The 110935-nt window shown below is 55.7% G+C and carries 104 protein-coding genes and 2 pseudogenes; 104 read left to right on the top strand and 2 right to left on the bottom strand.

Going from position 1 to position 110935, the window contains the following annotated elements:
• From ABD76_RS12200 to ABD76_RS12190, 3 genes and pseudogenes are all read left to right on the top strand, one after another.
• A pseudogene (locus ABD76_RS12200) lies at nt 1-516 on the top strand (DNA ligase); the annotation flags it as partial.
• Nucleotides 513-833: an EscU/YscU/HrcU family type III secretion system export apparatus switch protein gene (locus tag ABD76_RS12195; protein ID WP_197257204.1), complete on the top strand. Its 321-nt coding sequence runs from the start codon at nt 513-515 to the stop codon at nt 831-833. The pseudogene ABD76_RS12200 and the gene ABD76_RS12195, both read left to right, overlap by 4 nt.
• Nucleotides 826-1260 carry a YraN family protein gene (locus ABD76_RS12190; protein WP_197257202.1) on the top strand — a complete coding sequence of 145 codons (435 nt, stop codon included), beginning with the start codon at nt 826-828 and terminating at the stop codon, nt 1258-1260. The genes ABD76_RS12195 and ABD76_RS12190 overlap by 8 nt, the downstream gene beginning before the upstream one ends.
• A 252-nt stretch (nt 1261-1512) precedes the next feature.
• Here the strand turns inward: ABD76_RS12190 and ABD76_RS30965 are convergent.
• Nucleotides 1513-1872 (bottom strand): annotated as a pseudogene (locus tag ABD76_RS30965) (ISNCY family transposase); the annotation flags it as partial.
• Between the two features lie 324 nt (nt 1873-2196).
• Nucleotides 2197-3735: a YifB family Mg chelatase-like AAA ATPase gene (locus tag ABD76_RS12185; RefSeq protein WP_197257200.1), complete on the bottom strand. Its 1539-nt coding sequence runs from the start codon at nt 3733-3735 to the stop codon at nt 2197-2199.
• A gap of 416 nt (nt 3736-4151) precedes the next feature.
• Here ABD76_RS12185 and sucC point away from each other — a divergent pair, with 416 nt between their 5' ends.
• The 101 genes from sucC to tnpA form a co-directional block, all read left to right on the top strand.
• Nucleotides 4152-5312 carry an ADP-forming succinate--CoA ligase subunit beta gene (gene sucC, locus ABD76_RS12180; RefSeq protein ID WP_197257198.1) on the top strand — a complete coding sequence of 387 codons (1161 nt, stop codon included), beginning with the start codon at nt 4152-4154 and terminating at the stop codon, nt 5310-5312.
• A gap of 27 nt (nt 5313-5339) precedes the next feature.
• Nucleotides 5340-6284, top strand: coding sequence for a succinate--CoA ligase subunit alpha (sucD, locus tag ABD76_RS12175; RefSeq protein ID WP_197257196.1), 945 nt, complete (start codon nt 5340-5342; stop codon nt 6282-6284).
• A 900-nt stretch (nt 6285-7184) separates the two neighbouring features.
• A complete protein-coding gene (gene dprA, locus ABD76_RS12170; RefSeq protein ID WP_197257194.1) occupies nt 7185-8303 on the top strand; it encodes a DNA-processing protein DprA in 1119 nt (372 codons plus the stop codon).
• 28 nt (nt 8304-8331) lie between these two features.
• Entirely contained in the window at nt 8332-10422 is a 2091-nt protein-coding gene (topA, locus tag ABD76_RS12165; protein ID WP_197257192.1) for a type I DNA topoisomerase, read from the top strand.
• 42 nt (nt 10423-10464) lie between these two features.
• A complete protein-coding gene (trmFO, locus tag ABD76_RS12160; RefSeq protein WP_338125104.1) occupies nt 10465-11820 on the top strand; it encodes an FADH(2)-oxidizing methylenetetrahydrofolate--tRNA-(uracil(54)-C(5))-methyltransferase TrmFO in 1356 nt (451 codons plus the stop codon).
• Nucleotides 11821-11937: 117 nt separating this feature from the next.
• The gene (gene hslV, locus ABD76_RS12155; RefSeq protein WP_197257188.1) at nt 11938-12480 is read left to right on the top strand and encodes an ATP-dependent protease subunit HslV; all 543 of its coding nucleotides are present in this window, start codon (nt 11938-11940) and stop codon (nt 12478-12480) included.
• 42 nt (nt 12481-12522) lie between these two features.
• Nucleotides 12523-13920, top strand: a complete 1398-nt coding sequence (hslU, locus tag ABD76_RS12150) for an ATP-dependent protease ATPase subunit HslU (RefSeq protein ID WP_197257186.1) — start codon at nt 12523-12525, stop codon at nt 13918-13920.
• A 356-nt stretch (nt 13921-14276) separates the two neighbouring features.
• Nucleotides 14277-14681, top strand: coding sequence for a flagellar basal body rod protein FlgB (gene flgB, locus ABD76_RS12145; protein ID WP_197257185.1), 405 nt, complete (start codon nt 14277-14279; stop codon nt 14679-14681).
• Nucleotides 14682-14690: 9 nt separating this feature from the next.
• Nucleotides 14691-15146 carry a flagellar basal body rod protein FlgC gene (gene flgC, locus ABD76_RS12140; RefSeq protein WP_197257184.1) on the top strand — a complete coding sequence of 152 codons (456 nt, stop codon included), beginning with the start codon at nt 14691-14693 and terminating at the stop codon, nt 15144-15146.
• 51 nt (nt 15147-15197) lie between these two features.
• Entirely contained in the window at nt 15198-15515 is a 318-nt protein-coding gene (gene fliE, locus ABD76_RS12135) for a flagellar hook-basal body complex protein FliE (protein ID WP_197257183.1), read from the top strand.
• Between the two features lie 40 nt (nt 15516-15555).
• Complete coding sequence (gene fliF / locus ABD76_RS12130; RefSeq protein ID WP_197257182.1) at nt 15556-17139, top strand: flagellar basal-body MS-ring/collar protein FliF; 1584 nt, start codon at nt 15556-15558, stop codon at nt 17137-17139.
• Nucleotides 17140-17144: 5 nt separating this feature from the next.
• A complete protein-coding gene (gene fliG, locus ABD76_RS12125; RefSeq protein WP_197257181.1) occupies nt 17145-18158 on the top strand; it encodes a flagellar motor switch protein FliG in 1014 nt (337 codons plus the stop codon).
• On the top strand, nt 18151-18999 hold the full coding sequence (locus ABD76_RS12120; protein WP_197257180.1) for a FliH/SctL family protein: 849 nt from the start codon (nt 18151-18153) through the stop codon (nt 18997-18999). Before fliG ends, ABD76_RS12120 begins: the two co-directional genes overlap by 8 nt.
• The gene (gene fliI, locus ABD76_RS12115) at nt 18989-20317 is read left to right on the top strand and encodes a flagellar protein export ATPase FliI (protein WP_206765622.1); all 1329 of its coding nucleotides are present in this window, start codon (nt 18989-18991) and stop codon (nt 20315-20317) included. Before ABD76_RS12120 ends, fliI begins: the two co-directional genes overlap by 11 nt.
• A gap of 7 nt (nt 20318-20324) precedes the next feature.
• Nucleotides 20325-20771, top strand: coding sequence for a flagellar export protein FliJ (gene fliJ / locus ABD76_RS12110; RefSeq protein ID WP_197257179.1), 447 nt, complete (start codon nt 20325-20327; stop codon nt 20769-20771).
• Nucleotides 20772-20834: 63 nt separating this feature from the next.
• Complete coding sequence (locus ABD76_RS12105; RefSeq protein WP_242069533.1) at nt 20835-21755, top strand: MotE family protein; 921 nt, start codon at nt 20835-20837, stop codon at nt 21753-21755.
• A 43-nt stretch (nt 21756-21798) separates the two neighbouring features.
• Nucleotides 21799-23235 carry a flagellar hook-length control protein FliK gene (locus tag ABD76_RS12100; protein WP_197257177.1) on the top strand — a complete coding sequence of 479 codons (1437 nt, stop codon included), beginning with the start codon at nt 21799-21801 and terminating at the stop codon, nt 23233-23235.
• 41 nt (nt 23236-23276) lie between these two features.
• On the top strand, nt 23277-23858 hold the full coding sequence (locus ABD76_RS12095; protein WP_197257176.1) for a flagellar hook capping FlgD N-terminal domain-containing protein: 582 nt from the start codon (nt 23277-23279) through the stop codon (nt 23856-23858).
• Nucleotides 23855-24259 (top strand): TIGR02530 family flagellar biosynthesis protein, encoded by a 405-nt coding sequence (locus ABD76_RS12090; protein ID WP_197257175.1) that lies wholly within the window; start codon nt 23855-23857, stop codon nt 24257-24259. The genes ABD76_RS12095 and ABD76_RS12090 overlap by 4 nt, the downstream gene beginning before the upstream one ends.
• Nucleotides 24260-24393: 134 nt before the next feature.
• Nucleotides 24394-25212, top strand: coding sequence for a flagellar basal body rod protein FlgG (gene flgG, locus ABD76_RS12085; RefSeq protein ID WP_197257174.1), 819 nt, complete (start codon nt 24394-24396; stop codon nt 25210-25212).
• 88 nt (nt 25213-25300) lie between these two features.
• On the top strand, nt 25301-25525 hold the full coding sequence (locus tag ABD76_RS12080; RefSeq protein WP_197257173.1) for a flagellar FlbD family protein: 225 nt from the start codon (nt 25301-25303) through the stop codon (nt 25523-25525).
• Nucleotides 25522-25977 (top strand): flagellar basal body-associated FliL family protein, encoded by a 456-nt coding sequence (locus tag ABD76_RS12075; protein WP_168177911.1) that lies wholly within the window; start codon nt 25522-25524, stop codon nt 25975-25977. Before ABD76_RS12080 ends, ABD76_RS12075 begins: the two co-directional genes overlap by 4 nt.
• A 51-nt stretch (nt 25978-26028) precedes the next feature.
• A complete protein-coding gene (gene fliM / locus ABD76_RS12070; RefSeq protein ID WP_168177912.1) occupies nt 26029-27027 on the top strand; it encodes a flagellar motor switch protein FliM in 999 nt (332 codons plus the stop codon).
• Nucleotides 27017-28309: a flagellar motor switch phosphatase FliY gene (fliY, locus tag ABD76_RS12065; protein ID WP_197257172.1), complete on the top strand. Its 1293-nt coding sequence runs from the start codon at nt 27017-27019 to the stop codon at nt 28307-28309. The genes fliM and fliY overlap by 11 nt, the downstream gene beginning before the upstream one ends.
• A gap of 22 nt (nt 28310-28331) precedes the next feature.
• On the top strand, nt 28332-28694 hold the full coding sequence (locus tag ABD76_RS12060; RefSeq protein ID WP_168177914.1) for a response regulator: 363 nt from the start codon (nt 28332-28334) through the stop codon (nt 28692-28694).
• A gap of 3 nt (nt 28695-28697) precedes the next feature.
• A complete protein-coding gene (locus ABD76_RS12055; RefSeq protein ID WP_197257171.1) occupies nt 28698-29237 on the top strand; it encodes a flagellar biosynthetic protein FliO in 540 nt (179 codons plus the stop codon).
• 8 nt (nt 29238-29245) lie between these two features.
• Nucleotides 29246-30001, top strand: a complete 756-nt coding sequence (gene fliP, locus ABD76_RS12050) for a flagellar type III secretion system pore protein FliP (protein ID WP_197257170.1) — start codon at nt 29246-29248, stop codon at nt 29999-30001.
• A 37-nt stretch (nt 30002-30038) separates the two neighbouring features.
• On the top strand, nt 30039-30308 hold the full coding sequence (fliQ, locus tag ABD76_RS12045) for a flagellar biosynthesis protein FliQ (protein WP_168177917.1): 270 nt from the start codon (nt 30039-30041) through the stop codon (nt 30306-30308).
• Nucleotides 30309-30319: 11 nt separating this feature from the next.
• Complete coding sequence (fliR, locus tag ABD76_RS12040; protein WP_197257169.1) at nt 30320-31108, top strand: flagellar biosynthetic protein FliR; 789 nt, start codon at nt 30320-30322, stop codon at nt 31106-31108.
• Between the two features lie 2 nt (nt 31109-31110).
• Nucleotides 31111-32247: a flagellar biosynthesis protein FlhB gene (gene flhB / locus ABD76_RS12035; protein ID WP_197257167.1), complete on the top strand. Its 1137-nt coding sequence runs from the start codon at nt 31111-31113 to the stop codon at nt 32245-32247.
• 26 nt (nt 32248-32273) lie between these two features.
• Entirely contained in the window at nt 32274-34307 is a 2034-nt protein-coding gene (gene flhA, locus ABD76_RS12030; protein ID WP_197257165.1) for a flagellar biosynthesis protein FlhA, read from the top strand.
• Nucleotides 34304-35668 (top strand): flagellar biosynthesis GTPase FlhF, encoded by a 1365-nt coding sequence (flhF, locus tag ABD76_RS12025; RefSeq protein WP_197257163.1) that lies wholly within the window; start codon nt 34304-34306, stop codon nt 35666-35668. The genes flhA and flhF overlap by 4 nt, the downstream gene beginning before the upstream one ends.
• Before the next feature lie 4 nt (nt 35669-35672).
• On the top strand, nt 35673-36581 hold the full coding sequence (locus ABD76_RS12020; RefSeq protein ID WP_197257161.1) for a MinD/ParA family protein: 909 nt from the start codon (nt 35673-35675) through the stop codon (nt 36579-36581).
• Nucleotides 36582-36718: 137 nt separating this feature from the next.
• Nucleotides 36719-38053: a chemotaxis-specific protein-glutamate methyltransferase CheB gene (locus ABD76_RS12015; RefSeq protein WP_197257159.1), complete on the top strand. Its 1335-nt coding sequence runs from the start codon at nt 36719-36721 to the stop codon at nt 38051-38053.
• Nucleotides 38054-38241: 188 nt separating this feature from the next.
• Nucleotides 38242-40338 carry a chemotaxis protein CheA gene (locus tag ABD76_RS12010; RefSeq protein WP_197257157.1) on the top strand — a complete coding sequence of 699 codons (2097 nt, stop codon included), beginning with the start codon at nt 38242-38244 and terminating at the stop codon, nt 40336-40338.
• A 33-nt stretch (nt 40339-40371) separates the two neighbouring features.
• Nucleotides 40372-40833: a chemotaxis protein CheW gene (locus tag ABD76_RS12005; RefSeq protein ID WP_197257154.1), complete on the top strand. Its 462-nt coding sequence runs from the start codon at nt 40372-40374 to the stop codon at nt 40831-40833.
• Nucleotides 40834-40870: 37 nt separating this feature from the next.
• Entirely contained in the window at nt 40871-41461 is a 591-nt protein-coding gene (locus ABD76_RS12000; protein ID WP_197257210.1) for a chemotaxis protein CheC, read from the top strand.
• Nucleotides 41454-41948, top strand: a complete 495-nt coding sequence (locus tag ABD76_RS11995) for a chemotaxis protein CheD (RefSeq protein WP_197257152.1) — start codon at nt 41454-41456, stop codon at nt 41946-41948. Before ABD76_RS12000 ends, ABD76_RS11995 begins: the two co-directional genes overlap by 8 nt.
• The gene (locus tag ABD76_RS11990) at nt 41945-42382 is read left to right on the top strand and encodes a hypothetical protein (protein WP_197257151.1); all 438 of its coding nucleotides are present in this window, start codon (nt 41945-41947) and stop codon (nt 42380-42382) included. Before ABD76_RS11995 ends, ABD76_RS11990 begins: the two co-directional genes overlap by 4 nt.
• A gap of 15 nt (nt 42383-42397) precedes the next feature.
• Nucleotides 42398-43183 carry a FliA/WhiG family RNA polymerase sigma factor gene (locus ABD76_RS11985; RefSeq protein ID WP_111155404.1) on the top strand — a complete coding sequence of 262 codons (786 nt, stop codon included), beginning with the start codon at nt 42398-42400 and terminating at the stop codon, nt 43181-43183.
• Between the two features lie 55 nt (nt 43184-43238).
• Nucleotides 43239-44645 (top strand): FapA family protein, encoded by a 1407-nt coding sequence (locus tag ABD76_RS11980; RefSeq protein ID WP_197257150.1) that lies wholly within the window; start codon nt 43239-43241, stop codon nt 44643-44645.
• A gap of 883 nt (nt 44646-45528) precedes the next feature.
• Nucleotides 45529-45858, top strand: a complete 330-nt coding sequence (locus ABD76_RS11975) for a hypothetical protein (RefSeq protein WP_197257149.1) — start codon at nt 45529-45531, stop codon at nt 45856-45858.
• Nucleotides 45859-46014: 156 nt separating this feature from the next.
• Nucleotides 46015-46626 carry a BAR domain-containing protein gene (locus ABD76_RS11970; RefSeq protein ID WP_197257148.1) on the top strand — a complete coding sequence of 204 codons (612 nt, stop codon included), beginning with the start codon at nt 46015-46017 and terminating at the stop codon, nt 46624-46626.
• Nucleotides 46619-47203: an endolytic transglycosylase MltG gene (locus tag ABD76_RS11965; protein ID WP_197257147.1), complete on the top strand. Its 585-nt coding sequence runs from the start codon at nt 46619-46621 to the stop codon at nt 47201-47203. The genes ABD76_RS11970 and ABD76_RS11965 overlap by 8 nt, the downstream gene beginning before the upstream one ends.
• Before the next feature lie 168 nt (nt 47204-47371).
• Nucleotides 47372-48070 carry a 30S ribosomal protein S2 gene (gene rpsB / locus ABD76_RS11960; RefSeq protein WP_168180995.1) on the top strand — a complete coding sequence of 233 codons (699 nt, stop codon included), beginning with the start codon at nt 47372-47374 and terminating at the stop codon, nt 48068-48070.
• 142 nt (nt 48071-48212) lie between these two features.
• On the top strand, nt 48213-48866 hold the full coding sequence (gene tsf / locus ABD76_RS11955) for a translation elongation factor Ts (RefSeq protein WP_168180996.1): 654 nt from the start codon (nt 48213-48215) through the stop codon (nt 48864-48866).
• 117 nt (nt 48867-48983) lie between these two features.
• Nucleotides 48984-49712 (top strand): UMP kinase, encoded by a 729-nt coding sequence (gene pyrH, locus ABD76_RS11950; protein WP_006286753.1) that lies wholly within the window; start codon nt 48984-48986, stop codon nt 49710-49712.
• Nucleotides 49712-50266, top strand: coding sequence for a ribosome recycling factor (gene frr / locus ABD76_RS11945; RefSeq protein WP_197257146.1), 555 nt, complete (start codon nt 49712-49714; stop codon nt 50264-50266). Before pyrH ends, frr begins: the two co-directional genes overlap by 1 nt.
• A 103-nt stretch (nt 50267-50369) precedes the next feature.
• Nucleotides 50370-51137 carry an isoprenyl transferase gene (locus ABD76_RS11940; RefSeq protein WP_197257145.1) on the top strand — a complete coding sequence of 256 codons (768 nt, stop codon included), beginning with the start codon at nt 50370-50372 and terminating at the stop codon, nt 51135-51137.
• An 18-nt stretch (nt 51138-51155) separates the two neighbouring features.
• Nucleotides 51156-51953, top strand: a complete 798-nt coding sequence (locus ABD76_RS11935; RefSeq protein ID WP_197257143.1) for a phosphatidate cytidylyltransferase — start codon at nt 51156-51158, stop codon at nt 51951-51953.
• Between the two features lie 63 nt (nt 51954-52016).
• Complete coding sequence (locus tag ABD76_RS11930; protein ID WP_197257141.1) at nt 52017-53165, top strand: 1-deoxy-D-xylulose-5-phosphate reductoisomerase; 1149 nt, start codon at nt 52017-52019, stop codon at nt 53163-53165.
• A 162-nt stretch (nt 53166-53327) separates the two neighbouring features.
• Complete coding sequence (gene rseP / locus ABD76_RS11925; RefSeq protein WP_197257139.1) at nt 53328-54602, top strand: RIP metalloprotease RseP; 1275 nt, start codon at nt 53328-53330, stop codon at nt 54600-54602.
• A 70-nt stretch (nt 54603-54672) separates the two neighbouring features.
• Nucleotides 54673-56121, top strand: a complete 1449-nt coding sequence (proS, locus tag ABD76_RS11920) for a proline--tRNA ligase (RefSeq protein ID WP_197257137.1) — start codon at nt 54673-54675, stop codon at nt 56119-56121.
• Nucleotides 56122-56394: 273 nt separating this feature from the next.
• Nucleotides 56395-60705 (top strand): PolC-type DNA polymerase III, encoded by a 4311-nt coding sequence (locus ABD76_RS11915; protein WP_206765619.1) that lies wholly within the window; start codon nt 56395-56397, stop codon nt 60703-60705.
• A 210-nt stretch (nt 60706-60915) separates the two neighbouring features.
• On the top strand, nt 60916-61377 hold the full coding sequence (gene rimP / locus ABD76_RS11910) for a ribosome maturation factor RimP (protein ID WP_168181003.1): 462 nt from the start codon (nt 60916-60918) through the stop codon (nt 61375-61377).
• 119 nt (nt 61378-61496) lie between these two features.
• Nucleotides 61497-62603, top strand: coding sequence for a transcription termination factor NusA (gene nusA, locus ABD76_RS11905; protein WP_197257135.1), 1107 nt, complete (start codon nt 61497-61499; stop codon nt 62601-62603).
• A gap of 81 nt (nt 62604-62684) precedes the next feature.
• A complete protein-coding gene (gene rnpM, locus ABD76_RS11900) occupies nt 62685-62996 on the top strand; it encodes an RNase P modulator RnpM (protein WP_197257133.1) in 312 nt (103 codons plus the stop codon).
• Nucleotides 62989-63312 carry a L7Ae/L30e/S12e/Gadd45 family ribosomal protein gene (locus ABD76_RS11895; RefSeq protein WP_197257131.1) on the top strand — a complete coding sequence of 108 codons (324 nt, stop codon included), beginning with the start codon at nt 62989-62991 and terminating at the stop codon, nt 63310-63312. Before rnpM ends, ABD76_RS11895 begins: the two co-directional genes overlap by 8 nt.
• Entirely contained in the window at nt 63305-65872 is a 2568-nt protein-coding gene (gene infB, locus ABD76_RS11890; RefSeq protein ID WP_197257129.1) for a translation initiation factor IF-2, read from the top strand. Before ABD76_RS11895 ends, infB begins: the two co-directional genes overlap by 8 nt.
• A 62-nt stretch (nt 65873-65934) precedes the next feature.
• Nucleotides 65935-66291, top strand: a complete 357-nt coding sequence (gene rbfA / locus ABD76_RS11885) for a 30S ribosome-binding factor RbfA (RefSeq protein ID WP_197257127.1) — start codon at nt 65935-65937, stop codon at nt 66289-66291.
• Between the two features lie 69 nt (nt 66292-66360).
• Nucleotides 66361-67356, top strand: a complete 996-nt coding sequence (locus tag ABD76_RS11880) for a DHH family phosphoesterase (RefSeq protein ID WP_197257125.1) — start codon at nt 66361-66363, stop codon at nt 67354-67356.
• A complete protein-coding gene (gene truB, locus ABD76_RS11875) occupies nt 67353-68267 on the top strand; it encodes a tRNA pseudouridine(55) synthase TruB (RefSeq protein WP_197257123.1) in 915 nt (304 codons plus the stop codon). Before ABD76_RS11880 ends, truB begins: the two co-directional genes overlap by 4 nt.
• Nucleotides 68268-68438: 171 nt before the next feature.
• A complete protein-coding gene (locus ABD76_RS11870; protein ID WP_197257121.1) occupies nt 68439-69416 on the top strand; it encodes a bifunctional riboflavin kinase/FAD synthetase in 978 nt (325 codons plus the stop codon).
• A gap of 172 nt (nt 69417-69588) precedes the next feature.
• On the top strand, nt 69589-69858 hold the full coding sequence (gene rpsO, locus ABD76_RS11865) for a 30S ribosomal protein S15 (protein ID WP_197257119.1): 270 nt from the start codon (nt 69589-69591) through the stop codon (nt 69856-69858).
• Between the two features lie 310 nt (nt 69859-70168).
• Nucleotides 70169-72370 (top strand): polyribonucleotide nucleotidyltransferase, encoded by a 2202-nt coding sequence (gene pnp / locus ABD76_RS11860; RefSeq protein WP_197257117.1) that lies wholly within the window; start codon nt 70169-70171, stop codon nt 72368-72370.
• 164 nt (nt 72371-72534) lie between these two features.
• The gene (locus tag ABD76_RS11855; protein ID WP_420901941.1) at nt 72535-73539 is read left to right on the top strand and encodes a polysaccharide deacetylase family protein; all 1005 of its coding nucleotides are present in this window, start codon (nt 72535-72537) and stop codon (nt 73537-73539) included.
• Nucleotides 73540-73598: 59 nt separating this feature from the next.
• A complete protein-coding gene (locus ABD76_RS11850) occupies nt 73599-74873 on the top strand; it encodes an insulinase family protein (protein ID WP_197257113.1) in 1275 nt (424 codons plus the stop codon).
• The gene (gene dut, locus ABD76_RS11845; RefSeq protein ID WP_197257111.1) at nt 74842-75300 is read left to right on the top strand and encodes a dUTP diphosphatase; all 459 of its coding nucleotides are present in this window, start codon (nt 74842-74844) and stop codon (nt 75298-75300) included. The genes ABD76_RS11850 and dut overlap by 32 nt, the downstream gene beginning before the upstream one ends.
• A gap of 183 nt (nt 75301-75483) precedes the next feature.
• A complete protein-coding gene (gene dpsA / locus ABD76_RS11840; RefSeq protein ID WP_168181016.1) occupies nt 75484-76386 on the top strand; it encodes a dipicolinate synthase subunit DpsA in 903 nt (300 codons plus the stop codon).
• Entirely contained in the window at nt 76383-76973 is a 591-nt protein-coding gene (locus ABD76_RS11835; protein ID WP_197257109.1) for a dipicolinate synthase subunit B, read from the top strand. Before dpsA ends, ABD76_RS11835 begins: the two co-directional genes overlap by 4 nt.
• A gap of 90 nt (nt 76974-77063) precedes the next feature.
• Nucleotides 77064-78104, top strand: coding sequence for an aspartate-semialdehyde dehydrogenase (locus ABD76_RS11830; protein WP_197257107.1), 1041 nt, complete (start codon nt 77064-77066; stop codon nt 78102-78104).
• Nucleotides 78105-78177: 73 nt separating this feature from the next.
• Entirely contained in the window at nt 78178-79395 is a 1218-nt protein-coding gene (gene dapG / locus ABD76_RS11825) for an aspartate kinase (RefSeq protein WP_197257100.1), read from the top strand.
• Between the two features lie 53 nt (nt 79396-79448).
• Nucleotides 79449-80321, top strand: a complete 873-nt coding sequence (dapA, locus tag ABD76_RS11820) for a 4-hydroxy-tetrahydrodipicolinate synthase (protein ID WP_197257098.1) — start codon at nt 79449-79451, stop codon at nt 80319-80321.
• 224 nt (nt 80322-80545) lie between these two features.
• Complete coding sequence (locus tag ABD76_RS11815; protein ID WP_197257096.1) at nt 80546-82222, top strand: ribonuclease J; 1677 nt, start codon at nt 80546-80548, stop codon at nt 82220-82222.
• Between the two features lie 185 nt (nt 82223-82407).
• On the top strand, nt 82408-83232 hold the full coding sequence (locus ABD76_RS11810; RefSeq protein WP_197257094.1) for a ClpP family protease: 825 nt from the start codon (nt 82408-82410) through the stop codon (nt 83230-83232).
• Nucleotides 83232-83441, top strand: coding sequence for a YlzJ-like family protein (locus tag ABD76_RS11805; RefSeq protein ID WP_197257092.1), 210 nt, complete (start codon nt 83232-83234; stop codon nt 83439-83441). The genes ABD76_RS11810 and ABD76_RS11805 overlap by 1 nt, the downstream gene beginning before the upstream one ends.
• 175 nt (nt 83442-83616) lie before the next feature.
• On the top strand, nt 83617-86214 hold the full coding sequence (locus tag ABD76_RS11800) for a DNA translocase FtsK (protein ID WP_197257090.1): 2598 nt from the start codon (nt 83617-83619) through the stop codon (nt 86212-86214).
• Between the two features lie 188 nt (nt 86215-86402).
• Nucleotides 86403-87164, top strand: a complete 762-nt coding sequence (sleB, locus tag ABD76_RS11795) for a spore cortex-lytic enzyme (protein WP_242069526.1) — start codon at nt 86403-86405, stop codon at nt 87162-87164.
• Between the two features lie 268 nt (nt 87165-87432).
• Entirely contained in the window at nt 87433-88716 is a 1284-nt protein-coding gene (gene yfmF / locus ABD76_RS11790; RefSeq protein WP_197257087.1) for an EF-P 5-aminopentanol modification-associated protein YfmF, read from the top strand.
• 3 nt (nt 88717-88719) lie between these two features.
• Nucleotides 88720-90003 (top strand): EF-P 5-aminopentanol modification-associated protein YfmH, encoded by a 1284-nt coding sequence (yfmH, locus tag ABD76_RS11785; protein ID WP_197257085.1) that lies wholly within the window; start codon nt 88720-88722, stop codon nt 90001-90003.
• 116 nt (nt 90004-90119) lie between these two features.
• Nucleotides 90120-90866, top strand: a complete 747-nt coding sequence (gene ymfI / locus ABD76_RS11780) for an elongation factor P 5-aminopentanone reductase (RefSeq protein WP_197257083.1) — start codon at nt 90120-90122, stop codon at nt 90864-90866.
• A 101-nt stretch (nt 90867-90967) separates the two neighbouring features.
• Complete coding sequence (locus tag ABD76_RS11775; protein WP_197257081.1) at nt 90968-91222, top strand: DUF3243 domain-containing protein; 255 nt, start codon at nt 90968-90970, stop codon at nt 91220-91222.
• A gap of 237 nt (nt 91223-91459) precedes the next feature.
• Nucleotides 91460-92224 (top strand): DUF3388 domain-containing protein, encoded by a 765-nt coding sequence (locus ABD76_RS11770; protein ID WP_197257079.1) that lies wholly within the window; start codon nt 91460-91462, stop codon nt 92222-92224.
• A 50-nt stretch (nt 92225-92274) separates the two neighbouring features.
• Nucleotides 92275-93186 (top strand): RodZ domain-containing protein, encoded by a 912-nt coding sequence (locus ABD76_RS11765; RefSeq protein WP_197257077.1) that lies wholly within the window; start codon nt 92275-92277, stop codon nt 93184-93186.
• A 150-nt stretch (nt 93187-93336) separates the two neighbouring features.
• Nucleotides 93337-93501, top strand: coding sequence for a hypothetical protein (locus tag ABD76_RS11760; protein ID WP_197257076.1), 165 nt, complete (start codon nt 93337-93339; stop codon nt 93499-93501).
• Nucleotides 93502-93614: 113 nt separating this feature from the next.
• Nucleotides 93615-94103 carry a YajQ family cyclic di-GMP-binding protein gene (locus tag ABD76_RS11755; protein ID WP_197257074.1) on the top strand — a complete coding sequence of 163 codons (489 nt, stop codon included), beginning with the start codon at nt 93615-93617 and terminating at the stop codon, nt 94101-94103.
• Between the two features lie 268 nt (nt 94104-94371).
• Nucleotides 94372-95700, top strand: a complete 1329-nt coding sequence (gene rimO / locus ABD76_RS11750; protein WP_197257072.1) for a 30S ribosomal protein S12 methylthiotransferase RimO — start codon at nt 94372-94374, stop codon at nt 95698-95700.
• Complete coding sequence (gene pgsA / locus ABD76_RS11745) at nt 95697-96275, top strand: CDP-diacylglycerol--glycerol-3-phosphate 3-phosphatidyltransferase (RefSeq protein ID WP_168181034.1); 579 nt, start codon at nt 95697-95699, stop codon at nt 96273-96275. The genes rimO and pgsA overlap by 4 nt, the downstream gene beginning before the upstream one ends.
• A gap of 128 nt (nt 96276-96403) precedes the next feature.
• Nucleotides 96404-97660 (top strand): competence/damage-inducible protein A, encoded by a 1257-nt coding sequence (locus ABD76_RS11740; protein ID WP_197257070.1) that lies wholly within the window; start codon nt 96404-96406, stop codon nt 97658-97660.
• A 243-nt stretch (nt 97661-97903) separates the two neighbouring features.
• Complete coding sequence (gene recA / locus ABD76_RS11735) at nt 97904-98962, top strand: recombinase RecA (RefSeq protein WP_197257068.1); 1059 nt, start codon at nt 97904-97906, stop codon at nt 98960-98962.
• A gap of 155 nt (nt 98963-99117) precedes the next feature.
• Nucleotides 99118-99780 carry a regulatory protein RecX gene (locus ABD76_RS11730; protein WP_197257066.1) on the top strand — a complete coding sequence of 221 codons (663 nt, stop codon included), beginning with the start codon at nt 99118-99120 and terminating at the stop codon, nt 99778-99780.
• A 325-nt stretch (nt 99781-100105) separates the two neighbouring features.
• Nucleotides 100106-101653, top strand: a complete 1548-nt coding sequence (rny, locus tag ABD76_RS11725; RefSeq protein WP_197257063.1) for a ribonuclease Y — start codon at nt 100106-100108, stop codon at nt 101651-101653.
• A gap of 71 nt (nt 101654-101724) precedes the next feature.
• Complete coding sequence (locus ABD76_RS11720; protein WP_197257061.1) at nt 101725-102519, top strand: TIGR00282 family metallophosphoesterase; 795 nt, start codon at nt 101725-101727, stop codon at nt 102517-102519.
• Between the two features lie 269 nt (nt 102520-102788).
• The gene (locus tag ABD76_RS11715) at nt 102789-103049 is read left to right on the top strand and encodes a stage V sporulation protein S (protein WP_006286829.1); all 261 of its coding nucleotides are present in this window, start codon (nt 102789-102791) and stop codon (nt 103047-103049) included.
• A gap of 109 nt (nt 103050-103158) precedes the next feature.
• Nucleotides 103159-104118 carry a dipeptidase gene (locus ABD76_RS11710; RefSeq protein WP_197257059.1) on the top strand — a complete coding sequence of 320 codons (960 nt, stop codon included), beginning with the start codon at nt 103159-103161 and terminating at the stop codon, nt 104116-104118.
• Nucleotides 104119-104326: 208 nt separating this feature from the next.
• A complete protein-coding gene (locus tag ABD76_RS11705) occupies nt 104327-106060 on the top strand; it encodes a 2-oxoacid:acceptor oxidoreductase subunit alpha (protein WP_197257057.1) in 1734 nt (577 codons plus the stop codon).
• Between the two features lie 2 nt (nt 106061-106062).
• Nucleotides 106063-106929, top strand: a complete 867-nt coding sequence (locus ABD76_RS11700) for a 2-oxoacid:ferredoxin oxidoreductase subunit beta (protein ID WP_197257055.1) — start codon at nt 106063-106065, stop codon at nt 106927-106929.
• 539 nt (nt 106930-107468) lie between these two features.
• Nucleotides 107469-108038, top strand: a complete 570-nt coding sequence (locus tag ABD76_RS11695; RefSeq protein ID WP_197257050.1) for a phosphate propanoyltransferase — start codon at nt 107469-107471, stop codon at nt 108036-108038.
• Nucleotides 108039-108305: 267 nt separating this feature from the next.
• A complete protein-coding gene (miaB, locus tag ABD76_RS11690) occupies nt 108306-109859 on the top strand; it encodes a tRNA (N6-isopentenyl adenosine(37)-C2)-methylthiotransferase MiaB (RefSeq protein WP_197257048.1) in 1554 nt (517 codons plus the stop codon).
• Between the two features lie 156 nt (nt 109860-110015).
• Nucleotides 110016-110432 carry a YlbF/YmcA family competence regulator gene (locus ABD76_RS11685; RefSeq protein ID WP_197257206.1) on the top strand — a complete coding sequence of 139 codons (417 nt, stop codon included), beginning with the start codon at nt 110016-110018 and terminating at the stop codon, nt 110430-110432.
• Between the two features lie 220 nt (nt 110433-110652).
• Nucleotides 110653-110935: IS200/IS605 family transposase (tnpA, locus tag ABD76_RS11680; RefSeq protein WP_197256799.1), on the top strand; the 283-nt coding region annotated here is incomplete at its 3' end.

Here is a 110935-nt window from a genome sequence, read left to right as displayed (position 1 = left end):
CTCCTCCAGAGCGAGACGCTGCCGCCGGCTGTTCGCGAGGCGGCGCAGCAGCTGGTCCATCAGATTACCGGCCAGCAGCTGCTGTTGACAAGCGATCGGCAAGCGCCGTTCACGCATGTCACCCTGTTCGTGCCGCTCGTGACGCCGGACGGCCAGCAGACGGCCGCCGTCCATATCCAGTCGCGGCAGAGCCGCCGCGGCGAGCTGGAGTCGGACAACTGCCGCCTCTGGTTCGATCTGAACATGAAGGCGCTGGGACGGACGCTCGTCGACGTTCAGGTCGTGGAGCGGGCCGTGGCGCTTCATATTCATCAGGCGAATGAGGGCATCGGCGAATGGCTGGGCGGGTTCCGCGGCGAGGTGGAGGAAGCGATGAACCGGATCGGTTATCAGTTATCGGCGTTCCGCATTTTGCCGATGCCGGAGACGAAGGCGGACGAGCCAAAGAACCGGTCCGGGATTGACATGGACGATTATGCGCTTCAGCCGTACAAAGGGGTAGATATTAAAATATGAAAGACCCGGAAGCAGCATCCCGGACAACCGGGCGCTATCAACGGAAGACGGCTGTCGCGCTGTCCTACAAGCCGGAGAAGCATGAGGCGCCGGTTGTCGTCGCCAAAGGGCAGGGGCAGCTGGCCGAACAAATATTGGAGAAGGCGAAGGAGAGCGGCGTGCCGATCCAGGAGGACGCCTCTTTGGTGGAGGTGCTCTCCAAGCTGGACATCGACCAGCAGATTCCGGCCGAGCTGTATCATCTGGTCGCGGAAGTGCTGACCTTCATCTACCGGACCGATCAACGGGCCGAGAAAGGGTGGAAACGTCATGAATGAGTTCCGCCGCGGCGCGGGGAGCTTCAAGCATGAAAAGAGGACCGGGAAAAAACGGAGCGCCGGCCTCAGCCGGAAGGAGAAGGGGGCGGTCGCGGAACGGCTGGCAGCCGAGCGGCTTCAAGCGCTCGGCTATCGCATTATTCACAGGAACTGGCGCTGCCGCACTGGCGAAATTGACATCGTCGCACGCGACGGCAATTGTTGGGTTTTCGTCGAGGTGCGCAGCCGGTACGGCACTGCCGGGGCGGAGGAGGCGGCCGAAGCCATTGACTGGCGGAAGCAGCACAAGGTTAGAGCCGTGGCCGAAGTGTACGTGAACCGTTACCGGCTCCATGAAGAGGAGATCCGCTTCGACGCTGTCGCGGTTGCCTTGAACGCCGACTCTTCTCTTCCTCCTGACATTACGGTGTTCCGCAATGCATTTTGAAGTTTACTGAGAATGATCTCGTATGTTGCTTGGACAAGTACCGGATCATTTCGCAACGCTTTGGTGGGGAGGCCGGAATTGTAGACGTGACCGATTTAACAGTTTAACCGGAGATGCTGCGTCATCATTAAGCTCTGAATTCGTCAAGCACTGAGTGGGTATTTTATACATGAAAAAAGTGTGTCAATCGTTTGTGAAAATGTCGCTTTAACTGTGCTATGAAAATGTCACTTGTGTGATCAGAGGTCAGCCTTACCAGGTGACCTCTGCATAGCTATTATGCTGTGAATATATTGCATCTTGGAACGAACTGCTTTTTGTGGTACGCTTATTTCTAGTCGTATCATACGTGGTTTTCCACGGATGATTCTGGGCGGGTTTGCGTGGCGACGCAGAACTCGCCTTTTTTGATGCAGCCGGTTTGCGCTGAGGCTTCTGCGTTTCTTTCAGTCCCCAGGGCTGGCCTTGGTGCCACAACAATACTTCCCCGGCTAAAGTCTCTCTCACTTCAACCGTCGTTTTTGCATCCAAACGAAGTGAGGCAGGTTGGGCAAGGGTATAGCACTTACCGTTGTACGAAAGGGTGTTTCCGGTCCCGAGTTGCCGATATTGATGCTCAGGAGAAATCAGGCAAAACCTTTCTAAGTGATGCATTTTCGTTGTTAGCCACACCTACAGCATCGGCGCTGGATTGTAATGCCAGTAGCGAAACATGTTCATGGGTTTCAATACCATACTGTGCAGCTGCAGGTCTTGCAGGGTTTTGGCCTGGTGTGGCGTGTAGTGTCGTTATGCAATTGGTATGCAGTAAATGCGACTAAGCACTTGTGTTCAAAGAGTTTGTCGCCGCTCGCTCCCCTTGAGGGGATGAGAGCGGCGTTTTTTTTCAGCGCCCCACGCGGAATGCGGCATAGAGAGGGAAAGTTGCGTTAGAAGTTACCCCTCCTTGCGCCGATCGAGCGAGCGGTATTGAATCGCTTCCGCGACATGGGAGGCTCCGATCGAATCCTGTTCCTCCAGATCGGCAATCGTCCGCGCAAGCTTCAAGAGCCGATCATGCGCCCGCAGGCTTAGGCCCAATTGATCATAGGCCTGCTGCAGAAGTTGCTCCGCCTCCGGCGATATCACGCAGTGCCGGCGCAGCAGCGAGCCGGAGAGCTCGCTGTTGAAGCGCAGCTTCAAGCCTGTGTAGCGCCGGGCTTGACGCCGGTGAGCCTGAAGCACCATGGAACGCATCTCGGCCGAAGAGAGAGACGGGCCTTTCCATTCCGTGACCGGAGACCGGGGAACCTCGACCTGCATATCGATCCGGTCGAGCAGCGGCCCGGACAATTTGGCCCGGTATTGCGCCAGCCGTACCGGAGTGCAGCGGCAGTCGCCCTCGGAGGATGAGCTGTACCCGCAAGGACACGGGTTCATGGAGGCGGCCAGCATGAAATGGGCGGGGAAACGGTACACCGCCCGCGCCCGTCCGATCGTCACATGCCGATCCTCCAGCGGCTGCCGCAGCACCTCCAAGGCTTGACGGGGGAATTCGGGGAGCTCGTCGAGGAAGAGCACGCCATGATGAGCCAGACTTACCTCGCCCGGCTTCGGAATCGATCCGCCGCCGATGAGACCGGCGGAGGAGATGGAGTGATGCGGCGCCCGGAAGGGGCGATCCCGCATCAGCCCGCCGCCCGCCCGGTTCCATTTGCCGGACACGCTGTACAGCTTCGACACTTCCAATGCCTCGTTGTCGCTGAGCGGCGGCAGGATCGTCGGAAGGCGGCGGATGAGCATCGTCTTCCCGGTGCCCGGAGGCCCCGACAGCATTATATTGTGCATGCCGGCCGCAGCCACGATGAGGGCGCGCTTCGCATGGAGCTGTCCGTAGACATCGGCATAGTCTTCCGCCCGATTGGATATTGCGCATTCTCCCTGTCCCTGGCGCGGCGCGACCGAATCAGTCCCGGCAGACCAAGGAGCGAGATCCTCCAGCCGGAGCAGCTCATGCAGATGCCGCAGCGGATAAATGTCCAGCCCCTCCACGAGAGCCGCTTCCTCCGCATTGTCGCAGGGGACGAGCATCCGCTTGAAGCCCTGCTTGCGCGCTTCGTCGGCCAGAGATAATATGCCGGGAACCGGCCGGGTCGAACCGTCCAACGCAAGCTCCCCGACCAGCAGCATGTCCTGCAGCGGTTCCGCAGGCAGCTGCCCGCTCGTACACAGCAGCCCCGCCGCGATCGCCATATCGAAGGATGTTCCTTCCTTGCGCACGTCGGCCGGCGCAAGATTGACCGTGATTCGCGCAAGCGGGAACTTCCAGCCGCTGTTGCGGACGGCTGCTCGCACCCGCTCGACCGATTCGCGGACGGCCGCATCGGGCAGACCGACGAGATTCACGTTCGGCAAGCCTGGCGAGATGTCGATTTCGACCTGGATAAGCCGGCCGTCGACGCCGCATATCGATGCGCTCCACAATTTCCCATACATGTAAAAACACCTCTCCTTCCTTCATCGTGGCCGCACAGGCCGATGCAGGGGAAAGGTGCTTCCTTATCGTCCCTAAATATATTAATATTATAGGAGTATGACAGCTCCTCCGTCAATGGATATGAGATTCATCTCATTAATAGATGATAATGATATCAAAAAAATGTACTTTCTGCTCGAAATAGAGAGGAAAGCGTTTTAAAAACATGATACAATATTGGAGGACTGTATATATTTTCCGCGGAAGAACGCGTTTTTTTGAAGCGATGGAAGCGGTTCCGCGTTCACGGCCGCGCCAGGAGACGGAGCATGGCAGATTCTGTCTGCAATGGATACGGTCTATCATGCCACCGGCTCCAATGGCTACGCGTCGCTACACGGCCTAAGAGGCTAACGATGGGTTAGGGGGATGCACAATGAATATTCATGAGTACCAAGGCAAGGAAGTATTGAAGCAATACGGCGTTGCGGTTCCGAACGGCAAGGTTGCTTTTACGGCGGATGAAGCCATTGAAGCGGCCAAGGAGCTCGGGACGTCCGTTGTCGTGGTGAAAGCTCAGATTCATGCTGGCGGTCGAGGCAAGGCGGGCGGCGTCAAGATTGCGAAAAACCTGGACGAGGTGCGCGCATACGCGTCGGAACTGCTCGGCAAAGTGTTGGTAACGCATCAGACAGGCCCGGAAGGCAAGGAAATCAAGCGCTTGCTCATCGAGCAAGGCTGTGACATCAAGAAAGAATATTATGTCGGCGTCGTCGTTGATCGCGCAACCGGCCGCGTCGTGATGATGGCTTCGGAGGAAGGCGGCACCGAGATCGAGGAAGTGGCAGCGAAGACTCCGGAGAAAATTTTCAAGGAAGTTATCGACCCGGCTGTCGGCCTGCAAGTGTTCCAGGCGCGCCGCCTCGCCTATGCGATCAACATCCCGGCAGAATTGGTCAACAAAGCGGTCAAATTCATGCTGGCTCTTTATCAGGCATTCGTTGACAAGGATTGCTCCATCGCGGAGATCAATCCGCTGGTCGTGACCGGCGACGGACAAGTGATGGCGCTTGACGCGAAGCTGAACTTCGACTCCAACGCGCTGTTCCGCCATAAGGATATTCAAGAGCTGCGCGATCTCGACGAAGAGGACGAGAAGGAGATTCAAGCGTCCAAATTCGACCTGAGCTACATCGCGCTGGACGGAAATATCGGCTGCATGGTGAACGGGGCCGGACTGGCGATGGCGACGATGGATATTATCAAATATTACGGCGGCGAACCGGCCAACTTCCTTGATGTCGGCGGCGGAGCCACGACAGAGAAGGTAACGGAAGCATTCAAGATCATCTTGTCGGATGACCAAGTAAAAGGAATCTTCGTCAACATCTTCGGCGGCATTATGCGCTGCGACGTCATTGCGAACGGCGTCGTGGAAGCTGCGAAGCAAATCGGACTGGATCGTCCGCTCGTCGTCCGTCTGGAAGGGACGAATGTCGATCTCGGCAAGCGCATCCTGAACGAGTCGGGATTGAACATTGTCGCGGCTGATTCGATGGCGGATGGAGCGCAGAAAATTGTCGCTTTGGTTCAATAATTTTGTCGACGAGGAGATGAATGAGCGATGAGCATCTTAATTAATAAAGATACGAAGGTTATTACGCAAGGGATTACGGGCTCAACGGGAATGTTCCATACGAAGGGAGCCTTGGAATACGGCACTAATATGGTGGGCGGCGTAACGCCGGGCAAAGGCGGAACGAAGATCGACATCGAGCTCGACAACGGGCAGACCGTCTCTCTCCCGATTTTCAATTCGGTGCTCGAAGCGAAGCGCGAGACCGGCGCGACGGTCAGCGTCATTTACGTGCCGCCGGCGTTCGCGGCCGATTCGATTATGGAAGCCGTCGATGCGGATCTTGATCTGGTTATCTGCATCACGGAAGGCATTCCGGTACTCGATATGGTCAAAGTGAAGCGCTATATGGAGGGCAAGCGCACTCGTCTTGTCGGTCCGAACTGTCCGGGCGTCATTACGCCGGGCGAATGCAAGATCGGCATCATGCCGGGCTACATCCATACACCGGGACATGTTGGGGTCGTCTCCCGAAGCGGAACATTGACGTATGAAGCCGTTCATCAATTGACGACTCGCGGCATCGGCCAGTCGACAGCCGTCGGCATCGGCGGAGACCCGGTCAAAGGCTCGGAATTCATCGATGTGCTTCATATGTTCAATGAGGATCCGGATACGTATGCCGTCATCATGATCGGGGAGATCGGCGGCACGGCCGAGGAAGAGGCTGCCGAGTGGATCCAGGCCAATATGAAGAAGCCGGTCGTCGGCTTCATCGGAGGAGCTACCGCGCCTCCGGGCAAGCGGATGGGTCATGCCGGCGCGATAATTTCCGGAGGCAAGGGCACGGCTGGCGAGAAGACGGCCAAGCTGGAAGCTTGCGGCATCAAGGTGGCGCCGACGCCAGCGGAAATGGGCAGCACGCTTGTATCCGTACTGGAAGAACGCGGCCTGCTTGAGCAATGCACGACACAGCCGCAGACCAAAGCTTAAGTCTAACCTAAACCACCTTTACATTTATCCATATATATTGAAGCGATAGGTAAGCAACCTTTCTGTCAGCTCGAATGATTTCGAGCGGGGAAGGTTGCTTTTTTGTTACGACGGAGGATTTCTTGCAAATTTAGCTGCCAAGAGATGAGCGGCAGTACCTAAAAATCCTGCGAAACTGCAGTATTTTCATGTGCGTGACGATGCGGTGAACGCATTCCTGAAAAAATAAAGGAATTTTAGCATCATTTGATAAAATTGAGAACTAATTAGCGAAAAAGATGCACTTATGCAGTAATTTGAGCAAATATAAGGCCAAATGTCGGAAATTGATGTAGATTTGCAGGATTTCAACTCGACGGGGCGCACTGGGCGAATTGGTCCAACTGGACATCATTGTGCGGACTGCTCCAACGGGAAGGACTAGATGAAGTGAGGGGAGTGGGCACCGGCGCGCCCGTGTGACGTTCCCGACGGACTGAACCATGCGAACTGCCTGCCCGGACTTTGCGACTGCCCTTCTTGGACGGACTGAATCAAGTAGAGCGAACTGGGCACCGGCGCGCCCGTGTGATGTTCCCGACGGAGTGAAGCATGCGAATTGCTCTGCCGGACTTTGCGGCTGCATTGAGCGAAGCGCGCGGACGATGCGAAATGGAGGAAATGGAGCGACCTGAGTTGTTTGCACGAATCGGGTAAATGGGCGAACCGGTTACCCCGGACATGCGAGTTCCAGACCCGCGTAGTCAATGCTGGAATTGATCCCAATCAAATTACTTAATAATATCTTTTTAGCCATTTATTGCAAAGAAAGCGTAGTTCATGCTTGCATTCTGATCTTATCTCAAGCAAAATAAGGGAAGCGGACGCATGCTTTCCGGAAAGTGAAGGAGAGTTGCTGATATGGGCAATTGGACGGAACGGGAGCTCGTGTTTGCGTTGCATGAAATCAACGGTATCGGCTGGCATACGATTCGCGCGTTAGGGGAGCGCGTCGGATTCGGCGGATTGGCGGATTGGCTGAACCGTCCGGCAGCGGAGTGGGCAGAATTAGGAATGAAGCCATCGATGGCCAGGAAGCTTGCGGCAGGCTTTCGGGCAGACAAGCTGGAAGAGAGGCTGGAACTGGCTCTGCGTGCCGGGATTGGATGGATTACCCGCTGGGATGAATGCTATCCTCCGCTGCTGCAGGAGATTCCGCAGCCGCCTTGGATATTGTACGGGAAAGGGGATTGGAGCGTGTTGTCCACCGATGCGATTGCCATCGTGGGAACGCGCAATCCTACCGTTTATGGCAAGAAGGTTGCCCTTCAATTGGCCGAGCAGTTGGGATGCGCCGGGTTCCTTATCGTCAGCGGGCTGGCGAGAGGCATCGATGCTTGCAGTCATGAAGGCGCTCTCATCCAGGGACGGACCGCTGCGGTGATGGGCACGGCCTTCGATCGCATCTATCCCTATGAGAATGCGAATTTGGCGAGACGGATCGCCGAGTCCGGCATCGTCATCACGGAGTATCCGCTTGGCACCCCGTCTCATCCCGGCTTGTTCCCCCGGCGCAACCGCATTATTGCCGGCCTGACGCTCGGCACCGTCGTCGTGGAGGCCGCCATGGGCAGCGGCGCGCTGATCACCGCCGATTTTGCGACGGAAACGTTCAGGGAGGTTTTCGTCGTCCCCGGACCCGTTACGTCGCCCAAATCGGCAGGGCCGTTATTTCTTATGAGGAACGGGGCCAGACCGATTGCGCATGCCGAAGATATAATGGAAGAATTGAAGGCGCGGTTGACAACAGTCACTTTGCCGTACAATAATGGAACGGTCGGCCTCACCGAGAGCGAATCGCTCACCGAGGAGGAGCGCCGGATATGCGAATTGATTCGCCTGGAAGGCAGTACATTTGAGGAACTGCTCCTTGCGAGCGGCCTCCCATTTGCGGAGCTGCATCGAATTTTGTTATCCTTACAATTAAAACAGAGAGTTCGGGAGGCCCAGGGAGCCGTATACCATTCGATATGGATATGAAGAGGAGATTGGAGAGGAGGGTGCGCCTATGGCGGATTCATTAGTCATTGTCGAGTCGCCTGCGAAGGCGAAGACAATCGGGAAATATTTAGGCAGCAAATATATCGTCAAAGCGTCTATGGGACATGTGCGTGATTTGCCCAAGAGCCAGATCGGCGTTGAAATAGAGCAAGATTTCGCCCCGAAGTACATCACGATTCGCGGCAAAGGCAGCGTGCTCAAAGAATTGAAAGATGCAAGAAAGAAAGTGAAAAAAGTGTACCTCGCGGCCGACCCCGACCGCGAAGGAGAAGCGATCGCTTGGCATTTGGCGCATGCGCTCGAATTGGATGAGACGGAAGCCTGCCGCGTCGTCTTCAATGAGATTACGAAGCAGGCCGTGAAGGACGCGTTCAAATCGCCGCGTCAAATCAATATGGACCTCGTTCACGCTCAGCAAGCGCGGCGCATTCTCGACCGGCTGGTCGGGTACAAGATCAGCCCTCTTTTGTGGAAGAAGGTGAAGAAAGGGCTGTCAGCAGGGCGGGTGCAGTCGGTATCCGTGAAGCTGATTATTGACCGGGAGAATGAAATCAACGCCTTCATCCCCGAAGAGTACTGGACGATAACCGCCAAGCTTGAAGCGGGCAAGTCCAAGTTCGAAGCCAAGTTCTACGGCATGAATGGCGTGAAGAAGGAGCTGGCGAACGAGGCCGAAGTGAATGAAGTGCTGGCGGCGCTGAAGAAGCAGTCCTTTGTCGTCTCCGAGGTGAAGGAGAAGGAACGGCTTCGCCATCCGTCCGCTCCCTTTACGACGAGCTCGCTGCAGCAGGAAGCGGCACGGAAGCTGAATTTCCGCGCGGCCAAGACGATGTCCGTCGCGCAGCAGCTGTATGAAGGGGTGGACCTGGGCAAGGAAGGCACGGTCGGTCTCATCACCTATATGCGTACAGACTCGACGCGGATATCGCCGACGGCTCAGGAGGAAGCGAAGGAATATATCGGCTCCCAATTCGGAGCGGAATATGTGCCGGAGACGCCGCGGCAATATGTCAAGAAGGCCGCGAATGCGCAGGATGCGCACGAGGCGATTCGCCCCACGTCCGTGATGCGCAGCCCGGAACAGATGAAGCCCTTCCTCAGCCGCGATCAGCATCGCCTCTACAAGCTGATATGGGAACGGTTCGTGGCGAGCCAGATGACGTCCGCCATCATGGATACGATGACGGTCGATCTGCAGGCGGGAGAAGTTACGTTCCGCGCCAACGGCTCGAAGGTGCGCTTTCCCGGGTTCATGAAGGTTTATGTCGAGGGAAATGACGACGGTACGGTCGAGGATGACAAATTGCTTCCTCCGCTCAAGACGGGCGACAAGCTGAAGCAGGAAGCGATCGAACCGAAGCAGCATTTCACCCAGCCCCCGCCGCGGTATACCGAGGCGAGACTGGTGAAGACGCTGGAGGAACTGGGCATCGGCAGACCGAGCACCTATGCGCCGACGCTGGAGACCATCCAGAAGCGCGGCTATGTGGCCATCGAGGAGAAGAAATTCGTTCCGACCGAGCTGGGCGAACTGGTCATTCAGCAGATGGAAGAGTTTTTCCCCGAGATTCTGGATGTGGAGTTCACAGCCCATATGGAGGAAGATCTCGACCACGTGGAAGAAGGCCAGCAGGACTGGGTGAAGGTGCTCAACGATTTCTATGATTCGTTTGAGAAGCGGCTCAAGGTCGCCGAGGAAGAAATGAAGGAAGTCGAGATCGAGGACGAAGTGTCCGATGAAATATGCGAGAAGTGCGGACGCCATTTTGTGTACAAGATGGGCCGCTTCGGCAAGTTCCTGGCCTGCTCCGGATTCCCGGATTGCCGCAACACGCGTCCGATTGTGAAGGATACGGGCGTAGCCTGTCCGAAGTGCAAGGAAGGCAAGCTGGTCGAGCGCCGCAGCAAGAAGGGGCGCGTCTTTTACGGCTGCGACCGTTATCCGGACTGCGATTACGTGATGTGGGACCGGCCATCGGTCAAGCCATGTCCGTCTTGCGGCAGCTTGATGGTCGAGAAGCGGAGCAAGCAAGGAACGAAGCTGCAATGCACGCAGTGCGATCATAATGAAATGCTGCAGGACAACGAGGATGATTAAGCGCGGGCAGGCATAAGATGAACTAAAGGGATACTGCAGCAGGTGCAGGCAACCGAGGGGGATGTAAGACAGATGGATAAGCCAAGAGTAACCGTTATCGGTGCGGGCTTGGCCGGCAGCGAGGCGGCATGGCAGGCTGCGCAGCAGGGAGTTGCGGTTACGCTCTATGAGATGCGGCCGGCGAAGCAGACGCCGGCCCACCATACGGGCCAGTTCGCGGAGCTGGTGTGCAGCAACTCCTTGCGCGCGAACGGGCTAAGCAACGCGGTTGGCGTATTAAAGGAAGAGATGCGCCTTATGAATTCGCTTATTATGCAAGCGGCGGATAAGCATGCGGTTCCGGCCGGAGGCGCGCTCGCGGTCGACCGGGACGGATTTTCCGGGGAGATTACGCGGCGGCTGAGCGAGCATCCGCTCGTCGAGGTCCGCCATGAGGAAGTGACGGAGATTCCGCAGGACGGCATTACCGTCATCGCTACCGGGCCGTTGACGTCGCCGGCCTTGTCGGACCAGATTAAGGCGCTGATGGATGAGGAATACTTCTATTTTTACGATGCGGCCGCGCCGATCGTGGAGAAGGATTCCATCGACATGAGCAAGGTGTTCCTGGCTTCCCGCTATGACAAGGGAGAAGCGGCGTATTTGAACTGCCCGATGAACGAGGAAGAGTTCAATGCGTTCTACGAGGCGCTTGTTACGGCCGAGACGGCGGAATTGAAGGAGTTCGAGAAAGAGATTTATTTCGAAGGCTGCATGCCGATCGAGGTCATGATGCGCCGCGGGAAGCAGACAGCGCTGTTCGGGCCGATGAAGCCCGTCGGGTTGACGGATCCGCGCACCGGCAAGACGCCGTATGCGGTCATCCAGCTTCGCCAGGACAACGCCGCGGGCACGCTCTATAATATGGTAGGGTTCCAGACCCATCTCAAATGGGGCGAGCAGAAGCGGGTGTTCCGGATGATTCCGGGGCTGGAGAATGCGGAATTCGTCCGCTATGGCGTCATGCACCGCAACACCTTCATCAATTCGCCAAAGCTGCTGGAAGCGACCTATCAATTCAAGGGGCGCCCGTCGCTCTTTTTCGCAGGACAGATGACCGGGGTCGAGGGCTATGTCGAATCGGCCGCTTCGGGACTGCTGGCCGGCTTGAACGCGGCTCGTTACGCCAAAGGGATCGAACCGGTCCTGCTTCCGGAGGATACGGCGCTCGGAAGCATGGCGCGTTATATTACGACCGCCGATTTCAAGCATTTCCAGCCGATGAACGCCAATTTTGGCCTCTTCCCGCCGCTTGGGCAGCGGATCCGCAACAAAAAAGAGAAGAACGAAGCGCTGGCCCATCGCGCTCTCCATTCTTTGAAGGCGTACCGGGACGAAGCGGGTCTGTTCAACACATAACAGCTTGTGCAGCGGAAAGGAAGCGGCTCGCCACGGATCGGTGCCGTTTCCTTTTCATTTTTATTTATTGATTCTTTAGTCCTAGCCGATGAATAATAGACAGGAGGTTGAGCTTCGGTGGAATATCAATTTCATGCCACGACCATCTGCGCGGTAAGACATAACGGGCAGGCCGCCATTGCGGGAGACGGTCAAGTAACCTTTGGGAACAACATGATTATGAAGCAGCATGCGCGCAAGGTGCGGCGGCTGTATCGCGGCCAGGTGCTGGCGGGATTCGCCGGATCGGTCGCGGATGCGATTACGCTGTTCGAGAAGTTCGAAGGCAAGCTGGAGGAGCATCATGGCAACCTGCAGCGGGCGGCTGTCGAGTTGGCGAAGGATTGGCGCCAGGATAAGGTGCTTCGCAAGCTGGAGGCGCTGATGATTGTAATGGATGCGCAGCATGTGCTGCTTATTTCGGGCGGCGGAGAAATCATCGAGCCGGATGACGAAGTGATCGCCATCGGATCGGGCGGATCGTTCGCGCTGGCGGCGGCCCGCGCCCTCAAGCGGCATTCGCCGCATCTGTCCGCGCGTGAAATGGCTGAAGCCGCCCTGCATATTGCGGCGGAAATTTGCGTCTTTACGAATGATAATCTCGTTGTCGAAGAGCTGTAACGGCATAACAGGGAGCAACCAAGATACGGGTGGAGGGATAAGATGAACCAACAAGCATGGACACCGCGGCAGATTGTCACGGAATTGGATAAGTATATCGTCGGACAGAAAATGGCCAAACGGGCCGTCGCTGTCGCGCTTCGCAACCGCTACCGGCGCAGCCTGCTGGATGAGTCGATCCAGGATGAGATCGTCCCGAAAAATATTCTCATGATCGGACCGACGGGCGTCGGGAAGACCGAGATTGCCCGCCGTCTGGCGAAGCTCGTCAATGCTCCGTTCGTGAAGGTGGAAGCGACCAAGTTCACGGAAGTGGGCTATGTCGGCCGCGATGTCGAATCGATGGTCCGCGATCTGGTGGAGACCGCGATTCGCATGGTGAAGCTGGAGCGCACCGAGAAGGTCAAGGATAAGGCGGAAGAGATGGCGAATGAGCGAATCGTGGAAATATTGGCCCCAAGCTCCAAGGAAAGCAAAGCCCAGCGCAATCCGTTCGAGATGCTCTTCGGCCAAAACCAGTCACATGCCCAGCAGGCGGAGAAGGAACCGGAGCCCGGATTGCAGGAGAAGCGGAGAAAGGTGCGGTTCGATCTGCTGTCAGGCAATTTGGAGAATGACATCATCGAAATCGATGTCGAAGACGCGGCGCCGAACATGCTCGATTTCCTGTCCGGGCCGGGCAATGAACAGATGGGCATGAATATGCAGGAAATGTTCGGCAGCCTCATTCCGAAGCGGATGAAGAAGCGCAAGCTCACGATCAAGGAAGCCAGGAAGGTGCTGACGCAGGAAGAGGCCGCCAAGCTGATCGACATGGATGACGTCATTCAGGAATCGATTCGCCGGGCCGAGCAGTCGGGCATCATCTTTATCGATGAGATTGACAAGATTGCCTCCAGCGGGCGCGGATCCGGGCCTGACGTGTCCCGTGAGGGCGTTCAGCGCGATATTTTGCCGATTGTGGAGGGTTCCACCATCATGACCAAGTACGGGCCCGTGAAGACGGACTACGTGCTCTTCATCGCTGCAGGGGCGTTCCATATCGCGAAGCCGTCCGATCTCATTCCCGAGCTGCAGGGGCGTTTCCCGATTCGTGTCGAATTAACCAGCTTGTCGCTCAATGATTTTGTCTCGATCCTGACAGAACCGAAGAATGCCATTACGAAGCAGTATGTCGAATTGTTGAAGACGGAAAATATCCAGATCGAGTTCACCGATGAAGCGATCCGGGAAATTGCCCGGATTGCGGCCGATGTCAATCAAAACACCGAAAATATCGGGGCCCGGCGCCTTCATACCATTATGGAGAAGCTGCTGGAGGATCTGTCGTTCGAGGCGCCGGAGCTGACGCTTGATCAATTCCGGATTACGCCCGAATATGTGCGGGAGAAGCTGTCCGATATCGCGCAAAATCGGGATCTAAGTCAATATATCCTATAAAAATCATGCGAAATTTCCCCTTTTTGGGACTGCAGCCAACGAGGGGATCCATTCGACAAAGTATTTGAAAAAAGCCCTGACTTTTAGTCCAAAGATAGGGCTTTTTTCTTATTGTGTTATAACCCAAAGTTTAAGATGATAAGTATGGCGTTAATTATCTTCTTCTGTCAAAAAATGATGATTACTCAACATTTTTATTGAATAATCAGCTAGATTTATTGGATTATGGAAATCCCCTCCCATAGTTCGACACGATCATGCAAAAGAACTAAGTTTTTTGTCGAAAGAGAAGGAGAAACGTCGTAAGCAGAGAATATGTGATCATATGAATTTTTAACTAATCAGGAGGGATGATTGTGAACTTGTTGAGCGGCGTACATATGCAGCGGCTGGAGGGCGCGATGCAAGCTTCCACGGCTCGACAGAATGTGATCAACGCGAACGTGGCGAATGTCGATACGCCGTACTATAAACGCTCCGAAGTGCAGTTCGAGTCGCTGCTTCGTGATCAGATGACCGGCGGAACTCTTGTCGGTCGCCGCACTGATCCGCGGCATTTCTATATCGGACCTTCGAACGGGGTGCCGGCTCCGCAGATCGTCCAGGATGAGAGCACGGCGATGGGGAACAACCGCAACAATGTCGACATTGACCGGGAAATGGCGCTTCAGGCCGAGAATCAATTGAAATATTATACGCTTATTCAACAGTTGAACCATAACATCAACATGCTTCGAACCGGTATGGATGTAAGGAGGTAGCGATAACGTATGAATATTTCTAACAGCTTCAGCATCAGTTCGTCCGGACTTACGGCCCAGCGCCTGAGAATGGACGTCATCTCCTCGAATATCGCGAATATGGAATCGACGCGCGCGCAATACATCAACGGGAAGTTCGTTCCGTATACACGCAAGGTCGTCGTCATGTCGCCGATGGAGTCTTCCTTCCAGCAGTCCTTGCAACAAGCGATGCAGGGTCAGGGTAATGCCAAGGGAGTCAAGGTGGCCCAGATTAAGGAAGATACCTCAACACCGTATAAAATCGTCTACAATCCGTCTCATCCGGATGCGGACGAACAAGGAAATGTCTACATGCCGAATGTCGACATCATGAAGGAAATGGTCGACATGATCTCTGCCACCCGCTCTTATGAAGCGAACGTAACGGCGCTGAATGCGTCCAAATCCATGATTATGAAGGCATTGGAGATTGGCAAAGGCTAGACCAAGCCTGCTTGCTAACAAGAGCCGTTCATTGCCACAGGGGGAAAACAAATGATACAAAATACGATGATTCCATTGAGCATGACATCTCCGGCGACATTGCCGGCGGCGATATCTCCAACGACAAAAGCCGACACACCGGCCGAAGTAACCCAAAGATTCAGCCATTTTCTTGCGAATGCACTTCAGCAAGTTGATGCACAAGAGAAGCAAGTCCATGAAATGAGCGACAAGTTTATCCTGGGCGAAGTTGATGTCGATCAGCTTCAAATTGCCTCCGAACGTGCGCTGCTCAGCCTGCAATTGACGACGCAAATACGCAACAAGGTCATCGAAGCGTATCAAGATATTATGCGCATGCAAATATAACAGCGGTAGTGTCTTACATCGTTCTGGAGGGTGACGTGAAGTGAATGAAACCATCGGCCGGTATCGGGAACGAATAACCCAATACTGGAATCAATTCAGTAAAAAGCAGAAAATTCTTCTGCTGTCCACAATCGCATTTGTAATATTGGCTGTTGTCATTTTAACGGCACAGCTGACAAAGACAGAGTATGAGCTTGCTTTTGAAAATCTTAACGCCAATGATGCCGCCGGCATCATTGAATATTTGAATTCGAACCGCATCCCGTACGAGCTCAGCGGCGACGGCACCAAAATATCCGTTCCCAGCGCCTCGGCGGCAAAAGTTAAGGTCGACATCGGAGCCCAAGGCATCGTCAAGAACGGTTCGATTGGCTTCGAGTCGTTCGGCGCCGACGGGTTGATGGGCGGAATGACGGACAACGTGTTCGATGTCCGCTACAAGAACGCCCTGAACGGCGAAATCGAAAGATTGCTGCGTCTTATGAACGGTGTTCAAGATGCCAAGGCCATCATTAATCTCCCGAAGGAGACGGTCTTCGCAACACCGGAGCAGGAACAGGCGTCGGCTTCTATTGTGTTGAAATTTAAGCCTGGATATCAGCCGAATCAGGCGGCGGTTGACGGATACTTCAATCTGGTCAAGACCGCGGTTCCCAACTTGGCGATTGACGATATCACCATCTCGAGCGATGAAGGTCCCATGTTCGCTTCCGACTCGCAAGGCGGCGCGTCCAAGAGCATCTTCGGCGAGGTGGATGAGCAGCTCAAAATTCAGCGCAAGTATGAGAATGATATCCGCATGAAAATACAAGAATTCCTCGGCGCCTATGTGCCGGCGGACAAAGTAAGCGTGCTGGTGTCCGCGAAGCTGAATTTCGATAAAGTTCAAAAACAGGAAGATCTTGTCACTCCGGTCAATACGGAAGAGATGAAAGGGATCGAAATCAGCGTCCAGGAGCTGCAGGAATCCTACAGCGGCAAAGGCTCGCAAACCGGCGGCGTCGCAGGCGTCGGAGACGGCGAAGTGCCGAACTACCCTTCCGCTTCGGGAAGCGGAGATTCGACGTCCGAGAAAAGCCAACGGACGATCAATTATGATGTGAACCGCATCAAAAATCTGATCGAGTCCAGTCCGTATGCCGTGACAGATCTGACCATACACGCAGCGGTTGACGCAAACAATATGGAGCCTGCCCAAATCGATGCGATTGAAAAGGTGCTCCGTTCGATCGTCGCTGCGCAGTTAAAAGATTCAGGTGCTACATATACAGACGAAGAATTGACACAAAAAGTTTCAGTTATGACCCAAAATGGTGCTAAAGATGGGGGAACAGCCACTGCCAGCACGGTTCCGAACTGGGTATGGTATGGCGCGGGTGCGCTTGCATTACTAGTTGTCGTAGGCGGAATTGCCTATGCGATCGTTCGCCGCCGCAGACGGGCGGAAGAAGTATATACCGACGAGCTGTCTCCGCTGCCTACTCATGTTGAGCTTCCATCCATTGATTTAGAGAATCTGACGGGCGAGCATCAGGTGCGCAAGCAATTGGAAATGCTGGCGAAGAAAAAGCCGGAAGAGTTTGTGAAATTGCTGCGTACATGGCTTGTTGACGAATCGAGGTGAGCAACGTGACAAAAGGAAGCGGAGCATTGACCGGCAGACAGAAAGCGGCGATTTTGCTCATCACGCTCGGACCTGAGGTATCAGCCCAAATCTTTAAGCACTTGCGGGATGAGGAAATCGAACAATTAACGTTGGAAATTGCGAATGTGCGCAAGGTGGATGCGGCGGAAAAAGAGTCGGTCATGAGCGAATTTCACCAAATCTGCCTGGCGCAGGAGTACATATCCCAGGGCGGCATCAGCTACGCCAAGGAGATTCTCGAGAAGGCGTTGGGCTCGCAGAAGGCGGTCGATATCATTAACCGCCTGACCGCTACGCTGCAGGTCAGACCGTTCGACTTCGCGCGCAAGGCGGAAGCGTCGCAGATCTTCAACTTTATTCAGAATGAAAATGCCCAAACGATCGCTCTGGTGCTATCTTACCTGCAGACAGAGCAGGCATCGACGATCCTGTCTTCCCTTCCGCAGGAGAAGCAGGCGGAGGTGGCGCGCAGAGTCGCTCTGATGGACAGCACGTCCCCGGAAGTGATCAGCCAGGTCGAGCGCGTGCTGGAGCAGAAGCTGTCGTCGACCGTGACGCAGGACTATACAAGCGCGGGCGGCATCGAGTCCGTCGTCAAGATTTTGAACGGGGTCGACCGCGGTACCGAACGCACGATTCTGGATTCCCTGGAGATTCAGGATCCGGAACTGGCGGAAGAAATCAAGAAGAGAATGTTCGTATTCGAAGATATCGTCAATATCGACAACCGTTCTATCCAACGCATCATACGGGATATTGACAATGCCGACTTGCAGCTTGCGCTCAAAGTGGCAAGCGAGGAAGTACGCGAAGCGATCTTCCGCAACATGTCCAAGCGGATGGCCGATACGTTCAAGGAAGAAATGGAGTTTATGGGACCGGTTCGGCTGCGCGACGTGGAAGAGGCGCAGACGCGGATCGTGTCGACGATACGCCGCTTAGAAGAGTCGGGTGAGATTATCATCGCACGCGGCGGAGGAGATGATATCGTTGTCTAATGTCATCAAATCGACTCAATATGTTCCGCTGGAGCAGATGAGATTGATTGAAGCGGTTCGGCGTCACCAGCAGCAGCGGAGCGAGGAGGAGGCTGCGGCAGCGCCGGAGCCATTGACCAAAGAAACCCTGCTCAACCGGGATGAACAGCTCGCCGAACTGAGACAGTCGATTCTCGATGATGCGCGGTCGTTCGCCGAGGAGCATCTGCGGCAGGCGACCGAAGAAGCGGAGCGGTTGAAGGAAGAAGCGCAGAGCCAGATCGATGCCTGGTGGGAAGAACGGCGCCTGCAGGACGAGCAGATAATCGAATCTACCCGGCGCGAGAGCTATGAGACCGGCTATCAGGAAGGCATGGCGCGCGCGGAGCAGGAGATCAAGGAAGCGTACGAACGCAAAATCGCGGAAGCCGAGGCGGTGCTCCGCCAAGCCTATCAGGCGAAGGAGCAGTTAATCCAGGAGGCGGAGCCGTTCGTTGTCTCTCTTAGCTGCGCGGTGGCGGAGAAGATTATTCAGAAGCAGCTCTCCGTCGAGCCGGAGATCGTGCTGGAACTGGCGCGCAAGACGCTGTCCCGGAAGCGGGAAAGCGGAACGATCACGCTGTGTGTCTCGCCCGAGCAATTCGCCTATGTGCATGCGGCGAGGGAGGAGCTCAATTTGGCCGTCGATTCGCAGGCAGAACTGCAAATTATACCGGACTCCAGCGTGAACGACGGAGGCTGCGTCGTCCGCTCCGCGCTCGGCAGCATCGATGCGCGGATTGACACGCAGTTGACGGAGATCAAAAAAGCGCTGATGCAGGTAGCGGTGCAGCATGAGGAGCAGAGTGGCCATGACGCATGAGGTGAAATGGAACGCCGAGAAATATGTCGACTATTTGTCCCAGATCGACCCGGTCCGCGTCAATGGCAAAGTAACGCAGGTCATAGGGCTTACGGTGGAGTCGGAAGGGCCTGACGCGAGCGTAGGAGAAGTCTGCTATATTTACCCGACCAAGGGGAGCAAGCCGCTGATGGCGGAAGTTGTCGGATTCCGCGACAACAAGGTGCTCTTGATGCCGCTCGGCGAGCTGCAGGCGATAGGTCCGGGCTGCGATGTCGTGGGCACCGGGAAACCGTTGACCGTTCCGGTCGGATCGGAGCTGCTCGGCAAAGTGCTGGACGGACTGGGGCAGCCGCTCGACGGCTCCTTCCTCCCGACGAGGATGTCCAGCTATTCCACGACTGCCGTTCCGTCCAACCCGCTGGCCCGGCCGCGGGTGCTGGATCCGATTGGCGTCGGCGTGCGGGCGATCGACGGCCTGTTGACGATTGGCAACGGACAGCGCGTCGGAATATTTGCCGGTTCCGGGGTAGGCAAGAGCACGCTGCTCGGCATGATCGCGCGCAATACGGCCGCCGATGTGAACGTGATTGCGCTCATCGGCGAACGCGGGCGCGAAGTGCTCGAGTTCATCGAGCGAGATCTCGGCCCGGAAGGACTGGCCCGGTCGGTCGTTGTCGTCGCGACTTCGGATCAGCCGGCGCTGGTCCGCATCAAGGGCGCGCTGATCGCGACCACGATAGCGGAATATTTCCGGGACCGCGGCATGAACGTAATGCTGATGATGGATTCGGTGACCCGCTACGCGATGGCGATGCGTGAAGTCGGACTGGCGATCGGCGAGCCTCCTGCGACCCGGGGATATACGCCTTCCGTCTTCGCCAGCCTGCCGAAGCTGCTGGAACGCTCCGGGACAGGCCCGGCCGGATCGATTACCGCCTTCTATACGGTGCTCGTCGACGGCGACGACATGAACGAGCCGATTGCCGATGCCGTGCGCGGGATTTTGGACGGCCATATCGTCCTGAACCGGAATATCGCGAACAAGGGGCATTTCCCCGCGATCGACATTTTGGCCAGCGTGAGCCGGGTGATGAAGGATATCGTGCCCCGCGAACACCAATTGGCAGCGGAGCAGTTGAAGCGGCTTCTCGCCGTGTACCGTGAATCTGAGGATTTGATTAATATCGGCGCATATCAGCGGGGAAGCAACCCCGCCATAGACGAAGCACTGGAATTTATAGATGACATTCATGCCTTTACGAAGCAGAGAATCGATGAGAGTGCTCCATACAACGAGACGATTGAACGATTATTAATGCAATTTCCAGGAGGTTGAGTGACCGGTGCGTGGCTTTCAATACGCTTTGCAAAAAGTGCTTGACTTGAAGACCAACGAGAAAAAGCAGGCGGAATGGATATTGTCCGAAGCCGTGGGCGACCTGATGACGAAGGAGAGCCAGCTTCAGCAGTGCACGGCAGATCTGCGGCAAGCTCGCGAAGAGCTCCAGCGTCAGGTGGATGCTCGCGCCTCCGCCTCCAGCCTTCAGGCCTGGCAGCAATATATCGCCTACATGGAATCGCAGGTTGACTTGGCGAATGAGCAGGTCAGCGCCGCGGAAGCCAACGTGCAGAACAAGCAGGGCGAGCTGGCCGTGCGGATGACCGACGAAAAAGTGTGGACCAAAGCCAGGGAAAAGGCGGAAGCGCAGTTCAGACAACGGCTTGCTGCATGGGAACAGAATGAATTGGACGAACTGGCGACCGTCCGCTACCATATGGCGGCCCGCTAGAACACAGGTCAGGCGCGGCAGTTCGGTCCCGCCGCTTCAGCAGGAGGGATGAGAGTGGCAGAGATGAATCAGGAATCAGTAGAAAAGGAAAGTGGATATTCGGGCTTTGAACGGTTTTTGTTCTTTGCGACCCCAATTTTGTTTACGATCATTTTGTTAGCCGTGCTGCTTACGCTGTTCAATGCGAACTGGCGCAACCAAATGACAGCCTTGGCGGAAAATATCCCGATCGTAAATCAATGGATTTCTTCCGATAAGGATAAAGCCGAGGGCAAGGAATACGGCAAAGAGAAGAAGGAGAACAAAAACAATCAAAAGGAACAGGAAGAGCAGATAGCCGAACTGAAGGCGCTGTTGGCTTCCAAGGACGCCGACCTCCGCAATCTGGCCGATGCGCGCAAAAAGCTTGAAGAGCAGGTTGCGACTTTGAACAAGGAAATCAAGAATTTGCGGGCCGAACGGCGCGAGGAGCAGTTGACGGAAGAGCAGTATGCGCAGCAGGTGAAGGATCTCGCCAATCTGTATGCCAAGATGATGCCAAGCAAATCGGCCCCGATTCTGGAGAACTTGGCGACGGAGGAGCTCGTTCTTGTGCTGGATGCGATGAAGCAGGAAGACCGCGCGAAGATCTTGGAAAAGATGAACCCGAAGGTAGCCGCTGACGCGTCGATCCGGCTCAAGGATGTGAAGCCGGCGGACAATCTGGAGGTCCGTGCGCTGCAGGCGCGGCTCAAAAAGAATGAGGCGACGAAGGAAGCGCACAATGGCCTTGATCGGACGCAGCTCAGCCAGACCTTCTCCAGCATGACGCCGAAGAGCGCGGCCAGCATTTTGCTCGAAACGGCGAAAATCAGTCCGGAGAAGGCGCTGAATGTGTTGAATACGGTCGATGATGCGACCCGATCCCGCTTGCTGAATGCGATGACGGAGGAAGACAAGGCAGCGACGGCGAAGCTCGTCTCGAAGCTGCTTCCAACCAAATGATCAAGATCGTTCAAATAAAACAGCTTGAAAGGAGGTGAAAAAAATGGCAGGAACAATTATGAATATTTCGGCCGGCAGCGCAGCCCCGGTCATGGGCGGCACGCAAGCCAAGGCTGGAGCGGCTGACGGCGGAGCCGGATTCTGGACCGTGCTCTCGCAATGCATGGATACATCGGGCGAGGCGCCTGCATGGGCGGGCGGCTTGGCATCGCTGTTAACCTTGGGCGAAGGCATGGGCAATATGCCGGCCTTGCCGGAGGAAGCGGCCGAGGCTGTTGAAGCATTGCTTCAGCCTCTGCTTGATTCGCTGCAATCGGCCGACGATGAATTGGAGAGCAATCCGGAACTGTTCGCCGCGCTGCAGCAATGGGTTTTGCAAGCCCAGCAGTGGCTGAACGAACAGCAGCCGAATGCGGAGCATTCCGATGCAGCGGCCCAGAGTTCGAACGTTCTGATCGAGCAGCCGTCCACGATTACGATCGCGGTGCGCGATGTGCTCGCTCAACTGGCGGGTCAGTTGGAAGCGAAGCAAGCGAATGCCCCTGTGCTGGCTCAGCTTGCCGGGAACGGACAAGCGGCGGCCGCGATGGAAACGGCGGTTGCCATGCAGAGCCAGACGCAGGCAGGCGCCGAGCGGCAGGCGCAAGGCGCAGGATCGGAGCTTCCCCATGCGGCAGCAAGCGCCAAAGGGGAACTGGCGCAGCCAGCCGAGGCGCTGCGGTGGATCGCGCGGCTCGCTGACATGCTGAAGCAGGAAGGCGCGGCCAACGGCCCGGCGGCTGCGGCATCCGCGAATGCGGGGCGGGCAGCAGCGGCGCAAGCCCAGCCCGTGACGCAGGCGGGTATCGTGCCGGCGGCAACGGCCGGAGCGAAGCCGGCGGCGGAAACGGCGAGCGGGCCAGACCATGCGCAGCCGGAGCCGCAGATCGGACAAGTCATGCAGGCAGGCCAGTGGGCGCTTCGCCAGGAAGGCCTTAACTCGACGAAGACGCTGCCCGTCATCCATGCGGACCGCTTCGCGGATGAAATGGCCGGCTTCATGGTGAAGCAGCTAAGATTCAGCCGGATCGGCACGATGTCGGAAGCGAAGATTTCCTTGTATCCGGAGCATCTGGGACAGGTAGAGATTCGACTGACGATTCAGAACGGCCAATTGACGGCCCGCTTCTTGACGGAGCATCTGATGGCGAAGGATATGCTGGAGCAGCAAATGTCCATGCTGCGCGGCGCACTGCAATCGCAAGGAATTCAAGTGGAGAAGATCGAAGTATCCCAGCAATCGTCGAATGCGCTGAATTCTTCTCTGTTCCAGGAGGAGCGGAGACAGCAGGATACCCACCGTCAGCAATCGTCGGAACGGGGATCGAAGCAGGGCAAGCCGCTGACTTTGGATGAGCTTGCCGGGGCTTTGGAGACCGAGGAGGAGCTGCGGGCAGCGCAGCTGCTTGGCGGGAATTCCACCTTCAGCGCAAGCGTGTAACGTGTAAGTAATGGTAGATAACAATCAGGGAGGTTGCGGCCATGGCATCAGATGCAGCAGTCGGCAGAGTCGTCACCTGGCCGAACTACAGCAAGGAGAATGTGGCGCAGGCCAGCAAGAAGGACGGCCAGACGCTGGGAAAAGATGAATTTTTGAAAATTTTGATTACGCAGCTGCAAAATCAGGATCCGATGCAGCCGATGCAGGACCGGGACTTCATCGCGCAGATGGCCCAATTCAGCTCCGTCGAGCAGCTGATGAACATTCAGACCCAGCTCGGCAGCCTGCACCAGGCGCTCGGCATGTCTTCCAGCCTCATCGGCAAAGAGATCACATGGTACGGCAAATCCGAGGATAAGGAATATCAGGTGAAGAAAGACGGTCAGGACGACACGAATCCGATATTGAGAACCGGCATCGTCGAGTCAATGATTATCCGCGAGGGCAAATCATACGCCAAGGTCGGGAAGGATGAAGTCGAATTGAGCACGATCGCGGAAATTCGCGAACCGGGAGAAGCGCCTGGCACGGAAGAGCCGGAACAACCTGAACAGCCGGAGCAGCCTGGATCCGAGACGCCTGAGGAAGCGTCTCCTGCACCGGGATCGGAAGGCCAGTCATGAATATCGGAGGCTCATTTGGGCATTTAGGCCCAACCGCGCCGATACAGGCCGTCCAGCAGCCTGAACGGCTGAAGCCGGCCCGGCAGAGCGAGAGCAAGGCAAGCTTCCAGCAGCTCTTTCAACAGGAGCTGCAGCGCACGAACGATGTCCGCTTCAGCCATCATGCCAGGACCCGCATGACAGAGCGGGGCATGAAGCTGACTCCGGAGCTGGTCGCCAAGATGAATCAGGCGATGAAGCAGGCCGAGGAGAAGGGGGCGCGGCAATCGCTTGTCATCATGAACAATCAGGCCTTCATCGTCAATGTGCCGTCCCGTACCGTCATTACGGCATTGGATGAAGCGACACGGCAAAATCATGTTTTTACGCAGATCGACAGCGCCATTCTCCTCAATGATTGAGGCATGGCGGGTCTTGAGGCTGGACCGCAAGGAGGCCTCGGCTCATGGAACGACCGAAGTGAGCCCTTTATTTAGAGGATGTTCAAAAATCGGCCTTTTTGAATTCTTACGATTATTACATTGGAGGTAATACGATGATTCGATCGATGTATTCCGGCGTATCCGGCATGCGCGGCTTTCAGACGAAACTGGACGTCATTGGCAATAACATTGCCAACGTCAATACCGTCGGCTTCAAAGGCAGCCGCGTCATGTTCAAGGACATTATGAGCCAGACGATAGACGGCACGACAGCGCCGAACGATAACTCCGGCGGGGTGAACGCCAAGCAGATCGGGCTCGGCGTCTCCCTCGCTTCCATCGATACCGTCCATACGCCGGGAAGCGCGATGATGACGAACCGTCCGCTCGACTTGCGCATCGACGGCGACGGCTTCTTCGCTGTCTCGTTAGGTGAGGATCAGGATGCTCCGTTCCTGACGCGCGCAGGCGATTTCCATCTGGATGCGAACCGGACGCTGGTCACCTCGGACGGCTTGAATGTGCTCGATTCCGGCGGCGGGGTGATTCAGTTGGAAGAGGATATCGTCGCCTTCTCCATCTCGCAGACCGGCGAGATTATGGCGAAGCGGGATGACGGCACGACCGAAGCGACGGGCGTGCAGCTCGGCGTAATCAAGGTCGTCAACCCGGAAGGCCTCGAGAAAATCGGGGGCAACCTGTACCGCTTGACCCCGAACGCGGTTGAGGAGGGGGAAGCCGAGATTGTCACCGCGAATGACCCGGAGGCAGGAACCGGCGCGATTATCGCCGGCCAGCTCGAAATGTCGAACGTCGACCTGACGGGCGAGTTCACTGAAATGATCGTGGCCCAGCGCGGCTTCCAGGCGAACTCGCGCATCATTACGACATCCGACGAAGTGCTGCAGGAAGTCGTCAATCTGAAGCGATAATACGGCAGTAATCCGTTCCAAGCCCTGATGCCGCGCCGGTGAACGGCCGGCATCGGGGCCTGGAATGAAGAGGCAAAGGAGGATTTGGATGATATCCGTCACGCGATTGAACGGTTCTCCCATGTGGGTGAACGCCCTTCTCATCGAGACCGTTGAAGAGACGCCCGACACCTACATCACATTGACGACAGGGAAGAAGTTCATCGTACTGGAGAAGGGGCCGGAAGTGATTGAACGGATCGAACACTATGTTCGCTCCGTCGGTATCATCGCCGGAACGAAGAAGACAGAACCATCGGAGGGACAACCATGAAACGAATGATGCCGTGGATGATCACACTCCTGCTTGCGCTGACCCTGATCGCCCTTGTCGTGATTATGATGATCAATACGAATGGCAAAGGCAATGCGCCTGGAGCACAGCAAGTGCACACTGTAAGATTATCGGCCGAAGAAATCGTGGAGATGACGTCAACGATGACCGACATCAAGACGAATCTGGCAGACCGCGACTATGTCGTGTTCACCGGCTTCGCGTTCCAATTGGACACGAAGAAGACGAAGGAGCAGTTCGACAAGATCAAGGATGTTCGCATCAAGCCTCTCATTCTCAGAACCTTGGCTGATATGAAACCGGAAGACTTGCAAGGTATGAAGGGTCAGGATCAGCTGTGTGCCAAGTTGCTCGAACTGATTAATAAACAATTGCCGGAAGGCAAGGTCGTTCAAGTGGACTTGACGGACTTTATACTTACGCCGATTTGACGGCAGATTTGACACACATGTTCAGCTGATTCCTGTAAGGGGGTGAAACGATTGGTAGACGTGCTATCGCAGAACGAGATTGACGCATTGCTCGCGGCGCTGTCCTCGGGGGAAATGGATGCGGAAGAGCTAAAAAAAGAGGAAACACAGCGTAAAATCCGTTCGTACGATTTCAAGCGTGCCGTTCGTTTTTCTAAAGACCACATTCGAAGTTTGACACGCATCCATGAAAATTTCGCCAGATTTTTGACGACATATTTTTCCGCGCAATTGCGTACTTTCGTGCAAATCAATGTCGTCCAGGTCGAGCAGTTGCCGTATGACGAGTTCATCCGCTCGATACCGAAAATGACCATTTTGAATATTTTTGAGGCCGAGCCGCTCAAAGGCCGGATGGTTCTAGAGGTCAACCCGAACGTTGCCTTCGCCATGCTTGACCGCATGCTGGGCGGCGCCGGAGTAGCCCCTTCGAAAATCAACTCGCTGACCGAGATCGAGACGACGGTGATGGAGCGCATTTTCAGCCGGGCGTTCGAGAGCCTCCAGGAGGCGTGGAAGAGCGTGCTCGATATCCGGCCTCGGCTGGAAGCACTCGAGACGAATCCTCAATTTATGCAAATTGTCTCCCCGAACGAGACGATTGCGCTCATTTCATTGAGCACCAAAATCGGGGACACGACGGGGATGATCAACCTTTGTATCCCTCACGTCGTCATCGAGCCGATTATGCCGAAGCTGTCCGTGCATCATTGGTTCGTATCTGAGAAAAAAACGCGGGAACCGATTGAGATCGAAAAATTGCGCCAACGGGTTAGCAAGGCGAAGCTTCCGATCGCCGTTGAACTTGGCACATCACAGATTTCGGTACAGGAGTTAATGCAGTTATCAATCGGCGATGTCATCGCCTTGAACAAGCCGGTTGACAGCGGTTTGACGATTCGGGTTGGTGACCGCATGAAATATATTGGCACGCCGGGTGTAGTCAAGGATCGCGTAGCGGTACAAATCGAGCAAGTCGTGGAAGAAGGAGTGGAAGAGCATGACGAGTAAAGATTACTTGTCGCAGGAGGAAATTGACGCCCTGTTGAAAAAATCGAGCGGCGATTCGCCGGAAGGCGAAGCGGAGTACCCTTCAATCGATTCCTACTTGGATCCGATCGAAGTCGACGCCCTTGGTGAGATTGGCAATATTACGTTTGGCAGTGCGGCTACGGCGCTATCCACCCTGCTGGGCAAGAAGGTGGACATTACGACGCCCCGCATCAAGCTGCTGAAGCGCGAAAATCTGGAGGAGGAATTCCCGAAGCCGCATGTCGCGGTGCACGTGCAGTATGTTGAAGGCTTCGAAGGAGTCAATTCCCTCGTCATCAAGACGTCGGATGCGCAGGTCATCGCGGATTTGATGCTTGGCGGCGACGGCACGAACCTGAGCGGCGAGCTGAACGATATTCACGTCAGCGCCGTGCAGGAAGCGATGAACCAGATGATGGGCTCGTCCGCGACGTCCATGTCCACGATTTTTAATCGCTTGGTGAACATTTCTCCGCCGGGCATCGGCATCTTGAATATGTCGGATGGACAGGGGATTGACGCGCTGCCCGATGCGAATGTGCTGGTCAAAATTTCATTCCGCCTTACGATCGGCGATTTGATCGATTCGACGATAATGCAAATCTTGACGGTGCCGTTCGCGAAGGACATGGTCCGCATTTTGATGGGGACGGCGGAATCGATGTCGACAGGAGCGGAGACCGCGCCGGAGGCTCCTGCGGCGGAAGAAGCTCCCTATGCGCCGCCGGCTCAGCATACTGCCCAGCAGCCGATGGCTGGATACGAGCAGCAGCCTATGGCGGGTATGGAGCAGCAGCCGATGCCGGGAGGACAAGCGCCTCAGCAGCCGTACGGACAGCCTTACGCGCAGCCTCCATACGGCTCTCAGCCGATGCCGGCGGCTCACCTGGGTCCGCAGAGCGGAGCGGCTTCCGCATTCGGCAATGTGCCGAACCGGAACGTCAATGTCCAGCCGGTGCAATTTGCGAGTTTTCAACCCGGATCTTATGCGCAGCATGATGAATCCAATCTAAATTTATTGTTGGACATCCCGCTCAAAGTCACAGTAGAATTAGGGAGGACACACAAACAAATCAAGGACATTCTAGAGCTCTCTCAAGGTTCCATTATTGAGCTGGACAAGCTGGCTGGCGAACCGGTCGACATTCTGGTCAACAACAAACTTATTGCCAAAGGCGAGGTTGTCGTCATTGACGAGAATTTTGGCGTTCGCGTCACCGATATTATCAACCAGTGGGATCGCATTCAAAAACTACAATAAGATTTAGGGAGGATTCAGAACGATGGCTAACCGTATTTTGATCGTAGACGATGCAGCGTTCATGCGAATGATGATTCGCGACATTTTGACTAAGAATGGATACGATGTCGTGGGAGAAGCATCGGATGGCGCTCAGGCGATCGAAAAGTACAAAGAACTTAAACCAGACCTCATTACGATGGACATCACGATGCCGGAGATGGACGGCATCACCGCGTTAAAAGAGATTCGCAAGCTGGATCCGAACGCCAAAGTCATCATGTGCTCGGCGATGGGCCAGCAGGCGATGGTTATCGACGCGATTCAGGCCGGGGCGAAAGACTTCATCGTCAAGCCGTTCCAGGCAGACCGGGTTATCGAAGCGATTAAGAAAACAATGGGATAAGCCATGCCTGACAACGGTCAAATTCAAACGCCCGGTGCCGGAGATTACATAGGCAGCTTATTGACCGTGCTGCTGTCGCTCGCAGTCATTATCGTACTTATCGTACTGCTTATTAAATGGTTGAACCGGAAAAACCGCATGTGGCAAATGAATCAAAGCATTCGCACGCTCGGCGGCACCGGGCTCGGACCGAACAAGTCCTTGCAGATTATCGAAGTTGGCGATGTCGTCTACATCCTGGGCATCGGAGAGGATATTACCCTCATCGATAAAATATCCGATCCGGAGCAAGCGGCGCGCTTGATGGCATCATTGGAGCGCGCGCCGTCCAAGCCCGGGACGGCATGGCCAACCTCCTGGTCTGACCTGACAAGCCGTATGCGAAGAGGATTCAAGACTGCGGAGACAGACTCGGGAACGAGAGACGCGGACCCGTCTTCCGTGTCTTTTCATGAAGTGTTTCATGCAAAACTTGAACAAATGCCCACACGCGCACAACAAGTGGAGCACTTGTTCAAAGAAGATTCCAATGAAGATCGGTAGATGGATTGATGAATAAAAAATTGCTGCTAGCTGTGACAGCCGTCCTGTTGTTGTCCGGTCTTACCGCTCATTGGGCGTCGGCGTCGCCTGTCATTCCCGACATCGACATCAAGATTGGAGACGGCGGCGGGCAGCCGGGGACATCCTCGTTGTCCTTGCTGCTGCTGATTACCGTGCTCAGCATCGCTCCGGCCATTCTCGTCCTGATGACCTCCTTCACGCGCATCGTCGTCGTGCTGGGATTCGTCCGGACCTCGCTTGGAACGCAGCAGATGCCGCCCAACCAGGTGCTAATCGGACTTGCGCTCTTTCTTACTTTGTTTGTGATGTCCCCAACGATTGGCGAAATCAATCAGGTCGCGCTGCAGCCGTATTTGAAGGGCGAGCTGAATCAGACCCAGGCGTTGGAGCAAGCCTCGATACCTATGAAGAAATTCATGTTCTCGCATACCCGCGAGAAAGATTTGCTCTTATTTATGAAGTACACGAAGACAGAGAAGCCGAATACGTATCAAGATGTGCCGCTCACCGTGCTTGTGCCTGCGTTTGCCATCAGTGAGCTGAAGACCGCCTTTCAGATGGGATTTATGATATTCATTCCTTTTCTGGTCATTGATATGGTCGTAGCCAGCACGTTGATGGCGATGGGGATGATGATGCTGCCTCCGGTGATGATCTCGCTTCCTTTTAAAATACTTCTGTTCGTGCTCGTAGACGGCTGGTATCTTGTCGTGAAGTCGTTGCTGATGAGTTTCAATACGTAAGCGGGAACGAATCTGACGAACGGGAGGAATACAGGAAATGAGTGCTGAGTTTATTATCGGCTTGGCGGGGCAGGCGGTGTTCGCCGTATTGAAGGTGGCCGCCCCGATGCTGGCCATTGCGCTGATCGTCGGACTTGTCATCAGTATTTTCCAGGCGACGACGCAGATCCAGGAGCAGACCTTGGCCTTCGTGCCCAAAATTATCGCCGTCATGGTGGCCGTGCTCGTATTCGGTCCCTGGATTTTAACGACATTGGTTGATTTTGCTTTTAGTATTTTAAATAATTTGCACCTTTACATCGGTTAGGCAGTGAAGAGATGGAAATCCTCGTTCAGGCTTTCCCTGTTTTTTTGCTCACGCTATGTCGAATCACGGCGTTCTTTGTCACCGTCCCTGTCATATCTTCGCGGGGCGTGCCGAATCATTTTCGTGTCGGACTCGCGTTCTTTGTGAGCGTGATCGCCTATTTGTTGTTTGGCATCGGCAAAACCGTGCCGGCAGACGGCATGTTTGTCATTTTCATTATACGAGAAGTTTTAATTGGCCTCTTAATCGGATTTTTGGCCCAACTGTTCTTCACCGCCGTGCAGACGGCCGGCTCGTTCATCGACATCCAGATCGGCTTCGGGATTGCGAATGTCATCGATCCGTTGACAGGCGCGACCTCGCCGGTCATGGGGAACTTCAAATATGTCTTTGTCGTGCTGCTGTTTCTCGGGATGAACGGCCACCATTACTTTATCGACGGAATTATGCGAAGTTTTGAGTGGCTGCCGCTGGACGGGAACACCTTCTTTGAACAGATAGCGAACGGACTCGTCTCCGAATTTCTGGTACAGTCCTTCGTTCAGGCGTTCATCATCGCGTTCCAGATTTCGGCGCCCCTCATCGTGGCGCTGTTCCTGACCGATGTGGCGCTTGGTTTTCTGGCGCGGTCGGCCCCGCAATTCAATATCTTTGTCGTGGGCATACCGCTCAAATTGATTATCGGATTAGTCATGCTGCTACTGACCGTACCTAGTCTTATTTACGTGCTGCAGCAGTTGTTCTCCTCGTTGTTCGAGGCGCTTGACCAGCTGTTACGCATGATGCAGGGGGCGGGATAATAATGACACGTACGCGCCGCGGGCAGACGGTACCGTCTGCGGCCCGCGAATATCAACTGAGACACCGTCTGAATCTCCAGCTTTTCTCGCAAGAGAAGACGGAAAAGGCGACCCCGAAAAAGAGGCAGGAGTCCCGCAAGAAGGGGCAGGTTGCCAAGAGCTCCGATTTGTCCGGAGCGTCCATCCTGCTTGCATGCTTCTTCTGCCTGCTTATGTTCGGCGGCTTTTATAAGGAGAGAGTGCTCGATTTATTCGCGGATTCCTTCCAGCACCGCCTGACGATGGAAGTCACGGTAGGCAATGTGACAGACTATTTCGCCCAGGTGTTTCTGAAAGGTCTCATCGTGTTAGCCCCCGTGTTTCTTGCGGCGTTTCTGATGGGCCTCATCGCGAACTACGCACAGATTGGATTTTTATTCACGGGCGAGCCCATGAAAATGAAGCTGAGCAAAATCGATCCGATTCAAGGGTTCAAACGGATTTTCTCGCTTCGCTCCGTAGTGGAATTTTTGAAGTCGATTTTGAAGCTGGCGGCGATTGCTGCCATCGTCTACTTGTCGCTGTGGGGGGAACGGGATCGCATTGTCCAGATGTCGCATGTGCCCCTCAGTGAAATATTGAGCTATACCGCTCAGATTACGCTGTCTCTCGGATTGAAGATCGGCGCAGCCTTGTTCGCGCTCGCCGTGATGGACTACATGTATCAACGATATGAGCATGAGAAAAGCATGCGCATGTCCAAGCAAGACATTAAGGATGAGTACAAAAAAACCGAGGGTGACCCCCTTGTCAAAGGAAAAATCAAAGAACGACAACGCCGCATGGCGATGATGCGCATGATGCAGGAAGTGCCGAAGGCAGACGTAATCATCACGAACCCGACTCACTTCGCCGTCGCGCTCAAGTATGACGGTTCCGAGATGGAAGCCCCGCAAGTGATTGCGAAGGGGCAGGATTACGTCGCCCTGCGCATTAAGCAGATTGCCAAAGAGAATGGCGTACTGACCATGGAAAACAAGCCGCTCGCCCGGGCTTTATTCGAGAGGACAGAGATTGGCGAAGCCATTCCAGCCGATTTGTTCCAGGCCGTGGCGGAAGTTTTGGCTTATGTATACAAATTGAAAGGCAAAGTCAATTGAGCTAACAAGTTTGGGGGAAGCAATCCGTGAAAACGCGAGATTTATTCGTCTTGGTCGGCATCATCGGCATCGTGCTCATGATGGTCCTGCCGATACCGCTATGGCTGTTGGACATCCTGCTGGTGATCAACATCTCATTGGCGCTGATGATTCTTTTGATTGCCATGAATTCGAAGGAAGCTCTACAGTTTTCGATATTTCCGGCAATGCTGCTCATCACGACGTTATTCCGGCTTGCGCTCAACATCTCGACGACCAAGCAGATTTTGGCGAATGGTGAAGCGGGGGATGTCGTCGCCACATTCGGCCAGTGGATAACGCAGGGCAATATCGCCGTCGGCATCGTTGTATTCCTCATTCTCGTCATCGTGCAATTCATTGTCATCACGAAGGGTTCCGAGCGGGTCGCTGAAGTCGCGGCACGGTTCACGCTCGACGCGATGCCCGGGAAGCAGATGGCAATCGATGCGGATCTGAATGCCGGGCTGATCAATGAACAGCAGGCGCGCGAGCGCCGGGAGAAAATCGAGAAAGAAGCCGATTTCTACGGAGCGATGGACGGGGCCAGCAAATTCGTCAAAGGGGACGCCATCGCCAGCATTATCATCCTGCTCATCAACCTGATTGGCGGTTTCGTCATCGGAATCGCGATGCACGGCATGGCCTTCGACGAAGCGGCAGAGACCTATTCGATCCTGTCGATCGGGGACGGCCTCGTCAGCCAGATTCCGGCCTTGCTGATTTCAACCGCGGCCGGTCTCATCGTCACCCGGGCCGCTTCCAAAGGAAATCTGGCTGAGGATATGAGCACGCAGATGCTCGCTTATCCCAAGCTGCTCTACATCGTCTCCGCGACGATCGCGATGCTCGGCCTGTTGACGCCGATCGGCCTGAAGCCAACGGTGCCGTTCGCGGTTGTACTGGCTATCGCCGGCTACCGGATGCAGAAATCGATGGACGAGCGCCAGGTTCAGGAGGAACAGCTCGAAGAGGAGCAGCAGATCGAGGAGGTCCGCAGTCCGGAGAGCGTCATCAACCTGCTGCAGGTCGATCCGATCGAGTTCGAATTCGGCTACGGGCTGATTCCGCTTGCCGACGCTCAACAGGGCGGCGACCTGCTGGACCGCATCATCATGATCCGCAGGCAATGCGCGCTTGAGCTCGGACTTGTCGTTCCCGTCATTCGGATTCGGGACAATATCCAGTTGAAGCCGAATGAATATGTCATCAAAATCAAGGGCAATGCCGTAGCCCAGGGCGAACTGCTGCTCAATCACTATTTGGCGATGAACCCGGGCTATGAGGACGATTCCGTCTCGGGCATCGAGACCACGGAGCCGGCCTTCGGCCTTCCGGCGCTGTGGGTCGACGAGACGATGAAGGAACGGGCGGAGCTGGCAGGCTATACCGTCGTCGATCCGCCGTCCGTCGTCGCGACGCACCTGACCGAGATCATCAAGCGGCATGCGCATGAGCTGGTCGGCCGCCAAGAGACGAAGGCGCTCGTGGAGACCGTCAAGGAACAGTATCCGGCGCTGGTCGACGATTTGATCCCGAATGTGCTGTCCATCGGGGAGGTGCAGAAGGTGCTGGCGAAGCTGCTGCGTGAAAAGATATCGATTCGCGACCTGGTCACCATCTTCGAGACGCTGGCCGATTACGGAACCTATACGAAGGATCCGGATGTGCTTACGGAGTATGTCCGTCAGGCGCTCGCCCGCCAGATCACCCAGCAGTACGTCACTCCGGGAGAGACGCTTCGCGTCATTACGGTCGGTCCTTCGCTGGAGAAGAAAATTGCGGACAGCGTAACGCAGAACGAGCACGGATCTTATCTCGTGATGGATCCGGGAACGACGCAGCAGGTGTACCAGCGGATAAGCGAACAGGTGCAGCGTCTCCTGCAATCGGGACATTCGCCGGTCGTGCTCGCGTCCCCGTCGATTCGCATGTATTTGCGGCAGCTGCTGGAGCGCGCCATGCAGGACATACCGGTACTCTCTTACAACGAGCTTGAGCCTAGCGTAGAAATTCAAAGTGTCGGAGTGGTGAATGTATGAGAGTAAAAAAGTACATTGTGGAGACGATGCCCGAAGCGATGAGCCAAATTCGTCAAGAATTGGGGCAGGATGCGGTTATCATCAGCACGAAGGAAGTCCGTGCCGGCGGCTTCCTCGGGATGTTCAGCCGCAAGGCGATCGAGGTGGTCGCGGCTGTGGATGAACAAGCGCAGCCGGCCCGGCCGTCCGGCCCCGCAAGGGCAGCGGCTCCCGCCGATCCTCCGGCGCGGGTCTACGTCTCGCCGACGGCGGCGCGCAGCGCCTATGGCGGCGCAGCGGCGGAGGCGCGGCCTTCCGCTCCGCAGGCGAAGGAAGCGGCTCCCGGCTACGCTGGGCCGCGTTCCATTAGACCGGAGGAGGAAGCCGCTCCGGCCGCCGCAGCCGAAGAGCGGACGCGACCGGCTCAGCGGGTGGAGACCGGAACGCCGGCCGCTGCGCCGCTGGCGTTCGCCTCCGAGCTCGAGGCGGCCGTCTCCCAAGCGTCCCGGCGGCCGCTGCTGGACGCGGACTGGCAGATCGAGATGGCCGAGATGAAGCAGATGATGCACAAGGTGATGCAGCGCGTCTACCAGGAGAGCTGGCCGGAACCGTTCAAGGAAATGGAGCGGCATCTGCTTCGGCAGGGCGTCGGCAGCGACCTGGTCTGCCGCTTCATCGAGGCGGCCGCCGAGCGATGCCCGCGCCCGCAGGACGCGGAGGCCGCGGAAGCGAAGCGGCTCGTGGCGGAGCAGGTGAGCGAGCAGCTCCTGAATTGGCAGGGGGACGGCATTACGAAGGCGACCCGCATCGTTTACTTCGTCGGCCCGACGGGCGTCGGTAAGACGACAACGATTGCCAAGCTGGCTGCGGATCAGATTTTTCACCATGGCCGCAAAGTCGGGTTTATTACCGCAGATACATATCGGATCTCGGCCGTGGAGCAGCTGCGGACCTATGCTTCGATCCTGAACGTCCCGCTGGAGGTGGTTACTTCGCCCGGCGATACCGATCGGGCGTTGAACGCGCTGGAAGCATGCGACCTTATTTTGATGGACACGGCCGGACGCAATTTCCGCAATGACATGTATGTCAACGAGCTGAACACGATGCTCAAGCCGCTTCCGTTCAGCATGACCTTCCTCGTGCTGAGTCTGACGTCGAAGACCGAAGACATGCTGGCCATCTGGGAACGGTTCGAGAATCAGCGCATCGACAGTCTGATTCTGACCAAGGCGGATGAGACCGCAACGTACGGAACGATATTGAACTTGGCGTCCCGGGTGAAGATTCCCTGCAGCTATATGACGACAGGGCAGAACGTCCCCGATGACATACAGCCTTTTCAAGCGAATGACGCGGTGCGATGGATAATGGGAGATTGACCTCATGATGAATGACCAAGCTCAAGCGCTACGCAGACTTGTCAGCAGACAGCTTCAGAGCGGGCCGCCGGATTCGGCGGACCCGGGCCAGCCGCGAACGGCCCGCATCATTACCGTCACGAGCGGCAAGGGGGGCGTCGGCAAATCGAATGTCACCTTGAACTTCGCCTTGTCGCTGCAGCAGCTCGGCTGCCGCACGCTCGTATTCGACGCCGATATCGGCATGGCGAATATCGATGTGCTGATCGGATCGCCGTCTCCCTATAGTCTCGCTCATGTGCTGCACGGGACGAAGACGCTGCGGGACATTATCCAGATCGGCCCCGGCGGCCTTCATTACGTGCCGGGAGGATCCGGGCTGCAGGATCTGCTCGATATGCCCGTGGAGCAGATCGACAGCTTCCTGGCCGAAATGGATGCGATGTCGGAGCAGTATGACGTGATTCTGTTCGATACGGGAGCCGGATTGAGCAAAGAGACGCTGCGGTTCATCATGGCGGCAGACGAGACGTGGATTGTGACGACGCCGGAGCCGACGGCAATCGCGGATGCGTACGCCGTGCTGAAGCTGGTGTCCGGCTTGGGCCACAGCTCTCCGCTCCGGCTTATCGTGAACCGCGCTTCCGACTGGAAGGAAGGGACGCAGACGGCCGAACGGCTTATCTCGGTCAGCGAGCGCTTCCTGAACCGGAGCCTGCCGGTTCTCGGGTACATCTATGACGATCCGCATGTGATGCAGGCCGTGAAGAAGCAGGAGCCCTTCACCCTCCTCTACCCGCAATGCAGGGCATCGTCCCAGATCCGGGAGCTGGCGCGGGTATATACCCAGGGCATCAAGCAGACGGAAGCCGGGGGCGCGCCAGGGGGAGTCAAGGAATTCGTGCGGAAATGGCTGCGCCGCTGGTCGATCTGAGCCGTGGCGAACGGGCGCCGGACGCACGCGGGCATCATGCCCGCCGACAACCGGCATGCGAGCTCGCATGCCTGCGATCCTCAAAAGCGTACTTTTTGAACAACCTCGATAAGCTCGATAAGGGAGCGTGATGGAATGTGACAACCAAGAAAATACTTGTCGTAGACGATTCGGCCTTCATGCGCGCCATCATATCGGATTTGATTTCACGCGAATCGACCTTTGAGGTGATAGGCACAGCCCGCGATGGAGAAGAAGCTGTGCGCAAGGTGAAGGAGCTTCAGCCGGACGCGGTTACGCTGGACGTCGAGATGCCCGTTCAAAATGGCTTGCAGGCCCTTCAACAAATTATGTCTCAGTGTCCGACGCCGGTTATCATGCTCTCCAGCTCGACCGAAGACGGGCGTTCCGAGACGCTGACGGCTCTGGAATTGGGTGCGATCGACTTCGTGTGCAAGCCGTCTCCGACGGGCGGAACGGGCACGATCGAAGAAGTGGGACAGATGCTGGTAGACAAGCTTCATGCAGCTATCGCCTCTGCGGAACGCAGACGGCAGATGGAACGGCTGAAGCTTCTAATCGGTTCTGGCGATGACAGCCCGGACATTCGCCGGACGGCGAAGCCGGCCGCTTTGCCGCCGGTCCGGGATCGCCGCTCTGCGGATCCGGTGCGGCCCGGGCACCCGAGCGGCACGCCGCCTGCGGCGGACGGCAAGCCTGTGCGGCGAAGAGGGGAATCGCCGCCGCTGCCGTCCGCGGCACCGCCCGCGGCCGAGAGAGGCAGCCGGCCGAAGCTGGCTCCTCCCGCCGAAGCGCCGGGCAGAGCGGCCGGCAGCCCGGCCGTTCGCGGCGCGGATTCCGCCAAGGCGGCAGATTCGGAACGGGCTGCGCGGTTCCGGCATATCGTCGCCATCGGGACCTCGACAGGCGGTCCCCGGGCGCTGAAGACGCTGCTGTCCGCGCTGCCGCATCATTTGCCGGCGCCCGTGCTCATCGTCCAGCATATGCCGCCGAACTTCACCCGTTCGCTGGCGGAACGGCTGGACAGCTACAGCGGGCTGAAGGTGAAGGAAGCCGAGGATGGAGAGGTGCTTGTGAGCGGAACGGCTTATATCGCGCCCGGCGGCCTCCACATGACGGCCGTCGCCCGTCCGGACGGCACATACGCCATTGCCTTGAACCGGACGGAACCCGTATCCGGGCACCGGCCTTCCGTGGACCGGCTGTTCGAGTCGCTGCTCCCTTTGCGGCAGCTCAAGCGTCATGCCGTGATCTTGACCGGAATGGGTAGCGACGGGGCCAAAATGATGCAGCGCCTGGACGAGGACGGCGCCGCCTCAACCTTCGCGGAAAGTGAAGAGAGCTGTGTCGTGTTCGGAATGCCGCGGGCAGCAATCGAACTCGGATGTGTATCCCAGGTCATTCCATTGCAAGACATGGCTGGCGCTATCATAACGGCTACGTCAGGGTAGCGTGAAGCTGTGCAAGAGCGTGTGTTCAATAAGGCCGGTTTTCAGCGCCGTGAAGTTGCCTGGACTGGAGCGGCTGCATGCGCAGCCGATTTTGCGGCCGCAACCGGCAAGAAGCGCGGAGTTGCAGGCGAGACAGCGAGAGCAGCGGGCTTTTTGAACGACCTCTATATCGGAAAGGGGGGGCAAACATGGATTTGAATCAGTATTTATCCATGTTTATTGACGAAGCGAACGACCATTTGCAAGCATTGAACGAGAATATGCTCGAACTGGAGAATAATCCGGAAGATATCGGCATCGTCCAGATCATTTTCCGTTCCGCACACACCTTGAAAGGCATGTCGGCAACGATGGGGTTTGAAGATCTCGCGTCGTTGACCCACCAGATGGAAAATGTGCTGGATATGATTCGCAACCATCAACTGAAAATGGACGAATTCATATTCGATACACTGTTCCGCAGTCTTGATTCGCTGGAAGCGATGGTGGCGGACATTACGCAAGGCGGCGAAGGAAAAGCAGATGTGACGCAAATACTGGCCGCCTTGAAGTCGATCGAGACGGGAGAATACCGCACCGCGTCCTCGCAGGAGAAGGAGGAAGGGGGCGCAGGCGAGGAGCCATCCGGCGAGACGCTGGACGAATTCCAGCGCAGCATCCTGGAGCAATCGCTGGAAGCCGGGATGAACGTGTATCATTTGCGCGTCCGTCTGCGGGACGATTGCGTATTGAAGGCGGTGCGCGCCTATATGGTTTTCCAGGTGCTCGGCCAGCATGGGGAAGTGGTCAAGTCCACTCCGCCGGCACAGGATATCGAGCAGGACAAATTCGACTCGGAGTTCACCGTATTTTTCGTCAGCATGACCGAGCAGGGCGAACTGGAGCGCGAAATCAACCAAGTATCCGAGCTCGAATCGGTCGCTGTCGTCTCGATGAGCGCCGAAGATGTTCGCGATTGGAACCGCAATGTGGAAGGCGTCATGAAGGCGGCCCAGGAGACGGCAGCCGCTGCAGCCGCTCCGGAGGCGGCACAAGCGAGTCCGGCCCCGGCTCAAGAAGCGCCGAAGCCGGCTGCGGCCAAGCCGCGGGAGGCGGGCCGCGCCGGCGCGGGGAATGGGGCCAAGCCTGTGCAGAGCCGGACGATTCGCGTAGATATCGAGCGTCTCGATGTCCTCATGAATCTATTGAGCGAGATGCTCATCGACCGGGTGCGGCTGGAACAAATCGCGGGAGAATTGAAGAAATCGGAATTGACGGAGACGGTCGAGCATCTGGTGCGCGTCAGCTCCGACCTGCAGAACATTGTCTTGAAGATGCGCATGGTTCCGGTCGATACCGTATTCAGCCGCTTCCCGCGCATGGTGCGCGACTTGGCCAAATCGCTGGATAAGAAGATCGATTTCATCATAACCGGTGCGGAAACCGAGCTCGATCGTACCGTCATTGATGAAATCGGGGACCCGCTCGTCCACTTGCTCCGGAACGCGGTCGACCATGGCGTCGAACCGGTGGCCGAGCGCTTGGAGAAAGGCAAGTCGGAGACGGGCACGGTACATCTTCGCGCCTATCACAGCGGGAACCATGTCTTCATCGAGATCGAGGAGGACGGGCATGGCATTGACCGGGACAAGGTGCTGAACAAAGCGATCAAGAACGGGGTCGTCACCCAAGACAAGGCCGCCTCGATGACCGACGAGCAGGTATACCAGCTGCTGTTCTCCTCGGGCTTCAGCACGGCGGAGAAGATATCGGACGTATCGGGACGCGGGGTCGGACTCGATGTCGTGAAGTCCAAGATTACGGCGCTCGGCGGCCATGTCGTCGTCGAGTCGCAATTGGGGAAAGGCACGAAGTTCATCGTCCAGCTACCGCTTACGCTGTCCATCATGTCAGCGATGTTGTTCCGGCTCGGCGACGAGAAATACGCGATTCCGCTGACATCCATTGTGGAGACCGGTCTCGTCACGAAGGACAAAATCCGGCGCGTCCACGGCGGCATCCGCATGATCGATTACCGGGACAGCGTCATTCCGCTGCTGTCGCTAAGCGCCCTGTTCGATTGCAAAGGCTACTCTGATTTCGACGAAGACGAAGTGGAGATCATCATCATCAGCAAGGGCGATCGCCTCGCCGCGCTCGCCGTCCAGGAATTCATCGGCCAGAGCGAGATTGTGCTCAAGCCGCTCGGCAACTATTTGAAGAACATCCCGGGCATCTCGGGCGCGACCATCCTCGGCGATGGCCAGGTGGCGCTCATCATCGATACGAATGCGTTGCTGAAATAACCGCTACATATCAAGTTATGAGGAGGAACGGTCATGGCAGAGGATATGAAAGTCGTGGTCTTTATGTTGGGGACGGAAGAATATGGCGTCGAAGTGGAGAAAGTGAAGACGATTGAGCGGATGATGCCGATTACCCGCGTGCCGAAAACCTATGATTTCATCAAAGGAGTCATCAATCTGCGCGGGGTCGTCATTCCGGTCATCGATCTTCGCGGCCGCTTCGGCTTGCCGGAGGCGGAAGCGACGGATCAGACACGGATAATCATTGTGGCGCACGGTGATCTGGAGGTCGGCTTCATCGTCGATAATGCGAGCGACGTCATCGACATCAATGAGGATCACATTGAGCCGGCACCGGAAATCGTGGGCGGCATTCAAGCGAAATATTTGCGCGGCGTAGCGAAAATCGGGGAGGACCGCCTTCTCATCATGCTCAATCTGGCCGAAGTGCTCAACAAAAGCGAAATTATTAAGCTTGAGCAGCTAGAGGCATAGCCCAGTGCATCTGTATGAACATCTGGGCGCCTTCAAGATGGATGTCCTGAAGGAAGTGGGGAACATCGGCGCCGGCAATGCCGCCACGGCGCTGTCCCGCTTGCTTAACCGGACCATCGATATGAAGGTGCCCCAAGTGCGCCTGATGCCGTTTGATTGCATCGCCGACGAGGTCGGCGGGCCGGAGCAGGTGGTTATCGCGATTTATTTCCGGGTTGAGGGCGATGCGCCCGGCCATCTTTTCTTCATGTTCGATCCGGAGGCGGCCAAGATGCTGCTCTCCTATCTGGCAGCGGTGCCGTTGGAGGAAGGGGAATGGTTCTCGGAGATGGAGCTGTCGGCCCTGGGCGAAATCGGCAATATTTTGGCCGGGTCGTACTTGTCCTCGCTGGCAGACTTCACCCGCATGACGATGTCTCCGACGGTACCCCAGCTTGCGATTGATATGGCGGGAGCGGTGTTGAATTACGGCATACTTCAATACGGGGAAATGGGAGACAGCGCGCTGCTCATCGACACGAAGTTTTTGGAAGGCTGCGACGAAGTGCAGGGCACCTTTTTCCTGATTCCCGATCCGGACTCTTTTTCCAAAATATTTGCCGCCTTGGGAGTGCCTTTACATGATTGAAGAGTCCACGATTGTCAAAGTAGGTATGGCCGATTTGAATGTATGCCGCATCGGAGCCATACGCACGACCGGGTTAGGTTCCTGTGTCGGATTTACGTTGTACGACCCCGTCGCCAAGATTGCGGGCATGGCTCATATTATGCTGCCCTCCTCGGCTATTGCGCGGGAAGGTACGGTCAATATCGCCAAATATGCCGATACGGCCGTGCCCGAGCTGCTGCGGCGCATGGAAGCCGAAGGGGCCAGGCAGGCGAGACTCCAGGCCAAAATGGCGGGCGGAGCCCAGATGTTCGCTTTTGCCTCCAACAATGAAATGATGCGAATCGGTCCGCGCAATGTGGAAATTTGCAAACAGCTGCTGGATCAGTACGGCATTCCGTTGTTGGCGGAGGATACGGGCGGATCATACGGGCGAACGATTGAATTGCGCTGTGATGACGGCGTGCTCCATATTCGAAGCGTACAACAGGGAGTAAAGGAAATATGACGATGAGAGGAACGATTCGTTGGAATTTCATAGTCGGTATCGTCGGATTTGTCATCACTTTATTACTTTCTTGGAGCAGCAATTTGTGGACAACCAGTCTGATTCGCGCGGCGATCGCATTTGCCGCCTGGTTCGCGCTTGGGTTCGCGATCCGTTTCGCGGCGGGCGTGCTGGGCGCGCCTGACGCTCAGGCGGACTCGTTGGCGCCGAACGCGGAGGACAAAGGAAGTCTGGTCGATATGACGACGCCGGATGAGAGCGACATGCTCCACGAGATGCTGCGAACGGTGTCCAACGAGGAGAAGCCAACCGAGCGGGAAGACGATGACGGAACAGCATTTCAACCGTTAAACCCGCCCAAGCTCGTGACCAAAGAACCGCTGCCGGATGCGGGGCAATTGGCACAAGCCGTTCGTCACCTGACACAAAAGTAAGGAGGCTGACTGTCGGTGAGCGTTCAGAAAATCAAACCGTGCTCTCATTATGAGCTTTGGGAACAGTGGAAGGATAATGGGGATGTCGAGGCGAAGAAACAACTTATCGAAATTCACTTGCCCATCGTCGAATTCGTCGCCAACAAGCTCGCCGCCGGGCTGCCCCGCAACGTCAGCAAGGACGATCTATCCAGCCACGGCGTCATGGGCCTGATCGACGCGATCGAGAAGTTCGACTACCAGCGCGGCCTCCAGTTCGAGACATACGCCTCCTGGCGCGTGCGCGGAGCTATTCTGGACGGTCTGCGGCAGGGCGATTGGGTCCCGCGTTCGGTGCGGGAGAAGGCGAAAAAAATCGAGGAGGCCTACCAGCAGCTTGAGCAGCGGTATTTGCGGTCCGTATCGGACAGTGAAATGAGCGAATATTTGAATGTGAGCGAGCAAGAATTCCAGGGGATGCTGCATGACGTGAACATTATGTCCGTCTGCTCATTGGAGGACCCGATCCGCGAGGATGAATCCGAGACGCGCCTGTCGTTATTGGTGGATGAAAAGGCGAAGAACCCGGAAAGCAAAGTGAACGAGCACTACTTGAAGGAATCGCTTATCTATGGAATCGAGAAGCTGACCGAGAAGGAGCGGATGGTCATCTCGCTCTTCTATTACGAGGATCTGTCTCTGAGCGAGATTGCCGAAGTGATGTCGCTGTCTCCTTCCCGCATTTCCCAGCTTCATTCCAAAGCGATTTTGCGTCTCCGAACGGCATTGGAAAAGCATAAGAGCATGCTGCTGGAAGCGTAAATGACAACTAGAGGGGCACGAAGGCAAACCGATAAAACCGAAAGGGGGATTTTTCGTGAGTACGGCAGTGGCTTTGGAAGACTATGTAGAAGTTACGATTTCTGAGGACAAGCTATATGGCTATATTCAATTTGCCAAATTCGAGCCCACGTTTCAATGCACTGCGGAACAGCTGGAGACATTGCTGCACAGCAACAACATACGCTTCGGCATCCAAACGCGGGTACTGCAGGAGATTGCTTCGAATCCGCAAGCCTTTGCGCGCGGCGCAACGATGATTGCTCATGGCAAGGCACCCGTAGACGGTGAAGACGGCTCAGTTCGTCTCCTGGTACGCACGGGCAAGCAGGATCACAAGCCGGTTGAGCAGGAAGACGGAACGGTTGATCTGAAGGAAGTCAAGCAGCTTGATAATGTAAGAAAAGGACAGATGATTGCCCAGCGCATTCCTCCGACCGACGGCATCCCCGGCATCTCCGTGACGGGGGAGCCGATCAAGCCGAAGCGAGGACGCGACGCGAGATTCAAAATCGGGAAGAACGTCGTCGTCGATCCGGAAGAAAGAGCGATGTATTCCGCGATTGACGGCCTCGTCTCGCTCACGGACCGGGACAAGCTGAACGTCTTCCCGGTCTATGAAGTGAACGGGGATGTCGACTACCGGACAGGCAACATCGATTTTATCGGCACCATCGTGATCCGGGGCAATGTCCTGACCGGCTTTCGCGTCAAAGCGTCGGGCGATATCCGCGTATACGGGGGCGTGGAAGGGGCGCAGATCGAGGCCGACGGCTGCGTCGAGATCAGCGGAGGCATCATTGCCGGGAACAAAGGCTATGTCAAGGCGGGCACTCATGTAAAATGCACTTTCATTCAGGAAGCGAACGTATATGCGGCGACAGATGTCATGGTCACGCAGAGCATTATGCATGCTACGATACGGGCAGGCAAGCAGGTCATCTGCCAAGGCACGAAAGGGCTTATCGTCGGAGGCCTGATTCAAGCGGGAGAAAAGGTCATCGCCCGCACGATCGGCAATTCGATGTCCACCGCGACGACGATCGAGGTGGGCGTGCAGCCGGAGCTGCGGAACGAGTTGATGGAGCTCCGCCACAAATTCAAAACGAGCATGGAAAATTTAGAGAAAACGGAGAAAGCGCTTCGCATTTTGGATCAGATGGCGTCTGCAGGCCAACTGACGGGCGATAAATTGGCGATGCGGATCAAGCTGACTTCCACCAAGAAGCAAGCCGTGGAGCAGCAATCGGAGATGCGCGAGCGCATGTTCGAGATTGAGAAGATGTTGGAAGACACCGCTTCGGCTTCGGTCGACGTGTTCAATGTGATATATGGCGGGGCCAAAATCGTCATCGGCCGCAACACGCGATATGTGAAGGATGCCGCGAAGAGGGTCTCCTTCCGGATGCTAGACGGCGACATTACAATGTCTTCTTATTTATAAGGGTTAGTTTGGGAGCGTGTAACGCGGCCGCTTCGTCATGCGTTTCGTTTCGGCCTGCTCGTGGCCGTTCATGGCTGGCGTGATGGTTGGCGTGATGATTGGCGGATGACAGGCGTGGTGATTAATGTAGTGACTAATGTAATGACTGGCATAGTGACTGATGTAGAACTAATGTAGAACTGATGTAGAACTAATGTTGTGACTAGAGTATTGACTGGGATGGTGACTAGTGTGCTCACTAGCGCAATGACTAGCGCAATGACTAGCGCAATGACTAGCGTAATGACTGGCGTGGTCACTAACGTGGTGACTAAGTGTGGTGACTAGTGTGGTGACTAAGGCCAAAACACTGTCGAGCGAGTAGCCAATCCTGCATTTGTACAGCAATTTGCGCCGATGAAACGGAGTTTCGAAGAAATTGCTGCTATTTTACATCTTTTTTACTCAAAATCTCTAGTTTATAAGCGATACGGTGAGAATTCCTGTATTTTTGCAGGAATCCCGGCGCACTGACCGTGCGCTCCCCAATAAACTGCAGTTTTGCAGGATTTTTGAGCGACCGAGAGCGGCTGCGGCAACGTGTAGAGTCACATGGAAGCGAGTGGAATCCGTGGATAGCGTATAGCACCATATGGAAACGGGTGGAAGTAGTGCGACAGCATACAGCGCCAGATGGAAATGGCACCCGTACGGCAACAAATAGAGGCATATGGGGACGTACAGCAAACGCAAGGCAATCATACGGCAGATTATTGCGGCGTACGGCAACGTATAGCGGCGTAAACCAGAGGGCGCCCCAAGCCGTGGGCTTCGCAATCTTACTGTAGTGCAAGTTCGCGTTTAGATGTGTTCCACGTCTATAGGAGAAGGCTGGGGTGATGAGATGAATGTAAAGCCGGTAGAACTGCAAATCGCATTAACCCGGACGCAAGAGGCATCGGCGGTTCATCAACAGCAGCAGCAGCGGCCTGCTACCGAACAGCTGCTCTTGAACGAGCAAGCGGAGAAGATGACGAAAAAGCGGCGCGAGCGCAACGAGCAAGTAGAAACTGCGCAGGAAGCCCGGATCCGGGATGAGGGCAAGCGAGACCAATCGCGCGCGGATGGCTCCGGCCACGAGCCGGAGCCGGCAGAGGAGGAGACGGCAGCTCCTCCTGCGGCTGTTCCCGCAGAGCACCCTTACAAAGGAAAGCATATTGATTTTACGTGCTGAATCGGTAACGCTGACCGCCTTGTCGCACAAGGTGCCGCGTTGCCTTTTTTGCCGTATTGGCGGCTATGGCGGGCGCGGGCGGAACAGGAGAGGGACGCCACGCATTCGCATGGGGCCGCGAAGAGTCTGAACGCAGCCGAAAAGGAGGTGCCCGCGATGGGACCTTGGATCTATGTAGCGCTGCTGGGGGCGGTCCTTGTCGTTCTCGGCCTGCTCAGGCCGAGAACGGGGAACGACAGCACCGAGCTTCGGCGCAATATGGAGGAGACGCTTGAGCATTATATGCGAGAGCTGGAATCCGATAACGAGAAATTGATCAGCATGATTGAGCGGATGAAAAAAGAGGGGCAGATGACGGACGAGGCGCTGAGGAAGCGAATCGACCAGCTTGAGCAAAGATGGAGCCGAAGCGAGGAACGGCATGCGGCTCTGGAAGCGCGTGTGGCGGAGCAGCAGGCCGTCCGCTTATGGAACGGACAGGCTTCCCCGCCGCAGATGGAGGAAGCGGCGCAGGCGGCAGCGCAGCATTCATCCATGCCGGCGGAGGCCGGAGCCCTTCCTCCGGAGGCGGAGGCCAGCCCGGATACGGAAGCGCAAGCGGAATCCGGGGCGCCGGAGCCTCCTTCGATCCGCAGCCGGTACCCGGAGCTGTTCGCTCTGGCCGACGAGCAGGTGCCGGCGGGTCAGATTGCCGAGCGGCTATCCATGCCGATAGGCGAAGTTCAGCTTATTATCCAGCTTGGCATACAGGAGGGCGGCCGTGATTAAAGATCGTCGGTTTCTTATCGGACTTGGCGCAGGGATAATTTGCGGCAGCGTGCTGCTTCAGCTGACGCTTATCGGCGAGCGCGCCGCCGAGCCGCTGTCAGAGCCGGAACTGCGAAGACAAGCGGAACGGGCCGGCTATGAGCTGATTCCGCGCGGCGCGATGGCGGACGGAAAGGCTGATGGCGGGGGAGCTGACCAGCCGCCAGCGCCTGCCGGCAGCGGAACGCCGCGTCAGCGGGAGGACGCGCAGAAGAAGGCGGCCGGCGGAAGCGGCCCGGCGGCGAAGCCGGGTTCATCCGCGGCGAAGGAGCTGGACCCTCCCCCTGCGGAGGCGAAGCGGGAGGCAAATCTGGAGCAGAAGCAGGAAGCGAAGATTAAGGTGGCCTACGGCAGCGGTTCACGGGATATCGCCAAGCAGTTGGCCGAAGCGGGAATTGTCGAGAGCGCGGAGGAGTTCGAGCGCTATGTTGCCAAGCAGAAAAAGCAAGGAAAGCTGCGGACGGGCACGTTCCGGTTCCCGGTTCCCTCCACGAATGAGGAAGCGCTGCGCATACTGACCCGCAAGCCGAACGGCTAGCCTGCCAAAAGTGGTTGCAACTCATGGGTCATTATGGTATATTAATTGACGGTGTTAAGAACACACGTCGATCAATTTCTGCAAGGGTGCTCTGTCCCATCGGGCGGAGTCTTGGAGGAAGATGACATCGGCGGAGGACAAATAACCATATTGGGAGGTGCAGTGAAGATGGCAGTTATCTCCATGAAGCAGCTTTTGGAAGCTGGGGTACACTTCGGTCACCAGACTCGTCGTTGGAACCCGAAAATGGACAAATATATCTTCACCGAACGTAACGGCATTTACATTATTGACCTGCAAAAGACAGTGAAAAAAGTCGAGGAAGCTTACAACTTCGTAAAATCCCTCGCGGCTGAGAACGGGACAATCCTGTTCGTCGGCACGAAGAAGCAGGCTCAAGATTCCGTCAAGGAAGAAGCAGAGCGCTGCGGAATGTTCTACATCAACCAACGCTGGCTGGGCGGCACGCTCACGAACTTCCAGACGATTCAGAAGCGCATCGATCGCCTGAAGCAGCTGGAAGCAATGGAGCAAGACGGCACATTCGAAGTGCTTCCTAAGAAAGAAGTTATCTTGCTTCGCAAAGAGCAAGAGCGTCTGGAGAAATTCCTGGGCGGTATCAAAAACATGAAGGGCTTGCCAAGCGCATTGTTCGTCATCGATCCTCGCAAAGAGCGCATCGCGGTGGCGGAAGCTCGCAAATTGGGCATCCCAATCGTAGGTATCGTTGACACGAACTGTGATCCGGACGAAATCGATTACGTTATCCCTGGTAACGACGATGCGATCCGCGCAGTCAAACTGCTCACTTCGAAAATGGCAGACGCTATTGTCGAAGCGCATCAAGGCGAAGAAACATCCGCGTAATACAGCGTCTTACATTTGGATGAACAAATAAGGGTGGTTGGCAGGTGATTCACCTCTCACCGCCCTTTTTTTAAGCGGTACGATAGCTTGAATCCGACCGGCTTCCCGCCGGGAGATATCTCATTGATGGAGGGAATTAGACATGGCAGTTAGTGCAAGTGCAGTTAAAGAATTGCGTGAAAAAACAGGCGCAGGCATGCTGGATTGCAAAAAAGCATTGGAGGAAGCGAACGGCGACCTGGAAAAAGCGGCTGAATTGCTTCGTGAGAAAGGCTTGGCGGCGGCAGCGAAAAAAGCGGGCCGCGTAGCTACGGAAGGCGTCGTTGAATCCTACATCCACGCTGGCGGACGCATCGGCGTATTGGTAGAGATCAACTGCGAGACGGACTTCGTCGCGAAGACGGATCAATTCAAGGAATTCGCGCGCGACATCGCGATGCAAATCGCGGCGGCTTCTCCGAAATTCGTTCGCCGCGAAGAAGTGCCTCAAGAAGAGATCGAGAAGGAAAAAGAAATTTTGAAGGCGCAAGCGCTGAACGAAGGCAAGCCTGAAAAAATCGTTGAAAAAATGGTTGAAGGCCGCATCAACAAGTATTTTGAAGAGTTCTGCTTGATGGAGCAATCCTTCATCAAGGATCCGGACAAGACGATCGAGACGCTGCTGAACGAAAAAATCGCCGCGATCGGCGAGAACATTTCGATCCGCCGCTTCGTTCGTTATGAGCTGGGCGAAGGCTTGGAGAAAAAAGAAGATAACTTTGTTGAAGAAGTAATGGCGCAAGCGAACTTGAAGTAATCCTGGCCACAGGGCGCTTCCGTTCATAGGCTGCTAGCAATCAACAGACGCGCTGGAAAAGATGGAACACATTGTGTTCCTTCTTTTTTAGCACGTGTCAAAAGTGGAGGGTAAACATTGAAAGAACCGGTTTTTAAACGCATCGTGCTAAAAGTAAGCGGGGAATCGCTGGCAGGTCAGGCAGGCTACGGGATCGAATCCGGCGTCATCAATTCCATTGCAGAACAGGTGAAGGAAGTTGTGGATCTTGGCGTTGAGGTTGCCATCGTATGCGGCGGCGGCAATATCTGGCGCGGCATCGCAGGCAGCGAAAAAGGGATTGACCGCGGCACGGCTGACTATATGGGGATGCTTGCGACGGTAATGAACGCACTTGCCTTGCAGGATGCGCTCGAGCAAATCGGCGTGCCGACACGCGTGCAGACCTCGATTGCCATGCAGCAGATCGCTGAACCTTATATCCGGCGCCGGGCCATCCGCCACTTGGAGAAAGGGCGCGTCGTCATTTTTGCGGCAGGAACCGGGAATCCGTTCTTCTCGACGGATACGACAGCAGCTTTGCGTGCGGCAGAGATTGAAGCCGATGTCATCCTTATGGCGAAGAACAAGGTGGATGGCGTGTACTCTGCTGATCCGTTCAAAGACGAGACCGCGGAGAAATTCGAGCAATTGACTTACATGGAAGTGCTCAACCGCAATCTGGGCGTCATGGACTCGACCGCTTCTTCACTTTGCATGGATAACAACATTCCACTCATTGTGTTTGCGATGACTGAGAACGGCAACATCAAGCGAGTCGTGCTCGGTGAGAAGATTGGAACCATTGTAAAAGGGAGTGTAGACTAGTGCCACAATCGGTAAAGAAAAACGCAGAAGAACGTATGGAAAAGGCAATTGCGGCTTTGAAGCGCGATCTGGCTACGCTGCGCGCCGGACGTGCTTCCGCAGCGCTGCTTGACCGCATTCAAGTCGAATACTACGGCGCGTTGACGCCAATCAATCAATTGGCGAACATCAGCACGCCGGATCCGCGCACGCTGGTGATCCAGCCTTGGGACAAGAGCTCGCTCGGAGAGATCGAGCGCGCGATCATGAAGTCGGATCTCGGCTTGACGCCGGTCAATGACGGCTCTATCATCCGCATCTCCATTCCGGCATTGACTCAGGAGCGCCGTGTGGAGCTTGTGAAGCAGACGAAGAAATTCGGCGAAGACGCGAAGGTAGCGATCCGCAACATCCGCCGCGACGCGAACGATGACATCAAGAAGCTGGAAAAAACCGATATTTCGGAAGATGAATCCCGCCGTCACCAGGAAGATATCCAGAAGACGACGGACAAATATATCGCGGAAGTCGATAAAGTATTGGCAGCAAAAGAAAAAGACATTATGGAAGTCTAATGAAGGCGCACCGCAATGTGCGACATCTTTATGCCCCTCCGCACGGTGGGGTTTATTGTCTTTTTCCGGTGCCGGTTCTTATCAACAGGTTGGAGGAGACCGAATGATTAAGCGATTCCAAGCGTGGATGCAGCGCAGGAAGGATACACTGGGGCCTGAGCTGCTGCCGGACAATATCCCACAGCATGTGGCGATCATTATGGACGGCAACGGACGATGGGCGAAGAACCGCGGATTGCCGCGTGTCGCAGGACACCATACGGGGATGAAAGCGGTGAAGCGCGCCACCATCGCTGCCAATGACCTCGGAATCAAAATACTGACCCTGTACGCTTTTTCCACAGAGAACTGGGTGCGCCCGAAAGAAGAAGTGGACTTTCTGATGAAGCTTCCCCAAGAGTTCCTCGCCATTGAGCTCGATGAACTGGTGGAGAAGAACGTGCAAGTGCGCATGATGGGCTATCGGGACCGCCTTCCCAATCATACGCTTGCGGCGATGGAAGAAGCCGTGGAGAGAACGAAGAATAATACGGGACTCATACTCAATTTTGCGTTGAATTACGGCGGAAAGCGGGAATTAATCGAAGGCTTCCGCGAGATCGCCCGGGACGTGGCTGCGGGCGTGGTAGGGCCGGATGATATCGATGAGGAGCTGATTCATCGTCATCTGTTGTCCAGCAGCTTGCCGGATCCGGATCTGCTGATTCGCACCAGCGGGGAACTGCGGCTGAGCAATTTCATGCTGTGGCAGCTCGCTTACAGCGAGCTGTGGTTTACCGATTTGTACTGGCCGGAGTTCACGGAACGGGATTTGAAGGAAGCCGTGCTGGAGTATCAGCGCCGAACCCGGAGATATGGCGGATTACAATAAGTTGGAGGAACATTCGTTATGAAACAGCGTATCGTTACGGGGCTTGCAGCCGGTATCGTATTCGGCGGATTGTGCGTCATGGGCGGCATGCCTTATGAATTGCTTCTTCTCGCATTGGCCCTGATTGGCTATTACGAGTTTGCCCGCATGCATCATTCCCGCCCCTTCGATCTCACATCCATCATCGGCTATGCTACGTTGCTTGCTGTGGCTGTGCCTTGGCAGCGCTGGTCCATCTCATGGCCGGTCTCGTTCGAGACGCTTCTATGGTTCAGCATGTTCATCCTGCTGTGCATGACTGTATTGACCAAAAACCGGGTGCCGATCGAGAACGCCGCCCAAATGTGGCTTGGGGCTTTCTATATCGGCATCGGATTCAAATATATGATGCTGACCCGCACTTCGATGGAGGAGGGCCTGTTCTGGACGCTGCTGCTCTTCGCGGCCATCTGGTCCTCCGATATCGGAGCTTATTTCACGGGACGAGCCCTAGGGAAGCATAAGCTGTGGCCCGCCATCAGTCCGAACAAGACGGTGGAAGGGGCGCTCGGCGGGATCGCGGCGTCGGTTATCGTCTCGTTCTTGTTCATACTCGCCCGGCCGGATATTCTCGATTGGCGCACGGCGCTTGCGATCGGCGCTTCGGCGGCGGTCATCGGGCAGCTCGGCGATCTGATCCAGTCGGCCTACAAGCGGGTGCGCGGGGTGAAGGACTCCGGGACGATTCTGCCCGGCCACGGCGGCATCCTGGATCGCTGCGACAGCTGGATCGTCGTCTTCCCGTTCGTTCATCTGATTGGCCTGCTGACGCTATAGCGGATGGACGGGCAGTCCGGGCACACGACGAACATAAAAATTGATTGTAGATGAGGTGCAGGAATGAAACGGATTGCAGTGCTTGGATCGACGGGCTCGATCGGTACACAGACGCTGGACGTGGTTCGCCATCATGCGGACGAGTTCACGGTTGAAGCCTTGGCGGCGGGGCGGAATGCGGATGCCATCGTTGAGCAGGCGAAGGAATTCCGGCCTCGCAAAGTATCCGTTCAAGACCGGGAGACGGCGGAACGGATTCGCCACGATCTTCCCGCCGGAACGGAACTCTATTACGGAGACGAGGGCCTGATTGAGGCGGCGGCGGCTTCGGAAGCCGATACCGTCATTACGGCGGTTGTCGGCAGCGTCGGGCTGGAGTCGACCTTGGCCGCGATCGCGGAAGGCAAGAGCATCGGCTTGGCGAACAAGGAGACGCTGGTGTCCGCCGGTCATCTGGTGACCGAGCTGGCCGATAAAAAGGGCGTGAGCATTCTGCCCGTGGATAGCGAGCATTCCGCGATCTTCCAGTGCTTGAACGGAGAAGCGGCCGCGGATGTGCATTCGATTACGGTAACGGCCTCCGGCGGCAGCTTCCGCGACTATTCGCGGGACCAACTGGAGAATGTGACGCTGGAGCAGGCGTTGAACCATCCGAACTGGTCGATGGGCGCGAAGCTGACCGTCGACTCGGCGACGATGGCCAACAAGGGCCTGGAGGTGATCGAGGCGCATTGGCTGTTCCGAATGCCGTATGACCGCATTCATGTCCTGATTCATCCGGAGAGCATCATTCATTCCTTCGTGGAATATGTGGACGGCAGCATCATTGCCCAGTTGGGCGTGCCCGACATGCGGGTTCCGATCCAATACGCGCTGACGTATCCGAAGCGTCTGGACAGCCCTGCGGCCCGCCTTAATTTGGCGGAGATCGGCAAGCTTCATTTCCGCGAGATGGATTTCGATCGTTTTCCGATGATGCGTTGGGCTTATGATTGCGGACGAGCCGGCGGAACGGCGACAACCGTGTTCAATGCCGCGAACGAAGTGGCCGTGGCGCGCTTCCGGGAAGGCGAGATCAAGTTCCTCGATATCGAGCGCATCGTGTACGAGATCATTTCCGGACATGACCGCATTGCGCATCCTTCGCTCGAGGAGATTAAGGAAGCGGATCGGCGGGCGCGCGCGGAAGCGCGGCAAATTTTGCGGCCTTGACGGCCTCCGTTGGATTCTCTTGTGCGGGATCGGAGAATAATGATAATCTATAAGAGGTTGTTCAAAACGTCCGTTCTTCGAGTTCGGTGCCGAGAACCGGTCTTTTTGAACATACGTTATAGGACAAGACCGCGACCCGAAACGTAAAGGAGGATGCATCGCGTGCAGATGGTACAAATTGTGATCTTAACCATACTTGTCTTCTTCATCATCGTGACGATTCACGAGTGGGGACATTTCATCTTTGCAAAACGTGCGGGCATTCTCGTTCGAGAGTTCGCTATCGGGTTTGGTCCGAAAGTGTTCTCCCATACGCGCGGAGAGACCCGTTATACGCTCCGGCTGCTGCCGGTCGGCGGCTACGTCCGGATGGCGGGAGAGGATCCGGAGCTGGTGCAGATACAGCCCGGACAGACGATTGCCGTCCGGCTGCAGGACAATCAAGTCGTGAAGCTGTACCTCGATCAGCTCGATATGCGCAAGCAAGTCGTGCGCGGCGAAGTGAAGGAGATCGATCTGGAGCATGCGCTGAAGCTTACGATGGACGTGGAAGGGGAAGAAGTGACCTATGACGTTCATCCGCAAGCGAAAATGATCGTCAAAGGCGAGGACATGCAGATTGCTCCTTACAACCGCCAGTTCGGCAGCAAGACGGTCGGACAGCGGGCGCTGGCGATTTTCGCCGGGCCTTTCATGAACTTCGTGCTCGCGTTTATTCTGTTCGGAGCCTACATACAGATGGTCGGCATGCCGGTCGAGAACCCGTCGTATGTCAAGATTGGCGACGTGACACCGAATATGCCTGCGGCGGAAGCGAATTTGCAGAAGGGCGACATTATTGAAAAGGTGAACGATTTCGCCGTCGGCGGCAACCGGGACAAGATGATCGAGATCATCGAGAAATCGGAAGGCAAGCCGGTGGAGATGACGATTGTCCGGGGAGAAGAACGGTTCACCATCCGGCTGACGCCGGTGAAGGTGGAAGGCCAGGAAGGCGGCAAGGTTGGCATCGTGCCGGTTTTCCCGACCCGCAGCGCAACGATCGGAGAGACGCTCAAATATGCGGGCATATCCATGGTCGATACGACACAGCGTATTTTCGAAGGCTTCCGCATGCTTATTTTCGGCCAGTTCAGTCTGGATGATCTGGGCGGACCGGTGCGCACGTTCGAAGTGACGGGACAGTTCGCGAAGCAGGGGATTGGCCAACTCACCTTATGGACCGCTATACTTAGCTTGTATCTGGGCATATTCAACCTGCTGCCCATTCCGGCATTGGACGGAAGCCGCCTCGTCTTTCTCGGCATCGAAGGACTTCGCGGCAAGCCCGTCGATCCGAATCGGGAGAGCATGGTCCACTTTGTCGGCTTCGCCATGCTGATGCTGCTGATGCTGGCGGTAACCTACAACGATATTTTGCGATTAGTAAAAGGTTGACTATCGGCACGATCATTGTTCGCAACATCATGGGCGATGGGGTTGTGTCTTCGGGAGGATTTTAACGGTTATGTCGAAACAGAAACAGTTCGTTACGGAAATTACGCCCCAGCAGGAGGATTTTTCCCGTTGGTATATTGACGTTATCAAAAAAGCGGAGCTGATGGACTACTCGCCAGTCCGCGGCTGCATCGTATTCCGTCCGGACGGCTTTGAGATATGGGAGCATATCAAGGACGAGCTGGATCGCCGCTTCAAGGAGACGGGACATCGCAACGCGTACTTCCCGCTCTTCATTCCCGAGAGCTTCTTCCAAAAGGAGAAGGAGCATGTCGAAGGGTTCAACCCGGAGCTTCCATGGGTGACGGAAGCCGGCGGCGAGCAGTTGGAAGAGAAGCTGGCCATCCGTCCGACGTCCGAGACGATGATCGGGCATATGTATGCGAAGTGGATCCAATCATACCGGGATCTCCCGGTGCTCATTAACCAATGGGCCAACGTCGTCCGCTGGGAGAAAAGAACGCTCCCGTTTTTGCGTACGAGCGAATTTCTGTGGCAGGAGGGCCATACGGCGCATGAGACCGAGGCGGAAGCGCGCGAAGAGACGATGCGCATGCTTACGATTTACCGCGAATTCGTCGAGGATTACTTGGCGATTCCGGTAATCGAAGGCCAGAAGACGCCGTCCGAGAAATTTGCCGGCGCGGTGGATACCTTCTCCATCGAAGCGATGATGAAGGACGGGCGCGCCGTTCAGGCGGGGACATCCCATTATCTGGGCACGAACTTCTCCGTTGCGTTCGATATCCAATTCCTGGGGCGGGAGAACGAGCTTGAATATGCACATACGACATCGTGGGGCGTCAGCACCCGGCTTATCGGGTCGCTCATTATGGTCCATGGGGACGATCGGGGACTCGTCCTGCCGCCGAAGGTCGCCCCGACTCAAGTCATCATGATCCCGATCGGTCCGGCGAAGCTGCGCGATCAAGTCGTCGGACGCGCCGACGAGCTGTTCGCGGAATTGAAGCGGGCCGGCATTCGCGTCCGGATGGACGACCGCAGCGACATCAGCCCGGGCTGGAAGTTCAACGAGTATGAGATGCGCGGCGTTCCGGTCCGTCTGGAGATCGGACCGCGGGATATGGAGAACGGCGTATGCGTGCTCGTATCGCGCGTATCCGGCGAGAAGCGGATCGTGGAGCAGAGCAAGCTGGCCGAAGAAGTGAAGCGGATGCTGGAGGACGTTCATCAGGAGATGTTCGAGCGTGCGCGCCAGTTCCGCGACGACCACTTCTATTCGGTCGATACGATCGACGAGATGAAGGCGCTGATGGAAGAAAAGCGCGGCTTCACGCTCGCCGGCTGGTGCGGCTCGGAAGCATGCGAGAAGCATGTCAAGGACGAGACGGGCGCCACAAGCCGCAATATCCCGTTCACTGCGCAAGAGAGCAAAAAGACCTGCCTCGTATGCGGAGAAGAGGCGAAGCACACCGTCGTGTTCGCCCGCGCGTATTAAGCAGCGATAGATCCGTTCGCCGCAGCCCTTGTCATCCGGCGGGGGCCTGGCGGACGGCCGTGCCCGGCCGAACGGGCTGCGGGATGAAGGACAAGCTTCCTCCGCGGGAACATCCAACGGAACACCGGACGATGGCTCGAGTGCAGGAAGCTTTTCTTTTTCAAGAGGTAGTTCAAAAAGTCCGCTTTTGATCACGATGTAATACAGGCAGTTCTATATTCAGCAAGATTACGAACCGATACAACCGGTTGTCATGGGGGTGGAATAATCGGCATGTCGGATAACAGAATGCGATTCGAGTTGTTAATGAAGCAGGCGGGCATCCCTGCCGAGCTGGCGGAAGGAAGTTATCATGACGCCAGAATCGAGCGGGTGGAATGCAGCCGTTCCAATCGGGAATGGACGATCCATATCGGCAAGGCATCGGTAGCGCCGGCAGAGGCCTACCGCACCTTTTGTCTCCGCGTGCAGGAGAAGCTGTCCCATATCGCGAAGATCCGAATTATTTTTCATTATGATGAAAATGTGAGCAACGCGGACATTGTCGATGCCTATTGGGGGCTGTTCGTCGAATGGGTGAAGCGGGAAGTCGCCTCCGTCAACGGTTGGCTGCATCGCGCCAAGGTCGAGGTGGACGGCGATCTGGTCAAGCTGACGCTGGCCGAAGCGACGACATTGGAGCTTGCCAAGAAGAAACAGATCGACAGTTATGCCGTCCAATTTTTCGAGACGTATTTCTCCCGCTCCCTGCGCTTCACGATGCAGAAAGGCAGCTTCGATGCGGATGCTTATGAGGCCTTTCAGGCCAAGCTGATTGAGGAAGAGCGGCAGGTCGTCCAGCAGATGATGGTCGAAGCCGAGCGCGAGGCGGCGGAAGCGGCCGCTCCCGGGGAAGCGCCGGAACGCCTCCATGTCGGCTACGATATCAAGGACGATGCGACCCCGATTATGGATATTCAGGATGAGGAGAAGCGGATCACGATCCAGGGAACCGTCTTCGGACTGGAAATGAAGGAGCTGCGAAACGGCAGCACGCTGTTCACGTTCAATGTGACGGACTTCACCGATTCGCTCATGATGAAGATGTTCGCGAAGACGAAAGAGGACCTTGCCATGCTTAGCCTCATCGCCAACGGCATGTGGGTGAAGGCGCGCGGACGCGTGGAGTACGATCGCTTCATGATGGTGCCCGAGCTTGTGATGATTCCTTCGGACCTGAACGAGATCACGCCGCCAGCGGAACGGCAGGATACGGCAGAGGAGAAACGGGTCGAATTCCATCTCCATTCCACGATGAGCACGATGGATGCGGTGGCGCCGATTGACGCCTATATCAAGCAGGCGGCCAAATGGGGCCACAAAGCGATCGCGGTCACGGATCACGCCAACGTGCAGTGCTATCCGGAAGCGGCCAAGGCAGCCAAGAAGCATGGCTTGAAAATGATCTACGGTCTGGAAGCGAACGTCATTAACGACGATCTGGAAGTGGTCATGAACGCCGAGCCGCGCAATTTGAAGGAAGCCACCTATGTCGTGTTCGATATCGAGACGACCGGCTTGTCGGTCACGAATACGAAGATGACGGAGATCGCCGGCGTCAAAATGCAGGACGGCAAGGAGATCGATCGGTATGCCAGCTTCGTCAATCCGCATGAGCCGATTCCGTACCATATTCAGCAGTTGACGAATATTACGGATGAGATGGTGAAGGACGCTCCCGATATCGATCAGGTGCTGCGCGAGTTCACGGAATTCGTCGGCGACGCGATCTTGGTCGCGCACAACGCGAGATTCGATGTCGGGTATGTGCAGTACAATCTGAAGAAGCTGGGCATGCGGGAGCTGACCAATCCGGTCATCGATACGCTGGAGCTGGCCCGGCTGATCCATCCGACGCTGAAAAACCACCGCCTGAATACGCTGGCGGACAAATATAAGGTGTCGCTGGAAAACCATCACCGCGCCATTGACGACACGATTGCGCTCTTCGGCATTTTGAACGGCTTGCTGAAGGATGCGCAGGCGATCTACGGCATTGAGATGCTCGACCGCCTGAATGATTACGTCGGCCAGAATCTGAAGAACGCGCGGCCGTTCCACTGCAATATTTACGCGTTGAACAGCGTCGGCAAGAAAAATTTGTACAAGCTTGTGTCGCTGTCGCATACCGAATACTTCAATCGCGTCGCCTGCATTCCGAAGAGCAAGCTTGTGGAGATGCGGGAAGGGCTGCTGCTCATGTCGGGCTGCGAGAAGGGCGAGTTTTTCGAGACGGTCCTCAACAAATCGATCGAAGAGGCCGAGCAGGTGGCGGAGTTCTATGACGTGCTGGAGATTCAACCGCTGACGATGTACATGCATCTGGTGGAAAAGGGGCTTGTCGCCTCCAAGCAGCACATCGAGGAGGCGCTGCGCAAAATTGTCCAGATCGGGGAAAAGCTGAACAAGCCGGTCGTCGCCACGGGCAACGCGCACTATCTCCACCCGAGGGACAAGCTGTTCCGCGACATTACGATTCACGGCATCACGGGCTTCAGCCCGCTCAAAGATATGCGGAAGCCGGATGCCCATTTCCGCACGACGACGGAAATGCTGCAGGAATTCGAGTTCCTCGGCAAAGAGACGGCCTACGATGTCGTCGTCCGCAATACGAACGAGCTCGCGGATCGGTTCGAGGAATTGGTCCTGTTCCCGGACAAGCTGTTCACCCCGATTATCGAAGGGGCCGACGAAGAGATTCGGACGACCTGTTACCGGACAGCCGAGGAAATCTACGGCAACCCGCTCCCGGACATCGTGGTCAAGCGGCTTGAAAAGGAACTGGAGCCGATTATTAAATACGGCTTCTCCGCCAACTATCTGATCTCCGAGCGGCTCGTCAAAAAATCGAATGAAGACGGCTATCTCGTCGGTTCGCGGGGGTCTGTCGGCTCATCGGTCGTCGCGACCTTCCTCGGCATATCCGAGGTTAACCCGCTGCCGCCGCATTATATATGCAAGAATCCGGAATGCAAGCACAGCGAATGGATTACGGACGGAAGCGTGCCGAGCGGCTTCGACCTTCCGGACAAGCCGTGCCCGCAATGCGGGCAGATGCTGAAGGGCGAGGGCCAGGACATCCCGTTCGAGACGTTCCTCGGCTTCAAGGGCGACAAAGTTCCCGATATCGACTTGAACTTCTCCGGGGAGTATCAGCCGCATGCGCATAACTTCACGAAGATCATGTTCGGCGAGAAGAACGTATTCCGCGCGGGGACGATCGGAACGGTGGCGGAGAAGACGGCGTTCGGCTTTGCCAAAAAATATGAGGAAGCGCACGGGAAGTCCTGGAGGGGCGCCGAGCTGAACCGGCTCGCTGCCGGCTGTACCGGGGTGAAGCGGAGCACCGGCCAGCATCCGGGCGGGATCGTCGTCGTACCGGATTACATGGAAGTCGAGGATATTACGCCGGTCCAATATCCGGCGGACGATACGTCGGCCGAGTGGAAGACGACGCATTTCGATTACCACGCCTTCGATGCGAATCTGCTCAAGCTCGATATTCTCGGACACGATGATCCGACGATGATGCGGATGCTGCAGGATCTGACCGGCGTCGATCCGACGACGATTCCGATGAACGATCCGAAGGTCATGAGCTTGTTCAATTCGACGGACGCGCTCGGCGTCACGCCGGAGCAGATACGCACGCCGGTCGCCACTTACGGGATTCCCGAGATGGGAACGCGCTTCGTCCGGCAGATGCTCGTGGAAGCGCAGCCTTCCTCCTTCGCCGATTTGCTGCAAATCTCGGGCTTGTCCCACGGGACGGGCGTATGGCTTGGCAATGCGCAGGAGCTCATCAAGAACGGGGTCTGCACGATCAAGACCGTCATCGGTTGCCGGGACGAGATTATGCTGTACTTAATCTACAAGGCGGGAATGGACGCCAGCCTCGCCTTCAAAATTACCGAGAGCGTGCGGAAAGGGAAAGGGCTCACCCCGGAATGGATCGAAGAGATGAAGCGGTGCAACGTGCCGCAATGGTATATTGATTCCTGTCTCAAGATCCAGTACATGTTCCCGAAAGCCCACGCCGCGGCGTACGTTATCTCGGCGGTGCGCACCGCGTATTTCAAGCTCTACCATCCGATTGAATTCTATGCGACCTATTTCACGGTGCGGGCGGAAGACTTCGATATCGAGCTGTGCTGCCAGGGCTATGATGCGATTAACCGCAAGATCAGCGAGATCGAAGCGAAGGGATTCCAGGCGACGACGAAGGAGAAAAGCATGGTGTCGATTCTGGAGATGGCGCTCGAAATGACCGCCCGCGGATTCACGTTCAAGCCGATCGACCTGTACCGGTCCGACGCGACCCGCTTCCAGGTGGACGATGGCGCGCTCATCCCTCCATTCTCTGCCGTCCAGGGCATCGGGGAGAATGCGGCCCGCAATATCGCGGCTTCCCGCGAAGCGGGAGAATTCCTGTCCGTGGAAGACTTCCAGAACCGCTCCAAGGCGACGAAGACGATCGTGGAGCTGCTGAGCCAGATGGGCTGCTTCCGCGGGCTGCCGGAGAGCAATCAGCTATCGCTGTTCTGACCGGGCGATTCGAGATCAGACAGGCATATTCCCGGAAGGCAGAGGTTGGGATTGCCCTTGCCATTCCGTATAGGGCTATGATATAATTTTTTTGGTAATCATGTGGATAAATCCGTTGCGCAAAGAGTGGGGAAACCCACTCTTTCATATTTGCGTGCGGATTCTGAAATATACAGCAACTATTTCCAATTAAGCAGGAGGTTCTTGAATTTGAGTTCACCGAACATTAAATCGGTAGTCGAAAGCATGATCACGCCATATTTGGAAGAGAACGGATTCGAACTGGTCGACATCGAGTATGTCAAAGAAGGCAGCAGCTGGTATTTGCGCATTTTCGTCGACAAAGAGGGCGGCATCGATATCGAGGACTGCGGGCGCATCAGCGAGTACGTAAGCCAGAAGCTCGATGAGGCCGATCCGATCGAGGATGCTTATTTCTTGGAGGTATCGTCTCCGGGGGCGGAACGCCCGTTGAAAAAACCGCAGGATGTGGCCAAGTCCGTAGGCAAGCATGTATTTGTCACTACATACGAGCCGATTGGCGGATTGAAGGAGTTCGAGGGAGAACTGGTGTCGTTCGACGGCGAGACGATGGTTGTCCAGGTTGGCGGCAAAGACCGCGCCATCCCGTATAACAAAGTAGCCAGCGCGCGACTTGCGATTGTCTTTTAATATTCGTACGCGTTCAAATTGGCCGGTTTTCAGCACCGGCCGGACCGTTTGAACTTGTATCCTTTTTGAAGTGAACAGGAATCAGGCCGTGACCGGTCGAAAGGGGGAGCTAACCAATCATGAGTATGGATTTTATTGAAGCGTTGACCGAAATTGAACGAGAAAAAGGAATTAGCAAAGATGTATTGATTGAAGCGATTGAAGCGGCTCTTATTTCCAGCTACAAGCGCAATTTCAACACCGCGCAAAACGTGCGCGTCGACGTGAACCGCGCGACGGGCGTCATCAAAGTATTTGCCCGCAAGACGGTTGTGGACGAGGTTCTCGATCCTCGCCTCGAAATCTCGCTCCACGCCGCCCGCGAGATGAACCCGAATTACCAGATGGATGACATTTGCGAAATCGAAGTGACGCCGCGCGATTTCGGCCGCATTGCAGCCCAGACAGCGAAGCAGGTCGTAACCCAGCGCATTCGCGAGGCGGAGCGCGGCCTTATTTATAACGCGTTCATCGACAAGGCGGAAGATATCGTGACCGGCATCGTGCAGCGTCAAGATATGCGCAACGTTTTCGTCGATCTGGGCAAGGTGGAAGCGGTTCTCCCGCTGAATGAGCTGATGCCGAACGAGAAGTTCAAGCATGGAGATCGGGTGAAGGCATATATTACGAAGGTGGAAAATACGACAAAAGGCCCACAAATCGTTCTGTCCCGCACGCATCCGGGCCTGCTGAAGCGCCTGTTCGAGCTGGAAGTGCCCGAAATTTTCGACGGGGTCGTCGAAATCAAGTCGGTCGCGCGCGAAGCGGGGCAGCGCTCCAAGATCGCGGTTCACTCCCGGAACGAAGAGGTGGATCCGGTAGGGTCCTGCGTCGGACCGAAAGGAATGCGGGTGCAGACGATTGTGAATGAGCTGCGCGGCGAGAAAATCGATATCGTTCGCTGGTCGGACGATGTGAAGGAGTATGTCGCCAATGCGCTCAGTCCTTCCAAAGTCGTCGATGTCACCGTGTATGAATCCGAGAAGATGGCACGGGTCATCGTGCCGGATTATCAATTGTCGCTCGCCATCGGCATCAAAGGCCAGAACGCGCGCCTGGCTGCCAAGCTGACCGGATGGAAGATTGATATCAAGAGCGAGTCCCAGGCCGAGCAGGAGCCTGTTCAGGAAGAGAGCGGCATGGCGGAAGACACAGACACAGACAGCTTTGACAGCTTCGAAGAATAACACCGAAGGCGCGACCATCGCCATATGTTACGGTCGCAGCCTCCGCCGGAAGCTCGATCGGATCGTAAGGGGGAATGAGTCATGAGAACAAGGAAGGTTCCGCTGCGCAAATGCGTCGCCTGTCAAGAAATGATGCCGAAAAAAGAACTGATTCGCGTCGTCCGGACGCCGGAAGACGAAGTCCTCATCGATCTGACCGGCAAGAAATCGGGCCGCGGCGCTTACTTGTGCGGGAAGCTGTCCTGCTTCAAGCTGGCGCATAAATCGAAGGCTTTGGACAGAGCGTTGAAGCATCAGGTGCAGCCTGAAATCTATGAGCAGCTTGCCCAAGATTTCATCAAGGTGGAAGATGAGTTCAATGCAATGAAGGAACAGGTGGACGATGATGAGTAAGCTGATGTCCCAGCTCGGTCTCGCTCAACGGGCAGGCAAGCTGGTGACGGGCGACGAGATTGTCCTCAAGGCGATTCGCGGCAGCCAGGCTCAGCTTGTCATCGTAGCGGGGGATGCATCCGAGAACACGAAGAAGAAGTTTCGGGATAAGTGCAAATCATACGGTATTCCGTTGGCCATCGGATTTGACAGAGACAGGCTGGGAGGAAGCATCGGCAAGCCGGAGCGGGTCGTGCTGGCCGTAGTGGACAGCGGATTTGCGGTCATGATGCGGAACGGACTGAAAACTATGTCGGAGGTGGAGTATATTGAGTAAACAAGAGAAGGACAATAAAGATAAATTGAGAGTTTACGAATATGCCAAATCGCTCAATATGAGCAGCAAGGAAATTATTACGATACTAAAGCGTTTGAACATTCCAGTCAACAACCATATGAGCGTAATGGAGAATGATGCCGTGAAGAAGGTCGAACAGTTTTTCCGTGATGTAAAAGCAAATGCGCAAGCCAAGCGAGAAGGAGGGCAACCTTCGAAGCCGCAAGCGCAGACGAGCCAAGCGGGAACGAAGCAGACCGAAGCGGCGAAAAAGCCGGAGCAGCACAAAGAATCGAACGACAGACAGCAAGGCCAGCGCGGCTCGCGCGACGGCCAGCGTCAACCGCAGCGCGGCGAGCAGCAGCGTGAAGGCAATCGCGGACAAGCGGGACGCAATTCCGATCGCAATGCGCAGCGCGGCGGTCAACGAGATCAACAAAGACAGGGCGAGAAGCAAACGACAATGAATACAAGACCGAACCAAACCAACAACAGACCGGGCGGACAGGACTCCACACAACGCAAGCCTCAAGGCGGACCAGCGAACAATTCGAACCGCGGCGCCGGCCAAGGCGGCCAAGGACAACGGCAAGGGAAGCCGGGAAATGCGGCAGCTTCGAACCGTTCCAACCCGCCTCGCCGCTTCGAGGATTCCAATGCGAGGGACGGCAAGCGGAACAATAAGCCAGGCAACCGCCGCTTCGACGACAACAACAAGTTCGGCGGTTCCCGGGGCGGACAAGGCCGCGGCCGCAATAAAGGCAAGCACAACAATCAGCAGCAGGAGCGCCGCGAGAAAATCGACAACACGCCGAAGAAAATTATCGTTCGCGGTGCGATGACGGTTGGAGAACTGGCGAAGCTGCTTCATAAGGACGCTTCCGAGGTCATCAAGAAGCTGTTGTTCCTCGGGGTCATGGCAACCATCAACCAGGAAGTCGATCTGGACACGATCCAGCTGATTGCCGACGAATTCAAGGTCGAAGTCGATCTGAAGCTCCCGGCTATCGAGGATCCGTTCGAAGCAGAGGAAGAAGTGGACGATGAGGCCGATCTGAAGGAGCGTCCGCCGGTCGTTACCATTATGGGTCACGTCGACCACGGGAAGACGACGCTGCTCGACGCCATCCGCAAGACGAACGTCACAAGCGGCGAGGCGGGCGGCATTACCCAGCATATCGGCGCATACCAAGTTGAATTCAATCAGAAAAAGATTACGTTCCTGGATACCCCGGGCCACGAAGCGTTCACGCTGATGCGGGCGCGCGGCGCGCAGGTAACGGACATTACGATTATCGTCGTCGCTGCGGATGACGGCGTTATGCCGCAGACGGTAGAGGCGATCAGCCACGCGAAGGCGGCCAACGTTCCGATCATCGTCGCTGTCAACAAAATTGACAAGCCTGAGGCGAATCCGGATCGCGTCAAGCAGGAACTGACCGAGTATGAGCTCGTTCCGGAGGAGTGGGGCGGAGACACCATCTTCGTCAACGTATCCGCGAAGCAGCGCATGGGTCTGGAAGAGCTGCTTGAAATGATTCTGCTCGTGGCCGAGGTGAATGAATTCAAAGCGAATCCGGACAAACGCGCCCGCGGCACGGTCATTGAAGCCGAGCTCGACAAGGGACGCGGCCCGGTTGCGCGGGTTCTCGTGCAGCACGGAACCTTGCGCGTCGGCGATGCGTTCGTCGCAGGCACCTGCTTCGGGCGGGTGCGCGCCATGGTCAATGACAAGGGACGCCGTCTCAAGGAGGCAGGCCCGTCGACGCCGGTCGAGATTACCGGTCTGACGGATGTTCCGCAAGCGGGCGATCCGTTCATGGCGTTCGAGGAAGAGCGCAAAGCCCGCTCCATCGCCGAGAAACGCGCGACGACGCTTCGGGAAAGCCAGTGGGGCGCGAACTCCCGGGTTACCTTGGACGATCTGTTCAAGCATATTAAGGAAGGCGAGATGAAGGAGCTGAACGTCATCATCAAGGCGGACGTTCAGGGATCGGTAGAAGCGCTGCGCGGATCGCTCGAGAAGATCGATGTCGAAGGCGTGCGCGTGAAGATCATTCACTCCGGCGCCGGGGCGATTACCGAATCCGATATTATTCTCGCAACGGCATCCAACGCGATTGTGGTCGGCTTCAACGTGCGTCCGGACGCTCAAGCGAAAGCGACGGCCGATCAAGAGAAGGTGGACATCCGCCTGCACCGCGTCATCTATTCCATCGTGGAAGAGATTGAACAGGCGATGAAGGGGATGCTCGATCCGGAGTACAAGGAAGTCGTCATCGGACATGCGGAAGTGCGCAATACGTTCAAGGTCGGCAAAGTCGGAACGATCGCCGGCTGCATGGTTACGCAGGGCAAGATTTCGCGTTCGGCGGATGCTCGCCTGATTCGCGACGGCATCGTCGTGTTCGACGGCAAGATCGACTCCTTGAAGCGCTTCAAGGACGATGCCAAGGAAGTGGCTCAAGGCTACGAGTGCGGAATTATGCTGGAGAAGTTCAATGACATCAAGGAAGGCGACATTATCGAGGCGTTCGTCATGGAAGCCGTGGAACGATAATTGCGCGGCCTGATTTTGCCGGCATATATTGATGAACCAAATAACGAAATGAGGTGTATCCCATGGCAAACTTCCGATCCGGACGGGTTGGCGAACAGATGAAGAAGGAGCTGAGCCAGCTCATCCAATTGGAATTAAAAGATCCTCGAATCGGGTTTGTCACGGTGACAGGCGTCGATGTGACGAATGACCTGTCGCTGGCCAGAGTCTACCTCAGTGTGATGGGGACGGAAGAGGAAAAACAAGATACGATCAAAGCACTGGAAAAGGCCAGCGGCTTTCTCCGCTCCGAGATCGGCAAGCGAATCCGTCTGCGCCATACGCCGGAACTGTCATTCAAGATCGATGCTTCGATTGAATACGGCAGCCGGATAGAAAAGCTGCTTGACGATATTCGCGACGATCGCGAGACGACATAAATGCAATTGAAGGACTGAACAGGCAAATCGAGCTTCCGGCTCGATTTGCCTGTCTTCACGGAGGTGCCTATGGCAGAAATGTTATCCGACCGCTACGCAGAAGATATCGAACGGGCATGCGAGTTCCTGCGATCATGCGACGATGTCCTCGTCGTGTCGCATGTGCAGCCGGACGGGGATGCGATCAGCTCCACGCTCGTCATTGGCTGGCTGCTGGACAAATGGAACAAAACATATCGGCTGGTCAACGAGAATGGCGTGCCGGGCCGGCTGAGGGACTTGCCGATGGCCGATCAGATTGGCAGTTACGCGGATGAAGAAGCGCCGGAGAAGAAATATGAGACGGTCATATGCGTGGATTGCGCCGACTATGCCCGGATCGGCAAGATAGCGAACTGGATTGCGTCGGATGCCCGCATTCTGAATATCGATCACCATCCGACGAATGATCGTTATGGCGAGGCGGCGCTGATCCGCGACAATGCCGCAGCGACGGCGGAGATTCTGTACGATCTGCTGCTGGCCGCGGGCGTCGAGCTGGACGAGCGGGTCGGGACGATGCTCTATACCGGGCTGCTGACCGACACCGGCGGTTTCCGCTACAGCAATACGACTCCGCATGTGATGAGCGTGGCCTCCGAGCTGCTGAAGCTGGGGGTGGAAGGGAACACTATCGCGGAACGGCTGCTGGAGACGATGTCGATGGCGCAGGTGAAGCTCATCCAGCGCGGATTGTCCCGCCTGACCTTTACGCCGGATCAGCGAATCGGCTGGCTCTTCATTACGTCGGACGATATGCGGGAGACGGGGGCGGTCAATGAAGACCTGGAAGGTCTCGTCAATTATGCCCGCAATGTCGAAGGCGTCGACGTCGGGCTGCTGTTCAAGCAAGTTGATGAACAGAGCGTCAAGGTGAGCATGCGTTCTTCGGAGCGCGTCGATGTCTCCGCGATTGCGCAATCGTTCGGAGGCGGAGGACATGTCCGGGCCGCCGGCTGCAAAGTATCCGGCGCGCTGGATGATATCATTAGACAAGTAGTGGAACGGGTGAAACAAGAATTATGACAGAGCTTCATGGTGTTCTTCCGGTATGGAAGCCGGCAGGCTGGACCTCGCACGATGTCGTGGCCAAAGTCCGCCGGCTCATTCGGGAAAAGCGGATCGGGCACACGGGCACGCTCGACCCTCAAGTCGTGGGGGTGCTGCCGCTATGCGTCGGCAGAGCGACCCGGCTGGTTGAATATTTGCAGGAAATGCCGAAGGAGTATGAAGCCGTTCTGCGGCTTGGCGTATCGACCGATACGGAGGATATGTCAGGCGAAGTGACGGAACGCGCCGATGCCTCTCATGTGACCGAAGCGATGGTCAAGGAAGCGCTGCTGTCGTTCCTCGGGGCTATCGAGCAGGTTCCTCCGATGTATTCCGCCGTCAAGGTCAACGGCAAGCGGCTGTACGAGCTGGCTCGGGAAGGCAAGACCGTGGAGCGCAAGCCGCGGCAAGTGACGATCCATCACATCGAATTGGTCGAAATGAAGCTTGGCGGCGCGGAGCCGGAGGTGCGGTTCCGCGTGCAATGCTCCAAAGGGACGTACATACGCACCCTGTGCGTCGACGTCGGACGCAAGTTGGGGGTTCCGGCGGCCATGGCGGAATTGATCCGGACCCGCTCCGCCAACTTTACGCAAGAGGACAGCTTCACCTTCGCCCAGATCGAAGAAGCGATGGAGGCCGGCACGCTGGCGGAACTGCTGATTCCGATGGATCGGGCCGTCTCGCATTTTCCCGAGCTGCGGGTCGCTCCCGCCTTCGCGCGGCACGCGGTACAGGGCAAGGGCATCCCGGAACGGGGCCTGAGCGCTCCGCCTTTGACGAATCGCATCTATCGGTTGTATGATGAAGAAGGAACTTTTTTCGGCTTGTATCATAAGCCGGACACGGAGCAGGTGATGCGTCCGATCAAGGTCTTCGTGCCTTAATCGTTCCGCGCAAGGAGGGGAGACCCTTTTTGCGCTGTCCTTCGCCCTGTTTTGTGAATCAGATAACATACCGAATATGTATGCTAGAACCGGAATTGCGGGAACAACTACCAAGATGAGAACGGCGGTTGTATGCAACCGGAAATACGAATGCAGGGGCTCTGATTACAAATGGAAAAGATAGTGCTACATGCAACAGACGGACATGCGGACTGGATGGCGTGGCAGCAGCCGCAAGTGGTGATCCTGGGTCATTTCGACGGCATACACGCCGGCCATATGAAGGTGATTGAGCGGGGGCTGCAGTATGGGCGGGAGCATGGCCTGCCTGTCGCCCTGATGACCTTCCACCCCCATCCGAAGGCGGTATTCGGCGATGAGCGGTATACAAGATACTTGACTCCGCCGAAGGAGAAGGAACGGATCCTGGCCCAGTTCGGCATCGACCGCTTATATATTATAGACTTCAATTTAAGCTTTGCCCAGGTGAAGGCCCGCACGTTCGCGGACTGCCTGTGCGCTCTCGGCGTGAAGCATGCGGTAGTCGGCTTCGACAACCGGTTCGGCCATCGCGGCGAAGGCTCGGCCGAGCTGCTGGCCGAATGGGGTGAAGGCTGCTTCACCGTCGATATTGTGCCCGCCCACAACGAAGACGACGCGAAGGTAAGCAGCACTCGCATCCGTCAATGCCTTGCCGAAGGCGATATCGCGAAAGCCAATCAATTGCTGGCCCGGCCTTATTTGCTGCGCGGTACCGTCATCCACGGCGATGCCCGCGGGCGCACGATCGGCTTCCCGACCGCGAACGTGGACCTGGACGAGCCGTATGTCATTCCGAGGAATGGCGTCTATGCCGTCAAGGTGAAGGTTGGCGGGAAGTGGCATGACGGCGTGATGAACATCGGCCTGAAGCCGACGTTCAAGAGCGGAGAGACGAGACCTTCGATCGAGGCGCATCTGTTCGCCTTCGATGCGGACATTTACGGCGAGGAAGTGACCGTGGCCGTCATGGATTTCCTGAGAGCCGAGCAGAAGTTCGACGGCATCGCGGCGCTCGTCGCCCAGATCACGGCGGATGCGGAGGAAGCCCGGCGGCGGCTGGCATCCATCGCGGGCGAGCCGGCATTGGAGAGCGTGTTTCAGGGGTAGTATCGGCTGCTGCCGAAATACATCGAGAATCTGCGTTTACTTTTAAATCTGATAGTGATATACTAGTAACGTTGTCGTGAATAAGCGGCAATAGCCTTAGCTTGGTTGCTCGATCTCACCGACGGCAACGAGGCTATCGGCTGAATTGATAACATATTGGGAGGTGAATAGGATGGCATTGACTCAAGAGCGCAAGCAACAGCTCATTGACATGCATAAGACGCACGAATCGGACACAGGATCTCCGGAAGTGCAGATCGCTATCCTTACTGAGAACATCGTTAATTTGACGGAACACTTGCGGACACATAAGAAAGACCATCATTCCCGCCGCGGATTGTTGAAAATGGTCGGTCAACGCCGTAAGCTTCTTGCTTACTTGAAGAAGAAGGATGTTAATCGTTACAGCGCATTGATCGAGAAGCTCGGACTGCGCCGTTAATAGCAAGAACCTCTTAGCAGCCTGGTTGTTCATCCCGCCTGACAGTGCGGCATGCAGCCGGGTTGCTTTTTAACGATGGGGCGAATTTTGACCTGTGGAGATGATATCAGGCGCAAGGCTGGACGAGCCCCGGCCCGAAGTCTGTTGATACATAATCCTATTATCATGCAAGTTCATGAACCGCTTCTAATATCTGATCTGCGGATTGTTTCCGGGCTCGGGCATCCCCCTTGTTTTTTAAGCCGGGATGCAGGAGATAATGGTAGGTGTAACGAAGATAACATATGCGTAGAACTTAAGGAGGGATCCGATGAACCGCATCGAGATGGAACTTGGCGGAAGACCGCTTGTACTCGAGACGGGACGCTTGGCGAAGCAAGCCAACGGCGCCGTCAAGGTTCAATACGGTGACACGGTCGTGTTATGTACCGTGACCGCTTCGAAGGAACCAAAAGATTTAGACTTTTTTCCTCTAACCGTAAATTATGAAGAGCGTCTGTATTCCGTGGGCAAGATTCCCGGGGGATTCATCAAGCGGGAAGGACGTCCGAGCGAGAAGGCGATCCTGGCAAGCCGTCTCATTGACCGTCCGATTCGTCCGCTGTTCCCGGAAGGCTTCCGCAATGACGTTCAGATTGTCGATCTCGTCATGAGCGTCGATCAGGATTGCTCGCCGGAGATAGCGGCCATGATTGGAACGTCCGCTGCGCTGTCGATCTCCGATGTGCCGTTCAACGGCCCGATCGGAGGGGTTATCGTCGGCCGGATTGACGGTCAATTCATCATTAACCCTACCGTGGAGCAGGAAGAGAAGACCGATATTCACGTCACGGTCGCAGGCACGAAGGATGCGATCATGATGGTCGAAGCGGAAGCGAACGAAGTGCCGGAAGAAGTGATGCTGGAAGCGATCATGTTCGGCCACGAAGCGATTCGCAAGATTGTCGACGTGATCGAGCGCTTTACCGAGACGGCCGGAACGGCGAAGATGGAGGTCAAGCTCCATGCCGTTGACCCTGACGTCAATGCCGCGGTGCGCGCATTTGCGCAGGAGCGTCTGGTGGAAGCGATCCGCATTCCGGAGAAGCATGCGCGCCAGGATGCGATCGACGCCATCAACCAGGAAGCGGTCGAGCATTTTGAAGCGCAGTATATCGAGTCGCCTGAGCTAATGGATGATGTGAAGGAGACGCTGTACGACATTGTCAAGGAAGAAGTGCGCCGCTTGATTACGCATGAGAAAGTGCGCCCGGACGGCCGCAAGCTGGATGAGATTCGCCCGATCGAGTGCGATACGAGCCTGCTGCCGCGCACGCACGGATCAGGCCTGTTCACGCGGGGCCAGACGCAGGCGTTGAGCATCTGTACGCTGGGCGCGCTGGGCGATGTGCAGATTCTGGACGGCATCTCGCTGGAAGAATCGAAGCGCTTCATGCATCATTATAACTTCCCGCCGTTCTCCGTAGGGGAAGCTCGTCCATTGCGGGCTCCGGGCCGCCGCGAGATTGGACATGGCGCTCTCGGCGAACGCGCGCTGTCCAAGGTGATTCCGCCGGAGTCGGATTTCCCGTACACGATTCGTCTCGTCTCCGAGGTGCTGGAATCGAACGGCTCCACCTCCCAGGCCAGTATCTGCGCGAGCACGCTGGCGATGATGGATGCGGGCGTTCCGATCAAAGCCCCGGTTGCCGGCATTGCGATGGGACTTATCAAGGACGGAGAGCATTTCTCGATTCTGTCCGATATTCAAGGGATGGAAGACCATCTCGGAGATATGGACTTCAAAGTGGCAGGAACCGCTGAAGGGGTTACCGCCATCCAGATGGATATCAAAATCGACGGCATCGACCGCAGCATCTTGACGCAAGCCTTGGCGCAAGCACGCGAAGGGCGTCTGTTCATCCTGGACAAGATGCTTCAGGTCATCGACAAGCCGCGCGAGACGCTGTCTCCATATGCGCCTAAGATTTTGATCATGCAGATCAATCCGGACAAAATCCGCGACGTTATCGGGGCGGGCGGCAAGGTGGTCAACAAGATCATCGACGAGACCGGCGTCAAAATCGATATCGAGCAGGATGGCCGCATCTTCATCGCATCGCCGAATGAAGAGTCCAATATCCGCGCCCGCGATATGATCGAAGCGATCGTCAAGGAAGTCGTCGTCGGCGAGGTATATACCGGAACGGTGAAGCGCATCGAGAAATTCGGCGCGTTCGTGGAGATTCTTCCAGGCAAGGAAGGGCTCGTTCATATCTCGCAAATGGCGGCCGAGCGCATCGCGAAGGTCGAGGATGTCGCTTCCATCGGCGATAAGATCGAAGTCAAGGTGGTCGAGATTGATCAACAAGGCCGCATCAATCTGTCGCGCCGCGTACTGCTTGAACCGGCACAGCCGGAAGGGGCGGGGAATGCAGACGGAAGCGGAGCGGAGCGACCGCGCAGCGGGGGACGCCCGCCGCATGGAGGATCGCGTCCAAGAGGGCCGCGTCCGCCACGGCCGCAATCGTAATCAAGAAAAACAGCATAGATACAAGGAAAGAGGCAGACTGGTTTCTGGCTCTTTTTTTGCGTTTATGTTTTTAATTGGTTTAAGCCACCCTCGCTTTCCGCCGCATAACTAAGTCCGATTTGGCATAGAATCAGAAGGACAAAATGTGGAAAGGAATGGACTCAATGCGGCCAGTCATGCGAAAATGGATGTTTATCATCGCTGCTTTCATAGGGGTGCTATATATCGGAACGGGAACGGAGGCCGGATCTTTCATAAAAGAGCGCAAAGCCGCGCTCGCCGTCAGCCAGGCGTATCAGGCGAATGGGGCGGAAGCGCTGGAGCAGCGCCCGCTGCGGGAACGGATTGCGAAGGAAGCCCAGAGCAAATATATCGCGCCGATCGACGCGCGAATCGACCGGGTCTGGAAAGCCATTCCGGGGTATAACGGGCTGGAGGCGGATCTCGAGCGAACTTACGAAGCCAATAAATCGAAGCCGGCGGACGCCGAAATTACATGGGTTATGCGAGAAATTCCGCCGCGGGTGACGCTCGATCAATTGGGGCCGCAGCCGATCTATCGCGGCAACCCGAACAAGAAGATGGCCGGGCTGATGATTAATGTCGCTTGGGGGAACGAGCATATCGAACCGATGCTGGCGACGCTGAAGGAAGAAAAAGTGAAGGCGACGTTTTTCTTCGACGGAAGCTGGCTGAAAAAAAATCCGGAGATGGCGAAGCGGATACAGGAGGAAGGGCATGAGCTCGAGAATCATGCTTATTCCCACCCCAATATGAGCGAGCTGAGCGCGGGCTTGCAGGCCCAGCAAATCGAGAAAACGAAGCGCCTGCTGGAGACGACCCTTCAAGTGAAGAATAAATGGTTCGCCCCTCCATCCGGCGACTTCAACGCGCTGACGGTTCAAACCGCGCATGCGTACGGCTTGAAGACTGTCCTCTGGACGGTGGACACCGTCGATTGGAAACATCCGAACCCTTCCGACGTCATTCGCAAAATCGACGCGAACGTCGAGCCCGGCTCTCTCATCCTGATGCATCCTACGCCTGCCTCCAAGGCCGCGCTGCAAGGAATCATCCGCACGATTCGCCATAAAGGCATTTTGCCCGGAACGGTCAGCGAGACGCTCTCCGAGAAGCGGCTCGACTTGGAGTCGGTTGAGCCGCGTTAAGTTTTTTGGTAGGATTAGAAGGGCAACAAGGATTGAACTTCGGATGAGGAGGATTGCCGGTGGAGAAAGCGCAGTTAAGTAACGGCCTGCGGGTCGTTATGGAAAAAATACCAACCTGCCGTTCCGTATCATTCGGCATTTGGGTGAAGACCGGTTCACGCAATGAGAATGAGACGACCAACGGTATTTCTCATTTTATTGAGCACATGATGTTCAAAGGTACGGAGCGGTTCGATGCCAAGGCGATCGCGGATTCGTTCGACGCAATCGGAGGGAATGTGAACGCATTTACTTCGAAGGAATATACGTGCTACTATGCCAAAGTGCTGGATGAGCATCTCCCGATAGCCGTCGATGTGCTGTCGGACATGTTTTTCCGTTCCGCTCTACAGGCCGAAGAGCTGAGCAAGGAAAAGAACGTCATACTCGAGGAAATCGCAATGTATGAAGACACGCCCGACGATACGGTGCATGATCTCGTCACGCGTGCCGCTTTTGGCGGTCACCCGCTCGCGTATCCGATCCTCGGGACGAAGGAACGTCTGGAGCCGATGGGGTCTGCCGATTTGCGCCACTACATGCAGGAGCACTACACGATTGAAAATACGGTGATCGCCGTGGCGGGCAACTTCGATGCCTCTCTGTTGGAGCTCCTGGAGAAGCATTTCGGGCATTTCCGCAATTCCCGCCCGTCTCACCGGGTGTCGGCGCCGATATTCGACGGGAGCTCGATCTTCCATCAGAAGAAGACCGAGCAGAATCATATTTGCTTGAGCTTGCCAGGCTGCTCCATGACCGATCCGCGGCTCTATGCCATGATCTTATTGAATAACGTTATCGGAGGCGGCATGAGCTCTCGCCTGTTCCAGGAGATCCGCGAGAAGCGGGGCTTGGCCTATGCGGTCTATTCCTATCATTCGTCTCATGCCGATTGCGGACTGTTCACCATCTATGCGGGCACGGCGCCGAAGCAGACGCAAGACGTGCTGGACATAACGCTTGAGGTGCTTGGCAATCTCGCAGCGCACGGTCTCACGCAGGACGAATTGACGAAGGGCAAGGAGCAGTTGAAAGGAAGCTTGATTCTGGGTCTGGAGAGCACCGGCGCCCGGATGAACCGGTTGGGCAAGAACGAGTTGATGCTTGGCCGGCACTATACATTAGATGAAATCATTGCGCGCATCGAAGCGATTACGATGGATGACATTACATATGTTTTATCCCGCATGCTGTCCGAGCCGTTTGCCGCGGCCATGGTTGGAGCGAACGATCGCGCAATTTCGGCTTTCAGGAGGGATTACTTTGTTACAGCAAGTCCATCAGGTTCAAATTAAAAAATTGCCCGGCAATGAAGACATTCCGCTGCCGCAGAAGATGTCCGACCTGGCGGCAGGCTTCGATCTGTATGCGGCGGTAGAGGAGCCGCTCACGCTGGCGCCCGGCCACCGCGCCTTGGTGCCCGCCGGATTCGCGATGGCGATGCCGCCCTATTTGGAAGCGCAGATTCGCCCCCGCAGCGGGCTCGCCTTCAAGCATGGCATCACCTGCCTCAATTCCCCGGGAACGATTGACGCGGATTACCGCGGCGAGGTGAAGGTGCTGCTTGTCAATCTCGGACAGCAGCATTTCACGATTGAGCGCAATGAGCGGATTGCGCAGATGGTGTTCCAATTCGTGCCGCCGATCGAACTGGCGGAGGTCGATGAGCTGTCCGATACGACGCGCGGCGAAGGCGGCTTCGGCCACACCGGAACGAAATAGGTTGCCAATGCAGTCACTCTTACGGGGTGGCTGCTTTTTTGATCGCACGGACCAGGCCGGACGGCCGGCTGCAGCCTGCCTGCGGCAGCAGAACATTCCTTCCTGGGTCTGCTGGGTGCACCTTTTTTGGGCTCGCGAATAAGATGTTCTATACACTGCGGGGATAAGGAGTGAACGGCAAGCATGTTAACCGGAGTTCAAGTGGTGTTCATCGGCGGCGACGCCCGGCAGCTTGAGATTATTCAGAAGCTGTCTGAGTTGGATGCCACCGTTATTCTTGTAGGCTATGAACAGCTGCAAAATCCGTTCCACGGCGTCCAGCGCCAGCCGTTGACACCGGAGCTGCTGAGAAAGGCGGATGCGGTCGTCCTGCCGGCGGTCGGAACGGATGACAAAGGCAAGGTTCATGCCATATTCACGTCGGAAGAGCTGGTGCTGGCGGAGGAGCATGTGGCCGCCTTGCCGGAGCATGCCGTGCTGTTTACCGGAATGGCGAAGCCGTATCTAAGCAAGCTGTGCACGAAATACCGGCTGAAGCTGTTCGAGCTGTTCGACAGGGATGACGTGGCGATATATAATTCGATTCCGACGGCCGAGGGCGCCCTGATGATGGCGATTCAGCATACGGATATTACGCTGCACGGCTCCGAGTCGGTCGTGCTCGGCATGGGAAGGACCGGGTTTACGATGGCGCGGACGCTGCTTGGCGTCGGAGCGCGGGTGCGGATCGGGGTAAGGCGCAACGAGCATTTCGCCAGGGCGACGGAGATGGGGTTCAATCCTTTCTATATAAGCGATTTGGCGCGGGAAGTGTCGAACATCGACTTGCTTTTTAATACGATACCGACTATGATAGTCACAGCGCAGGTCATTGCCCAAATACCCCATCGCGCGGTCATTATCGACCTGGCCTCGATGCCTGGAGGCGTCGACTTCCGGTTCGCCGAGAAGCGCGGAATCAAGGCGATGCTGGCCCCGGGATTGCCGGGGATCGTGGCGCCGAAGACGGCGGGACGCATCTTGGCGCAGAGCATTTCACAGCTGCTGCAGGAGTCCATGGTGGAACGGGGGATTATAGGGCAATGAATTATAAGGGAATCACGGTAGGTTATGCGCTGACGGGATCTCACTGCACGTTCGAGGAAGTGATGCCCCAGATTCAGCGGTTCGTCGATGCGGGAGCGCGGGTCATTCCTATCGCTTCGAATACGGTGATGACGACGGACACCCGGTTCGGAACATCCGAAGGGTGGCAAAAGCAGTTGAAAGAAATAACGGGGAATGATATTATTTCTACGATTGTGGAGGCAGAGCCGCTTGGCCCGTCCAAGCTGCTGGACGTCATGGTTATCGCTCCTTGCACGGGGAATACGACAAGCAAGCTGGCGAACGCGATGACAGACAGTCCCGTCCTGATGGCCGCCAAGGCCCAGATGCGCAATCAGCGTCCGCTCGTGCTGGCCATCTCCACGAATGACGGCCTGGGGTTGAACGCGGCCAATATCGCCAAGCTGCTGGTGGCGAAGAACATATACTTCGTTCCATTCGGGCAGGATAATCCGGTGCAGAAGCCGAATTCGCTGGTCGCCCGCATGGATCTCGTGCCTGAGACCTGTCTGGCGGCGCTGGAGGGGAGACAGCTTCAGCCGGTGCTGGTGGAACGTTGCCAATGAACATAACTTAGTGGATCATCTGCCGAGGGGCGCTTGCGAGTATCCCTCGACAGATTGATATAGACGATGGCAAGAGGGGAGAAACGACATATGACCAATCAGAAGCGGTATAACGTTGCAGTAGTCGGCGCAACCGGTGCCGTAGGGGAACAGATTATCAAATTGCTGGAACAACGTCAATTTCCCATTGAGACGCTGACGTTGCTGTCCTCCGCCCGCTCCGCCGGAACGAAGATTGCATTCAACGGCAAGGAGATTACGGTGCAGGAAGCGAAGCCGGAGAGCTTCGAGGGGATAGATATCGCCTTGTTCAGCGCAGGCGGCGACGTGTCGAAGGCGCTTGCTCCGGAAGCGATTAAGCGGGGAGCGGTATGCATTGACAACACGAACGCCTTCCGCATGGATCCGAACACGCCGCTCGTCGTTCCTGAAGTGAACATAGACAAAGCGGCGGAGAATCAGGGCCTCATTGCCAATCCGAATTGCTCCACTATCCAGATGGTTGTCGCGTTGAAGCCGCTCTACGACCGGTACGGCATCTCCAAAGTCATCGTCTCGACTTACCAAGCCGTATCCGGAGCGGGAAGCCGGGCGATCGACGAGCTGCAGCGGCAGACGAAGCAAGCGCTGGAAGGCCGGGACGTGAATCCGGACATTCTTCCGGTGGGCTCCTTGCCGGTGAAGCACCAGATTGCCTTCAATGCGATTCCGCAAATCGATAAATTCCAAGACAACGGCTTTACGCTTGAAGAAATGAAGATGATTCGGGAAACGAAGAAAATTATGGGGGACGAAGACATACAGGTTACGGCGACATGTGTGCGGATCCCTGTCGTATACGGTCATTCCGAGTCCGTATATGTCGAGTTGAAAGAAGACTTCCAGCTTGATGAAGTCAAAGAGCTGCTGGCCAACGCCCCGGGCATTACATTGGTAGACGATCCGGAAGCTCAACAATACCCGCTGGCGACCGAATGCGCCGGGAAGCCAGACGTATTTGTGGGCCGGCTGCGCAGGGACCTGAACGAACCGCGCGCTCTCAACATGTGGATTGTATCCGATAACTTAATGAAAGGCGCTGCATGGAACGCGGTTCAAATTGCTGAACATATCGCGTCGGAGCGGCCATAGGCAGGCTGCTCCTGCCTTTTTTGTCTATCGGCACGTTATCTGGCAGTCAGTCTTCATGGTTGGAGGAAACGCTATGCGTATATTAGTACAGAAATTCGGCGGCACTTCTTTGTCTACCGCCGAAGCGAGAGAAAGAGTAGTTCATCATATCCGGCGGGAGCTTGATCGAGACTACCGCCTTGCCGTCGTCGTCTCCGCGATGGGAAGACGGGGTGAGCCTTACGCAACCGACACTCTGCTTGATTGGATGCAGGAGAACGGCAGCGAGCTGCCTCCGCGGGAGCGGGATTTATTACTGTGCTGCGGTGAAATTATCTCGGCCACGACTTTGTGCGGACTGCTCCGCCGGCACGGCATCTCGGCAACCGTACTGACCGGAGCCCAGGCCGGCTTCCGGACGGATCGCCAATTCGGCAATGCCCGCATTCTGGACGTATGTCCCGAGCGGGTTGTCGAGAGCTGGAACCATGCCGATGTCGTCATCGTCACCGGCTTCCAGGGCCAGACCGATGAGGGCGATATCACGACCCTTGGCCGGGGAGGAAGCGACACGTCCGCCACGGCGCTGGGTGCGGCGCTGCATGCGGAAATTGTCGATATTTATACCGATGTAAACGGCATATTGACCGCAGATCCGCGCTTGGTGGAGGATGCCAAGCCGCTCTCGGTCGTAAGCTATACAGAGATGTGCAATCTGGCTCATCACGGGGCCAAAGTCATTCATCCGCGCGCGGTCGAGATCGCGATGCAGGCTCAGGTGCCTGTCCGCGTCCGCTCCACCTTCAGCGAAGACGAGGGAACGCTCGTCACTCATCCGGAAGGCTTTCATGCGGTGGAGACGGCTTTCGTCGATCGCTATGTGACAGGGATTGCTTATGTGAGCAACGTAACGCAAATCTCGGTGGAAGCAGAGGCCGGAATCTATGATTTGCAGCTCAAAGTTTTCAAGGCGATGGCCCAAAATCATATTAGCGTAGACTTTATTAATGTTACCCCGTCAGGCGCCGTTTATACGGTGTTCGATACCGATGCCCCGAGAGCGCGGGAGGTGCTGGAGGAGATGGGCTTTGCGCCCAAATTCCTGTCCGGCTGCGCCAAAGTGTCGGTTATCGGCGGCGGGATCAACGGCGTGCCGGGAATTATGGCCACGATCGTGGAAGCACTGACGGAGCAAGAGATACAGATACTGCAATCCGCCGATTCGAATACGACGATATGGGTTCTCGTAAGGAAGGAAGATATGGTTCGGGCGTTGCGGGCGCTGCATTCCAAATTCCATCTGGAGCGGTGATGCAGGATGCCTTCCAGGCGTTGATCTGAAGTTGCATGAGGAGGAGTCTAACAGTGGAGTTCGGAAGATTGATAACCGCCATGGTCACCCCGTTCGATGCCAACGAACGGATTCATTGGCCTGAAGTGGAACGTCTGATTCATGATTTGATTGAGGTGCAGCGGAACGACAGTCTCGTCATATGCGGAACGACGGGGGAATCCCCGACCTTGACCGATGATGAGAAGGTGGAGCTGTTCAAGTTCGCTGTGGAAAAGGCCGCCGGACGCGCCCGGATCATTGCCGGCACAGGCAGCAACAATACGGCCCACTCGATTCATCTGACGAAGCTGGCCGAGGAAGCCGGCGTCGACGGCGTGCTATTGGTCGCTCCTTACTATAACAGACCGAATCAGGAAGGCTTGTACCGCCATTTCAAGGCGATTGCCGAATCGACGAAGCTGCCGGTCATCCTGTATAACGTCCCGGGGCGGACCGCCGTAAGCCTGTCCGTCGAGACCACGCTTCGGCTGGCGGAGATACCGAATATCGTCGCGACGAAGGAATGCGCGTCGCTGGAGCAAATGACGCTGATCGTCGATGGCGCGCCGGAAGGGTTCTATGTGTACAGCGGCGACGACCCTCTGACGCTGCCGCTCCTGGCCGTGGGCGGCCACGGCATTATCAGCGTGGCGAGCCATCTAGTCGGCGCCGAGATGAAGACGATGATCGAAGCGTATCTGAACGGGGATAATGCGGAAGCTGCCCGGCTGCATCGCCGCTTGTACCCTGTCTTCAAGGGGCTGTTCCATTGTCCGAACCCGGTTGCCGTCAAGTACGCGCTTCAACTCCGGGGCTATCATGTCGGCGGGGTGCGTCTGCCGCTGGTGGAGCCTTCCGAGAGCGAGGCCGCCTTTATTCGCGAGCTGGTTGAATCGCTGGATTGAGGTGTCATTTTTAAAAAAATAAATGAACGGTTAGAGGAGCCGATGCCTTGCGGGGCATCGGTTTTTGCTTTTCGGAGACAATAGGGCTGGATAATCGCTGACTTGTGTTTTTCACTTTTGTTCATGTATAATGAAAATCAAGTGACTGGGTGCGGTATAATTTTGAAATGAAAGATGTTCATTGGTTGACGGCCAACTGAATATAGTAGGAGGTTAAGATCCACTTGTCGAAGAAAAACACCGCTGATAAATTATCTATCTTCGCATTGGGCGGCGTGGGCGAAATCGGGAAAAATATGTACGTCGTCCAATACGGAAACGATATCGTCGTCATCGATGCAGGGTTGAAGTTCCCGGAAGAAGATATGCTCGGAATTGATATTGTCATTCCGGATATTTCATATTTGACCGATAATCGTGATAAAGTAAGAGGAATCCTCATTACGCACGGACACGAGGACCACATCGGAGGTCTTCCCTATGTACTGAAGCATCTCAATGTGCCTGTCTACGGCACTCGCTTGACGCTCGGCTTGATTGAGAGCAAGCTGCGCGAAGCCAATCTGCTGGGCGAGACGAAGCGCGTTCTGATTACGGCAGATTCCGAAGTGCAGCTCGGAACGATCCGGGCGACGTTCTTCAAGACGAACCACTCGATACCGGATTCGGTGGGGGTATGTCTGGAGACGCCGGAAGGCAATGTCGTCCACACGGGCGATTTCAAGTTCGATCATACGCCGGTTAACGGGCAATATGCCGATCTGCAGCGCATGGCCGAGATCGGGAGCAAGGGCGTGCTTGCCCTGCTGTCCGACAGCACGAATGCAGAGCGTCCAGGCTATACGCCTTCGGAGAGCAGCGTCGGCGTTGTGCTGGAGGAAATTTTCCGCAGCGCCCAACAGCGCGTCGTCGTGGCGACGTTCGCTTCCAACATTCACAGGATACAGCAGGTGATTGAGGCAGCCCATGCGACGAACCGGAAGCTGACCGTGGTAGGGCGCAGCATGGTCAATGTCGTTACGATCGCTTCGGAACTCGGATATTTATATGTTCCGGACGGCATGCTGATCGAACCGGATGAAGTGAACAAGATGGCTGCTGACCGGGTAGTCATTCTGTCAACCGGCTCCCAAGGCGAGCCGATGTCGGCCCTGACGCGGATGGCGCGTTCGACTCACCGCAAGGTTGATATTTTGCCGGGAGACACGGTCGTTATTGCCGCTACTCCGATTCCAGGGAACGAGAAGTATGTCGGACGAACTATCGATGAATTGTCCCGCTTGGGTGCGCATGTCATTTATAGCGGCATGAGAGCCGGCGTGCACGTATCCGGACACGGCAGCCAGGAAGAACTCAAGCTCATGCTCAATTTGATGCGGCCAAAATATTTCATTCCGATTCACGGCGAATACCGGATGCTGAGACATCACGCCCAGCTTGCGGAGTCGGTCGGAATTGAGAAAGAAAATATTTTCATTACGGACATCGGAGATACCGTCGAGATTCAGAATGGCGTCGCCCGGCGCGGCTCGAAAGTGCAATCGGGATACGTGCTCATTGACGGACTCGGCGTCGGCGATGTCGGCAATATCGTATTGCGCGATCGCAAATTGCTCTCGCAAGACGGCATTTTGGTCGTCGTGGTCACCTTGAGCAAGCAGGATGGAACGATTCTGTCCGGCCCGGATATCATTTCTCGCGGATTCGTCTATGTCCGTGAGTCGGAAGGCCTTCTGGACGAAGCCAATCGTATCGTCACCTCGACGCTTCATAAGCTGATGAACGAGAATGTGAACGAGTGGGCTTCGCTGAAGACAAACGTGAAGGATGCGCTTGGCCGGTTCCTGTACGAGCAGACCCGCCGCCGTCCGATGATTCTGCCTATTATTATGGAAGTATAATAAGTAGGGACGAGAATCCCAGTCACCAGTTATTCTCGTCCCGCTTATTTCAAGGAAAGCTGACATCCCTGTCTCGGCGGGGCTGTCAGCTTTTTTGCATGCCGGGGGAGGGGAACGGGGCATAACGCCGGAAGGAGTTGCGCAACCTATGACGGCACCCACTAGACCACATGGAGGGAATACAGATGCCTGATCCGAACATACATCTTTATCAGCCGTCGCTGCATCAGAATGAGGCGCCGCCCGACGGAACCAATCCATCCGGTGCGAACACCCCGCCCCCTGTCGAGAATATCCAGCAGTTGGGCACCGCTTCCACTCCGTCGCCGGGGGAATCGAATATTTATTGCCTGAATATTATCGGGCAGATTGAAGGACATGTCGTGCTGCCGCCTCAAAATAAAACGACGAAATACGAGCATGTCATTCCGCAGTTGGTCGCCGCGGAGCAGAATCCCAAAATCGAGGGCGTCCTGATTATACTGAATACAGTGGGCGGAGACGTCGAAGCGGGATTGGCGATCGCGGAAATGATCGCCTCGATGTCGAAGCCGACCGTCACGCTCGTACTGGGCGGAGGGCACAGTATCGGCGTGCCGATAGCCGTTGCCTCGCAGATGAGTTTTATCGCAGAGACGGCCACGATGACGATTCATCCCATCCGGTTGACCGGGCTTGTCATCGGCGTGCCGCAAACGTTTGAATATTTGGATAAAATGCAGGAGCGAGTCGTCAGGTTCGTCACATCCCATTCCCGCGTATCCGAGCATAAATTCAAGGAATTGATGTTCACGACGGGAGAGCTGACCCGGGATATCGGGACGACGGTGATCGGGCACGATGCGGTGCGCTACGGGCTGATCGATGAGGTGGGCGGAGTCGGAGCGGCCCTGCGCCATCTCAATCGTCTGATTGACGAGCGTAAATTGAATAAAAACGCGGCGCCTGGAAACGGAGCAACGATGCCGCCTCATGTCCAGCAGCCGCCATTCGAGGGGGGCCCGGTCTGATGCTCCATTCAATCATTCCAATGGAAGAAATATGGAGAGGCTATGAGAAAGAACCCCGCTTCTTCGAGATGAAGCGGAACGGACGGACGCTGCTCGTCGAAGCGGTCGATGCCAAAACGGTCCGAGTCGAACGGCTGCTGCAGGAGCAGGATATCCAAGATTTCCTTCAACCCGAATATATGCCGGGCACGATGATCTCTCTCGGATGAGACGGCATCGGGGACGGAAGATGACAAGCACGCTTCATGTTCGGAGCGTGCTTGCGCCTGTTCCGAGGCGGAGCCGCCGAGCACATAAAAATGGATTCCGCCTGCCGCCCCTCTTCATTCCAGATAGTAAGAACGGTTGTTCTGTGATATAATGGATCGATGGAGGTGAGCGCATTTGCCACGGAGGAAGAAAAAAAAGGCGTCCTTCAGCAAGAGTCTGAAATATGAAATCTACGGTATTCTAATGATAACATGTTCGGTCATTGCCCTTGCAGGCGGCGCGGCATTCGGCCGCTCCTTGTCCAAGATTGCGGGCATGCTGCTGGGGAAATGGTACTTTATTATACCGCTTGTGTTCATATATATCGGACTTGCCGCTATGATCAAGCGACAGTGGCCTTCCGGCTGGAATCCTCGGAAGACGGGGCTGCTCTGCATCATACTGGCTCTGACGATGATAAGCACCGTCAATACGGTGGAGCAGCGCATACTTCCCGGCGCGGAGGAGGTTCGCGCGGGCATCATTTTTCAAGACATACATAACGCGTTGAAAGTGGAATTGCTGCAGTCAACGGACACCGGCACGGCAGGGACGATGCTGCAAAAGGATATAAGCGGCGGTTATATCGGGGCGGCGTTATATTGCGTCCTGTTCGTGCTGTTCGGCAGTCTGGGCACGAAGCTGCTGACGATCGTGCTGCTGTTCATCGGCTTCATGCTGGCGACCCAGTTGTCCTATGTCGAGCTGGTCCGCTTAATACGAACCCAGATCAAGAAATGGGCGGCCATTATCCACAAAAAGCGCAAAGCGCGGCTCAATGAGCGCAGGGTGGCCGAGAGCAAGAGCCGGCCTGACGCGAAGGCGAAGCGCTCGCGCGATCGAATTCCTGATCCGGTGGAAGAAGAGGATGAGGATGAGGACGGCCCTCCGCGCCGGAAAAAGGTTCCTGTGTTCGTTCAATTGTTCGGCGGCAAGCGCCGGAACGATATGGAGGACGAAGAATATGCCGAAGATCCGGCTGTATTCACGGCTGGAGCTCCGAGCGCGATTCCAATCCATCAGGAGACGGAAGAGCCGCCTGCTGGCGACGGTGCGGAGGAAGCCGCGCCGCTGTTCCGCGATTTCACCGCCCAGCAGTCATCGGATGCGGCCGGCTGGCACAATGAGGAGGCCGATGAAGATGGCTCCCATGAGCTTGACCCTGTCCATCCGCAGGGCGGCGGTCAGTCGAACGGGGACGAGGAGACTGTCCCGGATTCCGCCCCGGCGGATGCCGGACACGAAGCGTTGGACGCAGATGATCCGGATGCGGCCGCCGCACCGCCTGCGCCGGTCAAGAAGCCGCCGAAGCCGTACCGGCTCCCATCCTTCTCTCTGCTGGCGAAGCAGCAGAGCGCCGGGAAGGGCGGCGAGCATTCCGACTTCATGCAGACGGCACGCAAGCTGGAGGCGACGCTGGAGAGCTTCGGGGTCCGCGCCAAAGTATTGGAGGTGGTGCGCGGACCTGCCGTTACGCGCTACGAGATTCAGCCCGATATCGGCGTCAAGGTGAGCCGCATCGTCAGCTTGTCTGATGATATCGCCCTTGCCCTAGCGGCGAAGGATATCCGGATGGAGGCGCCGATTCCGGGGAAATCGGCCATCGGCATTGAGGTGCCGAATAATGAAGTGTCGGTCGTGACGATGCGGGAAGTCATGGAGACGCCAACCTTTACCGAAGCGCCTTCCCGGTTGTCCATCGCCCTCGGCCGCGATATTTCCGGGATGCCGATCGTCGGCAATCTGGCGAGGATGCCCCATTTGCTGGTCGCAGGAGCGACCGGCTCAGGGAAGTCGGTCTGCATTAACGGCATTATTACAAGCATTCTGTACAAGGCGAAGCCGGACGAGGTCAAGTTCCTCATGGTCGACCCGAAGATGGTCGAGCTGAATGTGTATAACGGCATTCCGCACTTGCTTGCGCCGGTCGTCACCGATCCGAAGCGGGCGTCGCTTGCCCTCAAAAAAATCGTTGTCGAGATGGAGAAGCGCTATGAGCTGTTCTCCAAATCCGGAACGCGCAATATTGAAGGCTACAATAAGCTGATGGCGGAGCAGCCGCATATGCTGCTGCCGTACATCGTCGTCATCGTGGACGAGCTGGCCGATCTGATGATGGTCGCCGCGAACGATGTAGAGGACGCGATCTGCCGCCTTGCCCAGATGGCGCGGGCAGCGGGGATCCATCTTATTATCGCGACCCAGCGGCCCTCGGTCGATGTCATCACCGGGCTTATCAAGGCGAATATTCCTTCCCGGATCGCCTTCGGGGTATCATCGCAGGTCGACTCGCGAACGATTCTCGATTCCGCCGGAGCGGAGAAGCTGCTCGGACGGGGAGATATGCTGTTCCTGCCGGTGGGCGCTTCGAAGCCGGTTCGCGTCCAGGGCGCCTTCTTGTCCGATCAGGAGGTGGAGGCGGTTGTCACGTATGTGAGCAGCCAGGGAGAAGCGGAATACAACGAAGAGCTTGTTCCCGAGCTGGATGAGAACGGAATGGCTTCGGATGAGCCGGTCGATGAATTGTATGATCAGGCTCTGCAGATTGTGCTGGAGGCTCAGCAAGCATCGGCCTCGCTGCTGCAGCGGCGGATGCGCATTGGCTATAATCGAGCGAGCCGGTTGATTGATTATATGCATATGCAGGGAATTATCGGGCCGCATGAAGGAAGCCGCCCGCGCGAAGTGCTCATGACGCTGGAGCAATTTGAACAGAGCAAGCTGTCCTCTTAAGGCGGATGGCAACAAGATTTTTATTCCTTACAAGACGCTGCGGCGTCTTTTTTTTGCAGCCGGAAAAGGTCGTCAACCATGTCCCCGCGGGAGCGCCGAAGCGGCAAGGTGAATAGAAAATGCTTGGTTTTCTCATAATAAAGTTGCCAATCCTGTCAAATTCACAAGAGAGAGGTAGACGTTAGGCCATGAGAAAACACATGATTTGGATTACGATGTGTATGGTATTCGTTCTGTTCGGCGCTTACCAATACAAGCATATGACGGAAAACGCGGCCACCTTCAGCGGCGCGACGCTAACGTATGGTCACCAGGGGCAAGACGTAAGTGAGCTTCAGGGCCGCCTGAAATTTCTCGGCTTTTATTACGGCAAGGTTGATGGCATCTTCGGCAGCAAGACTCAGGACTCCGTCAAATGGTTCCAATCGGAATTCGGCATGCCGGTGGACGGCGTTGTTGGATCAAAAACGAGAAACATGCTGGTCAAGGCGACGAAGAACTGGAAGCCGGAGACGGCGCCGAGCGGCGCAGCAGGGGGAGGCAAGCCCGCCGGCGGCAAACCGAGCAATATTAGCGGTTCGAATGCGCTGGGATTGTCAGAGAACGATCTGAAGCTGATGGCCAATGCGGTTTACGGTGAAGCCCGGGGGGAGCCGTATGAAGGCCAAGTGGCGGTTGCCGCGGTTATTTTGAACCGGGTCAAGTCCCCTAGCTTCCCGAATACCGCATCCGGCGTCATTTTCCAACCGGGAGCCTTCACCGCCGTAGCGGATGGACAGATCTGGCTTGAGCCGAATGAGCGGGCGCGTCAGGCGGTTCAGGATGCGATCAACGGCTGGGATCCGTCCGGAGGGTGTTTATACTACTTCAATCCGGAGACCGCGACGTCCAAATGGATCTGGACACGGCCGCAGGTGAAGACGATTGGAAAACATATCTTCTGTATGTAATCCATGACGAAGAAGCAATGGTCTGATTGGCCGTTTGCTTCTTTTGTTCAAATATAAGCAGTACGGGATCCTGGCTCTGCTTGGCTGGTTATTCGCTCAGAAACGCTTTCCTTCCTTGGGGGAACGAAGGCGTTTCTGCTTGTCCCGCCGTCGCCGGCTAATTATGATAGGACATGCTCATGTAAAACAGGTATACTTCGGGTACGTAGCGAATATAACATGCATGACATCAGCCGTGCATCGTACACGGAAGAAAAGGGGTAAGTACATGGAGAAGCAACCGACGTTCGAACGAGGAACGGTCAATGGGATTCGCATTCACGTCATGCCGACGAAGCGGTTCAAGACCTATGCGATCGCCGTCTACATGGGCGCGCCGCTGCAGGAAGACACGGTTACGCCGCTCGCGCTGACGCCATTCGTGCTGCGGCGGGGAACGGAAGCGTACCCGGAGACGATCCGGTTCCGCGAGAGATTGGATGAACTGTATGGGGCCGGATTCGGCTTCGATATCTATAAGCGCGGAGATTATCAAATTGTGCTGTTCCGCATGGATGTCATCAACGACGCTTTTGTGCAATCGGCTGATTCCTTGCTGGAGAAGGCATTTGAATTTCTGGGAGGATGCATCACAGCGCCGGTGACCCAGGACGGCGTCTTCCGCCCGAAATATGTGAAGGAAGAAAAAGAAACGCTGACGCAGCGGATTGAAGCGATCGTCAATGACAAAATCCGTTACGCCGCGGAGCGCTGCATCGAAGAAATGTGCAAGGAGGAGCCGTACCGTCTCCATGCACTGGGCAACCGGCGGGAGCTTGAGGGCATCGATTCCGGTTCGCTCTACCGGCATTACCGGCAATGGCTGGAGCATTCGGCGATCGATGTGTACGTGATCGGGGATACGAGCCTTGAGGAGGTCGAACGGCTGGTCGAGGAATCCTTCCGCATCAACCGCGTAGGGGAGACGCCTTACGCCCGTTCGATTCCGGTGCCGCGCACGGGAGAACCGAACACGGTCGTTGAGAGGCTGGAAGTGACCCAGGGCAAGCTGAATCTCGGGCTGCGCTCCACGATAACCTACGCCGACGACGCGTACCCTGCCGCCCTGCTGTTCAACGGCGTGCTTGGCGGATACCCGCATTCGAAGCTGTTCATTAATGTCAGAGAAAAGAACAGTCTTGCCTACTACGCATCGTCGCGGCTGGATGGGCATAAAGGGATATGCGCCATCCAGTCGGGAATTGAATTCCAGAACTATGAGAAAGCGAAGCAGATCATTCTGGAGCAGATCGAAGCATTGAAGGTGGGGCGCATCGACGATAAGGAGCTGCAGCAGACGAAGGCGATGATCGCCAATCAACTGCGGGAAATCGGGGATTCGGCCTTCGAAATGATCGGGTTCGATTTCAACCGCGTGCTGTCCGGCAAGGAGCGGACGACATCGCAATTGATCGCCGCTACGGAGCAGATGGAGGTCTCAGCCATCCAAGCCGCCGCCGAGACGTTTCATGTCGACACGATTTATTTCTTGCGCAACCGGGAGGAGGTATAAGGCATGGAACAACGCCGTTATTCCCAACTACAAGAAACGCTCTATTACGAGCGGATGGACAATGGGCTGGACGTCTATGTGCTGCCGAAGCCCGGCTTCCAGAAGACGTACGCGTCCTTTTCAACCAAGTACGGCTCGATCGACAATCACTTTCGGGTAGAAGGACAGGATGCCGTCAAGGTTCCTGACGGAATTGCCCATTTCCTGGAGCATAAAATGTTCGAAGAGCCCGAAGGCGACATCTTCGCCACCTTTGCGGAGCAGGGAGCTTCGGCCAATGCGTTCACGACATTCGATCGCACCGTCTATTTATTCTCTTCCACCAGCGATATAGAGAAAAATGTGGAAACGCTCGTCGATTTCGTGCAGCGTCCTTATTTTACCGATGAAAATGTGGAGAAGGAAAAGGGAATTATCGCCCAGGAAATCAATATGTACCGCGATAATCCAACCTGGCGCGTCTACTTCGGGCTCATAGAAGCGATGTATCAGGTTCATCCCGTCCACATCGATATCGCCGGCACGGTAGAATCCATCGGCACCATAACGAAAGAAACGCTCTATACATGCTACCATACGTTTTACCACCCGACCAATATGCTGCTCTTTATCGTCGGCGGCGTCGATCCGGAGCGGATGATGGCCTTAATACGCGAGAACCAGGCCCGCAAATCCTTCGAGCCGCAGGGCAGGATCGAACGTATTTTTGACATCGAGCCGGAGACGGTGCGCGAGCCCCGTAAAGTAACGAAGCTGCCGGTTTCGCTGCCGCGCTGCTACTTCGGATGCAAGGAGCCGAAGCCCGGCTTGAATGGTCGCGCGCTGCTGGAATATGAAATCGCGACGCGCATCATGATGGATCTGCTCCTCGGCTCCAGCTCGGCCATAAACCAGATTTTATACGAGGAAGGGCTGACGACGGACTCCTTCGGAAGCGAGTTCAACTGCAGCCCGGATTACGCCTTCTCGATAATGGGAGGCGAGACGAAGGATCCGGATCGTCTCGTGGAGCGGGTCCGCGAACTGGTGGACGATGCGAAGATGACGGGGGTTGAGCCGGCTTCCTTCGAGCGCATCCGCAGCAAAGCAATCGGCGCCTACTTGCGCATGCTCAATTCGCCAGAGACCATTGCGAATGAATTCACGAAGTTTAAGTTCCGGGATGCGGATTTATTTGATATACTTTCCGTATACGAATCGCTGACACTGGAACAGATTCACCAACGGCTGCAGGATCATTTCGATTGGAACCGTCTGGCGATCTCGATCGTCGAGAAGCCGGATTGAAGCATGAATACACTTCGAAAGGCGTTGCTCTTCGAAGGTGAAGGAGGAAGGCGTGCCTGGCGGGCGCGCCTTCTGTTCTGATTGCCGGTCGGCGGGAACAAAGGAGTGCATGACAGATGAAAGCATTGGCAGACACCTCGGTGCTCATCACCGGAGCAAGCCGCGGCATCGGCGCCGCGATTGCGCACAGGTTCGCCTCCGTCGGAATGAAGGTTATCATCCATTACTTGAACTCGCATGAAGCCGCCAACGAAGTCGCGAGAACCTGTCTTGCCTACGGCGGAGAGGCGGTTACGATTCGCGCCGATCTTCGTTCGGCCGAACAGATCGACCGCATGAAATCCAAGCTGGACGAGCTGGGCTTTACGCCCGACATCTTGGTGAACAATGCAGGGACGGCCTACTACGGTCTGTTCACCGATGTGACGGAGGAGGAATGGGACGATTGCATGAATATCAATCTGAAGGGAATGTTCCTCTGCACCCAGCGTTTCGCCCCGCATATGATTTCGCAAAAGTACGGACGCATCATCAACGTTTCCTCGGTTTGGGGAATTACCGGCGCTTCATGCGAAGTGATGTATTCGACGGCCAAAGGAGGCGTCAATGCCTTCACGAAATCATTGGCCAAGGAGCTGGCTCCGTCCGGAGTCACCGTGAACGCCGTCGCTCCCGGGGCCGTGGATACCGATATGATGAAGCATTTGGACACGTCGGAACGGAGCGCTCTGGAGGAAGATATTCCTGCTGGCCGGTTAGGGACGCCGGGTGAAATTGCCTCGCTCGTTTATTTTCTGGCTCTGCCGGAATCCGGCTACATTACCGGGCAAATCATCAGCCCGAACGGGGGCTGGCAAACGTAAACTGCCACGAAGCCAGCTAGCTCCATGCATAATTCATGCTCCGGAGGACCATATTACGACTGTTGACGCATTATTTTAATTAGCCACAAGGAGGCGTTCTCATGTCATCTGTATTGAAAAATTTCGACACGTGGAAAAAGTTTCTCGGCGAGCGCGTCAAGCAGGCAAAAGGACTGGGAATGAGTGAAGACACCATCTCTAACCTGGCCTATGAAATCGGTTCTTTCCTGGAGGAAAAGGTCGACCCGCAAAGTCAGGAAAACCGGGCGTTGAAGGAATTGTGGGAAGTCGGGACCGAGCAGGAGCGGAAGGTGCTGGCGAGCTTGATGGTCAAATTGGCGGAACGCCATAGTTAAAAAGCACTGTTGAATAAAGGAAGGAAGTTCTGTAAAGAGCTTTCTTTCTTTTCATCTCAAAAAAATATGATCGGGAATACATGTCATATAAGCTGACAATCTGCTATAATGGATATGTCCGCCCAGCGGTAATTTGTGACCGCTTTTTCTTATTTGTTCGGTGAAGCCAGGTGGAATTTGCGTGCCGAGTATTGTAGAATGAAAACGGCGGAACTGTAACCGCGGACGAGGTGCGTCATGGAGTACAAACAGTGGTATATGGAATATAAAATACATAAGAACCGCCCGGGATTGCTCGGAGACATCGCATCGCTGCTAGGGATGCTGGAGGTCAACATTTTGACCATTAACGGGGTAGAAGATAAGACCAGAGGCATGCTCCTTCAGACTGATGACGACGAGAAGATCGAAGTGATGGGCAAGATGTTGAAAAAAGTAGACAACATCACGGTGTCCGCGCTGCGGCAGCCTCGGCTGGTCGATATTTTGGCCGTGCGCCACGGCCGCTACATCGAACGCGATTCGGACGATCGGAAGACGTTCCGCTTTACCCGGGACGAACTTGGCCTGCTCGTTGACTTCCTTGGCGAAATATTCAAGCGTGACGGCCATCAGGTGATTGGCGTTCGCGGCATGCCGCGGGTAGGCAAGACAGAGTCCATCATTGCGGGAAGCGTCTGCTCCATGAAGCGCTGGTCCTTCGTCTCCTCGACGCTTCTGCGCCAGACGGTGCGGAGCCAGATGTCCGAGGACGAGATGAATGTCAACAATATCTTCATTATAGACGGCATCGTGAGCACCATTCGGTCCAACGAACGCCACGCGGCCTTGCTGCAGGAAATACTCGGGATGCCGTCGACGAAGGTTATCGAGCACCCGGATATATTCGTGAAGGAAACCCGCTACGATTATGATTTCTTCGATTATATCATTGAACTCCGGAACAGCCCGGACGAAGAGATTACATATGAATCTTTTACGGCGAATTATTATGATTTTTAAATAGGATGAAAGCACCAACCGGAGAGAGATTTTGCGCAGGAGGTGAAAATGTGTCGGAATTGGGGCAGTTGTTAAAAAAGGCCAGGCTTGAGAAGGGCCTCACGCTGGATGACGTTCAAGAAGCGACCAAGATCCGCAAGCGTTATCTGGAAGCGATAGAAGAAGGGGATTATAAAGTGCTGCCGGGCTCGTTCTACGTACGCGCCTTCATCAAGACGTACGCAGAGACGGTGGGCTTGAATCCGGATGAGCTCCTGCAATTTTATCGCAATGATATTCCCGCTCCGGAAGTGGAGACCACGGTGGAGCCGATGATTCGGAAGAAGCGCCGGGCCGTTCATTCGGATAAATTCGGGCGTTGGGCGACGACCATTCTCATGTGGTCGTTTTTGGCCCTGATCATTGTGATTGTTTATTTTTATGTGGTGAACAACAAGACGCCGGATAATCAGACTTCTGACAATTCGGGAATTATAAGCGGCACTCCGGGGCAGACAACGCCGGGAGGCGGCTCCCAGACTCCGTACCCGGGCAGCGGCGGCGGAACCAAGGAGCCGGAGACGACGGTGCCGCCGGTTGAACCGGAGAAGGAGCCTATCGTGGCGCGCACATCGGCGAACGGATACGAATATGCCGTCGCCTCGCCGGAAGGCGGCAAGGTGGAAGCCGAGATTGCCGCTACGGGCCGGAGCTGGATCTCGGTGCGGGAAGGCAGCGGTCAAGGCAAGATATTGTTCGAGAACACCGTTGACGCCGATTTCAAGCAGACCTTCGAAATCCCGGAAGCGGGATTGTATTTCCGATCCGGAAGAACGGACAATACGTCCATTACGGTCTTTGGCCAGGCGTTGGATGACGGTAATTCCGCCAATAGCCCAACCAATGTCATCGTCAAGGTCGTCTCCTATGAAGAGGCGGAGCAGCTCGCCGCAGAGGGCGGCGGCGCTTCCGGAGGCCAGTAAAGACATCGTAACCGGCTTGGAAGCGAAGTCTGTTGGAAGTCAAGCGCGATAACGCCCATGGCTGAACCATCGATGGCATAATCGCACCTGATCGGGAGAGACTAATTGTTGCGGCGTACGTTTAATCTCTCCGGAAGCGAGGTGTCGAACATGGCAGTAAGTTGGATCGTTACAGGCTTGGGTGTCATTGTGACCTTGTTGGGTTATTACTTGACTCCGAGCGCATGGGGCTACGGAATTTTGGGATTCGGGCTGGCACATATTGTGCTTGGCGTGCTGGATATGTTCCGCGCGCCTTCACGCAGCCGTTACTAAATGCAGTTAACGGCACAGGCATTCCTTTATGCAGACCAGCGGAGGAGTGCCTTTGTGCTGTACATACGGAAGAACAGGTTGTTCATGCACTTTAGGGAAAGGGAGAGATGAACATGGCCGAGTACTCATTTGATATCGTATCGAAGATGGATATGCAGGAGCTCAATAACGCCGTCCAGCAGGCGATGAAGGAGATCGGGGGACGGTATGATTTCAAGGGCAGCAAAAGCGACATCTCGCTGGACAAAAATGAAATGGTTGTCTTGTCCGACGACGAATATAAGCTGAAGAGCGTGCTCGATATTTTGCAATCGAAAATGATCAAACGGGGATTGTCTCCCAAAAACATGCAGTATGGAAAAATCGAGCCGGCTTCGGGCGGAACGGTCCGTCAACGCATTCAGCTAAAGCAAGGCATTGATCAGGATATTGCCAAAAAAATCAACATCTTGATTCGGGATTCCAAGCTGAAGGTGAAAAGTCAAATTCAGGGCGAACAGCTTCGGGTAACCGGAAAAAACAAAGATGATTTGCAGGCCGTTATGCAATTGCTGAGAGAGGCCGATATTCCATTGGATTTGCAATTTACGAATTATCGTTAAAGCTAAGCCCATCATCCCTGTCTATAGGAGAGAGATGCTGGGCTTCTCCTGTTTTTTGACGAGGAATGAACCGTGTATTATACTGATGAGATAGAAAAGGCGTTTAAATTTCGTCTCTTATTGCTAGAATAAATATAGATGGATAGGTTATAAAGATACGAAACATCTATAATCGTTCTTGAACCGTCATACAATTTCATTGCTTATTCAAGAGCCTTTTTATACGGCTTTTATTATTGCTGCTGCAGATGGGTTGGGGGATGTATACATGACAGAACAAATCAAAATCGTAACGCTGGGCTGCGACAAAAACTTGGTGGACTCCGAGATTATGTCCGGAATAATGGATCAGTACGGGCATGAATTGGTAGAGAAGGCGGAGGATGCGACCGTCATTATTGTCAATACTTGCGGGTTCATCGATGCAGCGAAGGAAGAATCGGTCAATACGATTTTGGAATTGGCAGACTTGAAGGAGACCGCCCGCCTGAAGGCGCTCATCGTCTCCGGATGTCTGACGCAGCGATACAAGGAGCAATTGTTGGAGGAAATGCCGGAAATCGACGGCATCGTCGGCACGGGGGAGTTCCACAAAATTAATGATATCGTCGCCGAAGCGCTTCAAGGCAAGAAGCCGATCCGCGTTGGCAATCCGGTATTCAACTATGAACAGATCTTGCCTCGCAAAGTTGCGACGCCACGGTACACCGCTTATGTCAAAATCGCGGAGGGCTGCGATAACAATTGCACCTTCTGCAGCATTCCGATTATGCGCGGCAAATTCCGCAGCCGCTCGATGGAATCGATTCTGGCCGAGGCGAAGCAGCTTGCGGAGCAAGGGGTGAAGGAGATCAGCCTAATCGCCCAGGACTCCACCAACTACGGCGTCGATCTGTACGACGGCTTCAAGCTGCCGGAGTTAATGAACAAAGTAAGCGAAGTGCCTGGCATCGAGTGGGTTCGCCTGCATTATGCGTATCCGGGATTTTTCACGGAAGAGCTGATCGACACGATCGCCATGAATCCGAAGATCTGCAAATATGTCGATATGCCGCTGCAGCATAGCGAAGACACGATTCTGAAGCGGATGCGCCGGCCAGGCCGCCAGCGCGATTCCCGCGAACTGGTTCGCAAAATCCGGGCGCGGATTCCGGAAGTGGCCCTTCGCACCTCGATTATCGTTGGTTTTCCGGGGGAGACGGACGAAGATTTTGAAAACTTGGCTTCCTTCGTGCGCGAGATGAAATTCGATCGCCTCGGCGTCTTCACTTATTCGCCGGAAGAAGGCACGGCGGCAACGCGCCTTCCGGATCATGTGCCGGATGAAGTGAAGGAATGGCGCGCGAATACGCTGATGGAAATTCAGCGCGAAGTGTCGAAGAACGTGAACGAGCGCCATATCGGCCGCACGCTGGACGTGCTGGTTGAGCGTTATGACGGCCGCAACGACGTATATATCGGACGTTCGCAGTATGATGCGCCGGAGATTGACGGCGAGGTGTTCATCTCGAACTGCAATGTTAACATCGGGGAGATCGCCAAAGTCAAAATTACGCACGCACTCGAATTTGATTTGGCCGGGGAGGGTATCTTGTGAATCTGGCGAACAAGATCACGTTAACTCGCATATTTCTTGTGCCGATCATGATGTTCTTCTTGCTGGTGAATTTTGATTATTTGCCGCCGATTCAGATAGAAGACTTCTATATTACGTACAACCAGATCATCGCGGCCCTTATCTTCATTATTGCGGCCAGCACCGATGGCGTGGACGGGTATATCGCCCGCAAGCGCAAAATGGTGACGAATCTGGGCAAGCTGCTTGATCCGTTGGCAGACAAGCTGCTGGTGGCCGCCGTGCTCATCTCGCTGGTCGAGATGGGGAAATGCGACGCTTTGATCGCGATCGTCATCATTAGCCGCGAGTTCGCCGTCACGGGGCTTCGCCAGGTCGCTCTGCTGGAAGGAACCGTCATGGCCGCGAGCAAGTGGGGAAAGTGGAAGACGGCTACCCAAATTACCGCTATCGTCGCGATGCTGCTGAACAATTTTCCGTTTGTTCTGGTGGGCATTCCGTTCGACGTGATCTCTACCTGGATCGCTGCGATCATTACGATCTATTCGGGTATTGATTATTTTGTCAAAAATAAAAGTGTGCTTCATTTCTCGTAGCCTGTCTGCAGGACAATAGGCGCTTTTTCCCGTCTCGACCAGTGTGGAAAAAGGCCTATTTTTTCTTGGATGAGTACGGTATGTTTCCAAATGTGCACTTATGCTGAATTGAAAAGGGATGATATGGGATGAACGCGGAAATCATTGCTGTAGGCACCGAGCTGCTGCTCGGCGAAATCGTAAACACGAATGCGCAGTTTATTTCGCAGCAATTGGCGCTGCTTGGCATCGATGTTTATTTTCAGACGGTGGTCGGAGATAATCCGCACCGGCTTCGCCATGTGCTGGAGACAGCGAGAACCCGCTCGCGAATCATTATTTTGACCGGCGGCCTCGGCCCGACGATGGATGATATTACGAAGGATATCGTGGCCGAGCTGTTGGGACGGGGGACCTTCCTGGACGAAGCGGCGGTACTCAAGATGGAGCAAATGTTCTCCCGCCGGGGCACGCCTATGGTGGAGAGCAATAAGCGCCAGGCGTTGGTTATCGAGGGCGCCGCGATTCTGCCGAATGAGACGGGGCTTGCGCTCGGCAACGCGCTGCTGGCGGACGGAACGGCCTTCATCCTGCTGCCGGGACCGCCGCGCGAGATGAAGCCGATGTTCGAGCAGGAAGTGATTCCGTGGCTGCAGGGCAGCGGCCTGCTGGATGAGTCGGTGCTGCATACCAGGAAGCTCAAATTCGCGGGAATCGGCGAGTCGAAGCTGGAGGATATGCTCCGCGACCTGATTGAGGCGCAGGAGCATACGACGATCGCCACCTATGCGAAGGAAGGGGAAGTGCTGATCCGGCTCGCGACGAAGACGGCGGATGAACGGGAGGCGGCGCAGCGTCTCGCAGAGACGGAGTCGGCCATTATAAGCCGTATCGGAGACCATTTGTTCGCGGCGGAAGATATCTCCCTGCCCGAGGCGCTGCTTCAGCTCATGAGCGAAAGGAAGCTTACGCTGTCGGCGGCCGAGAGCTGCACCGGCGGATTGTTCGCCGAGATGATTACGTCCGTGCCGGGAAGCTCGGAGGTGTTCCAGGGAGGCGCCGTCACGTACTCGAACGAGATGAAGGAGCGAATCCTCGGCGTTCCGCACGAGCTTCTTGAAGGGGAGCAGGCGCCCGGAGCCGTCAGCGCCGAGACGGCCAAGGCGATGGCGGAAGGAATGCAGGACATCGCGGACACCGACTTCGCGATCGCGATAACGGGCGTCGCCGGACCGGGCCATTCCGAACGGAAGCCGGTGGGCCTCGTCTATATTGCCATCGCCGAGAAGGGAAGAGACACGCAGGTCGAGGAGCTTCGCTTGACAGGAGACCGTTCGACGATTCGTCTGAGAACCGTGAATGCGGTCATGTACCGGCTGTGGCTCCGTGCCCGGCAGCATAGCTAGGCTTGACTGAGTTGGCGGAAGCCGCTACAATTGAATGGACGGAAGAACCGCAGCAAGGCGCAAGCCGCTCTTGTTGCGGTTTTTTGCGTATAGGGGAGGAGGATGCCCAAGATCGATCCTTTTATGGAATTTTAAGATAAATGCGCCTGCGAAAAAAACGAATGTATGTTCGAAAAAAAGCTTGGCAAACGGATCGAAAGACGGTATGATAGAGGTATCAAATGGAACAAAGGAAGTGAGTATGTGTCAGATCGCCGCGCTGCATTAGAAATGGCATTGCGCCAAATCGAGAAACAATTCGGTAAAGGTTCGATCATGAAACTTGGCGAGTCCAACCATATGCAGGTTGAGATTGTGCCGAGCGGATCGTTGGCACTTGATATAGCTCTTGGAATCGGCGGATTGCCAAGAGGACGGATTATTGAAGTATACGGACCGGAATCTTCCGGTAAGACGACGGTTGCGCTTCATGCGATTGCTGAAGTGCAGAAGGTTGGCGGACAAGCTGCGTTCATCGACGCGGAGCATGCGCTCGATCCTACATACGCGAGCAAGCTTGGCGTCAACATTGACGAGCTGCTTCTCTCCCAGCCGGATACAGGGGAGCAGGCGCTCGAGATTGCCGAAGCGCTCGTGCGCAGCGGCGCGGTGGACATTATCGTCATCGACTCCGTCGCGGCTCTCGTGCCGAAGGCGGAGATTGAAGGCGAGATGGGGGATTCCCACGTCGGTCTGCAGGCCCGCCTCATGTCCCAGGCGCTTCGCAAATTGTCCGGGGCGATCAGCAAGTCCAAGACGATCGCGATCTTCATCAACCAGCTTCGCGAGAAGGTCGGCGTCATGTTCGGCAACCCGGAGACGACGCCGGGCGGCCGCGCATTGAAGTTCTACTCCACGATCCGGCTGGATGTCCGGCGGGTGGAGACGATCAAGCAGGGCAACGACATGATCGGGAACCGGACACGCATCAAGGTCGTGAAGAACAAGGTCGCGCCTCCATTCAAGCAGGCAGACATCGATATTATGTACGGCGAAGGGATCTCCCGCGAAGGAAGCATCGTAGATATCGGCACGGAGATGGACATTATTCAGAAGAGCGGGGCCTGGTATTCATACGAGGGCGAGCGTCTGGGCCAAGGCCGTGAGAATGCGAAGCAGTTCCTGAAGGAAAATCCGGAGATCGCTCTGACGATCGAGAACAAGGTTCGTGAAGCAAGCAATTTGTCGACGGTGGTCCGGAACCATTCCGAGCATGATGCTGAAGAGGCTGAGGATGCTCTGGAGCTGGAACTGGAATCGTAAGCCTGTTTCTGGAACAAGCGCCTTCCTGTGAGGGCGCTTGTTTTGTCATGTCCGTGTACATAAGGATGCGGGTAACGCGAAATCATGCGCGGATCCCGGCGAAGCCAACGAATGATGGCTTTGCGGGCGAGGTCGCACACAGGAGGAGCAGACGGATGAACAAGCAGGAACGCATCGTGACGATCATGCGGGTGGAGCAGGATCGAACCCAGCGGGGGCGCTATGTCCTGCATTTTGACAGCGGCGAGTCCCTCAACGTGCATGAGGATGTCATGATCAAGTACCGTCTTCTGAAGGGAGCGGACATCGCTATCGACGCGATTGACGATATATTGCGGGCCGATGAGGGGAACAAGGCCTATGTGCAGGCGCTGCGCCATCTGCAGCGCAAGCCGAGAACGAGGATGGAGATCATCCGCCATCTGAGCCAGAAAGGCTATGAAGAAGGAGTCGTACGAGAAGCCGTCTCGCGTCTGGAGGAAGAGCGTCTGGTAGACGATCGGGCGTACGCCGAGCAGTGGGCATACGAGCGCACGTCGATGCATGCGAAGGGCCGCCGCTTCATTGAGCAGGAGCTGAAGCAGAAGGGCGTGCCGGAGCAGCATATCGCCGCCGCCCTTACTTCTATTGATCCGGAGGAGGAGCGGGACGGGGCGCAGTGCGCTGCCGCCAAGAAATGGCGCCAGACGCAGGGCGAGCCGCATATGCGGAAGCAAAAAGTGATTGCTTTCCTGCTTCGGCGCGGCTATCCGATGGACCTGGCCCGCCGCGCTGCCGAGGAGGCGGCGCAGGAAGCCGATGCGGAGGATGAGTTCTAAGCGGGCGGCTCCGGTCAAAGATATCGCTCTTCGCCGTCATTTGCTTGACAATATCTTTTCATGAATAATAAAATGAACATGTATCTTTATTATCGCGAAATCAGTTTCCACTTCCAGAAATTGATTTCTACATGATTCATTTCGCCAATATCATGATTTCCGATTGCCGCTTTCGGGCGGCGCACGCCTCCGCGCGTGCACTTCGCCGGCGCTCATGCGTCGGTCCATGATACGAACCTGAATTTTGTAATGAAACACGTGAACAACTGAACAAATGAAACCTGTCCCAAGCAGTGCTTGGAGCAACCAACGGGGAGGTGAGGCAATGGAGATGAACATTTGGCTCGCGCTCGCTCTCGTTGTGGCCGCATTGATCTTGGGGTTTGGAATCGGGTACCTGATTCGCAAATCGCTTGCTGAAGCGAAGATAACGAGTGCCGAGCATGCCGCGGAGCAGATTATGGACAGCGCGCGCAAGGAAGCAGAGGCACTGAAGAAGGAAACGGTGCTCGAAGCGAAGGACGACATCCATAAACTGCGCACGGAAGCGGAGAAAGACATTCGCGAGCGCCGAAACGAAGTTCAGCGTCTGGAAAGACGCGTTGTGCAAAAAGAAGAGTCATTGGATAAAAAGCTGGAGTCGCTGGAGCGCAAAGAAGAACAAATCACGACCAAAGAAAAGCGCATCGAAGAGACCCAGCAGCAGGTTGAACGGACGCTGCAGCAGCAAGTTGCGGAGTTGGAACGGATCTCGAATCTGACGATGGAAGATGCGCGGAGCATTATCCTGTCCAATGCGGAACAGGAGGTACGGCACGAGACCGCGCAGATGATCAAAGATATCGAGCAGCAGGCACGCGAAGAAGCGGACAAGCGCTCACGCGAGATTATTACGCTTGCTATCCAGCGCTGCGCCGCCGATCACGTAGCAGAGACGACGGTCTCTGTCGTGGCATTGCCGAACGAAGAGATGAAGGGCCGGATTATCGGCCGCGAAGGCCGGAATATCCGTGCGCTTGAGACACTGACAGGAATCGATCTGATTATCGACGATACGCCGGAAGCGGTAATTCTGTCCGGATTCGATCCGATACGGCGGGAAATCGCGCGGACGGCCTTGGAGAAGCTGGTCGCCGACGGGCGTATCCACCCGGCTCGCATCGAGGAAATGGTGGAGAAGTCCCGCAAGGAAGTCGACGAGCGCATCCGCGAATACGGGGAGCAAGCGACGTTCGAGGTCGGAGTGCATGGCTTGCATCCGGATCTGATTAAGATTCTGGGACGTCTCAAGTTCCGTACGAGCTACGGTCAGAATGTGCTCAAGCATTCCATGGAAGTGGCATATCTCACCGGCTTGATGGCGGGAGAGCTGGGCGAAGATGTAACCTTGGCACGCCGTGCCGGGCTGTTGCATGATATCGGAAAAGCGCTGGATCACGAGGTGGAAGGATCCCACGTCGAGATTGGCGTAGAGTTGGCGAAAAAGTATAAAGAACACCCTGTAGTCATTAACAGCATTGCATCCCATCACGGGGATTGCGAAGCGACATCGGTTATCGCAATGCTGGTGGCAGCGGCGGATGCGCTGTCTGCGGCCAGACCGGGAGCGCGTCGTGAGACGCTCGAAACCTATATCAAACGGCTGGAGAAGCTGGAAGACATTTCCGAGTCGTTCGAAGGGGTGGAGAAATCGTACGCCATCCAGGCTGGACGCGAAGTTCGCGTCATGGTTCAGCCGGAAAAGATTGACGATGCGGAAGCGTACCGACTCGCTCGGGAGATTACGAAGAAAATCGAGAGCGAGCTGGACTATCCGGGTCATATCAAGGTGACGGTAATCCGCGAGACCCGTGCGGTAGAATATGCGAAATAAGCAAAAGCTATAGCGTAAGCGCGAGAAGTGGCCTTCTGGGCCACTTCTCCTGATTTAAGGAGGACCCAGTCATGAAAGTCTTGTTTATCGGCGATATTGTGGGCAATACGGGACGCAAGGCCGTGAAGCAGCTGCTGCCGGAGCTGAAGCAGAAATATAACCCGCATATCATTATCGCCAATGCGGAGAACGCCGCCGGGGGGCGGGGCGTTACGGCCGCGATCGTGAAGGAGTTCCTTGATCTGGGCATTCATGGCTTTACGATGGGGAACCATACATGGGACAACAAAGATATTTTCGAATGGATTGACGAGGAGCCGCGGATGGTGCGTCCCGCCAACTTCCCGGAAGGAACGCCCGGCAGAGGGCATACCGTCATCAAAGCGAACGGCAAGGAGCTTGTTATTATCAATTTGCAGGGGCGGACGTTCCTCCCGGCCATTGATTGCCCCTTCCAAAAGGCGGACGACATTTTGGAAGGTCTCGGAAAAAAGGCGCGTGCCATACTCGTCGATTTCCATGCCGAAGCGACATCGGAGAAGATTGCAATGGGCTGGCATCTCGACGGCCGCGCTTCGCTGGTCGTGGGCACGCATACGCATGTCCAGACGAATGACGATACGATACTCCCTAACGGCACGGCCTATTTGACCGATGTCGGCATGGTCGGTTCGCGGGAAGGCGTGCTTGGCATGGAGCGGGAAGCGGTGCTGCGCAAGTTCAGGACACAGCTTCCGGTAAGGTTCGTCGTCGATGAAGGCAAATGGCAGTTCCACGCGCTGGTCGTTGACATTGATGAAGCGACCGGCAAAGCGACGAAGCTGGATAAAATCCGTATTCGCGAAGGCGAGTGGATGATGAGCTAGGGCAGGCGGGAACCCGGCGCCGGCTTTGGCGATGGCGGCGTACGGAGCGAGCTCGCTAACTGTCCCGATATGGATGCCGCCGCCCAGCTATTGCGTGAACAGGAACAGATCAGCCCGTTCGCTGCCCGGCTTTTCGCATGGATAGGAACGGAACAGTCCGACCACCGTATCTCCTTTGCACAGGGACTGAAGATGATTGGAATTTTTGGCTCGCTTGTGAATAGATTGTAATAGTGGAGTCAACCATCATTCCCGAGGAGGTACTTTCCATGGAAGTATTAAAGGTGTCAGCTAAATCCAACCCGAATTCCGTCGCGGGCGCATTGGCAGGAGTGCTGCGTGAACGCGGAGCGGCCGAACTTCAAGCGATCGGAGCGGGCGCATTGAATCAGGCGATTAAAGCAGTTGCGATTGCACGAGGATTCGTCGCACCAAGCGGGGTTGATCTGATTTGCATTCCTGCATTCACCGATATCGTCATTGACGGCGAAGACCGTACGGCCATTAAATTAATTGTCGAGCCCAGATAAAAAACGCATACATGGAAATGACCGGGGAACCTTACTCTGCCTGTTTACGACGTAAGCAGGTTTTTTGCTTTCCATGATGGGACACGCCACGCAGAAAGGATGATGCGATATGAACGCCCGTATTATCGATTTTCATTGCGATGTATTGTATAAGATGCTGTATCGCGGCACAGGCCGCTTCGAGCAGGAAGACGATTTTGACGTTACATTGCCGCGCCTGAAGCAAGGGGGAGTCGGCATGCAGGTGTTCGCGGTTTTCCTGGAGAACTCCGCGCTGGCAGGACCGCCGAAGTTTGCTCAGGTGCTGCGGAGCATCGATCTGCTGCGCGAGCGCATCAACACGCTTCCCGGGATGCGTCTCATCCGTTGGCGGGAAGATCTCGAGCGGTGGCAGCGGCAGCCGGAGCAGATCGGAACGCTGCTGTCTTTGGAAGGCGTAGACGCGCTGGAAGGGGATTTAGTGTATCTCCGCACCGCTTACGAGCTGGGTGTCCGCTTCATCGGGCTGACCTGGAATCATGCCAACTGGGCGGTTGACGGGACGTTGGAGGAGCGGCAAGCCGGCTTTACTGCGCTGGGCCGAAGCCTAATCCGGGAATGCGATCGCCTGGGACTTGTCATTGATGTGTCGCATTTGAACCGGACGGCATTTTGGGAGCTCCTCGAGCTGACGGAGCGGCCGATCTTCGCCTCTCATTCCAATGCGGCGGCCGTGCTTGAGCATCCGCGCAACCTGACGGACCAGCAGATCCGGGCCATTATCGCGCGGGACGGAAGAATAGGCGTTACCTTCGTGCCGCATTTCATCCATGAAGGGGACAAGGCTTCCATTGATCATTTGCTCCGCCATATCGAGCATATCGCCGCATTGGGCGGCGAGCGGCATCTGATGTTCGGATCAGACTTCGACGGCATCGACAAGAAGGTAGAGAAGTTGGAGCATGCGGGGCAGTATACGAACTTATTAAATGAACTGCATAAAAGATTCAGTCCGGATTTCGTAGAGCGGATTTCTTCCGCCAATGCATTATCGTTTCTCGCGGCCCATCTTCCCGAACGCGAACAATAATATGGATATTCATCTCGACCGCGTATCATATCCATCGAAACTCGCTATCGTGGGGGAGGCAGAAAACGCTTGCTTTTTCAAGTACCCGGACATAGAATGAGAGTGACTCAACCATTTTCTAATATTTTACTTGTTATATTTTTCGGAAATATTTATTTCGCGGCAGTGAATATGGATGCGAGTCACTTTGCAAAAGGAGTGGGCGAGCTTGATTAGTCAATTATCTTGGAAAATCGGGGGTCAACAAGGAGAGGGTGTAGAAAGTACAGATCGTATTTTCTCAACGGCTTTGAATCGTCTAGGCTATTATCTATACGGCTATCGTCACTTTTCTTCCCGAATCAAGGGTGGACATACGAATAACAAAATACGCATCAGCACCGTGCCAATCCGTGCGATATCGGACGACCTGGACATTCTCGTCGCTTTCGATCAAGAGACGATCGATCTGAACGCGAAAGAATTGCGGCCGGGAGGCGTTATCGTTGCCGATGCGAAATTCGCGCCAGTCGTGCCGGAAGGAATCGATGCACGGCTATTTGCTGTTCCGTTCACCGCTATCGCGGACGAACTGGGCGCATCTTTGATGAAAAACATGGTTGCTTCCGGGGCGTCCTGGGCCTTGCTTGGATTGCCGCTGGACGTGTTCAATAAGGCGTTGGAAGAGGAATTTGGGCGCAAAGGGCCGGCAGTCGTCGAAAAGAACGTCGAGGCCTCCCGCCGCGGGGCGGAATTCATCCTTGAGCAGGCCGGCGGCCCGCTGACGGAGTTCCAGCTTGAACCGGCGGACGGGAAGCAGAAGCTCTTCATGATCGGGAACGATGCGATTGGCTTGGGGGCAATCGCCGCAGGCTGCCGCTTGATGGCGGCTTACCCGATTACGCCGGCATCGGAGATTATGGAGTACTTAATCAAGCGGCTTCCGAAGTTCGGCGGAACGGTCATTCAGACCGAAGACGAGATTGCCGCAGTTACGTTGGCCATCGGGGCCAACTACGGCGGAGTCCGGGCAATGACCGCATCCGCGGGTCCGGGGTTGTCGCTCAAGGCGGAAGCGATTGGGCTGGCCGGAATGACGGAAACTCCAATCGTTATCGTCAATACGCAGCGCGGAGGTCCGAGCACCGGCCTGCCGACGAAGCAGGAGCAGAGCGATCTGAATGCGATGGTCTACGGCACCCATGGCGAGATCCCTAAGATCGTCATGGCGCCGAGCTCCATCGAAGAGTGCTTCTACGATACGATCGAGGCATTTAACCTCGCGGAGAAATACCAATGCCCGGTCATCGTCATGACCGATCTGCAGCTTTCGCTGGGCAAGCAGTCGTGCGAACTGCTCGATTACGAACGCATCGTCATCGATCGCGGCAAGCTGACATCGGATCTGCCGCCTCTGGAGCAACACGGCCAATTCAAGCGCTATGAATGGACGGAGGACGGCATCTCCCCGCGCGTTATCCCTGGGGAGAAGGGCGGTCTGCATCATGTGACCGGCGTAGAGCACGATGAGATTGGGCGTCCGTCCGAGAGCGCGGCGAACCGAAAGAAGATGATGGATAAGCGGCTGCGGAAGATCAAGGGCCTGCAAATAACGAATGCGATTCATGCAGATACGCCGCACGAGGAGCCGGATCTGCTGTTCGTCGGCATGGGCTCCATCGGCGGAACGATAGACGAAGCGCGCCGCAGACTGGAAGCGGAAGGAATTAAGACGAACCATGTCACCGTGCGGCAGATTCACCCGTTCCCGACGGAGCTGTTCAAGCCGCATGCGGAACGGGCCCGTCAAGTGGTTGTCATCGAGAACAACGCTACCGGACAATTGGCGGATCAGATTCAGCTGCATGTCGGCTGCCGAGAGAAGCTGCGCCGCGTCAACAAATACGACGGCACTCCGTTCCTGCCGTCCGAATTGTACAATCATAGCAAGGAGCTGGTCTAAGAATGGCTACGTTTAAAGAATTCCGCAACAATGTGAAGCCGAACTGGTGCCCGGGCTGCGGTGATTTCTCGATACAGGCGGCCATTCAACGGGCGGCGGCCAATGTCGGACTTGAGCCGGAACAGTTGGCGGTCGTATCCGGAATTGGCTGCTCGGGCAGAATCTCCGGTTACATTAACGCGTACGGTTTCCACGGCATCCATGGACGCGCCTTGCCGATTGCGCAGGGGCTGAAGCTGGCGAACCGGGATCTGACCGTTATCGCCTCCGGGGGAGACGGCGACGGCTTCGCGATCGGGATGGGGCATACGGTCCACGCCATTCGCCGGAACGTCAATATTACGTACATCGTGATGGACAACCAGATTTACGGCTTGACGAAGGGGCAGACCTCTCCGCGCAGCGCCGTCGGCTTCAAGACGAAGAGCACGCCGGAAGGCGCGATTGAATCGACCTTGTCGCCGCTGGAGATTGCGCTCGCGTCCGGAGCGACATTCGTCGCGCAGTCGTTCTCGAGCGATCTGAAGCAGTTGACCGCGCTGATCGAAGCCGGCATACAGCATGAAGGATTTTCCCTTATCAACGTGTTCAGCCCGTGCGTCACGTTCAACAAAATCAACACGTACGACTGGTTCAAGGAGCATATCATTAATCTTGACACCGTCGAGAACTATGACCCGTCGAACCGCGTGATGGCGATGACGAAGCTGATGGAGACCGGCGGTATGATAACGGGACTGATCTATCAGGATACTTCTCGCCGCTCCTACGAGAATCTTGTCCCGGGCTTCCGGGAAGAGCCGCTCGCACATCAAGATTTGCGGATCACGCCTGAGCAATTTGACCAATTGGTATCGGAATTCAAATAACCAATCCCATTAAGGCATGCGTCGCGTGGCGCGTGCCTTATTTTATTGATATGAGAAAATAAGACCCGCCATCCCTGCTGCAGCAAATCGACACCTCCTTCGTCAACGCTGTTATACTCACTATCCCATAGGGGCAGGAAAGTCATCATACAAGTGAAATTTCAATGTCGAGGTTGTGAAGGAAATGTCAGTCCGCTGTCTGCGTTCTTATGCTCGCTATCCCATAGGCGCAGGAAAGTAGCCATAGTAGCTACCTTACGACCAGACAAATATCACCCACATTAATTCGAACCCGCTGACAGGATGGGATATTGAACAAAAGTCGGGGTCCGCCTGATAGGATGGGATAATGAGCAAAAGGCCAGGTGAGCGCCTGACGGTATGGGATATTGAACAAAAGGGCCGCGTAGGCCCATGCTGTTGGAAATGCAAAAAGGGAAAAGGCGGTCAGGGCGAAAAGTCGACTTTTTGCGCGGGCGGGAGTATAATATGGAGTGGTACAAGATAGAGAGATCACAACAACGTGAGGTGGATGAGAAATGAAAACTGTACCCGTCGGCGTGTCAGGACGTCATATTCATTTAACACAGCAAGATATTGAGACTCTGTTCGGAGCAGGCTATCAACTGACCGAGTTCAAGCCGCTGTCCCAGCCGGGGCAATTCGCGGCCAATGAGACGGTTGAAGTTATCGGTCCGAAAGGTTCGTTCAAGAAGGTCCGCATTTTGGGCCCTGCGCGTCCGGCTTCCCAATTGGAAGTGTCGCGTACAGACGCGTTTACGCTCGGAGTCAACCCGCCAGTCCGGGAATCGGGCAATATCGAAGGCACACCAGGCATTCAAATTAAAGGGCCTGCAGGTGAAGTGGAACTGAAGCAAGGGGTTATTGTGGCGGCACGCCATATTCACTTCCATACTTCAGATGCCGAGAAGTGGGGCATTCAGGACAAAGCTAAGCTTCGGGTTCGCGTCGGCGGAGAGCGCGGCGTTATCTTTGAAAATGTGATTGCGCGCGTCCATGACAATTTTGCCTTGGACATGCATATTGATACGGATGAAGCGAATGCAGCCGGCGTGAAGAATGGAGACACGGCTGAAATCGTTGATTAATAGAAGCGGGAACGTCGAATGCAGCTGCTCGTTAGGGCGGCTGCATTTTTGCTGTGTTCCTTTTTCGGGTGCCGATTGTTAGGAAGGGCAGAGGCACTCCTTTGCGCGTAAGTGCGTTCGGCTGTCCGCGACGAGGGCAGCGGTTTTTCTTGGCTTGGCTCCGCACGCGGAATAATGCTATAATTTGTTGTAATGCTTTTTTTGGAATAGGCATCAATCATTCACCGCAAACCTATGACATTACGATATGAAGGAGTGACCGACATCATGAGCAAAGAGTCGAAGGATTACTCCAAATATTTTGATTTCTCGAACGCAAAAGTGATTTCGGAGGATGAACACGGTAAGCGCATTCGTATCAATGGTCGCGAAATCAACATTATTTCGGAGCCTAATCATCGAGCAGAGAAGCAGCGGGGGAAGCAGGACATCGTTGTCCATTATGAAGAGGCGGTTCCCGCAGAACTGCAGCAGTTAGGTACAGGCAAGCATTATCTCATCTATACGTTCGGCTGCCAGATGAACGAGCATGACTCCGAGACGATGAGCGGGCTGCTCGAACAGATGGGGTACCGGAAGACGGAAGATCGCCAGATGGCGGACATCATTCTTCTCAATACATGTGCGATCCGGGAAAATGCCGAGGATAAGGTGTTCGGCGAGCTTGGCCATCTGAAGACGCTTAAGCTCGAGCGGCCAGGTCTGCTGCTTGGGGTATGCGGCTGCATGTCCCAGGAAGAAACGGTGGTCAACCGAATTATGCAGAAGCATCCGTTCGTCGACCTCGTCTTCGGGACGCATAATATTCACCGACTGCCTTATTTGGTCCGCGATGCTCTGTTCAATAAAGAGATGGTCATCGAAGTATGGTCGAAGGAAGGCGACATCATCGAGAACCTGCCGAAGAAGCGGGAAGGGATGCGCGCCTGGGTGAATATCATGTATGGCTGCGACAAGTTCTGCACCTATTGCATCGTGCCATATACGAGAGGCAAGGAGCGGAGCCGCCTTCCGGAGGATGTCATCGCGGAAGTGCGCGAGCTGGCGCGGCAAGGCTTCAAAGAGATTACGCTGCTCGGGCAAAATGTCAACGCCTACGGCAAAGATTTCACGGACCGGCACTATACGTTCGGCGATCTGATGGATGATATCCGCAAAATCGATATTCCTCGCGTCCGTTTCACGACATCTCATCCGCGCGATTTCGATGATCGGCTCGTGGAAGTGCTCGCGAAGCGCGGCAATCTGGTGGAGCATATCCATCTGCCGGTGCAATCGGGCAGCAGCGAGATATTGAAAAAGATGAGCCGGAAGTATGATCGCGCCCGCTTCCTCGAGCTGGCCGGCAAGATTAAGCAAGCGATTCCGGATGTCGTGCTGACGACGGACATTATCGTCGGGTTCCCGGGCGAGACTGACGAGCAGTTCGAGGAGACGATGACCTTGGTGAAGGAGGTCGGGTTCGATTCCGCCTTTACCTTTATTTACTCGCCGCGCGAGGGCACGCCTGCCGCTCAGATGGAAGATAATGTTCCACTCGAGGTGAAGAAAGCGCGTCTCCACCGTCTGAACGAGCTGATGACGGAACTGAGTCGCAAGAGCAATGAGAAGCTGATCGGCACGACCGTCGAGGTGCTGGTGGAAGGCGTAAGCAAAAACAACGCCAACATTTTGTCCGGCCGCACGCGCACGAACAAGCTGGTTCATTTTCCAGGTTCGGAAGAGCTGATCGGCCGCTTCGTTCACGTGCGCATCGACGATGCCCTGTCCTACTATATCAAGGGCGAAATGGTGCCGGAGCCGGTGCAAATCAGCTCCTAGCGGCGTGAACTTCGGCATGATCCGGCGCGGAGGCCTGACGCGGGATGACACGCAAGCCCTGCACCTTATTTTGCAACAATACGATAATCCAGATGGGAGAGGTTCGCATTGACGCAACATTTACATGATTCGTCCAAGGCTTCACCATGCAGCAGCATGCCTTCCTATAATACGCGTGATCTGCTGGTCCGCGACGATATTATGGCGAAGGCGAAGCAGCTCGCCGAGATGATTTGCACGACGGATGAAGTCATTCATTACCAAAAGGCGGAGAAGCTCGTCCAGAAGCATGAACGGGTGCAGGAGCTTATCTCGGCCATGAAGAAGAAGCAGAAGGAAATTGTCGCCTTCGAGTCGTTCCAGAATCAGGCGATGGTGGAGAAAATCGAGAAGGAAATCGAAGAGCTGCAACAGGAGCTCGACAATATTCCGCTCGTCGTGGAATTCCAGCAGAGCCAGACCGATGTGAACTACTTGCTGCAACTGGTCATGTCCGTCATTCGGGATACGGTGGCCGAGAAGATTGAAGTCGAGGCGGCGACCCCGGAAGATCCGGTGACGTGCAGCGACTAAGCCGAGAATGAAGCGATACGATAGATACAGCCGAAGCGGGCTTCCGTCCCTGATACAGGGGAAGGAAGCCTGTTTCGTTATGGGCTTTAGCCCGTTGAGTGCGTGAAACGCACGAAACAAAAAACCACCCGCTATGCGGGTGGAGGGATCGAGGGTTTGACCAACAAGACCATCCCGATAAAATTGAGATGTTCAGGCTCAATGAAAGGAATGGTCTTAGATGGCAAACAAGAACTATAGTCTAGCTCACACGAAGTGGATGTGCAAATACCACATTGTGTTCACCCCGAAGTATAGACGGAAAGAGATTTATAATCAAGTGAGAAAAGACTTGATTGAAATCTTCAAGCGTTTATGTAAATACAAGGGAGTGGAGATCTTAGAAGGTCACATGATGCCAGATCATGTACATATGCTAGTAGCGATTCCTCCAAAAATCTCAGTATCATCATTCATGGGATATCTGAAGGGAAAAAGCTCACTGATGATATTCGAGAAGCATG

Source organism: Paenibacillus dendritiformis (assembly GCF_015845845.1).
In the GTDB taxonomy this organism is placed as follows: Bacteria; Bacillota; Bacilli; order Paenibacillales; family Paenibacillaceae; genus Paenibacillus_B; species Paenibacillus_B dendritiformis_C.
The sequence above is the reverse complement of the archived record's forward strand: the minus strand, read 5'-3'. Positions and strand labels throughout refer to the sequence as shown.

Excerpts from the sequence above, each read along its gene's own strand:
- ABD76_RS12195 (WP_197257204.1), top strand. The coding sequence starts at position 513 with ATGAAAGACCCGGAAGCAGCATCCCGGACAACCGGGCGCTATCAACGG.
- ABD76_RS12190 (WP_197257202.1), top strand. The coding sequence starts at position 826 with ATGAATGAGTTCCGCCGCGGCGCGGGGAGCTTCAAGCATGAAAAGAGG.
- ABD76_RS12185 (WP_197257200.1), bottom strand. The coding sequence starts at position 3,735 with ATGTATGGGAAATTGTGGAGCGCATCGATATGCGGCGTCGACGGCCGG.
- sucC (WP_197257198.1), top strand. The coding sequence starts at position 4,152 with ATGAATATTCATGAGTACCAAGGCAAGGAAGTATTGAAGCAATACGGC.
- sucD (WP_197257196.1), top strand. The coding sequence starts at position 5,340 with ATGAGCATCTTAATTAATAAAGATACGAAGGTTATTACGCAAGGGATT.
- dprA (WP_197257194.1), top strand. The coding sequence starts at position 7,185 with ATGGGCAATTGGACGGAACGGGAGCTCGTGTTTGCGTTGCATGAAATC.
- topA (WP_197257192.1), top strand. The coding sequence starts at position 8,332 with ATGGCGGATTCATTAGTCATTGTCGAGTCGCCTGCGAAGGCGAAGACA.
- hslU (WP_197257186.1), top strand. The coding sequence starts at position 12,523 with ATGAACCAACAAGCATGGACACCGCGGCAGATTGTCACGGAATTGGAT.
- flgC (WP_197257184.1), top strand. The coding sequence starts at position 14,691 with ATGAATATTTCTAACAGCTTCAGCATCAGTTCGTCCGGACTTACGGCC.
- fliE (WP_197257183.1), top strand. The coding sequence starts at position 15,198 with ATGATACAAAATACGATGATTCCATTGAGCATGACATCTCCGGCGACA.
- fliI (WP_206765622.1), top strand. The coding sequence starts at position 18,989 with ATGACGCATGAGGTGAAATGGAACGCCGAGAAATATGTCGACTATTTG.
- ABD76_RS12105 (WP_242069533.1), top strand. The coding sequence starts at position 20,835 with ATGAATCAGGAATCAGTAGAAAAGGAAAGTGGATATTCGGGCTTTGAA.
- ABD76_RS12100 (WP_197257177.1), top strand. The coding sequence starts at position 21,799 with ATGGCAGGAACAATTATGAATATTTCGGCCGGCAGCGCAGCCCCGGTC.
- ABD76_RS12095 (WP_197257176.1), top strand. The coding sequence starts at position 23,277 with ATGGCATCAGATGCAGCAGTCGGCAGAGTCGTCACCTGGCCGAACTAC.
- ABD76_RS12090 (WP_197257175.1), top strand. The coding sequence starts at position 23,855 with ATGAATATCGGAGGCTCATTTGGGCATTTAGGCCCAACCGCGCCGATA.
- flgG (WP_197257174.1), top strand. The coding sequence starts at position 24,394 with ATGATTCGATCGATGTATTCCGGCGTATCCGGCATGCGCGGCTTTCAG.
- ABD76_RS12080 (WP_197257173.1), top strand. The coding sequence starts at position 25,301 with ATGATATCCGTCACGCGATTGAACGGTTCTCCCATGTGGGTGAACGCC.
- ABD76_RS12075 (WP_168177911.1), top strand. The coding sequence starts at position 25,522 with ATGAAACGAATGATGCCGTGGATGATCACACTCCTGCTTGCGCTGACC.
- fliY (WP_197257172.1), top strand. The coding sequence starts at position 27,017 with ATGACGAGTAAAGATTACTTGTCGCAGGAGGAAATTGACGCCCTGTTG.
- ABD76_RS12060 (WP_168177914.1), top strand. The coding sequence starts at position 28,332 with ATGGCTAACCGTATTTTGATCGTAGACGATGCAGCGTTCATGCGAATG.
- ABD76_RS12055 (WP_197257171.1), top strand. The coding sequence starts at position 28,698 with ATGCCTGACAACGGTCAAATTCAAACGCCCGGTGCCGGAGATTACATA.
- fliP (WP_197257170.1), top strand. The coding sequence starts at position 29,246 with ATGAATAAAAAATTGCTGCTAGCTGTGACAGCCGTCCTGTTGTTGTCC.
- fliQ (WP_168177917.1), top strand. The coding sequence starts at position 30,039 with ATGAGTGCTGAGTTTATTATCGGCTTGGCGGGGCAGGCGGTGTTCGCC.
- fliR (WP_197257169.1), top strand. The coding sequence starts at position 30,320 with ATGGAAATCCTCGTTCAGGCTTTCCCTGTTTTTTTGCTCACGCTATGT.
- flhB (WP_197257167.1), top strand. The coding sequence starts at position 31,111 with ATGACACGTACGCGCCGCGGGCAGACGGTACCGTCTGCGGCCCGCGAA.
- flhF (WP_197257163.1), top strand. The coding sequence starts at position 34,304 with ATGAGAGTAAAAAAGTACATTGTGGAGACGATGCCCGAAGCGATGAGC.
- ABD76_RS12020 (WP_197257161.1), top strand. The coding sequence starts at position 35,673 with ATGATGAATGACCAAGCTCAAGCGCTACGCAGACTTGTCAGCAGACAG.
- ABD76_RS12010 (WP_197257157.1), top strand. The coding sequence starts at position 38,242 with ATGGATTTGAATCAGTATTTATCCATGTTTATTGACGAAGCGAACGAC.
- ABD76_RS12005 (WP_197257154.1), top strand. The coding sequence starts at position 40,372 with ATGGCAGAGGATATGAAAGTCGTGGTCTTTATGTTGGGGACGGAAGAA.
- ABD76_RS12000 (WP_197257210.1), top strand. The coding sequence starts at position 40,871 with ATGGATGTCCTGAAGGAAGTGGGGAACATCGGCGCCGGCAATGCCGCC.
- ABD76_RS11995 (WP_197257152.1), top strand. The coding sequence starts at position 41,454 with ATGATTGAAGAGTCCACGATTGTCAAAGTAGGTATGGCCGATTTGAAT.
- ABD76_RS11990 (WP_197257151.1), top strand. The coding sequence starts at position 41,945 with ATGACGATGAGAGGAACGATTCGTTGGAATTTCATAGTCGGTATCGTC.
- ABD76_RS11975 (WP_197257149.1), top strand. The coding sequence starts at position 45,529 with ATGAATGTAAAGCCGGTAGAACTGCAAATCGCATTAACCCGGACGCAA.
- ABD76_RS11970 (WP_197257148.1), top strand. The coding sequence starts at position 46,015 with ATGGGACCTTGGATCTATGTAGCGCTGCTGGGGGCGGTCCTTGTCGTT.
- rpsB (WP_168180995.1), top strand. The coding sequence starts at position 47,372 with ATGGCAGTTATCTCCATGAAGCAGCTTTTGGAAGCTGGGGTACACTTC.
- tsf (WP_168180996.1), top strand. The coding sequence starts at position 48,213 with ATGGCAGTTAGTGCAAGTGCAGTTAAAGAATTGCGTGAAAAAACAGGC.
- ABD76_RS11940 (WP_197257145.1), top strand. The coding sequence starts at position 50,370 with ATGATTAAGCGATTCCAAGCGTGGATGCAGCGCAGGAAGGATACACTG.
- ABD76_RS11935 (WP_197257143.1), top strand. The coding sequence starts at position 51,156 with ATGAAACAGCGTATCGTTACGGGGCTTGCAGCCGGTATCGTATTCGGC.
- ABD76_RS11930 (WP_197257141.1), top strand. The coding sequence starts at position 52,017 with ATGAAACGGATTGCAGTGCTTGGATCGACGGGCTCGATCGGTACACAG.
- proS (WP_197257137.1), top strand. The coding sequence starts at position 54,673 with ATGTCGAAACAGAAACAGTTCGTTACGGAAATTACGCCCCAGCAGGAG.
- ABD76_RS11915 (WP_206765619.1), top strand. The coding sequence starts at position 56,395 with ATGTCGGATAACAGAATGCGATTCGAGTTGTTAATGAAGCAGGCGGGC.
- nusA (WP_197257135.1), top strand. The coding sequence starts at position 61,497 with ATGAGTATGGATTTTATTGAAGCGTTGACCGAAATTGAACGAGAAAAA.
- rnpM (WP_197257133.1), top strand. The coding sequence starts at position 62,685 with ATGAGAACAAGGAAGGTTCCGCTGCGCAAATGCGTCGCCTGTCAAGAA.
- ABD76_RS11895 (WP_197257131.1), top strand. The coding sequence starts at position 62,989 with ATGAGTAAGCTGATGTCCCAGCTCGGTCTCGCTCAACGGGCAGGCAAG.
- rbfA (WP_197257127.1), top strand. The coding sequence starts at position 65,935 with ATGGCAAACTTCCGATCCGGACGGGTTGGCGAACAGATGAAGAAGGAG.
- ABD76_RS11880 (WP_197257125.1), top strand. The coding sequence starts at position 66,361 with ATGGCAGAAATGTTATCCGACCGCTACGCAGAAGATATCGAACGGGCA.
- truB (WP_197257123.1), top strand. The coding sequence starts at position 67,353 with ATGACAGAGCTTCATGGTGTTCTTCCGGTATGGAAGCCGGCAGGCTGG.
- ABD76_RS11870 (WP_197257121.1), top strand. The coding sequence starts at position 68,439 with ATGGAAAAGATAGTGCTACATGCAACAGACGGACATGCGGACTGGATG.
- rpsO (WP_197257119.1), top strand. The coding sequence starts at position 69,589 with ATGGCATTGACTCAAGAGCGCAAGCAACAGCTCATTGACATGCATAAG.
- pnp (WP_197257117.1), top strand. The coding sequence starts at position 70,169 with ATGAACCGCATCGAGATGGAACTTGGCGGAAGACCGCTTGTACTCGAG.
- ABD76_RS11855 (WP_420901941.1), top strand. The coding sequence starts at position 72,535 with ATGCGGCCAGTCATGCGAAAATGGATGTTTATCATCGCTGCTTTCATA.
- dpsA (WP_168181016.1), top strand. The coding sequence starts at position 75,484 with ATGTTAACCGGAGTTCAAGTGGTGTTCATCGGCGGCGACGCCCGGCAG.
- ABD76_RS11835 (WP_197257109.1), top strand. The coding sequence starts at position 76,383 with ATGAATTATAAGGGAATCACGGTAGGTTATGCGCTGACGGGATCTCAC.
- ABD76_RS11830 (WP_197257107.1), top strand. The coding sequence starts at position 77,064 with ATGACCAATCAGAAGCGGTATAACGTTGCAGTAGTCGGCGCAACCGGT.
- dapG (WP_197257100.1), top strand. The coding sequence starts at position 78,178 with ATGCGTATATTAGTACAGAAATTCGGCGGCACTTCTTTGTCTACCGCC.
- ABD76_RS11810 (WP_197257094.1), top strand. The coding sequence starts at position 82,408 with ATGCCTGATCCGAACATACATCTTTATCAGCCGTCGCTGCATCAGAAT.
- ABD76_RS11805 (WP_197257092.1), top strand. The coding sequence starts at position 83,232 with ATGCTCCATTCAATCATTCCAATGGAAGAAATATGGAGAGGCTATGAG.
- sleB (WP_242069526.1), top strand. The coding sequence starts at position 86,403 with ATGAGAAAACACATGATTTGGATTACGATGTGTATGGTATTCGTTCTG.
- yfmF (WP_197257087.1), top strand. The coding sequence starts at position 87,433 with ATGGAGAAGCAACCGACGTTCGAACGAGGAACGGTCAATGGGATTCGC.
- yfmH (WP_197257085.1), top strand. The coding sequence starts at position 88,720 with ATGGAACAACGCCGTTATTCCCAACTACAAGAAACGCTCTATTACGAG.
- ymfI (WP_197257083.1), top strand. The coding sequence starts at position 90,120 with ATGAAAGCATTGGCAGACACCTCGGTGCTCATCACCGGAGCAAGCCGC.
- ABD76_RS11775 (WP_197257081.1), top strand. The coding sequence starts at position 90,968 with ATGTCATCTGTATTGAAAAATTTCGACACGTGGAAAAAGTTTCTCGGC.
- ABD76_RS11770 (WP_197257079.1), top strand. The coding sequence starts at position 91,460 with ATGGAGTACAAACAGTGGTATATGGAATATAAAATACATAAGAACCGC.
- ABD76_RS11760 (WP_197257076.1), top strand. The coding sequence starts at position 93,337 with ATGGCAGTAAGTTGGATCGTTACAGGCTTGGGTGTCATTGTGACCTTG.
- ABD76_RS11755 (WP_197257074.1), top strand. The coding sequence starts at position 93,615 with ATGGCCGAGTACTCATTTGATATCGTATCGAAGATGGATATGCAGGAG.
- rimO (WP_197257072.1), top strand. The coding sequence starts at position 94,372 with ATGACAGAACAAATCAAAATCGTAACGCTGGGCTGCGACAAAAACTTG.
- ABD76_RS11740 (WP_197257070.1), top strand. The coding sequence starts at position 96,404 with ATGAACGCGGAAATCATTGCTGTAGGCACCGAGCTGCTGCTCGGCGAA.
- ABD76_RS11730 (WP_197257066.1), top strand. The coding sequence starts at position 99,118 with ATGAACAAGCAGGAACGCATCGTGACGATCATGCGGGTGGAGCAGGAT.
- rny (WP_197257063.1), top strand. The coding sequence starts at position 100,106 with ATGGAGATGAACATTTGGCTCGCGCTCGCTCTCGTTGTGGCCGCATTG.
- ABD76_RS11720 (WP_197257061.1), top strand. The coding sequence starts at position 101,725 with ATGAAAGTCTTGTTTATCGGCGATATTGTGGGCAATACGGGACGCAAG.
- ABD76_RS11715 (WP_006286829.1), top strand. The coding sequence starts at position 102,789 with ATGGAAGTATTAAAGGTGTCAGCTAAATCCAACCCGAATTCCGTCGCG.
- ABD76_RS11710 (WP_197257059.1), top strand. The coding sequence starts at position 103,159 with ATGAACGCCCGTATTATCGATTTTCATTGCGATGTATTGTATAAGATG.
- ABD76_RS11700 (WP_197257055.1), top strand. The coding sequence starts at position 106,063 with ATGGCTACGTTTAAAGAATTCCGCAACAATGTGAAGCCGAACTGGTGC.
- ABD76_RS11695 (WP_197257050.1), top strand. The coding sequence starts at position 107,469 with ATGAAAACTGTACCCGTCGGCGTGTCAGGACGTCATATTCATTTAACA.
- miaB (WP_197257048.1), top strand. The coding sequence starts at position 108,306 with ATGAGCAAAGAGTCGAAGGATTACTCCAAATATTTTGATTTCTCGAAC.
- ABD76_RS11685 (WP_197257206.1), top strand. The coding sequence starts at position 110,016 with ATGCCTTCCTATAATACGCGTGATCTGCTGGTCCGCGACGATATTATG.